Origin of the sequence: Chryseobacterium lathyri (genome assembly GCF_003290185.1) — a bacterium.
Classification (GTDB): domain Bacteria; phylum Bacteroidota; class Bacteroidia; order Flavobacteriales; family Weeksellaceae; genus Chryseobacterium; species Chryseobacterium lathyri.
Genome location: NZ_QNFY01000001.1, coordinates 230,686 through 346,028 on the forward strand (window position 1 = coordinate 230,686; position 115,343 = coordinate 346,028).

The following is a 115,343-nucleotide window of genomic DNA, read 5'->3' on the forward strand; positions in this document are numbered from 1 at the left end:
TCAGATTATTTTGTCTTGCTCCTTTGATGTGGATCCATTCCTTGGCTTTTCTGCGCTTTTTAGGAACCTCAATTTCCATCCTTCCGGTTAAATATTTTGAAGTAAGCGTATCCGCATTTTTAAGATCATTATAATCTCCGGCAAATACCAGTTCACCACCAAGATAGCCTGCTTCAGGGCCAATATCAATAATATAGTCAGCAGCTTTCATAACGTCTTCATCGTGTTCAACAACAATTACGGTATTTCCCAGGTCCCGAAGATTTTTTAAAACTTCGATCAGGTTTTCGGTATCTCTTGAGTGAAGACCGATAGAAGGCTCATCCAGGATATAGATAGATCCTACAAGAGAACTTCCCAAACTTGTTGCAAGGTTAATTCTCTGACTTTCACCGCCTGAAAGGGTATTGGAGGTTCTATTTAACGTTAAATAACCTAAACCTACTTTTAATAAAAATTCGATACGGGTTTTGATTTCATACAATAACCTTTTGGCCACATCCTGATCATGCTCGGAAAGTTTCAGCCCATCTATTAAAGGATACAATTCATCAAGAGGAAGCTCAATCATAGACTGGATATTGTGCCCGTTTACCTTTACCCAGCTCGTTTCTTCTCTTAATCTCAGGCCTTCGCAGGTAGGACAGAGTGTTTTTCCTCTGTATCGGGAAAGCATAACTCGGTACTGGATCTTGTACAGATTTTCTTCAAGCATTTTGAAGAAATTATTAATAGAAGGGAAACTGCTTTTACCGTCTCCTTTCCACAGAAAACTTTTTTGCTCTTTGGTTAGCTGATGATAAGGTTTGTGGATAGGGAAGTCTCCGGCTTTTTTAATAAATGCTTTTTTCCATTCACTCATGCTTTCACCTCTCCAGGCGACGACTGCATCCTCATAAACGGATAGTGTTTTATTAGGAATAACAAGATCTTCATCTATTCCGATCACTTTTCCGTAACCTTCACATGCCGGACATGCTCCGTAAGGGTTGTTGAAGCTGAAAAAATGAACATTTGGTTCAAGGAACTCCATACCATCCAGCTCAAATTTATTGGAAAACTCTTTTACCTTTCCGGTATCCGGGTTTTTTAGTGAACAATAGCCATGACCTTCGTAAAATGCCATTTGGATAGAATCTGCCAGCCTTTGAAGGAAGCTTTCGTCTTCTTCATAAGAAAAACGGTCGATCACAAGATTAATGGTCATCCCTTTTTCAGGAGTAAAGCCGAAGCTTTCCAGGTCTTCAATACCTGCTACATTACCATTGATCTCAAGTCTTGTGAAACCTGCTAGCTTTAAAACATTCAGTGCTTCCTTAAAATTATCTGCGTCATATTCCAAGGGAGCTGTCAGCAAAAACGAAGTGTCTTTTTTTGAAGCCTTGATAAAATCGATTACATCAGAAACGGAATCTTTCTTTACTTCTTCGCCTGAAACCGGAGAAAAAGTTTTCCCGATTCTTGCAAAAAGAAGTTTCATATAATCATAGATCTCCGTAGAAGTTCCCACCGTAGAACGGGGATTGGAAGAAATCACTTTCTGTTGAATGGCAATGGAAGGGGCAAGCCCTTTAATATCATCCACTTTGGGCTTTTCCAGTTTACCCAAAAACTGACGTGCATAGGAACTTAAACTTTCCACATATCTTCTCTGTCCTTCTGCATAAATGGTATCGAATGCCAGGGAAGATTTTCCGCTTCCAGAAACCCCCGTGATTACGATTAATTTATTTTTTGGGATCAGAACGTCTATATGTTTCAGATTATTAAGATGGGCATTCTTAACGAAGATCTGTTTTTTTATATCTATTTCTACTGTTTTAGTCATGTTCATAAAATATATACTGACTGAGAATCATCTGTGCCAGTGTGACTGTTTCTTGTGTAAATTCTGCTGCCTGATAAATTGTTCTGTATCCGTCCAAGATTGAGCATTGATTAAAAGTGCCTGTAAAAGTATGGAAAGATGATTATTTTCATCGCAAAATTAAGACTCACAAAATTACAAAATTTTAGTGAAAATAAGACGTTTAAATATTTGCTTCCAGATAATTATATTCAATTATTAACAAGCCAAAAAAAATAAAATATTTCCATTTTCAGTCAGAAAAAAAAATGATAGATAAGCTGTTAATATCCATAAGATTATGTTAACTATTTTATAATTATAAAATTGAAAAATAATTTATGATTTTCAATATGTTTTTGCATTTTGCTCTTGTTTTGTATTTTAAAATTAGTTAAAATTGTATTCATAAATATGTAATATAGAAATGAGAAAATTATTCAGAGATCTTGTTACACATTTAATGAGAAAAAGATGAAGTTATTCCCCCTCAAAAGATGCAGTATATCCTACTGCATCTTTTTTTATGATAACTATCATTTGTCTTTCTTGGGGAACTCCCTTACTTTTGGGTCCGTTATTAAAGAACTGATTCAAAACAAAACGGGAACTATTATGATCAAGAAGATTGGAAGTATATTTTTATTAGGATCAATGCTCTGTGCTCATGCACAGGAAAAGACCACAGATATTGAAAGCATTGAATTTCAGGGAAAATTTATTTCTACACCTTATAAAAATGCCAATCAGAATATTACAGTTATTACGAAAGAAGATATTGCCAATTCTCCTGCAAAAAGTATTGACGAGGTTCTTCAACAGGTTCCGGGAATGGATATCAGAAGAAGAGGAGCCAATGGTGTACAGAGTGACATAGGTTTCAGGGGAAGTTCTTTTGAGCAGGTATTGCTGTTGCTGAATGGCATCAGAATGAATGATTCCCAGACCGGACACAATTCTATGAATGTACCGGTAGATATGGATGATGTGGAAAGAATTGAGATCATCAAAGGTCCGGCTGCCAGAAGATTCGGACAGAATGCCTATGCCGGCGTTATCAATATCATTACGAAAACAACTCCCGGAAAACGGGTGAAAATAAGTGCTGAAGGCGGAGATTACGAAACTTACGGCTTCGGCTTCAACGCACAGCTGGGAAATGAAAAATTTTCTAACTCTCTTCAGGCTAATTCTGCCTCATCACAGGGATATATGTACAATACGGATTACGAAATCCGAAATGTTTTCTATCAAAGCAAGCTCAATATTAAAAACGGTGATCTGAAGCTGCAAGCGGGCTTTTCTGAAAAGAAATTCGGGGCTAACGGTTTTTATGCTTCTAAAAGTGCTACCGAGCAATATGAGGAAACGCAGGCTTCTATAGTAAGTTTAGCCCATCAGCAGACGTTTGGTCATTTGAAACTAAGCTCGAATGTATACTGGAGAAGAGGGCAGGATATGTACTTGTATGACAGGAATAAGCCGGATGGTTACAGAAATATGCATATCGGGAATAATGTAGGCGGGGAAATAAACTCCAGCTACCAGTGGGGATTGGGAACTACGGGCGTCGGTGTTGAACTGAGAAAGGAGTTTCTTGCGAGTAATAATCTAGGCGAGAGAAACCGTTTTGTTTCGCAGGTTTTCTTTGAGCATCATTTTTCATTACTGGATAAAAAGCTGAACATCAGCCCGGGAATTTCATGGGCGAATTATTCCAAAGAGGGGAACTTTTTCTATCCTGGATTAGATGTTGGCTATAATTTCAATCAGAACAATAAAATCTATGGAAATATCGCAAAGGTTCACCGTGTTCCGACATTTACCGATCTTTATTATGTAAGCAAAACGGAACAGGGAAATCCTGATCTGCTTCCGGAAAATGCGGTTTCATCTGAAATTGGTTACCAGTACCAGAACAGTAGAATTTTGGCAAAAGTGAGCGGATTTATGAGAAATTCCAACAATTCTATAGATTGGGTTAAAAAAAGCATGACCGATCCGGTATGGTACGCTCAGAATGTAGGAAAAATAGATACAAAAGGAATTGAGGTAGAATTGAGCCACAGGGTTTTTGACTGGCTGAAGTATACAGCAGGATATACTTATCTGGATAGCAAAATGAAGGAGTCTAATGAGTTTGTATCCAGGTATATTCTTGATAATCTGAAGCATCAGGTTGTTGCGAAGCTTGAAACGAGATTCTTTCAATATTTTACGAATGAGCTGGTTTACAGGTATAATGAAAGAATGAATCTTGGAACTTATAACCTTCTTGATGAAAAGCTGAGCTTTGCGAAAAAAGATTTTTCCGTATATGTGCTGATCAATAATTTGACCAATACAAAATATACGGAAGCCTTCGGAGTAGAAATGCCTCAGAGATGGTTCCACTTAGGCTTCTCCTATACGATCAATATTAAGTAAATGTTAATTTGAAATGAATGAAAGTTAATATTAACAAATTGTTAAATAATTTATTTTTGCAAAAATTTTTTATGAAACTTTTTTTAAGTCTGAGTTTACTTTTGAGTATGACCTTTTTCAAAGCACAGGACCACGTTTCCAGCTTCAATGCAGTGACTCTCACCTACAAGTTTCATCCCAAATTTTTTCTTTATGCCGAAGGTCAGCTGAGAGGAAATGAAGATTACACCTACCCGGATTATTACGAGATCAAAGGAGGAGTGGGATACAATCTTACCAAAAATCACAAACCTTTTGTTGGCCTTGGAAGATACGTGAATTATAAAGAACACAGCCTGAGCAGAGAAGAGTTCAGGGTATGGCTACAGGACGTGATTGACCTCAAAAAAGGGATCGTCAAGTTTGAAAACCGTTTTCGTGCAGAAAAAAGCTGGTTCTATGAGCCGGCAACAGATAAAGCTTCCCAAAGAATGCGTTACAGATACCGTCTGAACATAAGTGTTCCCCTGAATGCAAAAACCGTTAAAAAAGGAACTGTTTTCGCGAATGCTTATGACGAGATCTTCCTGGTAAGTCCAATGAAGCCTACTTTCGCGAGAAACAGGGTATATGGTGGTTTTGGCTATCAGATTGATGATTATTTCGGAATCCTGACGGGTTATCTGTGGCAGCGCGAATTCGAAGCAAAAGGCAATAAAAACCTTCACTTTATCTATCTGGCCTTAAACATTAATATCGACGGTACGAACCATCCTACAAAAACCTATGATTTCCCGGGAGCAGATTAATATTTCTCTATCAGATAACGATACGCTTTCAGGTATTTGTTGAACCTTTTGATATCTTTAGGGCTAAGCTCTCTGTTTACTCTTCGGAGATCCATATTATCGCGGAGATCATTAAGCTTTACAGCGACAGCCAGAGGTGATCTTTCTGTTCTTTTAACGAATTCATCGTAATCTTCTTCGGGATCAAATTTGGTAAGGCAGCTTATAGCAAAAATAATGTATTCCGGAAAACCTTCGGTTCTTAGATAATCGAGGCTGAATTCTTCCGGATGATCTTCTACCACATCGTGCAATACCCCTACAATTTTTTCGTCTATGGTCTTACCATACTCCATGACACGCATCACATGAGCGATGTAGGGAGCGTGGTACTTGTCGGTTTGACCTTTATGTGCTTTATCAGCTATCTTTATGGCTCTGTTGAGCATTTCTTCTTTTGTCATTTCTAATAGAAAATAGAATACAAAAATAAAAAATGCCTTAAAAAATAAGACATTTTTATTGAGAATATTTTAAGGAATATCAAATAAGCTGATTTAGGGATAAAAAGTTAAAATTAAAAGGCTAGAAGATGGAAGTTAGAGGATGGAAGTTACTATTGGCCGGTATTAACAATTTCTTTTAAATTTATTGAAGTAGTTTTATAAAGATTACTAAAAATAGCCTGTATTTCTATCTTTGGACTTCAATAACTTCCCTCTTCCAGCTTCTGACTTCCTTACATCATGATAAAACTGTCTTATCCCGGACTCAGTTTAAAGCAGGGTTTCATCCTCTATTGAAGCACCTGGCGCGTTGTTTTTTACAGATTCTATACCGTTTTCCATTCCATTTTCAGATTCATACATCTGGCTGGTTCCTATGATTTGCCCATTTCCTGCTTTTAAATTGAAATAGCAGCGGCCATCTTTAGCCGTATTTCTTTCGAATTTTGAATCGTCCTGCGAATTGGTACGTACAGATTCTATTCCGTTTTCACAAGATGACTTTGAGCCGTATCCCTGGCTTGTTAAAATTACTTGTCCGTTACCGGCTTTCAGATTGAATTTGAAGTCACTGTCTGTTCTCTTCGAGATAATAAATTTTCCCATAGTAATTGGTTTTGTGGTTTGTTTATTTTTTTAATTATTTGGAAGGCTGAGCCTTTTTTGTGTCTGCAATTTTTTCAGGAATGTCAGGGTTCAGTATTTTGTATTTTGAATAATCCTTTTTGGGTTCCTTTAAAGCCATATATGCTGCTGTATCTTTTGGGGTTACAGTAAGCATTTTATACTGTTCCTTCCGATCCGTACTCATTTTTTCCTGAATTTCTTTAGGATCATTAAGCTTGAGAATCTTGGTGGTATCTGTTTTCAGCAGGATCAGCTTTCTTTCTTTTTTCTGAGCAGTTAGTATAATAGAAATAAGAAGGAAAGGAAATAATAAAATCTTCATGTTTTTAATTTAAAATAAAAATATAAAAAATATTGGAATTTAAGTTCACAAGCACCATAGATTTTACTTATTGGTTTACAATCCTGTCTGTTATGTCTTAATATAAGCTAAAAAAAGCGCCTCAAAAAAATGAGACGCTTCAATCAAAATTTATGTTATAAAAGACTAATAAGCTCCTTTACCGATATAGTGTGCGGCAACTTTTTCAGTTAAAGCCACTACATTCGGATGATTGGTATATTTCGTGAACCTTCTCAGACCTGAAAGCATCATTCTCTGTTCATCACCTTCCGCGAAAGAAACAATTCCTTCTTTAGCCGCTGCGATGATCTTTTCAACAGCTTTGTAAAGGTTAAGCTGTGCCATTGCTGCTTCTACAGAATCAGCAGAGAAATGTTTCTCAGCTCTTAAAATAGCAGATTCTGCCATATAAAGTTGATTAAGGATTTCAGAAGCATTCAGTAATAAATGCTGTTGTTTTTCAATATCCATCATGTATTTCTGAAGAGCAGCTCCGGAAACCATAAGAAATACTTTCTTAAGGTTAGCGATAATCGCTTTTTCTTCAGCCATGAATGCTGAGTAATCTGGAACATCAAATGAAGGAATCCCCATCAGTTCTTTGCTGATCGCCATTGCAGGAGAAAGCAGATCCAATTCTCCTTTCATTGCTTTTTTAATCAACATTCCAACTGCTAAAAGACGGTTGATCTCGTTGGTACCCTCATAGATTCTTGCAATTCTTGAATCTCTCCAGGCCGCTTCCATCGGCATATCTTCAGAGAATCCCATTCCTCCGTACACCTGGATTCCTTCATCGGCAGTATGTTGTGTTAAATCTGAAACGAAAACTTTCAGGATAGAAGCTTCCACAGCAAATTCCTCAACACCTTTTAATTCAGCCTGCTGATGGTTCATTCCACCGGCAACCAATTCGTTGATCTTATCTTCAACATCTTTTGCCGCTCTGTAAGAACCAGCTTCAGCAACGAAAATTCCAGTTGCCATTTCTGCCAGTTTCTTTCTGATTGCTCCGAAAGTGGAGATAGAAACTCCAAACTGTTTTCTTTCGTTAGAATATTGAAGAGAGTGGTTTAAGATTCTTCTCTGTCCGTCAAGGTTGGCAGCTGCCAGCTTAATTCTTCCGACATTCAAAGCATTCAGAGCGATTTTGAAACCGTTGTTTCTTTCACCTAAAAGATTTTCAACAGGAACTTTCATGTCATTAAAGAAAACCTGTCTTGTAGAAGACGAGCGAATTCCCAGTTTATGCTCTTCTTCACCGAAAGAAAGCCCTTCAGTTCCTTCTTTTTCTACGATGAAACCGGTGATGTTTTTGTCATCATCAATTTTAGCAAAGACAATAAAGATTTCTGCAAAACCTGCATTGGAAATCCACATTTTTTGCCCGTTGATGATATAATGTTTCCCGTCTTCGGAAAGTTTTGCTCTTGTTTTTCCTGAATTGGCATCAGAACCAGCATCAGGCTCAGTCAGACAGTATGCTCCGAATTTTGTACCTGTTGCCAGATCCGGAAGGTATTTTTTCTTTTGCTCTTCTGTACCATACAATAGGATAGGAAGGGTTCCGATGCCCGTGTGAGCTCCATAAGCTGTAGCTAATGAACCATTTGCTCCTGAGCAGTAATCACATGCCAGCATGGTATTCACGAATCCCATTCCAAGACCACCGTATTCCTCAGGAACAGCAACTCCTAGAAGTCCCATTTCGCCCAACTGACGCATTTTTTCCTCAGTTAAAGCATAATCTTTTTTCTCAAATCTTTCTTTTTGAGGAATTACTTCTCTGTCGATAAATTCTTTCGCAGAATCACGAAGCATTTTTTGTTCCTCTGAAAGTTCTTCAAGAGTGAAAATATCATTTGCAGGAATTTCCTTTATAAGGAATTCACCTCCCTTCAGTGTTTTATTAAGTGTATTACTCATTATTTTATGATTTTAAATTTTAGATTATAAATTTTAAATTATTGATTCTCTGTTATAAATTTTCGGATGAAGTTTTGATGATTTTGGTCAAAATATTAATAATACTTTCAATTTCTTTCAAATAAGAGTCTATTTCAATTTGAACTAAATTTGAAGATTGATAAAGTCTTAGCCAATACTTTGTTTCTCGTGCTTCTTTGTTGGCTATAGAAAGTTTTGAGATAAAATCTTTTTTAGATTGTGCAGCAATTGCTTCTTCCACATTTGCGCCAATTGAAGTTCCACAGCGAAGAATTTGTTTAGATAAAATGAATTCATTCTGAGATTTACATTGAGTATAAAATTTAATTATTCTTAAAGCAAAGTCAAAAGTTTTTATCTGAATCAAATTGTCTTCTTTGAAACTCATTTCATCTAAAATTTATAATTTAAAATCTATAATTAATTAAAGAAGTTCGAAAATACTTGCTGCTCCCTGTCCTGTACCCACGCACATAGAAACCATTCCGTACTTGTTGCCGCGTCTTCTCATTTCATCAAGAAGCTGAACGGTCAGTTTTGTTCCGGTACACCCAAGGGGGTGGCCAAGAGCGATAGCACCTCCGTTGACATTTAGGATATCAGGATTTAGGCCTAATTCCTTTTTGATCGCTACAGACTGTGATGCAAATGCTTCGTTCAATTCAATTAATTCAATATCTTTTAATTCAAGACCGGCTTGTTTTAAAGCTTTTGGAATCGCATAAATCGGTCCCATACCCATGATTCTAGGCTCAAGACCTGCTGCAGCATAAGCCATTAATCTTGCTTCCGGCTCAAGACCTAATTCTTTTACCATTTCTTCGCTCATAACCATTACGAAAGCAGCTCCGTCACTCATCTGGGATGAATTTCCGGCTGTTACACTTCCTCCGTTCGCGAATACGGGTCTCAGTTTAGCAAGACCTTCCAGAGAAGTATCTTTTCTTGGTCCTTCGTCTACAGAGAAATCAAACTTTTTAGACTGCATTTTCTGGTTTTCATCCAGGAAATTATATTCTACAGGAATTGAAACGATCTGATTGGCAAATTTTCCTTCTGCATTAGCTTTCAAAGCTTTCATATGGGATTCAAATGCGAACTGATCCTGTTCTTCTCTTGTAATATTATATTGCTTGGCTACTTCTTCAGCAGTATAGCCCATTCCCCAGTAATAATCAGGGTTCGTTTTGGCAATATCCGTTTCCGGAACCGGCTTGTAACCTCCCATCGGGATATAGGACATAGATTCTGTACCTCCTGCGATGATACAGTCTGCCATTCCTGCCTGGATCTTTGCCGAAGCAATAGCGATAGCTTCACTTCCTGATGCACAGTATCTGTTAACAGTAACTCCCGGAACCTTATCGGTATTTAATCCCATTAAAGAAATTAAACGGGCAACGTTTAAACCCTGTTCTGCTTCAGGCATTGCGTTTCCTACGATAAGGTCGTCAATTCTGTTTTTATCTAATTGTGGTAGCTCAGCCATTAATTTTTCAATAACTGTAGCGGCCATCACGTCGGGTCTTGTAAATCTTAAACTTCCTTTTGGAGCTTTTCCTACGGCAGTTCTGAAACCCTTTACTATATATGCTTGTTTCATAAATTGTATAATGTATTAATGTATAATGTACAATGTATTTTAAAGTGTTAACTTGAATAAACTTGTTTCAGTTTAATAATCATATTTTGTATATACTGTATTTCAGGAAGTGTTTTTTGAAATCTGTCTTCCGGAAGAAACTCACATTCTTTTGCAATTATAATTTGAGTTTCAAATTCAAATGAAGAACCCAATGCAATATTCAGAAAATGTGAAAATTGAGGCTTGGTATCTCTTCCCGCGCCTTCCGCTATGTTAGAAGGAATGGAATATAAACATCTTCTTGATTGGGAAGTAAGTCCAAATAATTCATCTTTTGGAAATTCCTTTGAAAAGAAATAATACGTTTTACAAAGTTGAATTGATTTTTTCCAAACTTCAAGCTGTCTGAAATCATGCATGTTAAAAATACTTTTTACGTTAATACTTTTTACATTTTACAGAAAAATTAGTTTCTCAACGGTTTTCCATTCTGCAGCATGTACTGAATTCTCTCTAGCGTCTTTCTCTCCCCACAAAGCTGAAGGAATGTTTCTCTTTCAAGATTTAATAGATATTGTTCAGTTACGACAGTTGGTTCGGAAAGATTTCCTCCTACCATAACGTTCGCCAGTTTGTCTGCAATTTTTTTGTCGTGCTCAGAGATGAACTTTCCGGTAAGCATCTGATCTGTTCCTACGTAGAACATTCCTAAGGCATCTTTCCCAAGAACTTTTACTTTCTGTTCAATAGGCTGTGTATAACCTTGCTCTGCCAATAGTTTTGCAACCTTTTTAGCTTCGGCGATCTGTCTGTTTTTGCTTACGGATACAATATCTTTTCCTTTTTCAAGAATTCCCATATCATAGGCTTCATAAGCGGAAGTGGCTACTTTACCCATTGCGATATTCATGAATGCTTCACGAAGTCTGTTATTTTTAACGTCATCGCTGTGGAATTCTCTGGAAGTTCTCAAGGTAAGTTCTTTAGTACCACCACCACCAGGAATTACTCCAACTCCGGTTTCTACCAATCCGATATAAGTTTCTGCTGCCGCAACCACTCTGTCTGCATGCATAGTCATTTCGCAACCACCACCAAGCGTCATTCCGTGAGGGGCAACCACTACAGGAATAGAGGAGTAGCGTACTCTCATCATCGATTTCTGGAAATAGGCGATAGCCATATTCAGATCATCCCAGTCTTGTTCGATAGCCATCATCAGGATCATAGCAAGGTTGGCTCCTACAGAAAAGTTTGTTCCCTGGTTTCCAACAACCAATCCATCGTATTCTTTTTCTGCTAAATCAATGGCTCTGTTTAGTCCGTCAAGAACTTCGCCTCCAAGAGAGTTCATTTTTGAGCGGATCTCAAAGTTGATGATACCATCACCAAGATATTCGATAGCAGCTCCTGAGTTGCTCCAAAGTGTTTTGTTCTTTCTGATATTGTCTAAGATAATAAAGGCATCCTGCCCAGGAATTTTGTTGTATTCTCCTGAGTTTTTATCCACGAAGATGCTTTGACCTTCATCATTAACTTTATAGAAAGTTTCTACATTTTTAACCCAATCGGAAACTTCATAGCCTGCGTCTTTTGCTAATTCTATACCTTTCTGAACACCTACGGCATCCCAGATTTCAAACGGGCCGTTTTCCCAGCCGAAACCAGCTCTCATGGCATCATCAATCTTATAGATTTCATCAGAGATTTCCGGAACTTTATGAGAAACGTAAGCGAACAGGGCACCTAAAGATTTTCTGTATAATTCGCCGGCCTTATCTTTTCCACCAATTAAAACTTTGAATCTGTCAATTGGCTTGTCTATATTTTTAGTTAATTCTAAAGTAGGGAAAGAAGATTTTCCCTGAAGCTCGTATTCTAATGTATCAAGGTTTAATCCGTGGATCTCAGATTTTCCTTCTGCATTTTTCACTTTTTTGTAGAATCCCTGTTCCGTTTTAGAACCCAGCCATTTATTATCCATCATTTTCTGGATATAATTAGGAAGGGCAAAAACATCATTGAAATTATTGGCTTCAGCACCGCTCTGACGAACGCCGTTAGCTACCATTACCAAGGTGTCAAGGCCTACCACATCAGCTGTTCTGAATGTTGCAGATTTTGGACGTCCGATGACAGGACCTGTTAATTTATCAACTTCAGAAACCGTCAATCCTAATTTCTGCACGTTGTGAAGAAGATCCATCATCGAGAAAACTCCGATCCTGTTGGCGATAAAAGCTGGAGTATCTTTAGCTAAAACGGTAGTTTTTCCTAAGAATTTAGCTCCATAAGTCATGTAGAAATCTACAATTTCCGGATCTGTATCATTTGTTGGTATAATCTCTAAAAGAGGAAGGTACCTTACCGGGTTGAAGAAGTGTGTTCCCGCAAAATATTTTTTGAAATCATCGCTTCTTCCTTCCGTTAAGAAATGGATAGGAATTCCCGATGTATTAGAAGAAATTAATGTTCCCGGCTTTCTGAACTGTTCAATTTTTTCATAAACAGATTTCTTAATGTCAAGCTTTTCAACGACTACCTCAATGATCCAGTCTGTATTCTTGATGTTTTTAAGATCATCATCGAAGTTACCTACTTTAATTCTATCTGCAAATTTCGGAGAATAGAGAAGGGCAGGACTTGCTTTTTTCAGTTTTTCAAAGTTTTCAGAAGCAATTCTGTTTCTTACCACCTTGTCATCTTTGGTCAAACCTTTTTTTTGTTCAGCTTCCGTCAGTTCAAAAGGAACGATATCCAAAAGAGACACCTCCACACCAATGTTGGCGAAATGTGCCGCAATACCGCTGCCCATAATTCCTGAACCAAGAACCGTTACATGTTTGATTCTTCTTTTCATTATAATTTATTTTCTGTTATTTAATAATTCGTTTGCAATTTTCATGATTTCGGACATCACTTCCTTGAAGGTTTCAATTTTCTCAGGAGCAATTTTTTCCATCACTTTTTTGTTAAAATTGACGACCACTTCTTTGGACATATTCCTTGAATTCAGACCTTTATCCGTAAGTTTAATGATCACCTCCCTTTTATCGGCAGTCGTCTTTTCCTTATAGATATATCCGTTGTCTTCCAGAAGTTTAATGATTCTGGTCAAAGAGGTGGGTTCAATAGCCATTTTAGGACCTAAATTGGTACTTCTGGTGCCTTCCTTGGGGTCAATTTTAAGAAGAGTGAGGGCCTGTACAGCAGTAGAATCATGCTCTTGGGCAAGTTCTGTGTACATTTTTGAAACAGCCAACCAGGTCTGCTTTAAAACTAAATCTACGTTTTCTATTTTTTCTTTATTATTATCCATCATTCTATCCACTAATGGTGTTACCCAAATTTAGTAAATATTATGCATGCATAGTATTTATTAACGTTAAATTTTGTTAATTAACTGATAGTAAATGGATTAAATTGTATGATTAGCATAATACTATGCATGCATAGTATATGAAATACGTAACAGAAATGCTGTATTAGTGAATGTTTTTAATGAAATCAACTATTTCTTCAAAGGATTCGTATTGTTGATTAGAAGTGTCGGTGAGAATTCCCCAAAAACCGTTCTTATATTCAAAATGCAGGGCAGAAAGGTCTTTTTCGAAGTTTTTCTGCAGTAAAGAATAAAGCATTTCCTTGTGAACCTGCGGTGCATTAATAGAAGGCGGAACAAAATTCTCATTCACCTGAAACAATGAAACATTGGTAAGTTCATCATGCTGAAGCAGTACATCTTCTACAAGTCCGGAAAAAAGGTGATTATCCTTTACATACCATATTTTGTCTGCAAATTCTTTGGCCAGTCGCCAGTCGTGGGAAGAGAATAATATGATTTTATGCTGCTCCTTGGCCAGTCTGCGAAGGGTTTTTAAGATGATGAGTTTATTTTTTTCATCAAGATGGGTTGTCGGCTCATCAAGAATAACAACAGGAGAATTCTGAGCGATAGCCCGGCCTATAAATGCTTTCTGCAAATTACCATCCGAAAGGTTTTTAAGAAGAGTGTGTCTGTATTGAGCAAGATCCAATTCGTCTATGATATGGGAAATTTCCTCCCTGTCTTCTTTTTTAAGCTCGAAATAAAAAGGGTAATAGATGTATTTTCCTAATGAAATAAGGTCTTCAACAGTATGATGTTGCGGAACATTTGATTTTGAGAAAACAACAGCAATATTTTCCGCAGTTTCTTTAACGGAAAGGTCTTTTATATTTTTATGATTAATTAAAATTTCTCCGCCTAAAAGAGAGATCTGATTTAGAATGGATTTGATAAGCGTTGTTTTTCCTACACCGTTATTACCAATCAAAAGACACACATCACCCAGTTTCAAATCTGCATAAGCATTTGAAATTAAAGTTTTATCGTAGCCTATATTAGCTTGTTTGATTTGTAGGAACATTGGATATTGATTAATTGCCCAGATGCATTGTTTACAAAAATACTATTTTAAATCTGCTTGATTAAATTCACAATTTACCATTGACTTATTGACTTTTAAATTTTATTCTGCTTCAAAAGCATCAGCAAAATCACCGGTATCCCAAATACAGAGCTTATCACATTCATGGGAATCTGGGTTTTTTCTGCTGTAATAGAAAATACCAGCATGATCAGCATTCCGAGAAACATATTCAGGATCCATTGCTGCCATAATTTGGAAGGGTTATAGATCAGTCTGCAAAAATGCGGAACAATAATTCCGATAAATAAAATAGGTCCCAGAAATGCCGTAATAGAAGCTGAAAGCAGGGAAGAGGCTGCAATAATAAGGATCTTCAACTGATTAAGATTGACTCCTAAGCTCTGAGCATACGATGTTCCCAATGAATTTCCGATCAATGGCTTTATTGTTTTAAAACAGAAAAACACGCCTATAAAAACTAAAATTGATAATACATAAATTTGGTTTCTGGTTACCATATTATTAGCTCCGAAAGACCATAAAATGTAGTTTTTCAGACTTTGATTTTCTGCATAGAACTGTAATAAAGAAACTACAGCGCCGGCAAATGCCGAAATAAGGAAACCGAATATAATGAGATAAGATTTATCCTGAAACTTATTCGACATGGATAGTAAAACCAGCATCAATACAAGGCTTCCTACAATGGCCGAAAGACTGAGGAAACTGTTCTGCAGAAATTCCGGGATTAGAAAATCGTGGGAGAAGAAAATATAAAAAGCTACGGATAAGCTGGCTACAGACGTAATTCCTAAAATATCCGGACCGGCCAGAGGATTTTGAAAATATTCCTGCATCAGAAAACCGGATGTTGGAATTGATATTCCCGCCAGAAGCATCACCAGTACCCGGTTGATACGAATTTCGGCGATCTGGCTTTGGGCAGAATCCTGAAAGAAATCCTGAAAGTTTAAATTTAAAAACCCTGTGTTCAGGTTGATCACTGCAGTAAGAATAATAGCAGCCGTCAGCAGTAAACACAGGATTTTGAATTTTTTTGACATGATCAGAAAGAATCTGGATGTTTTATTTTAAAAGAGCATCAACCTTGGAATTTAATACTTCTTCGGTCATCATTCCTAAATATTCGTCAACTTTATCTCCTTTTCTCAAATAAGTAAAAGGAATTGAGCCGCCATCCCATTGTTTAAAATTATTTGTGAAAAAATTCGCGTCCAGCTTCTGACCATCCAAAAGAATGATATTTGCTGCAAGGTTATTTTCCTGTGCAAATTTTTTCACAGAAGTATTCCATTCAGACTTATCATCAAGGTTGATAAAAGTAAACTTTACCGGCTTATCTTTTAATTCCTCCATTTTGTTCTTAAAATGAGGGATTTCTCTCATACACGGTCCGCACCATGTTGCAAAAAAATTGGTAACATATAAAGTATCATTCTTCTGAGCTAAATATTTTCCCAGATTATCCGGAGAAAGTTCCTTAGATGTATAAGCTGTTGTTTCAGAAGCTGTATTGTCCGCAACGGAAACTGAATCTTTCACAGTGGTTTCAACGGTTTTCTGACCTTCTTTTTTGCAGCTGTAAAGAGCCGTAAGAATAAGCGTGGATAAAATTATCTTCTTCATAAATTATTTTTTGACTATTTTTGAATTGAAGTATGGAACAACAAATCTATAAAGGGAAACTGATACAGTTTCATCCGTTAAAAGTAGCGAAAAAGGAACAACTGACCAAAAATACTTTTTCTCTGGAGTTCGAGATTCCAGGGAATTTGAAGGAGAATTTCAAGTTTGAAGCGGGACAATTTGTAAGCATAAAATTTATTGCTCACGGTGAGGAAGTCATCAACGATTACTCAATGACTTCAGCGCCTTATGAGAAAAAAATATGCCTTGGAATCAAGGTGAATTCTTCTGATGGAGCCACTTCGGAGTTGTTCAGAAATTATAATGTTGGAGATGAGCTGATGGTAGGAGAGCCTTCCGGTAGGTTTACACTGGTCTCCAAACCAAGCGAATTCCGGACCATTGTTGCTTTTGCAGCCGGAATAGGGATTACCCCGATCCTGAGTCATTTTAAGAATATCCTTCATAAGGAACCGCGCACCAGGCTTTTTTTATTTTTTGGAAATAAAAGCTCTGAAGAAGTTATTTACAGAGAGCAATTGGATAATCTTGCCAGAATGCACGGTGAAAGACTTCAGATTTTTTACTTTTTTTCAAAGGAAAAAACAGCGGATCAGTTTTTCTACGGAAGGCTGGACGAAAAGAAATTGAGTTTGATTATTAATCAAATTCTTCATCTGGATGATACGGATGAGGAATCTACAATTTGGGATGCGGTAGATGAAGTATTGATATGCGGAAAAGGAGAGATGATAAAATCGCTTGCGAATGCCTGCTATCACCACGGAATTCCGAAAAAGAATATTCATTTTGAACTTTTTGAAGAATATAATGATGACATTTATCCTGTAGAAAAAGAATTTCCGCTAATCGAAAATGTGGAAGTTAAGTTTAAAATGCTTGGAAAAGAATATGCAACCCATCTTCCTGATAACAGAGAGAAGATTCTTCAACAGCTTCTGATCCAGAATTTTCCGGTTCCTTATTCATGCAAATCCGGAATATGCGGAAGCTGCGAATGCTATCTTGAAGAAGGAGAGGTGGAGCTGCTTGAAAATGAATATCTGACTGAAAAAGAAGAAGCACAAGGCAAAATACTGGCATGCATGTCCATTGTAAAAAGTAAGAAAATAAAGCTTAACTTTGACCTTAGTTGAGAGTTATCAGGAACATATTTAACTTGGGGTTTGTATCAGCAGAAATAGGAATTCTGCTGATATGTCTTTGTAATGCATGGGTTTTCGGACTTACCAATGGGCGTACCTATACCAAGATTTCTAAAATTCCGCCACGGGAAGTTGCCCTGGTACTGGGAACTTCTCCAAAGATGAGATCTGGCCAATCTAATCCTTATTTTACGAAAAGAATGGATGCTGCAGCACTTCTTTATCATCATGGTAAGATTAAAAAGATTATTGTAAGCGGAGAAAAAAGTAAAGGCTATAACGAGCCTGCTGCTATGAAAAATTACCTGGTCAATCAGGAAGGAGTTCCGGGAGACATCATCATAGAAGATCCCAAAGGATTCAATACCTATAAAAGTATTCTGCGCTGTAAAGATGTTTACAAAAAGAAAGATGTGATCATTGTATCACAAGGCTTCCATAATCTCCGTGCCTTATTTTTTGCAAGGAATAACACTATGAATGCCTTGGGTTTTGATGCGCAGGATGTCAGCAAACCGGAAAGTTACTACAGGAATCAGTTCAGGGAAATACTCGCCAGAGTGATTGCTGTAGTCTACTTCATATTGGGAATTTCTCCGGATTAGAAAGGATACCCGAACGCGATATTCAATGTTGGTTTGAAAGGCTGGAAATTCTTGAATCTCCATCGGTCTCCTTCAGGTTTATTCGGATCATAAATCTTATAGGCAAGATCAAGTCTGAAAGTAATGTAGGCTACATTTACCCTTAAACCAAATCCACTGCCGATTCCCATTTGTCCTAAAAACTTATTGAATTTGAATTCATCACCATAACTGCTGTCTGTACCAGGCTTTCTAATACTCCAGGTGTTTCCTATATCAGTAAATATGGCACCTTCATACATTTCATTAAAAGGGATTCTATATTCTATATTCGTGGTTAGCTTTACATTATTCGTCATATAGGTGCGGACTCTTTCGTCGACCTGTGAGTCGGATGGACCTAGTCCTCCAAATGCTACCCATGCTCTGATATCATTGGATCCACCATTGAAATAAGACTTAATAACAGGCATATCGGTAGAGTTTCCGTAAGGAACACCCACTCCTATGAACTGACGTAAAACCAACGTCTGATTGCCATTGAATTTAAAATATTTTCTAGTATCAATATCAAATTTAACAAACTGAGCATAGGGAATTCCGAAGATTGTTCTCTGCGGACTTACCACAACGCCCCCGTCATCTCTTTTCTGATTGAATAAGCTTAAAATATTACCTGCAAGCTCTATTTTTCCGTTAAAATAGAAGGCATTGGGATAATCTTTTTTACCAATCTCATTATAAACAAAATTATAGATCATGGAAGAAATAATCACATCCTGGGTCTGTCTGTCTTTATTCACAAGGGTTCCTTTGAAGGCTGTAAGGAGATCCTGCCCTTTCTGGTCAAGCGCTCCCTGATAGTTTGTATCTTGAACAATCTGCCTGGAAACATTGTCAAGGCTGAGTTCACCTGAAAGGAATTTTTGTTGGGTAATCGGGTCATAGGCAAAATAACTCGCAAGTATATCGTCTTTTATAATTTCATCATTACTGAAATAGTCATAATAAGCATCCTTATTCTTCGTAAGACTAATTTGCGTATTGAAAAGGGTAAGCCTGTGTGACACCTGGTCATTGACGTTTGCCTGGTAATTCAATCCCGTATTGAAGTTCACTCTTCCTAAGCCGATATTGTTTTGTACTGAAGCTCCCAACAGGATAGAAGAGGTTGGGGTATATCTTTTGGGAAGAAGCTTATAATAATTGAATGGAAGCAGAAGTCTTGGGAAATTAAGAGAAGCCTGCGCTGAAATTTCGTAAGCAAGATCTCTCTTATCAATATCTTTTGTACTTCTTATTGATCCGAATGTTCCTGAAATGCTTGTAGAAAGGTTTTCTGCACCTCTGAAAACATTCCTTGTGGTAAGGTCTACAGAAGGGGATATCCCAAGGTTCAGAATCTGAGAATAATTAATATCTGTTCCCACTTTAAGCTCATATTTAGGAAGCGGTTTCAAGAGATACAGAACATCAACAATGCTGTCATTCGGTGAAGTACCACCACCTCTTCTTAAAGAATCCCTTGCCTTCAGAATACTGAAGTTATTCATCGCGATGAAGTTTCTTTTTGTAAGATCCAAAGCTTTCTGGTCATACACTTTCTTACTGTCTACAATCACGGCTCTCCATAAAGAAGATGTTTTATAGCTTTCGTCCATTTTATGGAACCTTATCCTCCTTAAACTGTCCTTAATGGTATTTTTCGGAAAATCGCCGGCTTCGTTTACAATGGCCACGTCAATATTCCCGATGGTCGCCACTTTATAAGGATGGTCAGCAGAATCTTTATGGATCTCCAGGGTAAGGGGAACCTGTTTCCTGCTTTTCAGTGAATCTGCTACGAAGTAGATCTCTTCATTGGAACTATTAAATCTATAGTAACCGTTTTCCCGCATCAGCTCAGTAATTCTCGTTACTTCTTTTTCAAGAACGGTCTGGTCAAGTCTCTGTCCGGATCTTATCAGGCTCTTGTCTAGTTTCTGCCAGTAAAGGCCTTTCACAGTGGGGTCTGTGATATTGTAATAATAATCTTTAATATAGGTAGGATCATTATGCTTGATGAAGTAATTAACGGCTGCCTTCTTGGAAGCAGAATCCATAGAATGCTTGAAAGTGACATCAGCATCCCAAAACCCTCTGTAAACAAGCCTTTTCTCAATAGACTCAGCACTTTTTTCACTTCTCGTCTGATCGAGGATTACAGGCGGGGTTCCCCAGCTATGAAGCAAACGGTCTAAAAACAATGTTTTTCCCACACTGTTTTTCATATTATATTTAATGAAAAGAGAGTCTCTCAGCTTTTGATTTCTCATTTCACTGGGATAAGTCATATATTCGTTGAGTAAGGTATCATATTTAGGATTCGCCATATTGTAAAATCCTAAACCCAGCGGAATGAAAAGGAGTTGCTTTTTATTGGGCTTCTGCTGTACATAATCTTTCAGCTCCTCATCGAAAGATTCTTTCTTGTCTTCAAACTTAAAGTTGTTCCTGGTAAGCAGATATTCGCCGTCTGGAACTTTTTTAGTTGTACTGCACGCATAAAGGAGACCAACAAATGTTGCAAATGAGATAATTTTATAATATTTTTGAGGAGAATTCTTATAATGCTTACAGCTCATACAATAAAAATTTTACAGTCTTTAGATAAAAAGAAGTTCAGACAAAAATACAATTTGTTTTTGGTTGAAGGTAATAAAATCATTTGTGAACTTTCTGAATCTAATTTTAAAGTTAAAGAAATATTTTCTACCGATCCGCAAAAATTGGACCGGACAGATGTACCCGTTACCCAGATCACTGAAAATGAGCTGAAAAAAATCAGTTTCCTTAAAACACCTAAAGATTCTGTAGCAGTTTGTTATCTGCCCGAAGAAGAAAAAAAGGAGGATAAGGATGTTCAGTTGGTTCTGGACGGCATTCAGGATCCGGGAAATCTCGGAACCATTATCCGGCTGGCAGACTGGTTCGGAATAGAACAGATTATCTGCAGTGAAGATACTGTGGATGTTTACAACCCTAAAGTGATTCAGGCCACTATGGGATCTTTCACCCGGGTAAATATTATGTATACTGATCTTGTGGAATATCTTTCGAAAACGGAGAATATCAATATCGGTACGGATATGGAAGGAGAAAATATCTATACTTTTGAAAAACCTGAAAAACTCAACCTTATTTTAGGTAATGAAGGAAACGGTATGAGGCCCGAGACGGAGAAACTCCTTAAAAAGTGCATTACCATTCCAAGATTTGGTAAATCCCAGTCTACAGAAAGCCTGAATGTTTCTATGGCGGCGGGAATAATTTTAGGGCAACTATTTTCTAAATAGAAATTAAGAAACTAGAAGTTAGATATTAGAAATTAGCTGATGAAGTCTAAATATCACTATTAATTTAGAACAATTTAACAATGAGAAAATTTTCTTATTCATGAAAATTTCTAACCTCTAATATCTAACTTCTAGTTTCTCTATATCAACTGTTCCAGACTTGAAACACTCTTGTTTTTTTGGTATACTTCCAGCTTCTTTCTGACGTATTTAAGGGCAATAGGAGCGAGGTAGATCATGGCTGCACCCAGAAGTTTTTTCTTCCAGTTAGGGCTTTTCATATTCTTTTTAGCGTAGTTGCCAACCAAAGCGGTAATTCCCAGTTTTATCAGGCTGTCTGTCACATTACCACCTAACGCAGTACTTGCGATTCCTACAGCTGTTTGTTTATTGATGAACATATCTTTTACTTCGGAAGTTAGATGCCTGGCAATGACATCTTTTCTTAGAACAACCTTTTCATCACCGTCATCATCTACTTTTTCCTGCAGATACTGATCTGTAAGACCATTGGTGAATGCACTCAGGCTTTCTTTTGTGTTTTTAAAGGTAAGAAGGTTTTCCAGATCATTGATCTCGCTTTTAAGCAGTTTTTTCTTTCTTCTTAGTTCTTCAATGCTTTCGTAATTTCTGCCCATAGCTTAATGATTTAAAAATTTAATAACCTGGTCCGCCACCATATTGACAATCTTATTTTTAAAAGCAATGATAAATCCCATTACCACAACATAAAACCCGGCAACGATCAGGAAACCGTAAGAAGTATTGTCCAGCGCCTTGCCGATAAGAAATGCCATTCCAAAATTAAAAAGGATAATAAAAAAAGTAAAAGCAACTAGCAGCACTACAAAGTAGGTAATGAGCCCTGCAGAAAGAGAGGATTTTTCAGTAGCTTCAATTTTCAGAAGATCTATTCTCTTTGATGCATATTCTTTAATAGTCTCTATCATTGTTTTTTTTTAAAGTTACAAAAAAAGGAACTTTCGTGCAAAAAGTTCCTTCCCATAATTTACTCAAAAAATAAACTACTTATTTTTTAAGATCGTTCAGTTCCGTTTCTACATCCTTTACTACGTCTGCAGTTTTGGAAACAATCTGATCTTTGTATTTATCATATCCGTCTTTTACCGTATGGGCTACACTGCTGGCCGTTTCTTTGAAAGTAGAAGAGATATTGCTGTATTGATCTTTTACTTTTTCAGACACTTCGCCGTATTTGTTTTTAGCCTGGTCTTTTAGGTCACCTGCTTTATCTTTGATTTTTTTTCTTGTTTCTTTACCTTCTTCAGGCGCATAAAGCATTCCTAAGATTACACCTGCTGCAGCACCTGCAAGAAGTCCTGCCAATATACCTGCTGTATTTTTTCCGTTTTTCGACATTTTAAGCTTTTTTAATAGTTAATAATATTAGTTTTCTCTGTGAAAATGTACAATTTGTATACCAAAGGAGGCATTGTATTATTAAAAAATGTTAAATTTTATGGATATGTGAGAGAATAAGATCTATTGTTTCTTCTTTGGTAAGTTTCGTATTGTCAATAACAATAGCATCTTCAGCTTGCCTTAAAGGTGCTATTTCCCTTTCGCTGTCGATCTTATCACGATCTGTAAGGTTTTGCTTTACCTGTTCTCTGTCTGCCTGTATTCCCATTCCTGCTAACTCAAAATATCTCCTGTTGGTTCTTTCGTCAATACTGGCAGTAAGAAAAAATTTATAGTCCGCATTTGGCAGAACTACTGTCCCTATGTCACGTCCGTCCATAATAATACCTCCTTTTTCTGCCAGCGAACGCTGTGAGTGAAGAAGAAAGTCTCTTATTTCTTTCTGTTTTGCGACAATACTTACATTATCGGAAACTTCTGTGGTACGGATCTGTTTTGAAATATCAATATGATTCAGGTAAAGAATCAGTTCGTTGTCACTGTTTCTGAATTCAAGCTCGATCTGATCTAAGGAAGAGAATAATTTCTGAAGATCGATAGAGCCGTCATCATTCATGCAGTTCTGTATGGCAAACCATGTAATCCCCCTGTAAAGCGCACCGGTGTCCAGATGTATAAGATCCAGTTTATCGGCAATGACTTTGGAGATTGAACTTTTTCCGGTAGACGAGTACCCATCGATAGCTATTACAGGTTTTTTCATACCGCAAATTTCAAGAATTTTTTTAAAAAATCAAGGTTGTACAGAAAAAAATCTACATTGTTATGTCAATTTTTCGTGTTGAAATTACTCTCCCGCGTGGCTGCTAAGGTCCATAGAGACGCCTATCTGGTTCACGTTGGATGAGTTATGATAACGGATATGGGCATAATCTATACGGAATCTTCGTAATTTAATTCCAAATCCACCCGAAAGCCCCGAAAAGTTTCTCTGATCTGCCACGGCAAGTTCGTTTCCTCTTTTCGCATTATACCCAAGCCTTATATTGAAGCTTTTTTCAGGGAAAAGTTCTGCTCCTATAGAAAAGTGGTCTGCCAGCTTTCTTCCGAAACCTACTTCCTGACCGTTCACATTATATTCCGAAGAAATATCAAACTGTTGAAGATCATGTGCAGTAATGGTAACGGCAAGTGGAATAGCCTTAAGAATTCTGGTATATCCGAGATCTACCCTGAACGGAAGGTTTTCCCTGGTTCCGTTGAAGGATTTCAGCTGAAATCCAAAATTTCTCATGACAAGGGAAAGAACTTCTTTGTTTTTTTTATTATGATAGGTAACTCCTGCGGTTCCGGAGATCGCAGAAGAAGTATAGTTGTCAATTTTTGAAGTGATGAAATTAATGCCACCGCCAATGGTCCAGTCTTCTTCGAACTGATAAGCATAGCCTGCACCTATTGCTACGTCTGAAGCTTTGAACTCGCCGTTTTGTTCACCGCTTTCATCGGTTCTTGGAATGCTTCCGTAGGTCATGTATCGGGCATTGATGGTTGCCATATGTCCATTATCAAAATCTCTGGCGTAGGCAACAGTTCCATATTTTGAATCAGCAAGATAAGCTGCGGCATTCACTGAAAGCTGTTTGTCTGAATCTTTATTTAAAAGGGCCGGATTTGCAATAGCAAAGGAAACATCATAGTCTCTGATGGAAATTGCATCGCCACCTAAGGCAGCCTGTCTGGCAGATACAGGGATGTTTAAGAAAGGATAAACATTTGTTCCTGTTTGCGCATAAGAAACAATTCCTGACAGAAATAATGAAAAAATGACAATTTTCTTCAATTCAATTTATAATTAATGCAAAAATAATCCTTTTTCGTACTTATCAAAATATTTCTGCCATTATTTCTGCGTAAATATTTTTCTTTATTCAATATTTTTAATGATTATATTTGCAAAATTAAATTTCGGAGAAAATTACTCCGGTAAAGCTTATTAAAAATTAAAGATGAAATATAAAAGAATCCTTCTGAAACTGAGTGGTGAGGCCTTAATGGGGAACAGACAATATGGTATAGACAATGAAAGACTGCAGGAATATGCAGCAGAGATCAAAAAAGTAGTAAAAAAAGGCTGCGAAGTTGCGATCGTTATTGGAGGAGGAAACATTTTCCGAGGAGTAGCAGGCGCTGCAAAAGGAATGGATAGGGTACAGGGAGATTATATGGGAATGCTGGCAACAGTAATCAACGGGATGGCTCTTCAGGGAGCGCTGGAAGATGCAGGAATCAAAACCAGACTTCAGTCTGCGATTGAAATGGATAAAGTAGCTGAACCTTTCATCAAAAGAAGAGCAGTAAGACACCTTGAAAAGGGTAGAGTAGTGATCTTCGGGGCAGGAACAGGAAACCCTTATTTTACAACGGATACGGCAGCGACTTTGAGAGCTATCGAAATCGGGGCAGATGTGATTTTAAAAGGAACCAGAGTAGACGGAATCTATGATATGGACCCTGAAAAGAATGCGGATGCTGTAAAATACAATTCACTGTCTTTCGACGAGGTATATGCTAAAAATCTTAAAGTAATGGATATGACTGCCTTCACTTTAAGTCACGAGAATAAATTGCCGATTATCGTATTTGATATGAATAAGGATGGGAATTTAGAGAAAATCGTGGATGGAGAAAATGTAGGAACTTTAGTTGATTTGTAGGTGGCAGATTAAAGTAATTGAAAAATTAAAAGATTTAATAATTTAAAATTTCTCATTACTGATCAATTATCACTTATCAGTCATCATTTATAAAAATGTGTAATTTATCAAATTTTAACTATATAATGGAAGAATTAGATCTTATATTAGAATCTGTAAAGCACGACATGGACGCCGCTGTAAAGCACTTGGATCATGCATTTCAAAGAATTAGAGCAGGACGTGCTTCTACGGCAATGGTTCAGGATGTAATGGTAGAATATTATGGGGCTCCGACTCCTATCAACCAGGTTGCCAACGTTTCTGTACCGGATGCCATGACGATTTCTATTCAGCCTTGGGACAGAACTGCTATTGGTGCTATTGAGAAAGCGATCATCAATTCAAACTTAGGTTTTGCACCTTCTAATAACGGGGAAAATATTATTCTTAATGTTCCGCCTTTAACAGAGGAGAGAAGAAGAGAACTTGCAAAGCAGGCTAAAGTAGAAGCTGAAAGTACTAAAGTAACCGTAAGAAATGCAAGACAGGATGGGTTGAAAGAACTTAAAAAACTTGAAGGTGTTTCTGAAGATGTTGTGAAAGGAGTAGAGGAAGAAATCCAGGGTTTTACTGACAAATATGTGAAGCTTTGCGATGAGCATCTTAAGACTAAGGAAGCTGAAATTATGAAAGTATAATTTTAGATTTAAAATAAAAAAGAGGCTTCTTATGAAGCCTCTTTTTGTTTACAGACATTTTATTTCTCTTTTCTGATCTTTATGTTTCAATAGGGACTGATAGGTTTTTAACAGTTCATCGGTATTGCACTGAATTTCTTTTCCGGATATCTGATCAGAAATATTTTTTTCTTTGCTATCCGATCTTATGCTGTATTTCTTTTCAAGGCATTTCAGCGGCTTATTATGCTGAAGATAAATACGCATTTCTGTAATATCATCTTTAGTGATCGGTTTTTCCGGAGTTCCGCCATCAAAATTCCACACAGTTTCTTCTCTGAATATGAAGAATGGTTCTCCGTTTTTAATAAAGTATCTTTCAGATGCTGAAAAATGACTCTGCTCAGTATAAAAATGCTCTATCACTTTAATTTCACCCTTGTCGGAAAAGAAAGTAACCTTTCCTGAAGGTTCTTCGTTACAATTGTATGTAAAACCATTGGACCTCAGTTTTTTTTCCTCCAGTTGTGCCTGAAGCATGCCATATTCCTTTTTGATTTCAGCTATAGGATCATCTGTATTTTGTTGGGGTGAATCCTTTTTTACAATCATGCTGTCAGTGGAAACAGATGTCGTATGAGCTGCCTTATCTTTGTCATTTTTACACGAAACAGCAAGCAACAGTATGGCTGCGATAAGCATTGTTTTCATATGATAGTTATTTGGTGGTTTATAAAATTACAAAAAATCTACAGCAACAAAAAAGAGACTTTCAATGGAAAGTCTCTGTACTTAGTTTTTATTTACAGTTTTCGTTGTAATCCGTGATCACTTCTTCCACAATTTGCGGGACATTGGACATCACATCGTCAATCTGGCTTTTGATCAGTTTTCCTAACCCGGATCGTTTCTTTTCATCATTTTTAAGCGAAGTATAAGAACCGCTTGTTAACTTGCCTTTTGCATAGCTGCAGTCTGCAATGATCATTTTGGCTTTGGCTAAAGTCAGTTCCTCGATCTTACCTCCTTTCTTAGAATAAATGTAAGAAGGGGAATTTCTCATTCTTTCTGTTTCCTTTTCTGCTACTGCGATCTGGCCGCCGGCAGAGAATGTAGTAGGGTAGCCGTATAATTTATAGACTTTGATTTTACCGTCTTTCACGACTTCTGCAAACTGATTACTTTTTGTAAGGTTGTTGAATGCTTTGATATTCCCGCTTAAACCTCCGGTGGCTGTATTGAAGCCTTCTTTGGTATTGGTATACTTGATCATTTCAAAATGCCTCTCATCGTTATTCTCATCAAAAGCAACATATTCTTTAATATCGTCCGGATCGAGGGTCTTGAACTTTTGTTTCTTCTTGGACTTATCAATATCCGACACTGCCACGAATTTTACTTTTTTCTGATTGCTCCACGGATTCATGGCATCTCCGTTCAGTCTTACAATTCCTTCAATTTTCTTTCCACTTTTATCAATGATATAACCGTATTTTTCATCGGTTCTTAATTCATAATCTGTGTTGTCTTCCTGTGCATAGGCATTGAATGACATCAATGTAAACAGGCTAAATAGTAATGTTTTCTTCATGTAATTATTGTTTTTAACAAATTTTTGTAAATATAGCTTTTTATACCTTATGACGAGTTGAAATAAATACCACAACTTCCAATAAAAAGACCCGGAAATTCCGGGCCTGAATATTTTAAAATGATTCAATTTTTAATCTTTCAATACAATTATTGATATCTCTGATGTTCTTTGTTTTTTGAGAATCTCTTTGTAATTGGTTTGAAGAGCGCTTTATATTTTTCGGCATCAAACAGCTGTGAGTCGGTAAGGGCTTTATACGTCATCCATACTCCGAACGGAAGAAGGATAAGGTTAGGAAGCCACGCTGCCAGATAAGGGCTCATTCCTCCTCCCCATGCAATATTTTCAATACCGAGATTCATTACATAAAAAATGATAAAAATAACGATTGCGATGATTACCGGAAGCCCCATTCCTCCTTTTCTGATGATGGATCCTAAGCTGGCCCCAATCAGGAAAAAGATGATACATGTTACAGAATAAGAAACAATTCTCTGCTGGTAAATAACGACCTTGCTGAAATATTTAACATTTGAACTGAATTCATTCTTTTTACCCATGGATGTAGATTTCAGATTATCCAGCCTGTTATAGGCATTAGAAATAATCTCCAGCTTTTTTTGTTCCTTTACGGTATCCAGCTTAATCTGTTGTTTGGCAACCGCTTTGGATTTTGTTTTATCCATATAGCTGATCACCGAATTAGTCTGGCTCAAAACATCGGCACCGATATTCGAAAAGAATTCAGCATTCTCTTTCTTGTTTTTAGCAACGGTTTCATTAAGCTGTCCATACGTCTGAAAACGGTAATCATCTGTGATCTGCTCCTTTTCAATAGCTTTATTAATAACTTCACTGATATCAAAATGTGAAACTAAGGTATCAAATTTAATAGCCTGATCCGGTTGTTTGAGCCTTACATTTTCACCTTTGCCTGCGAAATTATCTTCAAATATATAACCGTTATAAAGCTCCAGCTTCAGGAAGTTTTTATTGGCTGCAGGGACAAATTTCCCTTTTTCTGCGACAATAGACTGCTGGTTTTCATAGGTGCCGGCTTTTCTGTGCACAAAAACCCCTTCAATATTTTCTCCGTTTTCCCCATAGATCTTATCAAATTTCACCATATATCCCGGAAGCTGGTCAATGAATTGTCCCGGTGTAAAGTTTAAAGCAGGTTTGGTTTGTGCAATATTGAAAAGCATATTCTTTGCCTTCTTCTGGAAGTCCGGAATGATATTATTGGAGAAAAAGAAAAGCATGACTGCCAATACCGTTGCCACTCCCATAAGGGGTGCCATTACCCGTGTCAGGGAAATTCCTGCAGCCTTCATCGCAGCAAGTTCATACCGTTCTCCAAATTCCCCGAAGGACATAATACTTGCCAGAAGGATAGTAAGCGGAAGTACCAGACTGATAACACTTACCCCAAGATAAAAAAGAAGTTTGAGGATCTGCCAGTAGCTTAATCCTTTTCCCATAAATTGCCCCAGCTGCACCCAGATAATGTTTACAATAAAAATGAAAAACAAAACACTGAATATAAAGAAAAAAGGGCCAAAGAAGGTTTTTATGATATATCGGTCTAGTATTTTTAGCATGCGTCAAAATTAATCAAAAAGCCACAAAGTTTACTTGTGGCTCTTATAATTTTTATTACTTTTTATATTAACAGGTAAAGAGGTAATTGCTCTTGTCCCATTTTTGTCTTTTTAAAGCTCTGTAATGATGTAGTTTTTGAACTTGTTTTTGTCAAAAACAAACATATTAGGATCCAGTGTCTGGTTTTCTTTATATTCTTTGATGGCAATTACAGCTACATCTTTATTGTTGCCATGCTGCTCCAGTTTTACCATTTGCTTTTTAGCAGAATCTACAAAAAGATAGACATGTTGGATTCCGTTGGATTTTACAGGGGTCAACTTAATAAAATCTGCATTCACTCCGTTTACATTCTTTTTCCCATTATAGGTTACGTTATAATCATTTCTGTAGGTTGAAAGATAATTGATAGGGGAGAACATGCTGCTGCTTCCGTTAGGTTTTGCAATGGTTACCTCCATATCATCTGCATTGATGTTATAGATTTTGCTTCCATCGAAGATTTGTTCCGTATCCATGATCTTCAGCTTATATTTATCTCCTGCAGAATAGTAAATTCCCGGTTCTGTTTTGGTTACCTGTCCGTTCACACCAGTTCCGAAAGAAAATTTGAAGTAAGAGTTCTTTTTAGACTTGTAGTTGGCTGTGATATCGTCAAGAATTTTTTTAGCTTTCGCATCAATTTTCTGTGCATCGGCAAATCCTACAGCACCTATTACCAAACTTCCGACTATAACTTTTGAAATAATATTTTTCATTTTTTTATTTAATAAACTTTAAACATTCTAATGCTTCAAGGTTTAATTTATAAAGCATCTTTCCTTTAACTACGCAAATCTTCCAAAAACTGTTCCAAAGAATGAAGGTCGCTGATAATCACCTCTCTTGCTTTTGCTCCGTTAAATCCTCCTACAATACCGGTAGCCTCAAGCTGGTCCATAATTCTTCCTGCTCTGTTATACCCCAGTTTCAGCTGTCTTTGCAACATGGAAGTAGATCCTTGCTGTGTAGAAACAATGATTCTTGCCGCTTCTTCAAATAAAGCATCCTTCTCATTCGGATCAAAAGCGCCTACCGTACTGGTAGAATCTTCAGAAACAAATTCAGGAAGCAGGAATGCAGATGAATAGCCTTTCTGCTCGCCGATATATTCTGCAAGTCTTTCCACTTCCGGTGTATCTACGAATGCGCACTGAAGTCTTAAGATCTCATTTCCGTTGAAATAAAGCATATCACCTTTACCAATCAGCTGGTCTGCACCCGGAGAATCCAGAATAGTCCTTGAATCCACACTGGAAATTACTCTGAAGGCAGCCCTTGCCGGGAAGTTGGCCTTGATCATACCCGTAATTACATTGACAGAGGGTCTCTGCGTGGCAACAATCAGGTGAATTCCTACTGCTCTTGCAAGCTGCGCGAGTCTGGCGATCGGAAGCTCAACTTCTTTACCTGCTGTCATGATAAGGTCGGCAAACTCGTCCACAACCAAAACGATGTATGGTAAATAACGATGTCCATTCTCTGGATTTAATTTTCTTTCCGTAAATTTCTTATTGTATTCCTTTAAGTTTTTACAGAATGCATTTTTAAGAAGGTCATATCTTGTATCCATCTCTATACAAAGAGAATTCAGGGTATTGATCACTTTATTTGTGTCTGTGATGATCGCTTCCTCAGCATCCGGAAGCTTAGCCAGATAATGTCTTTCAATTTTTGAATATAATGAAAGTTCAACCTTCTTAGGATCCACCATAACGAATTTCAATTCGCTTGGATGTTTTTTATAGAGGAGAGAAGTAAGAATGGCATTAATCCCTACAGACTTACCCTGACCTGTAGCACCTGCCATCAGTAAGTGAGGCATTTTTGAAAGATCGGCCATGAATACCTCATTAGAAATCGTCTTTCCGAAAACCACAGGAAGATCCATATCGGTATTCTGGAATTTGTGGGAAGCAATAACCGAACGCATGGAAACCATCGTAGGATTTTTTCTCGGCACCTCGATTCCGATTGTTCCTTTTCCAGGCATTGGGGCAATGATCCTGATTCCTAAGGCGGAAAGGTTCAGGGCAATATCATCCTGAAGTTTTTTAATAGCTGACACTCTGATTCCGGCTTCCGGAACAATTTCATATAAAGTAACTGTTGGACCTATCGTTGCCTTGATCTCTGAGATGCCGACATTGAAGTTCTTTAAAAGTCCTACAATCTTATTTTTATTTTCTTCTAATTCCTCCTGGTTAATTGAGATTTCTTCGCTTCCGTAATCTTTCAGCAATTCCACTGTAGGCATTTGGAAACCTGCCAGATCGAGTTTATGATCATACAGTCCGTGTTTTTCTACAAGTTCCTGTGATTTCCTGTCAGAATCATCCAATACATCTACTACCGGAGCGATTTCTACATTAAATTTAATATTGTCCTGAGCAGGAGTAGAAACTGGAGGAACCGGACTAATCGCCGGACTTACCGGTGTCATATCAAATGCCTGTTCTGGAGTTGAAGTAGGAACAGAAGGTTTTGCATTCAGATTTAAGCTGACAGGTTTCTCTTCCTCTTCAAAAGAAGTCTGGTTAGGCGTTATAATAGGTTCTAAATCTGTTAAAGGCTGAACTTCCGGAAATCCTTTAGGAACGTTTACCGGTTCCTGCTCTTTAGTTTTTGCCTTATTCGAAACGTCTGTAACGGTAACATTCTGGCCGGCTTCTGCAGCTTCCTCTTCAAGTTCAACATCCGCTTCAAAGTTTTCCTCTGAGCTTGGCATCATGGATTTAACTTTGCCGATTGTACTGTCATTGATTTTGTCCAATTTAGCTTTAATAGAGCTTGGACGAAGATTGAATTCCAAAATAAAATATAAAAGAATGCTTGAAACAAGTACTACCCAAAGTCCTACAGGTCCGATGATGGCATTCAGATAATCCATGATCTGGTAACCGTAAACGCCTCCTAAAACACCCTGGCCTTTAGTTACAGCTCCCATAAAAATAGGAAGCCAGCAGATAAAAAACAAAGAGTGTCCGATGGTTTTCCATGGTTTGAAGGTTCTTTTTTTAAGGATAAGCGTTCCCACAACCAAAAATAAGAAGGCAATAATGAAGGATGCGATCCCGATGCTTTCGAATATAAAAATATTTCCCAGCCAGTCGCCTACCTTCCCAAAGATATTTGAAGATTTTATCGTTTTGTCGGTCATAGTTCCTGCCTGGCTCTGGTCTGCTTTCCAGTTCATCAAATAGGAGACGAACGAAAATGCCAGAACGACAGAAAAAAGTATAAAGGTAAGCCCGAAAAATATACGTGGCTTAGATAGTATTCTGCCTTTATCAGGCGATTCAGTCTGTTTTGTCTGTGTCTTTTTATCCATAATATCAATGTGGCAAATTTAATGTTTTTTCAACATTAATAGAATCTTTTTTTCTGCAAAAAAGATAGCGTAATTTAGGGTTATTTTTTAAAATTAAACATCAGTTTTAAGATATTTTTTTTCCTGAAATGTACTGCAGCAGGTACTTTTAAACTCCTTCAAAATGCAGCAGCTATTGCTCCGCTAATTTTGTTCCATAAAGTGTAAAAGTGAAAAAAAATATCAAAAATATGGTCAAAAAACATCCCTGCATTTTTGCCTGGCCTTAATTTCGTTATCATCAATCAATACAAAATAAAAAGAAGATGAAGGACACAGTCTTATAATTATTGACGTAATAAAATGATTATTTGCCTGTAGTAATCAGAACTGACCACAGATAAGTAAGTTAGATCCGGAATTCCATGATCTTAAAATCGAATTTTCCTTAATGAATTATATATTATTAAGAATGATTCAAAATAACCAAAATAGGCCTTTAAATGACAAAAAACAGCTTTTTTTAGCCTCTTTGTTGTTTATCATCCTTATTTTTGCATGTCAAGTAAAATAAATCATGAAGAAGCTCCAAGATATTCTTATCTCAACCAGAACAATGGCTGTGCTGTTACTGGTGTATGCATTTGCAATGGCGTATGCAACGTTCTTAGAAAACGACTACGGAACTCCTACAGCTAAAGCGCTAATTTATGAAGCAAAATGGTTTGAATTAATCATGTTTCTGCTCATTCTCAACTTTATAGGAAATATCGCAAGATACAGACTGTGGAGAAGAGAAAAATGGCCTGTTCTGGTATTTCACCTTGCCTTTATCCTTATTTTTATAGGAGGTGCTATTACAAGATACATCAGTTTTGAAGGGACAATGCATATCAGAGAAGGTGAAACTTCCAATGAGATTGTAACTGACAAAAATTTCTTTAAAATCCAGATTGAAGAGAAAGGGGATGTTCTTAACTATCAGGATGTTCCTTATCTGATGTCTCCTTTGCATAAAGACTTTAAGGCAACCTATGATTTCCACGGAAAGGAAATAAAGGTGTTTACAAAAGACTATATCCAGAGAAAAAAAGACAGCTTAATTGCTGAGCCCAGCGGCGCAGAATATCTTCACCTGGTGTCTACAGGAACTACCGGAAGACAAAATATTTACATCAAACCGGGAGAAACAAAATCTATCAACGGAACTTTAGTAACGTTCAACAGAGCGATAGACGGTGCGGTAGAATTTAAAAAAGAGGACGGAAAACTGTTCATTAAGACTCCTGTTGATGCAGCCTTTATGACTATGGCAACGCAGGCTACCGGAAGTACCAAGAAAGATGAATTCCAGCCTTTGGTATTGAGAAGTTTATATACGATCAACGAATTGAAACTGGTTGTTCCTGAAGGTCTTAAAAAAGGGAGGCTTATGGCTTTTGAAGGCGATAAAAAGAAAGATGCTATGGTACCCGATGTAATGAGAATAGAACTTCAAGGGCCAAAAACAAAACAAATGGTAGATCTTTCTGTAGAAAAAGGAAACCCGAATGCATACAAGCAGGTAACAATGGATGGCCTGAATATTATGGTAGGTTTCGGACCTAAAGTATATAATACACCTTTTGCATTGAAATTGGATGATTTTGTGATGGAAACCTATCCGGGAAGTACATCTCCAAGTGCTTATGAAAGCCACGTAAAGATCATTGATGAAGGAAAAGAAACCCCTTATAAAATTTACATGAACCACGTTCTTAACTATAAAGGTTACCGTTTCTTCCAGTCAAGTTTTGATCCGGACAGAATGGGAACCGTACTTTCTGTAAACCACGATTTCTGGGGAACCATTATTTCTTACATCGGATACGGACTTCTGTTCTTAGGAATGTTTGTGATCTTCTTCTGGAAAGGAACTCACTTCTGGAAACTGAATAAAATGCTGACTGATGTTAATAAAAAGAAAACGGCAGCAGTGCTTTTAGTGCTATTAAGTTTAGGATTAAGTGCACAGAAAATTGAAACCCATGGCACAACAGACGGGAGCAGAGAACACATTCATGTGGAAGGAGACAATCATTCTCACGCTCCGGCTCCATCTGCCCAGCCGCTTGATGGTGCTGCTCCAAAGCAGAACTCTCTGGCAACACCAATGGGCAAAATGAGATCTATTTCTCCGGACGAGATTATTGCCAGAAACAAAATCAGCAAAGAACATGCAGATAAATTCGGATATCTTCTGGTTCAGAATTTTGAAGGAAGAATTGTTCCTATCAACACGGAAGCACTGGATATTTTAAGAAAATTATATAAGAAAGACGAGTTCAAGGGAACAGATGGAAAGTCTCTTACGGCTAACCAATGGTTCCTGTCGATCAATACAGATACGCCAAGCTGGACTATGGTTCCTATGATTAAAGTAGGAACAAAAGGAGGTGACGAATTAAAAAATAAAACGAAGGCTGATGATGAAGGATATACTTCACTGATGAACCTTTTTCCGGCAGATGCTAACGGTAATCTTACCTATATCCTGGAACACGATTACAACACGGCATTCCGTAAGAAACCTTCTGAGCAGACCAATTATGATAAAGAAGTGATTTCTGTAAACGAAAGAGTACATATCTTCAACGAGTTTTTCAGCGGCCAGTTCATGAGAATTGTTCCTGTGAAAAACGATGCCAACCACACATGGCATTCATGGCTTGATCAGAAATTTGAGCCGGATATGGAATCCCAGCAGGTAATGGGACCTTATTTTGCAGAAGCTCTTACTGCACAAAAAACAGGAGACTGGAGTAAAGCCGATGCTGAACTGGCAAAACTTTCAGACTACCAGCAGAAGTGGGGTAAAGCAGTAGTTCCTGCAAAATCTAAGGTGGATCTTGAGGTTTTCATGAATAAAGTGAACATCAACTTCAAACTATTGATCTTCTATACTATAATCGGAGGACTTCTTCTGATCTTAGGATTTGTAGAGCTTTTCAAATCCAATAAGGTTTTAAATAAAATAATCAAAGTAATTATTGCTATAGGCATAGTAGGGTATTTATGCCATTTCTTAGGCCTTGTAGCAAGATGGTATATTTCAGGACACGCACCTTGGAGTAACGGATACGAAGCAATCATCTTTATCTCTTGGGTAGGTATTACAGCTGGGTTGATCCTTTACAGAAACGCGAACGCTCTTATTCCTGCAGCCGGATTTATGGTAGCAGTTATCATGATGGGATTTGCACACGGAGGTTCAGCACTTGACCCTCAGATTACGCCACTTGTTCCGGTTCTGAAATCCTATTGGCTGATTGTTCACGTAGCGATTATTACCTCAAGTTACGGCTTCTTTGCCCTGTCTATGATTATTGCTGTAATCTCTTTGGTATTTTATATTATTTCAAATAAAGAAACATATAAGCTTCACCACGACACCACATTGAAAGAACTGGTAATCGTTTCTGAAATGTCCCTTACAATCGGTCTTTTTGCCTTAACGGTAGGAAACTTCTTAGGAGGTATCTGGGCTAATGAATCATGGGGAAGATACTGGAGCTGGGACCCGAAAGAAACATGGGCATTCATCTCTATCATGGTATACGCTTTCGTGCTGCACATGAGATTAGTTCCCGGACTGAGAAGCAGATGGGCATTCCATGTAGCCACAATGTTTGCTTTCTGTTCTATGGTAATGACCTACTTCGGAGTTAATTATTACCTGAGCGGACTTCACTCATATGCTGCAGGAGATCCGGTTCCGGTTCCGGCCTGGGTATACATTGGATTGGGAACTATGCTGGCTTTATCAGCTGCTTCTTATTTCAAGTTCAAAGTATTAACGAAGAAATAGATTTCTTTCAATATAAATCAAAATCCTGGAATTCATTTTCCGGGATTTTTTTTTCACGTTTTAGGATCCAAATAACCTGAAACTAATGACCTCATAATATTCAAACTCACATCCAGAAATCCGCACTAAAAAAAATTAGATTATAGCTCAAAATCTTAAAGTTTATTTATATCTTTATGATATCAAAACAATATCAAATTAAATTACAATCATGGAAAAAGTATTAAAGCCTATGTCAGGCTATCTGGCGTTAGTATTCTGTCTGGTTTTATTTGCCGGAGCAGTTTATTTTTTTATTTCCGGAGTTGAACAGAGTATTACATTCGTGATCATTGCAATGCTTTGCTTTCTGCTGTTCTGTTTCTTTCTAAAAGGGCTGATGATCATTCAGCCGAACCATTCAAGAGTGTTGAATTTCTTTGGAAAGTATGTGGGAACAGTGAAAGACAACGGACTGTTTTTTATCAATCCTCTGTATTCTTCACAGAAAATGTCATTGCGTTCAGAAAACTTACAAGGGCAAACTCTGAAAGTAAACGATAAAATGGGTAACCCCATTGAAATCGCAGTGGTAATGGTCTGGAAAGTAGGAGATACCTACAAAGCAGCTTTTGACGTTGAGCGTTATTCAGACTTTGTAAGAATGCAGAGTGAAGCTGCGGTACGTCATTTGGCGATGAGTTTTCCGTACGACAATTTAGAAGATGACCATGCGCCGATTACTTTGAGAGAAGGAGGTGATAAGATCAATTCTATTTTGGAGCAGGAGCTTACGGATCGTCTTTCAAAAGCGGGAATTGTGATTCAGGAAGCGAGAATTTCTCACCTTGCTTATGCTTCGGAAATTGCAGGAGCAATGCTTCAGAGACAACAGGCAACAGCAATTGTTGCAGCAAGAACCAAGATTGTGGAAGGTGCTGTAGGAATGGTGGATTTGGCATTGAAAAAGCTTTCAGAAGAAAATATCGTAGAGCTTGATGATGAAAGAAAAGCAGCCATGGTCAGCAATTTAATGGTGGTGCTATGTGGTGAAAAAGCAGCCCAGCCCATCTTAAATGCAGGAACTCTTTATTAACAAAATAAAGAGAGAAAAATGAAGAATAAATACTTAGATTTCATAAAAAACTTAGCCGGGTAAAACGCCTTGCGAACAGATAGAAAAGTTTATTTAAACGAAATCTTTGCGTCTTTTATGTTATTAAAAAAGTATTACTAAACAGGCAAAGAGAAAAGGATGAAATCGGAAAAAACTTCAAAATCCTCTGAAGCTAAAGGCAAAAAGTCATTCGTCATAAGAATCGATGAAGCGACCTATAAGCTGGTGGAAAAGTGGGCGAATGATGAATTCAGGAGTGTAAACGGACAGATCGAGTATCTGCTGCATCAAAGCCTGGTCAATTCAGGAAGGAAAAAGAAAGACCAAGAAGGATAGGATAAAAATAAGATGAAGATTATAATCCAATAAAAGGACAATAACAATCCAATTAACCTTACTAAAAAGGAAAGCAGAGAAATTTCTCTGCTTTTTATTTTATACAACTCTGAAGCGTATCAGCTCCGAAGTAGAATATAACGAGCCAAATCAAGCCTTTGATCGTGAAAAAAGCAAATCCTGCCCAGCCTACACGTTTGAACCACTTCTTGAACTTCGAATTATTATTTTCCTGTGAATTTTCCATGTCTGAATATCAAAAAATTACATGACAAAGATAAGCATGTTTATAATTAGTCCAAATAAAAAGCATGTTAAAAATTAAAATTTTGAGGTTCGCATAATATTTCTATCTTTAGAGGAAACGAAAAGTAAACATTTTATGTCTAAAAAAGTAAAGGATTTCGGAATCGAAAAAACACTCAAAAACCTTGGTATTAAAGAAGAAAATAAGGGGACTTCAGTGGGCGGAAAATATTTTGCTTCGGGGAAAACGATAGAAAGTTTTTCTCCCGTAGATGGCAGGCTAATCGCTAAAATTAAGACTTCCGGAGAAAGTGATTATGACAAAGTAATTGAGACGTCTCAGAAGGCGTTTCAGGAATTTAGATCCATCCCTGCTCCTAAAAGAGGGGAGATCGTTAGACAGTTAGGTCAGAAATTAAGAACATATAAAGATGACCTTGGAAAACTTGTTTCTTATGAAATGGGTAAATCTCTTCAGGAAGGTCTTGGGGAAGTTCAGGAGATGATCGACATCTGTGATTTTGCAGTAGGGGTATCCAGACAGCTTCACGGCTATACCATGCATTCAGAAAGACCAGGTCACAGAATGTATGAGCAATACCATCCGCTTGGCGTTGTGGGAATCATCACTGCTTTTAATTTCCCTGTTGCCGTTTGGGCTTGGAACACAGCTCTGGCTTGGATCTGCGGAAATGTTACCATCTGGAAGCCGTCTGAAAAAACACCATTGTGTGCTATCGCTTGTCAGAACATTATGTCTGAAGTATTAAAGGAGAACAATCTTGCCGAAGGTATTTCAAGTGTACTGGTTGCTGATCATGAGATCGGGCAGAAGCTGGTTGATGATAAAAGGGTTTCCCTGGTTTCCTTCACAGGTTCTACAAGAGTGGGAAGAATGGTTTCTTCCAAAGTGGCAGAAAGATTCGGGAAATCTATCCTTGAATTGGGAGGAAACAACGCGATCATTATTTCCAAAGATGCAGATATCGACATGTCAATCATCGGAGCTGTTTTCGGAGCGGTAGGTACGGCAGGACAGAGATGTACATCAACAAGAAGACTGATCATCCATGAAAGTGTTTACAATGAAGTAAAAAACAGATTGGTAAAAGCTTATGGACAGTTGAAAATCGGAAATCCATTAGACGAAAATAACCATGTAGGGCCGCTTATCGATGTAGATGCAGTGAATCAATATGAAGAAGCTATCAAGAAATGTAAGAAAGAGGGCGGAAAATTTGTAGTTGAAGGAGGTGTTTTAAGCGGAAAAGAATACGAATCAGGATGCTATGTGAAACCATGCATCGCAGAAGTGAAAAATTCTTACGAGATCGTTCAGCACGAAACTTTCGCGCCGATCCTGTATCTGATCAAATATAAAACATTGGAGGAAGCTATTGCTATCCAGAACGATGTTCCTCAGGGATTATCATCTGCTATCATGACTCAGAACCTGAGAGAAGCAGAATTATTCCTTTCTCATGCAGGTTCAGACTGCGGTATTGCCAACGTAAACATCGGAACTTCAGGTGCTGAAATTGGGGGTGCTTTTGGTGGTGAAAAAGAAACAGGAGGCGGAAGAGAGTCCGGTTCAGACGTTTGGAAATACTATATGAGAAGACAAACCAATACTATAAATTATACAGCTCAACTTCCTTTAGCACAAGGGATTAAATTTGATTTGTAAAAATTAGGTTTAAATCAATTCAACAAAAAAACTAAAAATTAATAACCTGAATGTTTAAGACTTTTAATCATTCAATTATTAAATCACACAACTATTTTAATTATGGAACAAACAATTGATATAAAAGCAAATAAAGTAAAGGAAACCGTAGGAAGACACGTTTTGGCAGACGGCTTTGATTTTGTGATGGATATAGAAAAATCTCACGGATCATGGCTGTATGACAAGCTTACAGACAAAGAATACCTGGATATGTTCTCTATGTTTGCATCAGCTTCAATAGGCTACAACCATCCTTATCTGGTAGAAAGATCAGAGTGGCTGGGGAAAATGGCTGTCAACAAACCTACTTTGGCAGATGTGTATTCAGAGGAATATGCCCACTTTCTGGAAGTTTTTGAAAGAGTAGTGATTCCTGAAGAACTACAGTATGCTTTCTTTATCGAAGGAGGAACATTAGGAGTAGAAAATGCAATGAAAGCATGCTTCGACTGGAAAACCCGTAAGAATTTTGAAAAAGGCCTTCAGACAGAAGCTGGAATCTGTATCCATTTCAGACAGGCATTCCACGGAAGAAGCGGTTATACTTTGAGCTTAACCAATACTTCCGATCCTAGAAAATATCAGTATTTCCCAATGTTTGACTGGCCAAGAATCTTAAACCCTAAGCTATCTTTTCCAATTACAGAAGAAAATTTAGAGGAAACCATCAAGAATGAAAGGCTGGCTCTTCTTCAGATCGAAGAAGCAATTCTTATGAACCCTGATAAAGTAGCTTGCATCATCATCGAGCCTATCCAGGCCGAAGGTGGTGACAATCATTTCAGAGATGAGTTCTTAATGGGGCTGAGAAAACTTTGCGATCAGAACGAAATCTTACTGATCTTTGATGAAGTTCAGACAGGTATTGCCATCACAGGAAAAATGTGGGCATTTCAGCATTTTACAGCAAAACCGGATATTATTTCTTTCGGGAAAAAAGCTCAGGTTTGTGGTGTTTTGGCTAATAAAGAAAAATTTGATGAGATTCCAAATAACGTTTTCAGAGAAAGTTCAAGGATCAATTCTACGTTCGGAGGGAACTTTATTGACATGCTTCGTTTCCAATTGGTGATGGAAGTTATCGAAAAGGAAAACCTGGTTGAAAATGCAAGAGTAGTTGGAGATTATCTGTTGGAAAGATTAAAAGAGCTGGCTCAGAAATACCCAGATAAAATATCAAATGCGAGAGGAAGGGGTCTTATGTGTGCCATTGATCTTCCTTCCGCAGAACAGCGTAACCGTTTGATGAACGAGCTTTTCAAAGACGGACTGATCATTCTTCAGTGTGGGGATCACTCCCTTCGCTTCAGACCACATCTGAATGTTACTCAGCAAGAAATTCAATTGGCTCTTGATAAAATAGAGAACAATATTAATAAAATTTAAATTCAAAGATTTGTAATTTTAAAAAATACATCGTATATTTAGATACTCAAACGATATAGAATATGGAAAGAAGTACGAGAGTATCGGTTTTTGAAAGTGACAAGCCTTCAGAAATCCAGCTAATAAAGTCTAAATTGGATGATGCACAAATTACAAACAGCGTCGAGAACAATTATCTTACCTTTACGACAACGCCTACCGCAACGTCATTAAAAATTATGGTAAAGTTGGAAGACGAGAAGAATGCATTTGAAGTTATAGATGCTTATCTTCAACAAAGTGAAAATCAATAAAACAATTTCATAATTTTAAATTTTACTACTTCGAACCGAAAATTAATTTTAATTAGTTTTCGGTTTTTTGATTCAAATAATATTAATTATTAAAGATTTAAGTATTTAAAAATTTGAGATGTAGAGATTAGAAATATTGGATCATAACTCAATTAGACTACATTATTCAATAGAGGCGGGCTTTAGCCCGTCTTAAAAATTAAAAAATTACATTTGGTTTTAGCCAAAACTTAAAAACATATCCAAATCTCTTAAATTTTAAATACTTAAATCATTCAATTCAATAAACAACTAACAATGAATTCAGAGACCAAACTTAGAAAAGCAGAAATTGATGACAGGGATATAATTTGGGGAATTATCCAACAATCCATTGAAAGAAGAAAACAGGACGGGAGTACCCAATGGCAGAATGGATACCCTAATTTAGGAACCGTAGAAAGCGATATTGCAAAAGGCTTTGGGTATGTCCTTACCATTGATGGGGAAATTGCCGTTTATGTAGCATTGATTTTAAATGACGAACCTGCCTACAGTACTATTGAAGGAGCCTGGCTAAGCGATGGAGAATTTGTTGTTGTACATAGAGTGGCGGTTGATGGAAAATTTGCCGGCCAGGGTATGGTGAAAAAATTATTTGATCACATTGAAGATTTTACAAGATCTCATGGAATTCAAAGTATAAAAGTAGATACAAATTATGATAATAATGCCATGCTGAAGATCCTTGAAAGTAAGGGTTATTCCTATTGTGGTGAAGTATTATTGGCCGGAGGAATGAGAAAAGCCTATGAAAAGATTATAATTTAAGCCAAAAGTTAAATCATGTTTCATTGAATTTTTAAAAGAATCTTCATTTATAAACTCTATCATGTTTGTTCGTTTAGTTCTGAACTAATTTCTACTTTTGTCAAAATTTTTATATTATGCACCAAAGTATAGAAATTGATGAAAAAATTTTTCAAGATGCTGTAAAATTTTACGGCACCGTTTTCAACCTACCGCCATTAGCTTCAAAGATTTATGCTTACCTGCTTTTCGATTATGAGAAAGTGGGAATTACCTTTGACGAATTTGTGGAAGTACTCTCCGCGAGTAAAAGTTCTGTTTCTACCAGTATATCACTACTGTTGAATGCACAGCTGATTATTGACCACAACAAAATGGATGAGCGAAAACGGTATTTTTTCATCAATGATGAGTATAAAAAAATCAGATTTGAAAAAATTGTTCAAAAAATGGAGGACGAACTCAAACTACTGGATGACTTAAACAACTTTAAAAAAAATCATGATAATGAATACAACGAACGGGTAGAAGCTTACAAAGCACTTTTATACAAAAACATAGAAAATATTCAGGAATCTCTTAATAAACTTTAAAATGAATAATAAGCTAGTTATACTTTCTATTGCAGCGCTTTCACTGACGGCCTGCAAAAAAGAAGCTCCAAAACAGGATGGCCCAAAACCTTATCCTGTAGTTTCTGTGGAGTCAAAAAATATAGTGGGCTATCAGACCTTTCCGGCCACCATACAGGGAAGGGTCAACAATGATGTCCGTGCAAAAATACAGGGATATATTACGCAGGTCCTGGTAGACGAAGGGCAGTATGTAACAAAAGGACAGCCGTTATTCCGTCTGGAAACCAATATCCTGACCGAAAATGCTGCTGCTTCCAAAGCCGGTATCGGTGCCGCAGAATCTACAATTGCCGCAGCACAGGCTTCTGTAAATGCAGCACAGGTAGAAGTCAATAAGCTAAAGCCTCTTGTTCAGAAAAATATCATCAGTAACGTACAGTTGCAGACGGCTCAGGCAAATCTGGCCCAGGCTCAGGCCCAGCTGCAACAAGCCAATGCTGCAAAAAGACAGGCAGTTGCCAATTATAAAGGAGTAGAAGCCAATATTGAGTATTCTATCATCCGTGCCCCTATTTCCGGAGTGATCGGAAGGCTTCCACTGAAAGTGGGAAGTTTGGTGGGACCTACTGACCAGACTGCATTGACAACGATCTCCGATACTTCCGGGATTTTTGCCTATTTCTCAATGAATGAAAAAGAATATTTTGATTTCCTTGAAAAATCTCCGGGTGCATCTATGCCTGAAAAGATTAAAAATCTTCCGATGGTAGAACTACAGCTGGCAAACGGAAGCCTTTATCCCGAAAAAGGAAGAATTGAAGCAATTACCGGACAGATAGACCCTACAACCGGAACCATCCAGTTCAGAGTAGCCTTTACCAATGCCCAGAAATTATTAAGCAACGGTAACAGTGGAACCATTAGGTTCCCACAACATTATGATAATGTATTGGTGGTGCCGGAAAGTGCAACTTACGAGCAGCAAGGTATTGTTTATGTTTACAAAGTAGATAAAGACACTGCTAAAAATGTAGTAATCAATGTGATTGACAGGATAGATAATCTGGCTCTTATAAAATCTGGTGTCAGCAAAGGAGAAATCATTGTTGCAGCTGGTATTGGAGGATTAAAACCGGGAACAGCCGTTAAGCCTAAAAAAGTGAAAATGGATAGCCTTGTTCAATCAATAAAACCGAAATTCTAAAATGATTAAAAATTTTATAAACCGACCGGTTTTATCCACCGTTATATCAATTATTATTGTTATACTCGGGGTGTTAGGGCTTATCTCGCTGCCGGTCACACAGTATCCTGACATTGCACCTCCCACAGTAAGCGTTTCAGCAAACTACACAGGAGCTAATGCGGAAACTGTAATGAAAAGTGTTGTAGTACCTCTGGAAGAACAGATCAACGGGGTAGAAGGGATGGATTATATCACTTCCAGTGCCGGAAATGATGGTTCTGCACAGATTCAGGTTTTCTTTAAACAGGGAATAGACCCGGATATTGCGGCCGTAAACGTACAGAACCGTGTGGCAAGAGCTACACCGCTTTTACCTTCCGAGGTAACACGTTCTGGGGTGGTAACGCAGAAACAGCAAACCAGTGCACTGATGTATATGTCTTTCTATTCTGAAAACAAGGATCTGGATGATGTTTACCTTCAAAACTTCCTGAATATCAATATTATCCCTAATCTTAAAAGGATCAATGGTGTAGGGGATGCCAACGTTTTCGGCGGTAAAAACTATTCCATGAGAATCTGGCTGGATCCTGCAAAAATGGCGGCTTACAGTGTAACGCCTACAGATGTTACCAATGCCATCAACGAGCAGAGTAGAGAAGCAGCAGCGGGTTCTATAGGACAGAACAGCGGAAGCTCTTTTGAATATATCATTAAATATGTAGGTAAGTTCAATGATAAGGAGCAGTATGATAATATCATTATTAAATCTCTTGGAAACGGACAGAACCTAATGCTGAAAGATGTGGCTAAAGTAGAGCTGGCAGGCCAGTCTTATACGGGGATAGGGGAAAATGGAAACAATCCGTCCATCAGTATGGGACTTTTCCAGACTCCTGGATCTAATGCCCAGGAGATCATTAAAAATATCAAAACCTATCTGAAATCAGTTGAAGGAACCTTTCCGAAGGGAGTTAAATACACCTATAACTTTGATACCAATGAATTCCTGGAAGCTTCTATTGAAAAAGTAGTACATACCCTGATCGAAGCCTTCATTCTTGTATTTATCGTTGTATATATATTCCTTCAGGATTTCAGATCTACCCTGATCCCGGCTATTGCGGTTCCGGTATCTATTGTGGGAGCATTTTTCTTTCTGAATTTATTTGGATATTCACTAAACCTGTTAACCCTGTTCGCATTGGTACTCGCGATTGGTATTGTGGTGGATGATGCCATCGTCGTCGTCGAGGCCGTTCATGCCAAGATGGAACATGGTATTGCAGATGCCAAGAAAGCAACTGTAGAAGCTATGGATGAGATCACAGGGGCTATTATTTCTATTACTCTGGTAATGGCGGCGGTATTTATTCCGGTGACTTTCATTACAGGTCCTACAGGAGTATTTTACCAGCAGTTTGGGATTACTCTTATTATTGCAATCATTATTTCTGCAATCAACGCTTTGACTCTGAGCCCGGTTTTATGTTCATTGTTTTTAAAGCCTCACTCAGAACATCATAAAGAATACAGCAATCTTAATTTCCTTCAGAAATTCTTTTATAAATTCAATATTGCGTTCAAGACAACCACTGAACGTTACGGAAGAGGATTTGTATTCCTGTTGAGACATAAATGGGTAACATTGATTATTTTCGCGGTTACCGGAGGTATTTTATTCTGGGCGAGCAGTACTATGAAAAAAGGTTTTGTCCCTACAGAAGACAGAGGAATTATCTTTACAGACGTTCAGCTTCCTCCGGGAGCTTCTATGGAAAGAACGTACAATGCTCTGAAGACCCTTCAGGCCAAAGCTTTAAAAGTTCCGGGTGTACAGAATGTCACGATTTCCACCGGTAGAGGATTCTTATCCGGAAACGGAAGTAACAACGGCCTTGCCTTTGTAAAATTAAAGCCATTTGATGAAAGGAAAAAAGATGGTCAGACGTCTGATGATATCACTAAAAAACTATTTGGAATAGTAGGTTCTGTTCCTGATGCCAAAGTTGTATTCTTCCAGCCGCCAAGTGTACCTGGTTTTGGTAACAGTGCCGGTTTTGAGATGGTCCTTTTGGATAAATCAGGCGGAGAATATGCAGATCTGGATAACAAAACAAATGAGTTCATCGGAAAGCTGATGGAAAGACCTGAGATAGAATTTGCCCAAACCTCATTCAATACAAAATATCCTCAGTATCAGATGGAAATCAATGTTCCTCTGACCAAACAGCTTGGTATTTCCGTAAGTGATATCCTGGCTACCATGCAGGGATATATCGGAGGTATTTATACTGCCGACTTTACAAAGTATGGAAAACAATTCAGAGTAATGGTTCAGGCACTTCCTGAAAACAGAAAAAATATTGAAAACCTGAATGAGCTCTATGTAAAAACAGGATCAGGAGTAATGTCTCCTATTTCACAGTTCGTCACTCTGAAAAAAGCATATGGACCGCAGTCTGTAAGCCGTTATAACCTGTTTACTTCAGTAAAGGTAACGGGAGCTAACTCTGCAGGATACAGTTCCGGAGATGCCATTACCGCTGTACAGCAGGTGGCCAGTGAAACGCTAAACCAGAATTATGCGGTAGAATTTACCGGATTGACCAGAGAAGAATTAAATTCAGGTTCGCAGACCCTTTTGATTTTCGGATTAAGCTTAGTCTTTGTTTACTTTATTCTTTCTGCTCAGTATGAAAGTTATATCCTTCCGCTAATCGTTGTAATTTCTCTTCCTCTTGGGGTAATGGGAGCTTATTTCGGGCAGAAGATTATGGGCTTGGAAAACAATATTTACTTCCAGATCGCCCTGATCATGCTCGTAGGATTATTAGCGAAAAACGCAATCCTTATCGTTGAATTTGCTGTCCAGAGAAGGCATCATGGCGAAACCATTGTTATGTCTGCCATCAATGCAGCTAAAGCCAGGGTGAGACCAATTTTGATGACTTCATTTGCATTTATTTTCGGTTTATTACCATTGGTTCTGGCGAGTGGAATTGGTGCGGTAGGTAACAGATCTATTGCAACGGGTGCAGCAATTGGATTATTAATAGGTACAATTTTAGGGCTATTTGTAATTCCGGTTTTGTATGTGATTTTCCAAACTTTACAAGAAAGAGTGAAGCCGATTAAAAAAGAAGAAATCAATTTAGCAGAATAAAATTAATTAGAGAAGTTAGAGGTTAGATATTAGAAATTAGCTCTAAATCTAGCTTCTAAACCTCTAATACCTAACTTCTAATTTCAAATAATGAAGAGTTTATTAAACATCATAAAAGGAATAACTTTTTCAGCTGTCATACTGGGGGCCATTACATCGTGCATGGCCAGAAAAGAGTATGAGAGACCGAAAAGTGTTGTAGACGAAAAGCTTTTCCGTACGGATATGTTGCCTTCAGACAGTACAACAGTTGCCAATATTTCCTGGAAAGAAATATTTACCGATCCTATACTTCAAAAGCATATTTCGAAGGCTTTAGATAACAATCTGGATATTAGAATTGCCCTGCAAAGTATCAATTCTGCAGAAGCTTATTTAAAGCAAAGTAAAGCAGCCTATGAGCCTACTTTAACAGTAGGCCCCGGTTATGCATTTCAGACTCAGTCTCTAAATACACAAACCGGACAGTTGTTTGGGCAACGACGTTATATCAATCAGCTTGATATTACAGCAAGTTTAGGCTGGGAAGCGGATATCTGGGGCAAAATGAAAGCTCAGGAAAAAGCTCAATTGGCTACTTATTTGGGAACTGTTGCGGCTCATAAGGCCGTAAAAAGTGATTTGGTGGCATCTATTGCTTCCGCTTATTATCAATTATTGACTTTTGATGATCAAAAAAGAATTATTACGGAGACCATTAAAGTTCGTGAGAAAAATCTAGAGACTACTAAGGCTTTAAAAATTGCAGGAACAGTAACAGAGGTTGCCGTTCAGCAAAGTGAGGCGTTGGTTTTCAATGCAAAATCGTTATTAATTGATATGGATACGCAAATTCAGCTGTTGGAAAACACAATGAGTTTGCTGATGGGAGAGCCGTCTCATACCATTGAAAGATCAACATTGGAAAGTCAGAAAGTTCCCATTGATTTAAGACTGGGATATCCTGCACAGCTATTGGCCAACCGTCCTGATGTAATGAGAGCGGAATACAATTTAATGAATGCTTTTGAACTGACCAATTCTGCAAAAGCTCAGTTTTATCCTACTTTAAAAATTACAGGAAGCGGAGGAATCCAGTCTCTTGATATTGATCATTTGTTCAGTGTCAATTCTCTGTTTGCAAGTGTGGTAGGAGGTCTGGCTCAGCCGATCCTTAACCGAAGAGCCATCAAAACCAATTACGAAGTAAGTCTGGCCAATCAGGAAACGGCATATCTGAACTTTAGAAAAACAGTTCTTACAGCGGGAAAAGAAGTTTCAGATGCAATCCGTGTATTTTCTGTTCAGGATTCTTTTATAGACTTAAAGCAGAAAGAGCTGAATGCTTACAAAAATTCTGTTGAATACTCTCAGGAACTTGTCAACTACGGTATGGCAAACTATCTTGAAGTGCTCAATGCAAGTGTTAACTCATTAAATGCAGAACTGAATATTTCCAACGCAGAATACAGCAAAATGAAAGCCGCTGTAGAGCTTTATCAGGCTCTTGGTGGTGGATGGAAATAATAATTTTCAGCTAAAAATATTAAAAACGTATGTCCGAAATGGCATACGTTTTTTATTGGTTAGACTTTTACATTGTTAAAATTTTTATAAAAAAGAAATATTTGTTTGTATATATGTAGTAGACTACGTAGTTTTGTATTGTAAAAATAACAATGATATGAAAGTACATATTCAACAACTGAATAATACGTATTCGGATCAGCTGATTGATCTCATTTTGACGATCCAGCAAAAAGAATTTAACGTACCTATTACGATAGAAGATCAGCCAGATCTTAAGCAGATTGAAAGTTTTTATATGGAACCAGGAGGAAATTTCTGGGGAGCTTTTGTAGAAGGCGAGCTGGTAGGTTCTATAGCATTGGTTAAATATGATGAAAGGGAAGGAGCCGTAAGGAAGATGTTCGTAAAAAAAGAATTCAGAGGAAAAGAGCTGAATATTGCCCAGGAGCTTTTGGAAGTTTTGATTTCTTACTGTCGTGAAAACGGAATAGATGCCATATACCTGGGAACGGTTAATGTGTTAAAGGCTGCCATGAGATTTTATGAAAGAAATCATTTTTTACAGGTTGAAAAGGAAAATTTACCCAACCTCTTTCCATTGATGAACGCAGATAATGTTTTTTATTCTTTACATATAAACCAAACGGTATGAATATAATAGATGAATCAGGAATCCTGGCCATATCAACGAGATTGCAGCGTCTCAGCGAGCAGCTCAGAAAAGATGGCGCTTTGATCTATAAGTCCTTCGGAATTGATTTTGAGCCCAAATGGTTTCCTGTAATCTTTACCTTACATCACAAAAAAATGCTGAGTGTGGTAGAGATTGCCAACGAAATAGGATACACACATCCTTCAACCATAAGCTTACTAAAGGAGCTGGAAAAGCAGAAGCTTATCCAATCGAAAAAAGATAAACAGGATGAGCGAAAAAGACTGATTGTACTGTCTCCAAAAGGTCTTGAACTCATCGAAAAAATGAAACCGGTTTGGGAGTTGGTGTCAAAAGTATTGGGAGAAATTGCAGATAATGAAAATCATCTTTTGTCAGCTATTAATGAGGCGGAAGAAAAAATTGCTATGCAGTCTTTTTACCAGCGTGCCATGCAGATGAAGAAAGAAATGGAATGATTGAAAAAAAATGAAACCTGTAGTTTTTAATTACAGGTTTCAAAGCTTTTAAGCGTTTGTGATAAGTTTAAGTCTACGCTTTCTTGTGGAGAATACGGGGATCGAACCCGTCACCTTTAGACTGCCAGTCTAACGCTCTAGCCAGATGAGCTAATTCCCCTTTTCCTTAAAGCGGTACAAAAGTAAGTATTTAAACGATATTTCCAAATTTTTTCTCATTTATTTATCAGAATTTATAATGATTTTTAATGCTTTAATATGCGATACAAAATTTTAAGTAAGCTTAACAATCTGATTTGAAGGCAATTTTATCGTGAAATGAATCAATTATTTATTTTATCAAATTCTGTTTCAGATTCTTTCTTTAAATAGCTTATAAACAAGGATGGAGGCAAAGAGGTTACTTTTTTAAATACCGTCGTAAATTTATTGGGTGAAGAAAACCTTGTTTCATTGGCTAAGGTAGCTACTTTATATTTTCTATATTGGGGTTCGGAACTTTAATTCCATTTGAAGAAAGCCTGTATTTTATAATTTATTAATTTTACGAGAAGGTGTTAACGCGAATAAATTAACAACAATCTTTTCAAACCCTACAATGATAAAGGAATTTTCATACAAAAAATTTGGCAATCTGGAATTCAGCAAAAACTCAATTCAAAATGATGCTCTCACAACGATAAATGAACATATTAAGGTGCTGTTTATTCCGCAAAACGCTATTATTCAGGTAGATTTTCAGGAAATCGAAATGAAAACCGACACCTTGTTGTTCATTAATCCCCACGTTATTTTAAAGCCCTGTGAAACCATCGGAGGTCAGCTAATGCATTTTAACAGAGATTTTTATTGTGTAGAAATTCATGATCATGAAGTGGCGTGCGATGGTATTTTGTACAATAATGTGTTTGAAATCCCTTTTATAAATTTAAACGAAGAACAGTCTACCGAGATTCAAAAGATCATCAGAGATATTCAGTCTGAGCTAAGAAATGAAGATTCCGGTACAGAAGAGATGTTAAGGACACTTTTAAAATTAATTATTCTGAAATCTACTAGAATCTGGAAACAGCAGCATCAATTATCTGACAAAGAGCAGCAGGCTGATGTGCAGTTTTTAAGAAAATTCAGCAAATTGGTCGAGCAACATTATAAAACGCTTCATACTGTTGCGGATTATGCAGATTTACTGTGCGTTACCCCAAAAAATCTGAGTAAAAAAATAGGATTAGTGAGCAAAGACACTCCCAATGAAATTATAAAAAAACGCATTATTCTTGAAAGCAAACGGCTTTTAGCACATACAGCAATGAACGTGAAAGAAATTGCCTATAGTCTGAATTATGAAGACGATGCTTACTTTGTCCGCTTTTTCACAAAACATGTTGGAATATCACCAACCAGTTTCAGAAAACAGTTTTAAAGGACCATCTTTTATATATCATCCTATAATAAAGCACGATCTGTGAGATTGTGCTTTTTTCGTATGTACCCTAAACCCGGTTAGGCAAAAAGTGCAATTCAAAGCGAAAACCATCCATTGATATGACCTTACAATTCCCCCAACTTTGTACTATCAAAAAATAACAATTATAACAACAACTAAATATTTAAAAATCATGAAAAATTTAATTTTAGCAATCGTATTATTTACAACATTAATTTCAAGCCAAGTATTTTCACAAACTAAAAGAACCCCCGCCTCCTTTGGAAGGGAAGAATATATTGAAGTAGAAAAGAATGTGCGGCTTCATGTAACCGACCTTGGTGAGGGGGAGCCTATTGTTTTAATTCACGGATGGCCATTGAGCGATGCTATGTATGAATATCAATATGCCGATTTTATTCAAAAGGGTTACCGGGTGATAGGAATTACATTAAGAGGATTCGGATTATCCGATAAACCCGGAGGAAAGTATAACTATGATGTTTTTGCGGATGATATTAAGGTCGTTTTAGATAAACTGGACATTAAAAATGCAACAATCGGTGGATTTTCGATGGGAGGTGCAACGGTCATTCATTATGTAGCCAAATATAATGCGGCCCATGTTTCCAAAATGGCATTGTTTGGAGCAGCGGCACCTGTATGGACAAAACGTGCGGATTTTAATTATGGTTTATGGACCAAAGAGGATGTTAATGGATTGATTAATCTCAACAATACAAACCGTCCAGAGCTATTCGCCACATTCGGTAAAATCTTTCCTGCAAATGACACCAGTGTGTCTCAAGGGCATGGAGCCTGGTTAGGAAATATTCAGGCTCAGGCATCACCTTACGCAATGGCAGAAGGGCTAAAAACCTTAAGAGACAGTAACTTGCGTAATGATCTGAAGAAAATAACAATTCCAACGCTGATTTTACACGGTAAGTTAGATAAAATCTGTTCCTATGATCTTGCTGAACAAATGAAAGCCTTACTTAAAAATGCCACTTTGGTTCCTTTCGAAAAAAGCGGTCATGCCCTTTTCATCGAGGAACTGGAAAAATTTAATAACGAATTATTCAACTTCATCAAAAAGTAAGTGAAAAACAAAAGAGGTTAGTTTTCTACAAGCTAACTTCTTTTTTATCTCATAAAATCAATTAACATGAGCAAATTTATATTTTTACTGTTTTCGCTGACATTGGTGTCATGCAGTATAAAAAAAGAAGTTATGCGGTAAAACATACTGATTTACCAAACCCCATAGGCCCTTATAGCCATTCAACCCATTATGAGAATCTGATATTTATTTCAGGCCAGATCGGATTGGATCAAAAAACAAACAGTTTAAAAGCAGGAATTGAAGAACAGACAGTTCAGATTTTTGAGAATTTAAAGATTATTCTCGAGGACAATCATTCCGATTTTGAACATATCACAAAAACAACCATTTTTATGACCAATATGAACCATTTTGAAATAGTCAATACAATATATAGCAAGTATTTTCATAATCATTTCCCCGCAAGGAGTACTATTGAAGTAGTGTCTTTGCCTCGAAATGCAAGTATTGAAATTGAATGTATAGCTGTTAAAAAATAAATATTTCAATAAATAAAAATGCTTTAAAAAAAAATGGATAATTAGACTTTGTAATCCTAATTACCCATTATCTGATCCATAAAAGCTAATCCGGCTTATCTTGTTGTATAGCCGCCGTTTGCAAAAATAGTCTGGCCTGTAATCCACCAACCGTCAGTCACTAAAAATTCTACCAGCGGAGCGATGTCATTAATATTCGTCAACCCACCTAATGCTGATGCTGATTTGTGATAAGCTACTGCATCTTCACTTTCCTGTCCGTAGAAGAAGGGCGTATCCATTGGACCTGGAGCAACAGCTGTTACAGAAATTCCTCTGGCTCCGAACTCTTTAGAAGCTGCTCTTGTAAAATGTTCTACCGGAGCCTTGGCGCCTGCATAAGTGGAATATAAACCTGTGTAAGCAGCCAGTAATGAAGTTACAATAGTACAGATTTTACCATTGTCATTTAGCTTTTTACCGGCTTCCTGTAAAAAGAAATAGGCTGATTTGGAGTTGATTCCGAACATTTTATCATATTCTTCTTCAGTAGTTTCTGTAAACGGTTTTTTCAATACCATACCCACTGTATTGATCGCAATATCAATACCCCCGAATTTAGCAATAGCTTCATCAAAGAATTTAGTAACGTTTTCCACTTTGGTGAGATCACCCTGAAATAAAAATGCTTCTGCTCCTAAAGCCTGAGCTTCAGATAAAGTTTTTTCACTTTCTGCTCTAGAACTTTCGCTGTTGTAATGTATGGCAAGTTTTGCTCCTTTAGCTGCAAAATCTTTGCTTAGTAATCCTCCCAGGTTTTTGCCTCCTCCGGCAATTAATACAACTTTGCCCTGTAAATTATTTTTCGACATAATATTGTTTTTAATTTTTGTACATACAAATATGACTATTTAGTTATGTCTAAACATGGTGAACTTTTCAGAAGTTGTTAGAAATTCCGAATTTATTTGACCTTGCATGAAATTAAACCTTGCCATGACCGAAAATTCAATTCATTTGAACTTGCAGTAATGCATAATTATAATTCTTGATTTAAGTAATACGAAGAGTATAAACTCATGTCAAAAAAACATATTTTTACATAATGCAATTAATATTACATGAAGAATCTTTTTCAGCACCCCAATGGCTAAAAATTATAGTGTACATTTTGAGCCCTGCTTTAATATTGCTGGGAATTACTTTATTAGTGTTTAAAGATGCAGTCGGGGAGGTTATTTTTTTGGTTCCCTTGATATTTCTAATTGCTGTTTCTATGTTTTTTTATACCAGGCTAAAATTGGTTATTTCCGATAAAGGAATTTGTTTTACCGGTGGACTGAGGAAACATGTTATTTCCTGGAACGATATTATAAAAGTAGATATGGTTAGATTAGGAAAATACAAAACACCCAAAGTAATCATCCATTATTCTGACAGAAAACTGGAACTGGATAAAGGTTTCTATCTCAAAGTAAAGTTCAGCAAGATTTTATTGCTTTTAGAGACGAAAATTACTCCGGAATTATTTACGGAACAATATCAGGATATCCGCCGTAATATTAAATAATATATCAATTTAGTGATTATTGGCTGTCTTTGCAATGATCTATAAATTTTAACTAGAAACTAGAATTATGCATTCTCAAAAAAAAAATAGCCGCATAATAAAATACAGCTATTTTCTTTCTATAAAAAATGTTTACTAGTTACTTCTTGAGCGTGATATAGATAAGAGATAGACAAGATGGGCAAACATACTTCTTTTCACAGACTCTACTTTGATATCACCTGTTGTCTGATTGATGGTGGTTACCAGATCCGCATTACATTGCCCGGAGAAGGATCCGCTTCCCAAATAATTGGCCGCATTCGCAACAGGGTAGGAGATTCTGGGATAATCGGGGGCAACCTGTTCAGCGGCTGTTAGTCCGCCTACATAACCTTTATTATCAATAAAGCGCGCAGCCCAGGTTCCCAAAAACTGCCCATTACCCGTATTAATAGTTTGCCCTACCACGATTTGAGTATCTATTGCCTTCGTAAAACCAGCGCATGAGCTATAATGATTTACACTAACCGTGCAGGAAGAGGCATTATCAGTCGGTTGGAAACATTTTCCTTCATAAACGGTCAGCCTTTGTTCAGCAGGAGACATGGAGGTGTTTAATAATGCTTTCGGAGAGAAAATTTCTTCAGGTGAAACTAACGTTAAAACTCCTTGCGGATCTGCAGCAACTATTTTTCTTTCCGCATTGGCAAGCCCTCTCACCCGAACCAGCCCGTTGACATCCAGGGTATGGGTAGGTGATTCTATATTAATCCCTACCTGTGATTTCACACCGCCGGAAAAGGCTATTGCAACAAAAAATATTAATCCTGTTTTCATCTTATTATTTGAATTTTAATAGTTATTTAGATTTTTCACTAAAGTAAGAAATATTTATAATCTTGAAGACAAATTTCATATAAATTATTTTTGGCAGGAAAAAAATCATGAAAAGTTGAATCGTGTAATAATTAATTAAAGTAATTGCTATTGAAACAATGAAATACTGCACCTATTTTTAATATCTTACTGTGTAATTGCTTGTTTCCATTTAGTAAATAATTGTATTTTAGCCAAAATATGCAGCTTATTCATAAAAATATAAACAGCTGATTAAAATTCAGACAATCTGAATCAAAAAAATTAGTAGATTTGCACGGAACAAGCCAAAATACTTATTCAGTTTTTCTATTTCTAAAGTAGAAGATGAATAAATAACAATAAAATTTGATTAGCTTATAAACTATTAGAAACTATGAAGAAACTTTTTTTACTTCTTTTAACAGCCTTTTTATTTATCGGATGCAGCTCTGATGATGATACTATTTATGATTATATAGGAACATGGTCAGGAAAATATACCGGAAGTGATGATGGAACCTGGAATCTTGTGGTTGCCAGTGACGGGAAGGTAACCGGAACAATGCATTCTACAGTCAATGACGAAAATTATAACATTTCCGGAAATTTAACTGATACCGGAGATCTTACTGCTGTAGTCGGGCTTCCTTCCGATGGAGAATTCAAAGGAACTCTTTCAAGAGAAAAAAATGGAAACGGAAATTGGTCAAACGCTGTTCCTACACCGGCTAGATCCGGAACCTGGACAGGAAACAAACAATAAACAGAAAGCCTGCAGATTAATCTGCAGGCTTTTTTATTTCAATAAATCCCATATGGGTAGTTTCTCCCTTACTTCTAAGCACTAAAAAACAGAGTAGGAGCCCGGCATCCTGAAAATGCCTCCTAAAACGGATTTCTGCATCCTGCTTTACCAAAAGTTGATCTTCAAAATATTCAGCAGAATATATTTCCAGATCCGGGTGTATGGTGATTATTACTATTTCATCTGCTGGCAGATTATCCGCTACATTCAGGACCATATCTTCCTTTTCTTCAAAAACAAAAAAATCACTGCTGAAATTCTTTTTATTTCCAAATTTAAATTCCTTGAGAAACGTCATTCCTCTTTCAGTAAGAAGACCGTTGTGCACGGTTCTTTTTCCTTTCTCTGAAACAGCATCAAAATCCTTAATCGCGGTCATCAGTTTCGCAAACCTTTGGTAGAGCAGAGGCTCGCCGGTTTCCTTAATATAGTTTTCAATACAGCTTCGTATCATTTTTCCTGCTTTCGAGCAATGCCCGAATTCAGAACTGTTCTGCCTTACTTTTTCATAAGTAGGACTTTTCTTGAAAGCCGTTTTATTGAATCCACTTTTCTTCCGTACCACATTTTTCCCGTTCAGGCTGTAAAAAACCAGATCGCCTACGCTTCCATTGATCTTTATTAAACTTTCGTACGTTGCCATATCACAAAATTGGACTCAAATATACTAATAAATATATGAAATTATAATTTTAACATATATTTATTATATAGTTGTAGTATAGTTATACTATAGTTAATATATAAAAATGTATATTTGCCATATAATTAGTTACTTCATTTAAAATCAGATGACTATGATACCGGGATTATTTGAAAAAAACTTAAGAATAAAGCAGCTTTCCGTTCTTATGATTGCCTCTGTTATTGCAGTTTCCTGCGGATCTTCAAAGAAGGTATCTTCCAAAAAAAATACAGGAAATAAAACTGTTGTAAAAACTGAGAATCTCAGAAAACTAGATTCAAAATTTAACGGAAGCATTTCCAGATCAGTCAGCGATATCCTGAAAGATGCTGAAAAATATATCGGAACGCCTTATAGATTTGGAGGAAATACATCTTCAGGTTTTGACTGTTCAGGATTTACCGTAAAAGTTTTTGAAGAAAATGATTTCTCCCTTCCGCGAAGATCAACAGACCAGGCAGATGCTGGTAAAAAGATTGACATCAAGGAAGTAAAGCCCGGAGATCTGCTTTTCTTTGCAACAGCCGGAGGAAGCAGGGTTTCCCATGTAGGTATTGTTCACGATATCGGGGCAGATGGAGAAGTGAAATTCATCCATGCTTCAACTTCAAAAGGGGTGATTATCTCTTCATTAAACGAAAAATACTGGAATAAAGCTTATCTCCACGCTCAGAGAGTACTATAACTAAGACTATTATTTGTGAATAACAGTATGCAGGGTCTGTGACTTAACTTGTATACTATGACAATCTTTTGTATTTTTGGCCTTCAGAACTGTGGGAAGCTGCAGGGATAATTTATACTAAAATCAAACAAGAAACATGTCGTTACAACAAACTATTGAAAACATTTGGGATAATAGAGATTTATTACAGAACGAAGACAGCAAGAAAGCGATAAGAGAAGTTATTTCTTTATTGGATTCAGGTGAGCTTCGTGTTGCTGAGCCTACAGAAAATGGATGGCAGGTAAATGAATGGGTGAAGAAAGCCGTAGTAATGTATTTCCCGATTCAGAAGATGGAAACTATTGAAGTAGGTCCGTTTGAATTTCATGACAAAATTCCTTTGAAGAGAAATTATGCCGAAAAAGGAGTAAGAGTTGTACCGCATGCAATTGCCAGAGAAGGATCTTTCGTTGCTTCAGGAGTGATTTTGATGCCGTCTTATGTAAATATCGGAGCTTATGTAGATTCAGGAACTATGGTTGATACCTGGGCAACAGTAGGAAGCTGTGCACAGATCGGTAAAAATGTTCACCTGAGTGGTGGAGTTGGTATCGGTGGTGTATTGGAGCCTTTACAGGCAGCTCCTGTTATCATTGAAGATGATTGTTTCATCGGCTCAAGATGTATCGTTGTAGAAGGTGTTCACGTAGAAAAAGAAGCCGTATTGGGTGCTAATGTTGTACTGACTGCTTCTACAAAAATTATTGACGTTACAGGTGACCAGCCTGTTGAGATCAAAGGAAGAGTTCCTGCCCGTTCAGTAGTAATCCCGGGAAGCTATACAAAACAGTATCCTGCAGGAGAATACCAGGTTCCATGTGCATTGATTATCGGCCAGAGAAAAGAATCTACAGATAAAAAAACATCCCTTAATGATGCTTTAAGAGAGAATAATGTAGCCGTATAAGCTGTGTTTTCCCTAAATTTTAAAGTTTCATTTTAAAATTTATATAATAAACCCTGAATAGTCATTTAGGGTTTATTTTATTTATACCTTTAAACAGTTAAAAAAGCTTATTAAAAACTTTGATATGAAAATTGCCTTCGATGCAAAACGTTTTTTTCACAATACGTCCGGATTGGGCAATTATTCAAGGGACCTTGTCAGGATTCTTTCTCAATACTATCCTGAAAACGAATACCTGCTGCTGAACAAAAACAGTTCAGAGAGAGGTAAAGAAATCCTGGAAAAACCAAATGTCCGGTTTGTATCTACCTCAAAAGGAAATCTTTCCCGACAGCTTAAAATGGGAAAAGATGCCCAAAAACAAGGAGCAGATATATTTCATGGTCTTTCCGGTGAACTTCCGTTGAAATGGGGGAAAGAACCTATCAAAAAAATTGTAACGATCCATGACCTGATCTTTATGAGATATCCGCAGTATTATTCCTTCTTTGACCGGAAAATACACCTGTGGAAATTTAAAAAAGCAGCTTCTTCAGCAGATAAGATCATTGCTATTTCAGAACAGACCAAAAGAGATATTATCGCCTATTTAAAAGTTCCTGAAAGCAAAATTGAAGTTATTTACCAGGGATGCCACAAAGCTTTTAAAGAACAGCAGTCTAATGAATTTACTCAGGAGGTAAAGGGAAAGTTCAGTCTTCCGGAACGCTATATTTTAAACGTTGGAACCATCGAAGACCGTAAAAACCTTCTCAATATCGTTAAAGGAATCAGCGGAACAGATATTCCGCTGGTTGTTGTTGGAAGAAAGACTAACTACTACAAAAAAGTAGAAGCCTTTATCAGGAAGAACAAAATGGAAAAACAGGTGATTTTCCAGGAAGGGGTTTCCATGGATGAATTGGCTGTAATTTACAAACTGGCAGACATCTTTGTGTACCCGAGCTTTTTTGAAGGCTTTGGAATTCCGGTAATAGAAGCTCTTTTTTCAAAGACAGTGACAATCACAAGCAATGCCAGCTGCTTGCCGGAAGCAGGAGGAAAAGACTCCGTTTACATCGATCCTGCCAATTATCTCGATATCGGTGCCAAAATAAAATTTCTCTGGGAAAATGAATCCGAAAGAAAACGCCGTGCAGAAAAGAGTTTCGAGTTTGTTCAGAAATTTAATGACGAGCCTATTGCCAAGCAATTGATGGATCTCTACAAAAAAAATCTGTAAAAAAACTTTGCAGTTTAAAAATAAATCCTACATTTGTACCACAATTCAAAACAATGAAACCGAATTTTTTAACACTTCATCATTACTATCATCATCTCTGCTAAGACGGAATTGGTTGATAGAAACATGTGTTAAAATCAAAAAATAATTAAAACCGTCTGAGTAAACAGACGGTTTTTTTGTTTCCCGGATTCTTCCGGACGTATCCAACAGATCAGTTTTCATTTACTCAGATTTATCTTAAAATAATACAATGAGTAAATTAAAAATTGCGATTCAGAAAAGTGGCCGGCTCTACGAAGATTCTCTTCAGCTCCTCAAAGACTGCGGTATTTTTGTTAACAACGGGAAAGACCAGCTAAAAGTTTCCGTAGACAACTTTCCCATGGAGATCATGTATCTCAGAAATTCAGATATTCCACAATACCTTGAAGACGGGGTGGTAGATATTGCCATTGTCGGCGAAAATCTTTTAGCTGAAAAACAGAAAAATATCCAGATTGTCCAGAAGCTTGGATTCTCAAAATGCCGTGTTTCCTTAGCCGTTCCCAAAGATGTGGAAACCGATGATCTTTCCTACTTTCAGAGTAGAAAAATCGCTACCTCTTATCCCAATACCCTTAAAAATTTCCTTGAGGAAAAAGGAATTGCTTCCGATATTCATATTATTTCCGGCTCAGTGGAAATTGCCCCGAATATTGGTCTGGCAGACGGCATCTGTGATATTGTAAGTTCCGGAAGCACACTGTTTAAAAACGGATTAAGGGAAACCGTTACGATTCTGACATCAGAAGCAGTTTTAGCAAAAACCTCTTTGCTCGATACTCAAAAAGAAGCCATTCTGGATAAATTCCTGTTCAGAATTAAATCCGTATTAAAAGCCAAAAATTCGAAATATATCCTCATGAATGTTCCTGATGATAAAATCAGCGATATTGCTTCGGTTCTTCCCGTATTGAAAAGCCCCACCGTCATTCCTTTGGCAGAAAAAGGATGGAGCAGCATCCATTCCGTAATTGACGAAGAAAGATTTTGGGACGTGATTGATGAACTGAAAGAAAACGGAGCCCAGGATATACTCATTATTCCAATCGATAAAATGGTTATTTAATTATGAAAATATACAGATATCCTGAAAAAAAAACATGGACGAATCTTGTACAACGACCTGTTTTTGAGCGTAAAGAAATATCCGGGCTTATTGCAGAAATATTTGAATCCGTCGAAAAATATGGGGATCAGGCACTTATTCAATTCAATAAAAAATTTGATAAAGCAGTAACTCCACAAATCACAGTGTCAGAAACCGAATTGGAAAATGCAGAAAATGAAATTTCTGAAGATTTAAAGAAGGCTATTCAGCAGGCAAAAGAAAATATCTCAAAATTCCATGCTTCCCAAATTGTAGAAACACAAAAAATTGAAACGGTAAAAGGAGTAATCTGCTGGAGAGAAAACCGTGCAATTGAAAAAGTAGGCATCTATATTCCGGGAGGCACAGCACCTTTATTTTCAACAGTCCTCATGCTTGCAGTACCAGCCAATCTGGCAGGATGTAAAGAGATTATTCTCTGTACGCCACCGGATAGCAATGGGAATATTAATCCGGCTATTCTGTATGCAGCGAAGCTTTGCGGTATTACAAAAATCTTTAAGACCGGAGGAGCACAGGCCGTTGCAGCGATGGCTCTGGGAACAGAAAGCATCTCGAAAGTGTATAAAATTTTTGGACCCGGAAACCAATTTGTCGTTGCAGCGAAAGAATATGCACAGCGTTATGGTGTGGCGATTGATATGCCTGCGGGCCCCAGTGAAGTTCTTGTTATCGCAGATAATAAAGCCGTTCCCGGGTTCTGTGCAGCAGATCTGCTGTCGCAGGCAGAACACGGAAGTGATAGCCAGGTCGTGTTTATCACCACAGATTATAAGATTTTTACAGAAACCGTTGAAGCCGTTGAAAAGCAGATCAAAAAGCTTCCGAGAAATAAGATGGCCGGTCAGGCGTTGGATCACAGTCTTTTTATTCTGGTCAATTCTATTGATGAAGCTCTGGAATTCAGTAACCTGTACGCTCCGGAACATCTTATTCTTGCGTTGGAAGATTTTAATCAATATGTGCCAATGATTGAAAATGCAGGATCCGTTTTCCTCGGAAATTATTCCTGTGAAAGCGCCGGAGATTATGCCAGCGGAACCAATCATACACTGCCAACCAATGCTTATGCAAAGAATTACAGTGGGGTTTCTCTCGACAGCTTTGTCAAGAAAATCACCTTTCAGCATTTGTCTAAAGAAGGATTAAAGAAAATAGGAAAAACAATTGAAATAATGGCAGAAGCCGAAGGCCTTATTGCCCACAAAAATGCAGTATCTATCAGATTAAAATAATATAATGAAAGAATTTAACCTCAATACTTTAGTAAGAAAAAATATACTGAGCCTACAGCCTTACATCAGTTTCAGAGATCATAATGAATTCAATGCTCCTGTAATGCTGGATGCGAATGAATGTCCGTTCGGGGAATTCAACAGGTATCCGGATTCTACACAAAAAAAACTTAAGAAAAAGCTGGCGGAACTTAAAGACGTTTCATCCAATCAGATCGCACTCGGGAACGGAAGCGACGAACTGATCGATCTGATCATCAAAATTTTCTGCGAACCTAAAAAAGATGCTATTCTGATGATGAACCCTTCATTTGCAATGTATGCCTTTTACGCTGCAGTGAATGAAAATGAAGTTCTCAAGCTGGATCTGGATGAAAATTTTGAAATGGTAAAAGATGACTTTTTAAAGATTACAAAAGAACGTGAGATTAAAATTTTCTTCCTGTGCTCACCGAATAATCCGACGGGAAATAGCGTTGAGGATATCGAATTTTTCATCCAGAACTTTGATGGTATTGTTGTCATTGATGAAGCCTATATTGAGTTTTCAGGAAATAAATCTGGAATTGAGCTGCTGAATAAATACTCCAACTTAATTGTTTTGCAGACATTTTCTAAAGCCTGGGGAACAGCCGGAGCGAGAGTAGGAACTGCTTATGCATCCGAAGAGATTATTCGCCTGATCAATACAGTGAAAGCTCCTTATAATGTGAATGCCCTAAGCCAGGAAGTTATTTTAAACCTTTTGGACGATAAAAATAAGCTTAAGGAAAATGTTGATAGTATACTCAAGGAAAGAGCCTGGCTGGAAGAGCAGTTTAAAGCCATTGAATGTATCGTAAAAGTGTTTCCAACGGATGCCAATTTCTTCCTGATTAAAATGAAAAATGTTGAAGAAGTGTACAATGGAATGCTTGAAAAAGAAATTCTTACCAGTAAAAGAGCACCTGCGATCCCGGACTGTATCAGGATCAACATAGGAACCCGTGAAGAAAACGAAAAATTAATCAATGTTTTAAAAGCAATTGCATCATGAAAAAAGTACTCTTTATAGACCGTGACGGAACTCTTATTATAGAACCGCCCAAAGATTTTCAGGTAGATTCACTGGAAAAGCTTGAATTTTATCCCGGAGTTTTTCAGAACCTTTCCAAAATTGTTAGGGAAATGGATTACGAATTGGTGATGGTAACCAATCAGGATGGTTTAGGAACTGAAAGTTTTCCCTATGAAGATTTTATCAAACCACAGGAAAAAATGCTGAAGACCTTTGAAAACGAAGGAATTATTTTCAGTGATATTCTGATCGACAAAAGTTTTGAGCATGAAAACCTTCCTACGAGAAAACCTGGCACTGGAATGCTTTCAAAATACATTTACGGAAGTTATGATCTTGAAAATTCTTACGTTATCGGAGATAGGATGACAGATGTTCAACTTGCTCAAAATTTGGGAACTAAAGCTATTTTTATCAATGAAAACTTTAATGAAAATGCTGCACTTACAACAACAGATTGGTCTGAGATCTATCGCTTTTTAAAACAGGAATCAAGAAAGGCTAAAGTCTACAGAAAGACCAATGAAACTGAAATTGATATTGAAATAGATCTCAACGGGAAGGGAATTGCAGAAATTTCAACGGGACTTCATTTTTTTGATCATATGCTGGACCAAATCGCCAGACACGGAAATTTAGATCTTAAAATTAAAGTTAAAGGAGATCTTAATGTGGATGAGCATCACACCATTGAAGATACAGGAATTGCTTTAGGAGAGGCTTTTCTAAAAGCGCTGGGTAATAAAAAAGGGATTGAAAGATACGGGTTTCTGCTTCCGATGGACGATTGTCTTGCTCAGGCTGCCATTGATTTCGGAGGCCGGCCATGGATTGTTTGGGATGTTGATTTCAAAAGAGAAAAAATAGGGGATGTCCCGACAGAAATGTTTTTTCACTTTTTCAAATCATTTACAGATTCTTCAAAAGCCAATCTGAACATCAAAACGGAAGGCAGTAACGAGCACCACAAAATAGAAGCTGTTTTCAAAGCATTTGCAAAAGCCGTTAAAATGGCGGTGAACCAGTCGGACAGCAGTTTTAATTTACCATCAACTAAAGGAAGCTTATAATATGATTGCACTAATAAAATATAACGGGGGGAATGTAAGCTCGGTCCAGAATGCTTTGGCCAGGCTCGGTATTGGTTCCATCATTACAGATGATCCTGAACTCATCTTAAAAGCGGATAAAGTTATTTTTCCGGGTGTTGGGGAAGCTTCTTCAACAATGAAAGTCCTTAAAGAAAAAGGTCTTGATACACTTATTCCAAGTCTGAAACAGCCTGTTTTGGGAATCTGCCTGGGAATGCAGCTGATGTGTGGTGATAATGAAGAGGGTAACACAAAAGGAATAGGAATTTTTGATGTGGAAGTTAAACAGTTTCCGCCCGAAAATCTGGTTCCCCATATGGGCTGGAATACTATTTCCGGGCTGAAATCTCCACTTTTTTCAGGAATTGAAGATAACAGTGATCTTTACTTTGTTCACAGCTATTATTGTGGGCAATCAGCGTCTACCGCTGCGGTATGTGACTATATTCTGCCGTTCAGTGCTTCCTTGCAGAAAGATAATTTTTTTGCGGTACAGTTTCACCCGGAAAAATCTGGGGTAACGGGCAGCAGAATATTAAACAACTTTATAAAATTGTAAATGATGAAAATTATTCCAGCTATTGATATTATTGACGGAAAATGTGTCCGCCTATCAAAAGGAGATTATGCTACCAAAAAAATATACAGTGAAGATCCTGTAGAGACTGCCAAAGAATTCGAAAGCTTTGGAATCCAATTTCTTCACCTTGTTGACCTCGACGGAGCTAAATCTAAGCATATCGTGAACCAAAAAGTCCTGGAAAATATAGCCACGGAAACCTCTCTTCATATTGATTTTGGGGGTGGATTAAAGACCGGGGATGACATAGAAATTGCTTTTAATTCAGGAGCAAAGCAGATCACCCTTGGTAGCATTGCCGTACAGGATCCGGAATTCTGTTTTGAAATGATTCAAAAATATGGCAATGACAAGATCATTTTAGGGGCTGACTGTGAGAACAGAAAGATCAAAACGTCCGGATGGCTGGAAGAAAGTACTTTAGATATCATAGGTTTTCTCCTTCAGTATCAGGAAAAAGGAATCAGCCAAACGATCTGTACCGATATTTCAAAAGATGGAATGCTGGAGGGGCCATCTACAGATCTGTACAAAGAAATATTGGGTAAAACCTCGGTAAAGCTTACGGCCAGCGGTGGAATTTCCTGTATGGAAGATGTATACAGCATGAAGGAAATCGGATGTTCAGGAACAATTATCGGGAAGGCTATTTATGAGGGAAAAATAAGTTTACCACAACTTCAGAAATTTATTGAAAATGCTTAAAAAAAGAATCATTCCCTGTCTGGATATTAAAGACGGAACAACGGTAAAAGGAATTAATTTTGAAGGGCTCAGGAATGCCGGAGATCCTGTTGAGCTTGCGGTGAAATACGAAATGGAAGGGGCTGATGAGCTGGTTTTTCTGGATATTACGGCAACTCTGGAAGACAGAAAAACATTTGCAGATCTGGTAAAGAAAATTGCCCGGGAATTGAGCATCCCATTTACAGTAGGTGGCGGAATTTCTTCTGTGGACGACGTTAGGAAGCTTCTGGAAGCTGGAGCAGACAAAATCAGCATCAATTCTTCTGCCGTTAAAAACCCGCAGCTGATCTATGAGCTTGCCAAAGAATTCGGAAGCCAATGCGTGGTTGTAGCTGTTGATACACGGTTTACAGACGGATCAGATCTTGTATACGTCAGAGGTGGAAAACAGGCTACCAGCTTAAATACTGTAGACTGGGCAAAGGAAGCAGCTTCTTTGGGAGCCGGAGAAATCTTGTTGACCTCGATGGATGGTGACGGAACAAAAAACGGATTTGATATCCGCATCACGAAGCTAGTTTCGGAAGCTGTTTCTATCCCTGTGATTGCTTCAGGAGGAGCTGGAAGCGCAGATGACTTCATTAAAGTATTTGATGAAACAAAAGCAACAGGAGCTCTGGCAGCCAGTATTTTCCATTTCAATGAAGTGCCCATTCAGGAATTAAAGCAATACTTAAAAAATCAAAAAATACCCGTACGATGAAAATAGATTTTGATAAAAATAACGGACTTGTCCCAGTTATTATCCAGGACAGCAGAACACAGCAGGTACTCATGTTGGGTTACATGAATGAGGAAGCTTATAAAAAGACGGAAAGGGAAGGTATTGTCACCTTTTTCAGCCGTTCTAAAAACAGGCTTTGGACTAAGGGAGAAGAATCGGGCAATTTTCTGACCGTAAAAAACATAAGTATAGATTGTGATCAGGACACCATTTTGATTCAGGCCGTTCCTACAAATACAGTCTGCCATACCGGAAGCTTCAGCTGTTTCGGTGAAAAAGAAAGCAAAGGATTTTTATATGAATTAGAAGCAAAAATTGCTGAAAGAATAGATCATAAGACAGAAGGTTCCTATACCTATTCCCTTTATCAGAGAGGCATCAATAAAATGGCTCAGAAAGTAGGAGAAGAAGCTGTAGAACTGGTTATTGAAGCCAAAGACAGCAATGATGATCTTTTTAAGAACGAAGCGGCAGATCTGCTTTACCATTTCCTGATCCTGCTTAAGGCAAAAGGATTTGAGATGGAGGATATTGAGACCATTCTTCTAAGCAGGGATAAATAGACAGGGAAAGTATACACTGTGGGAAGAATAAAACGAAGGCTTAGTCGAATCGACCAGAAATCGATTCCGCCTTTGCGACCCTTAAGAATATATGGGTTCGGTTTAAGAAATATTGATCGTATCTGTCTCCATACTAATCCAGGAATAGTTTATTAGAAAAGGAAATTAAAAATCTGACCTATAGTTTTGATTTTAAATTCAAATTAGATTAAATTAAAAAGCAGGAAAGATTTTTCCTGCTCACATTTCATATTTAATTTTTCAATTATCTTTCAATCAGAATTTTTCGTACAGCAGTCTGTCCATCAGCTTTAATAACGCCAATATAAGCTCCTGCGGCCAGTCCTGAAACATTGACTGTCTTTTCATTAGCCGCCTTAAGAAGTGATTTTCCTGAAAGATCTGTAATTTCGAAACTGAAATCTTTTCTGCCGGTATCGGGAAGCTCAATATTGATGGTATCTTTAGAAGGATTGGGATAAATGGATAGGGTTGTTTCAAGAGAATGATTTGAAGCGGTTTCCTTTGCTCCCAGTACGATGGAACTTACCGAAGTGGCAACTGCAAAATGCTGTAGTGCTCCAACCGTTGCTTTTCCTATTTTGTAAATATAAACAGGGTCTGTATTGGCAAAAGTATCATCAATGGAATGCGGGTAAGTACTTCTTATTCTTTCAAAAAAACCAGTGATCACTTCTCCTTTTCTTTCAAATGGGATGTAATCTGTATCCTCTGCAGGATCCACAGCCGTAAGAAGAGGGGAATATAGTGTCGTACAGTTTCTGAGCTGCTGCGTTACTGCTGCCGAAGCGGCATTATTGCTAGTTGGCCCAGCCTGATCCTGATCACAATATACCGTATTATTGTTGTTGCCCATAACACCGCCTACCTGGTCAAGATTGAATACCAGCTTGATATCCAATACCCTTGTCCCGTTCTGATAAGCTACATTATTAGCGTAATGGGTGCTTCCTCTCAATCCCTGTTCCTCACCGGAAAAATGGATGAATTTAATTGAATATTCCGTAGGAACATCTTTTAAAATCCTTGCAGCTTCTAAAATAATAGAGGTTCCGCTTCCATTATCATTCACCCCAGGGCCGTAGATACTGTCAAAATGCCCGCAGATGATCACATACTTATTAGGGTAAACCGTTCCCGTTTTAGTAATGACCAGATTTTTAGAACTTGTACTCCCAAATGTGAAAGGATCTTCTACGATCTGGCTGGCAGAATATCCAAATGAAGTATACTTATTTTTCAGCCAGGTTAATGCATTGGCATTTTGGAGTGAACCCGTAGTTTTGATGCCCAGGTTTGAGAACTGCTGTAAATTCGTGGTAATATTGGTTTGTGAAATCAGATTGGCCCTGTCCTGATAAGCCTGTATAAAAGTCTGGGCCTTACTGCTGAATACTGCCAGACAAACAGACAGCATGGTGATTGTTTTTTTCATTTTAATTAGTTTAAGATTGTGGTGATTGGTGTGAATCTGAACAATTAAAATCCTGGATAAATGCCGGGACTTTAAGGTCTATTTACTTTTCAATAATGATCTTTCTGGTAACACTTGAACCTTCGGTTTTAACAGTGCATAAATAAATTCCATTGTTTAAATGTGAAACATTCACCTGAGACCGGTTTTCTACTTTCAATAGAGAAAGTCCTTTTAGATCGGTAATTTCAACGGTGAAATCTTTTATTGCTGGATCAGGTAATTCTACTGTTAAAATATCCTTCGCCGGGTTTGGATAAATTTTTACAGATTCCAATGATTTTACTGGCTTTTCTTTACCTGCAGAAACGGCTGTAACGGTTGAAGATGCTGTTGCAAAATGCTGCATGGCACCTACCGCAGCTTTGGCTACTTTAAATACATAAACAGGATCTACATTGGCAAAAGTATCGTTCACCGTATGTTCAGTATAACTTCTTGTATATTCGTAAAAACCGGTGATCACATATCCTTTTTGTTCAAAAGGCATATAATCTGAGGAATAGGCGTTGGAAATACTGGTCTGAAGAGGAGAGTACAGGGTAGTGCATGTTGCCAGTTGCTGCGTAACGGTGTTGGAAGCTGCATTGTTTCCAGACTGGCCTGCAGTATCTCTTTCGCAGATGATTTTACTGTTGAGATTGCCTAGTTTACCACCTACCTGATCAAGGTTAAAAACTAATTTGATATCCAATTTTTTTACCCCGCTTTGGTACGCAACATTGTTGGCATAATGAGAACTTCCATATAAGCCCTGTTCCTCTCCTGAGAAATGAATAAACTTGATGGAATATTCCGTGGGAATATCTTTTAGAATTTTAGCTACCTCTAAAATAACCGAAGTTCCGCTGCCGTTATCATTGGTTCCAGGACCTGTAATCGTATCATAATGTCCGCAGATAATCACATACTTATTAGGATACAAAGTCCCAGTTTTGGTAATAACCAGGTTCTTGGAGCTTGTACTTCCAAAAGTGAATGGATCCTCTACAATCTGGCTGGCAGAATATCCGTAAGAGGTATATTTATTCTTGATCCAGGCCAGGGTATTGGCATTATTCAATGATCCCGTCGTTTTTATCCCTAAATTGGAAAATTCCTGAAGATTGTTTGTTATGCTGGTCTGCGAAACCAGATCGGCTCTGTTCTTATAAGCCTGAATGAGAGTTTGGGCACTGACGTTTCCGGCCGCTAATGCAGCCCATAAAAAGATGGTACGTTTTTTCATATTAAATATTTTGGGTTGGTGTGTGATTATTTTTCTATAATGATTTTTTTGGTGATGCTGTTTTTATCGGATTTTACAGTGACCATATACGCTCCGTTTGCCAGACCGGAAGTATTCATTTTCTTTTCGTTTTCTGCATTTAAAATTAAGCGGCCATTCATATCACTAATTTCTACCTTAAAGTGACTGAGGTCCTTTGGCAACTCAATATTTAGAACATCACGGGCCGGATTAGGATAAATCCTGATTGCTTCTAATGAATTTTTGGTATGTACATCATCTGTTGCCAGGGTAACGGTTGAAGCTACTGCAAAATGCTGCAATGCGCCCAAAGCCGCTTTTCCGACATTAAATACATAAACAGGATCCACATTGGCAAAAGTATCATTAACAGTATGTTCGTTATAGCTTCTGGTTGTTTCATAAAATCCTGTGATAATGTCCCCTTTATTTTCAAATGGCATATAATCCGAACTATAGGCATTTGACATGGTCGTCTGAAGCGGCGAATATAACGTGGTACAGGTAGCCAACTGTTGTGTCATCGCCAATGATGCTGCGTTATTACCGGTTTGCCCGCTCTGATCGCTTTCACATTTAATATTATTATTTACATTCCCCAGTTTTCCTCCAACCTGATCGATATTGAATACAACTTTCAGATTAAGCTGGCGTACATTATTCTGGAAAACAACATTATTGACATAGTGTGTACTTCCCAAAAGATTCTGCTCTTCACCGGAAAAATGAATAAATTTCACAGAATATTCTGTAGGTACATCTTTTAAAATTCTGGCTGCTTCCAGCATAATAGAAGTTCCGCTGCCATTGTCACTTACTCCGGGGCCAACTATGGTATCATAATGACCACAGATGATCACATAAGTGTCTGGATAGACGGTTCCTGTTTTGGTGACAATTAAATTTTTTGAAGTGTTGCCGTTATAGGTGAAACTGTCTTCTGTGATCTGGCTTACATCATACCCGTAAGACTGGTATTTGGTTTTGAGCCAGTTCAGTGCATTTGTATTTTCTACGGTACCAGTCGCTTTTACACCAAGATCTCCAAAATTCTGTAGGTTTGCTGTAATATTGGCTTGGGATATCTTATCAACCCTTGTTTGATAAGCCTGTATAAAATTCTGGCCCTGAAGACTGTAAGCTGATAAAGAAAGGAGTAAAAGAGTCGTTATTTTTTTCACTTTTAACTAAAGATTTATAGATTTAATAATTCAGCAAATGTAGATAATAAAAATCAATTTATTTTATCCAAAATGAAAACTTTCTAATATGATTTTATTTTTTAATATGCTTTCCGAAACACGAAATTCCTTTAATTTATATGGATATAAAAAATCCCGGACATAGCCCGGGATTTATATTGATAACAAAAAATTCTACATTATTTTACTTGATCTACAACTGCTTTGAAAGCTTCAGGATGATTCATTGCTAAATCAGCTAAAACTTTTCTGTTAAGCTCTACGTTGTTCTTTTTAAGAGCTCCCATAAACTGAGAGTAAGACATTCCATGCTCTCTGGCACCCGCGTTAATACGAGTAATCCAAAGTGATCTGAAGTTTCTCTTTTTCTCTTTTCTTCCACGGTAAGCATATTGCATTGCTTTTTCTACCGCGTTTTTAGCTACAGTCCAAACGTTCTTTCTTCTACCGAAAAAACCTTTAGCTTGCTTAATAATTTTCTTTCTGCGAGCTCTTGAAGCTACTGCATTTACTGATCTTGGCATAATTTAAATTGTTTTTTTGAAAGGGGCGGCAGTTAAACTGCTCTTAGTGGCACCATTTCAGGGTTAAATTGTTGAATTTGTTTGAATTCTTATAAACCGAATATAGATTTATAAAAACTACTTAATGGCTAATTGACGTAGAACACTTTTTGTATCCACAGCAGCAACGTAAGAAGTCTGCGTAAGATTTCTCTTCTGCTTAGTTTCTTTCTTAGTTAAGATGTGGCTTTTGAAAGCATTCTTTCTTTTAATCTTCCCAGTTCCGGTAAGTTTAAAACGCTTTTTAGCACCTGATTTCGTTTTTAATTTTGGCATTGTTCTGCTTTTTTATTGTTTTGTTATCAATATCTTGTCCTTGATTCCTGCAATACAGAGGAATTACAGTTTGCAAAGATACAAAAAAAATCAATCCAAACTTTCATTATCTGTGATTTTGTCAGATATAAATATAAAAAGTCGTTTCTCAATGAAACGGCTATAAATAAAAGGTTTTTATTATAAGAAGTCTTCAACGATGATATCGTTTCTTTCTTCATTATTTCCACCTAAAATAACTTTAATTCTGAATCCTGAAGGAATTGCAGCTCCGGTTCTTGAATAAAGCTGAAGCTTAACGTGCGGATTGGCTACATAATAGTTAACTGCGGTATTGGAACTCCAAAGAGCATTTCCGTCTCTGTAAATCACCATATTTCCATCGTTTTGTACAATAAGCCTAGGGGTACCTGAGCTTCTGTAGGTATTGGAATGCCAGATTACATTAGTTAGACCTGGTCTTTCCCTGTACAGAACAAGATTATTGTCCGTCTGCATGATAAATTTGTAAGTGCTGCCGCCGTATTCCATAGTGATGGATTGTCCGGCTTCTAATATCTGCGGATGGTTGGTGCTCTCCTTTAAAAGGGTATAGCGTGTAAGATCCAAAATACGGGATTCATTGTTTTTACCTGCCATGTTGTGCTTTTCATTTTGCACATTCGTATTTACATTGTCAAGAGCATCATCCTGAGTGCAAGATGCAAGAAGCATCGTAAGACTTAATAAAGTCAGTAATTTAATTTTCATAGGTTATGATTTAACATTGCAAAAATAGTAATTATAATATTAAATCACAATTGTAAGATTAAATTAATGTAAACAAATCCTTTATTAATGGTAGTTTTTAATTAAATTTAACACACCATTAAGTGTATTTTAAATATTAAACCGCCATTTTTTTCAAATGACGGCTTTAAAATATTATAATGTAAATTGATTATGATTGAAAAAATGATAATAAATCTTTATTGATCGTTTCTGCTTCTGTAGTAGGCATTCCATGTGGAAATCCGGGATAAGAAATTAATTTTCCGTTTTTAAGAAGGGTAGCGGCAACCTTGCCGGTAGTTTCAAATGGTACAATCTGGTCATCTTCACCATGTAATACCAAAACCGGTACCTCTACACTTTTAAGGTCTTCTGTGAAATCTGTTTCAGAGAAAGCTTTAATACAGTCATAATGAGCTTTGATAGATCCATTCATTCCTTGTCTCCACCAGTTCCTTTGGATACCTTCAGAAACTTTAGCTCCTTCTCTGTTATACCCGTAAAAAGGGAATGTAAGGTCAATATAGAATTGCTGTCTGTGATGAGCAGTATTATTACGGATATCATCGAACACAGACATGGGTACACCATTCGGATTGTTTTCGTTTTTAACCATAATTGGCGTAACGGCACTTATTAAAACTGCTTTTGCCACTCTTCCTTTTCCATGCTGTGCCACATATCTGATCACTTCACCACCTCCGGTAGAATGTCCTACATGGATAACATCTTTAAGATCCAAAGCTTCTACAATTTCTGCAACATCAGAAGCATAGGTGTCCATATTATGTCCTTCTGCAGTCTGTTCAGATCTTCCATGGCCTCTTCTGTCATGAGCAATAACTCTGTAGCCCTGTTCCAGGAAAAACAGCATCTGCGCATCCCAGTCATCACTGGATAATGGCCATCCGTGATGAAAAAATACAGGCTGTCCTTTTCCCCAGTCTTTGTAATAAATTTCAGTTCCGTCTTTTAATGTAAGTGTGCTCATTGTTTTGTTTTTTATGATTAATAAATGAATAGTGTTTATATATCACAAATGTATATGGAAAATATTTGCAATATGTTGATCTAAGATAATATATTGATTAAAATATAAAGCAGCATAATGCATTATTAACGCTAAATTAATAGAGCATCTAAGGAAAACAGTATCTTATGCGATTAAAGTATAACTGATAAAACGGAATAAACTAAAAAACCCCATTATCAGGGATATTTTTATCTAATACCTTTGATTATCTTTAACTCAACGATTATGGCCTGAGAAACACTGTTTCGAAACAGATTAGCGGGTATTTTCCTATATTTACGTTTTTTAATTGAATAAAACTTAATAGAGACAAGAGTTTGATGTACAGGCTGTTATTTATTTTTACTTTATGTATTTGTCCGTTTTTTGCTCAGGCACAGAATGTTTTAAGCAAATTAGAAAAGGAATATGACCATGCTTCAAAAAATACGACAGAGCAATTAAATCTGGCTCCCAAATTCGCTACTGCCTTATTTTTCCATAAATTTAAATCTAAATCTTACCAGATTTTAGAAACAAGCATTCCCATTGCAGCCAAACAGGCCGATGGAAAATATGCTACCATTTTGTATGCTGTACAGGCTATGAATTATCGGCTTGATAATAAAGAAGCTGAATCTTTAAAAAGCCTGGACATGGCAAGGATGTATAGTTTAAAAACGAGCAGCAACGAAGCTAAAGGCTACTTCCAGTATGCAAAGGGCTGGATTCTGATCCGTAATAATAAAACGGCCGATGCTGTTGCTGCTTACTTGAAAGCCATCGACTATTACGAAAACTCGCCCACAACTTCTACACTGTACGGAAGATTTGGCAACGCGGCTAAAGAGTTGTCCACTATTTATTCTAACCTTAATGAATACCAGCTGGAAGAAAAATACAGTAAACAGTTTTTGCTGTTGGCATCCAGGCAAAATGACCCTAATCTCATCTTCGATGCCTATATGCGGATGGGTTACGTATATGAACAGAAATACGCTCAAAATCCATCGGACACAGCGTTGAGAAATAAGGCAGAACAATATTATTTACAGTCTATTGCAACTTTCAACAAAAATAAAGAGGCTATGCTCAACAGGAGCAGTCTTTCATATGCCGCCATCAATTTAGCGAATTTGTATACTGAGTTTAATAGAGATAGGGCGATGCAATATGCGCAATTAGCCAATAGTGTGAGCCTGGAAACCGGTGATGCCATTCATATTGCTTCTTCATTTGGGATTTTGGCAGAACTGGCCCTGCAGAGTAAAAATTATGATTTAGCCAAGTCTTACTTTCTAAAAGCCTCTATGGAAATTGAGAAAAGCCCGGTCAGAGATCATAATATAGAATTATCTATTCTTGAATCTTTATCCCGAATTAGCGAAGAACAAGGCAATTACAAAGAAGCGCTGATATACTATAAAAGCTATGTAGATAAATACAAAAGTATTTACGATCAGGAAAAACTGGATATTACCAAAAGGCTGGAATCGCAGTTTGATAAAGAACGACAGGAACAGAAGTACATAAAGCTCCAGCTGGAAAGTGATAAAAAAGCACAAGAAATCAGGTTGATCAATATTCTTCGGGCACAACGTGAACAGGTTTACAACAATTTAAAACTGGTGGAAGAAAATCAGCGGGAACGACTGAAATTTTCAGAGCTTGAATCGGAGAAAAAAGAGCAGCAACTCCGGTTGGCAAAATTAGAAACCAAGCAAAAAAACAATGACATCAGCAATTATAAAAAGCTTTTGACATTCAAGGAAAAGATCAATACCTATTACATTATTTTTATCTTTATTTTCATCGTTTTGATCGTCTTATTGCTGTATGCCTACAAGCAACGTGCAAAATCGATGAAGCAAAGAGACGAGCTGCATGCCTTAGCCATGGAAAAAGAGAAACAGAATTCAAAAATATCTACGCTTACTGCATTGTTGGAGGGACAGGAGCAGGAGCGAGGCCGTTTAGCCCGTGATCTTCATGACGGATTGGGCGGTCTTCTTTCTGGAACTAAACTTCAGCTTTCTTCTTTAGATCTCCATCAATCCGAAAATATAGAGGATGGAATTTCAAAATCAATTAACCAGATTGATGGTGCTGTGGAAGAGCTGAGACGTGTAGCACATAATTTAATGCCCGATTTATTAATGAAATACGGTTTAGAAGCAGCTATCCAGGAATTTGCCACTCGCATGTCCAACAGCGCATTAGACATCCATACCGAATTTATTAATTACAGTAACTCCATACCAGAAGACAAGCAACTGATCTTATACAGGATCATTCAGGAATTGGTCAATAATGCCATAAAACATGCCGATACTTCTGAAATTATTATTCAGATAAGTGAAGAAGAAAATGTATTACATCTTACGGTGGAGGATAACGGTAAAGGTTTTGACCCTGCAAGCTTAGACGTAAGAAAAACGGCAGGTTTTCATAATATAGAATCAAGGGTCCAGTTTTTAAAAGGAACGATGAACATCACCTCCGAATTGAATATCGGGACCAGTATAGAACTTCAAATTCCTATTCATTAACATGATAAAAGTAGCCATAACAGACGATCATCCACTTCTATTGGAAGGATTGAAGAATATTTTAGGAAACAGCGATACGATAGATGTAGTAGATTGTTTCAAAAGCGTTTCAGAAATGAATGCAGGCCTGGCAAAACAGGCTGTCGATATTTTGTTGCTGGATATTAATCTGGTAGATACCAACAGTATCGAACTCATAAAACCTTTAAAGAAAAAGTACGGGAATCTCCGGATTATTATGCTTAGCGTTCATAATGAGCTGCCTGTGATTAACAGCACTCTGGCTGAAGGCGCTTTGGGATACATCCAGAAGAATGCTTCAGTTTCCGAAATTCTTGAAGGTATTAATGCTGTATATGCAGGTAACCGGTTTTTATGCTCGCAAACCAAGTCTGTTTTGGAGAAAAAATCCGCGGATGGGCTACATCAGGTTCCAAAACTGACGAGAAGAGAAAAAGAAATTTTAGCCGAAGTAGCGAAAGGACTCACGACCAATCAAATGGCAGAAAAGCTTTTCATCAGCCCGCACACCGTAGAAAGTCACCGGAAAAACCTTATTGAAAAATTTCAGACTTCTAATCTTAGTTCAGCCATTAAACTGGCCATAGAATACGGTTTGATTATCGAATAGATAGGACTCTTGTGAACTGCAATCTGGAATTTTTATAAAACGCAAAGATAAGATTTTCTTTCCTGTTAAGTCATATTCATCATTATATATAGACTCATACATGAATACATAAGCATTTCCGTCAAAATCTTTTAAATTGATTGCCTGGTCCGTCATAATGTCATAAAACCTTGTAATGGTACGCGTAGCCGTCCATTGTTTTAAATTGCCTTTAGGGTTTTTATCGAACCTATGATCTTTGGCATCGGTATAATACCAATAGGATGGTGCCGTATCCGTCAAAAACAGCTCTTTGTCTTTGTTATATAATTCCTCCGCCATTCCCGTATTCTGAAACCATGGAACCTCGGGGTTATAAGGACCTGCAGCAGCCGTATAGATATCCTTATCCGTAGTGGCTCCAATTAAAAAACCTTCCAGATTGACAGAAGTAATTTCGAATAGAAAAGCAGTTTTTTTCAGTTCGTAAACATCATTGACAGGTTCAATTACTTTGCCGTCTTGTTTAATAACTACTTTTAACGCTTGTGCAAAAAACAAACAACTTAGTAAACAAAAAAGGAGGGTTAAACTTACTTTTTTCATTATATCTCTTTAAATAACTGCAGCAAAGATATTGGACTTCAGCTCCATAAACACTGGCTGGTTTCAGGGGTTTTTTATCTTGTTTTTAAGGGGATCAGTGTATTCAAAGCATCAGCTAACAAAACGGCTTAAGATAGATATAAATGGCTGAAAGCAGGGATATGTTAAATGGTATATTTTAGAGAATTTTACAAAAGATAAATTAAGTATTGTAGACACATGAAAAATGTAATAATCAACTTTTCACTTGTGATAGCTTTGCTGGCTTCTTGTACACCTTCTACAGAAAAAAAATTAGACCAGGTAGCTTCTACAACGGTAAAAAAAGATACTGTTCAGATGTCCGGTTCGGTAAAGGATCGTATTTCAAAAGCTGATATGCTGACTGATTTTTCAGCGTTGGTTCCTATTGATGTATTAAACAGCAAAAGCACAAATATGTATGAAAAATATGGTATAGAATTTTCCGGCAATTGTTATTCATGCGATTTGGCAAGCTTATCCATCACTAAGGATAAAATGATATGGACCAATGTCTGCGATGAGAATGATACTTTTAAAATTGATGAGTTCTCATTCTTTGTCGAAGGAAGCAAAACTATTTTAAAAACATCAGAAAGAACATATATTTTAACCCAAATAGATAAAGCACCTGTCTACGAGCTGGCTATAGAAGGTCAAAAGCTGGAATTAAATAATAAAAGAATATCCAGATATTTTACAACCCACAAAGCTTTGTCTCTTTTCAAAGAGCATGATTGTGGAGATTTTGAAGGATAACACAATCTTATAAATTATTTTGAAAATAAGCAGTTGACTCACAACAGATCAGTCTTAAAAGTTGAGGGAGAATCTTTAGTTATTCAAAGAAATTTACATTAAAATGATCTACTTATATAAAAACACAATACTATATAATCATTTTATTCGTAAGTAAATTTAGCTTCCTCAACTTTAACGATTGATCCGGATCAATTATTTTTTTTCTATATCTTTTAAAACTTTTCCTGAAAACTTTAATATAAAAAAACCTCAAAATATTTTGAGGTTTTTTATATAATAAGTAACAGACATTGAGTCTGTTAAAACTATTTAGCTGGTTTTTTAGGACTCATCATCATGATCATTCTTTTTCCTTCAAGTTTTGGAAGCTGGTCTACTTTTCCAACATGCTCCAATTCCTGGGCAAGTTTTAGAAGCAAAATTTCTCCCTGGTCTTTAAAGATAATTGAACGTCCTTTAAAAAATACGTAGGTTTTTAATTTTGAACCTTCTTCAAGAAACTTTTCAGCATGCTTCTTCTTAAATTCATAATCGTGATCATCAGTCTGAGGTCCGAAACGGATCTCTTTTACAACCACTTTTACCTGCTTAGCTTTTAGTTCCTTCTGCTTTTTCTTTTGCTCGTATAAAAACTTTTTATAGTCTAATATCCTTGCAATGAAAGGCTCAGCCTTATCGGAGATTACTACCAGATCAAGTTCCTGCTCTGTGGCAAGTTGTCTTGCTTTGTCAATCGGATAAACTCCCGGCTCTACGTTATCGCCCACCAAACGAAGCTCTCTCACACGAATTTTATCGTTGATCAAGTGTAAGTCCTCCTGTACCGGACGTCTCTGTGGGCCCCTGTTGTTAAATCTTTGTGCTATTGTATTATAATTTTATTGGTTAATTACTAATTTTAATTGAAACATTTAAAATTAAAAAGATGAATTTTTTATTTCAATTCCTTATTCTTTAAATGTTCTTAGATTGCTGCCTCTTTTTTAAAGTAAGAAACAAAATCTTCCATATTCATGACTCCAAGATCACCTTCACCACGTCTTCTTACAGAAATTGTGCCGTCATTCTCCTCATTTTCACCTACAACCAACATGAACGGAATCTTTTTCAACTCCGCATCACGGATCTTTTTCCCTGTTTTCTCATTTCTGTCGTCAATCAGACCGCTAATATCGTGATTTTCCAAAAATTGTGAAACTTTTTTTGCATAATCTACATATTTTTCACTGATCGGGAGAATAATGAACTGATCAGGGCTTAGCCATAACGGGAAATCACCTGCAGTATTCTCTAAAAGGATTGCGATAAAACGTTCCATAGAACCGAATGGCGCTCTGTGAATCATTACCGGTCTGTGCTTCTCATTATCGTTTCCGATGTAGTGAAGATCAAATCTTTCCGGTAAATTATAATCCACCTGGATGGTTCCCAGCTGCCATTTTCTTCCTAAGGCATCTTTTACCATGAAATCCAGCTTTGGACCGTAGAAGGCAGCTTCTCCGTATTCCACAATGGTTTTTAATCCTTTTTTCTCAGCTGCATTGATGATTGCGTTTTCGGCCTTTTCCCAATTTTCATCAGAACCGATATATTTTTCTCTGTTATCAGGATCTCTTAAAGACACCTGGGTTACAAAATCTTCAAAACCTAATGATTTGAACACATAAAGTGTTAAATCAATTACTTTTTCAAACTCTTCTGAAAGCTGATCCGGAGTACAGAAAAGATGGGCATCATCCTGAGTAAATCCACGAACTCTTGTCAACCCGTGAAGCTCTCCACTTTGCTCATATCTGTAAACAGTCCCGAATTCTGCATATCTCTTCGGAAGATCCCTGTAGCTCCATTGCGAAGTTTTGTAGATCTCACAGTGGTGAGGGCAGTTCATAGGCTTCAGCATGAATTCTTCTCCTTCATTCGGAGTTTTAATCGGCTGGAAGCTGTCTGCACCATATTTATCCCAATGTCCGGAAGTCACATACAATTCTTTTGACCCGATATGTGGTGACATGACGAACTCATAACCTCCTTTTTTCTGAGCATCAGAAAGGAAATTCTCTAATTTTCTTCTTAAAGCAGTCCCTTTTGGCAACCATAACGGAAGTCCTGCACCCACTTTTTCAGAAAATGCAAAAATGCCCAGTTCCTTACCCAGTTTTCTGTGGTCTCTTCTTTTGGCTTCTTCCAGTTTTTCAAGATATTCAGTAAGCTCTTTCTGTTTAGGGAAAGAAATACCATAAACTCTTGTTAATTGAGGATTTTTTTCATTTCCTCTCCAGTAAGCTCCCGCTGCATTTAAAATCTTAACCGCTTTTACAATACTTGTATTGGGAATATGTCCTCCACGACATAGATCTGTGAAATCATCGTGTGTTACAAAAGTGATTTCTCCGTCATTAAGATTCGTAATAAGCTCAACTTTGTAAGGATTATCTGCATATGTTTTTAATGCTTCTTCTTTGGAAACAGGATATAAAGAGAATGTGGAACCTTTCTTGGCATTTTCCAAAACTTTCTTTTCAATCTTCTCGAAATCCTTTTCAGATAAGCTCTCGTCCCCGAAATCCACATCATAATAGAATCCGCTTTCAATGGCAGGTCCTATGGTTAGCTTAGCATTAGGATAAAATTCAAGGATAGCCTGCGCCAGAAGGTGGGCAGAAGAATGCCAGAACGCTTTCTTTCCAAGATCATCATTCCAGGTTAACAATTGTACCGTTGAATCCGTGGTTATAGGTGTGGTCGTTTCTACTTGTTTGCCGTTTACAACTGCGGAGATGGTATTTCTAGCCAATCCCTCGCTTATAGATTTCGCCACATCTAAAGGAGTAACTTCTCCTTCGAATTCTTTGACACTATTGTCTGGAAGTGTAATTTTTATCATTGTTTACTAAGAAATTTTAAGATGCAAAAATACGCATTTTTTAAATAATATGCTATTTTTAAAGTATATTTGAACTAAGAATTACTGTTGAATCTTCAAATTTAGATCCGTTATTTTAAATGTATCCATCCCCAATCTGAATTTTTCATAAAGAAACACACTGACATTATCGTTATTTTGTAGTAACAATGCTATGATAATGAGGTTTTTGTGCTGTAAATTCTATGATAATTCAAAGAAAAAGAAACGATAATATGTACGATGATATGAAAAACTTTAATATTGACCTGCACTGTGATTTATTATACTATTTATTAAAAGCGGGCTCCACAATTGATGACAGAGAGTTGGGATGCTCACTCCCGTATCTAAAAGAAGGGAATGTAAAACTCCAGGTTATGGCAATATATGCATCAACAGATGCAAACAGTACCGTTGAGGGTGTAAAACAGAGTGAAATATTTTCAGATCTTTTAAAGAATGAAAACTTCTTTCTGTTTGAAAACGGGAATTATAAAAATACTGAAAACAAAGATAGAGTAGGTATTATAGCTTCCATTGAAAATGCATCTGCTTTTTGCGGAGAAGATGATACTCTGGAAGCAGGGTTTAAAAATCTGGAAACCATCATCGAAAACACACAAAAAATTCTTTACCTGGGAATTACCCACCACACTGAAAACCGTTTTGGGGGAGGGAATAACTCTGAAGCCGGCCTGAAGGATGACGGAAAAGTCCTGATCGACTATATTGCAGACCGGAGAATTGCTATTGATCTTTCCCACACAAGTGATCAGCTGGCATATGATATTCTTAATTATGTAGACCAAAAAAATTATAACATTCCTATTTTAGCAAGCCACTCCAATTACAGGAATATTCAGAACAAAAAAAGAAATCTTCCGGATGAACTGGCGAAAGAAATTATTAAAAAGAAAGGACTGATAGGGCTCAACCTTATCCGTGAATGGCTTGATGAAAAGAATCCGGAGAGATTATATGAACATATTCAACATGGTCTTGATCTGGGAGGAGAGGATGCCATTGCCTATGGTGCAGATTTTTTCTACGACAAAGGGCATCCGGATAAATCCCGCTATCCCTTTTTCTTTGAAGGCTATGATAATGCCTCATTATTTAACACCACCAACAGCAGAATTGAAAAAGATTTTTCCACAGAGATAATGGAAAAGATCAGTCATAAAAATGCATTGGACTTTATAGAAAGATTTAAGTTTTAGTCTGATGGATGAGGAGCCAAAGCCATCAGATACTATTTTATATTTGCTTAAAAAAAACGAAAATCCTGTAGTTGGTTGAAGCCATCGGAGCCATCTGCAGGATTTTTAACTCTTTCTCTTATATCTTACTTTCTGCTTGATAATCTCTATCACATCCACGTTTTTTACCTTAGATTTTACCCAGCCATGGATATCAATATAGAACAGTGATCTCCTGTAATATTCATTTTTAGAAAATCCATCAAGCACTTCATCAAAAGCATCAAAAGCTTTATGATGTTGATCTAATACCAGACTGTTAATGTTTTTAAAAAACTGAATGCTTTCAAAATGAAATGCTTCCGGTTTCTTCATTTTTCGGGCAAATTTAAGGGTAGAATTGATGAATTCATCATAATCTTCATCATTCCCGGATTCATATTTCGCCATTAGAATCAGGATTCTTGTGTGGAATAGAAGATCTTCCTGAACATTACCCTTACACTCAACAACCTTCATGGAATATTCGATGGATTTTTTAAACTTTTTGCTTCCGAAAAACATGGCTGCCATTTTCAGATAAAGGATCATAAAATGATGCTCGTCAATTTTTTCCCGAAGTCTTTCCATCTTCAGTTCAATCTCAGGGATAAGTTTGGTCCCTGTGAAAAATTCACCTTTTACAAAATGAATGTTCATTAAAGTATTGTAATGGGTAAGAAAGATCAGTGCCTGTAGATTTTCATTCTGAGCAAAATTCTGTGAATTGACCATCGTATTGAAATGCTCAAAATGCTCCTCTAGGATATCAATATTTCCATAAAGGAACAGAATTTTCAGCAGGTAAGTGTTTCCTTTAATATACCACACCGGATGGCTGATGATCATCTCTGGTTTTTTGTGGAACAGATCTACCCACTGATAGGCATATTTCAATGTATATTTGTAATCCTGAAGCAGTTGGTTTTTCCACACATGAGCTTTGAAATACCAAAGCTTTTCTGTGAAATTCAGTTGATCTAGTTTAATTTTCTTAATCTGATCATTGAACAGATTCAATACTTTTTCCCGGTCTGTATCATTTTTCACATAACCATACGTAAGCATTTCACTGTATAATTTCAGCGACAGATTAGAAAGCTCTGTTGCATAATGATTCTGTTTGCTGATTTCTGTAGATTGCTTAATCAGTTCATCGGCACGCCCCTCAATGCTTCGGGTAATAAATTGTGATTCAATGACTTTTTCAAGATTGATGATTTCAGACGCAATGCTTTTTTCATCCAGTTCCAGGGCAGACTGTTTGGTCTTATCCAGTATTTTCAAAGCCTGCTTATAAAGTCCTTTTTGATATAAAATATTTGCAAAATCAAGCTGTTCACGAAGCTGTATCCTGTAGTTCTGATGACTGGGATTCATTCGTAGGCTTACGAGGATCTGCTTATAAAGATGGGCTTTCAGATTGGAAAGCTGCTGTTTGGTAGAAATTTTTTTCTCAATGATGATCTGCTCATCATATTCCTTCATCTTATCCAGTTCCGAAAAAAGGAGCAGAAATTTGGCATCAACATTAATTCCGAGGCGGTTCACATACAGCCTGAACTGTCGTTTTTCAGAAGTGGTTAATGACTTAATCAGTACAAACAAAAAATCTTTCTGCAATTCTGCCATTGTAAATTTATAAAATGTAATAAATTGATTATTAAGTAAATGTAGTTATTTTTCCGGCTGTTGAATATTGTAATTTTCAGTCAAGGTGAAAATGTAAAAATATTGTAAGCAGTAGTTTTGATCAAAATTAAGTAAAAAACTTCATTATGAATTCCGAAAAAATCGAAATTTTTGATACAACGCTGAGGGATGGGGAGCAGGTTCCCGGATGTAAACTGAATACAAAACAAAAACTGATTATAGCAGAAAGGCTCGATAAGCTAGGAATTGATGTAATAGAAGCCGGTTTCCCGATTTCAAGCCCCGGAGATTTCGAATCTGTTTCTGAAATTTCAAAACTGGTAAAAAATGCCAAAGTCTGCGGACTGACAAGAGCTAATAAAAAAGACATCGATACGGCTGCTGAAGCATTGAAACATGCAAAGAGGCCCCGTATTCATACAGGAATCGGAACTTCTGATTCTCATATTAAATATAAATTCAATTCAACACGTGAGGATATTCTGGAGCGGGCAGTAGAAGCCGTAAAATATGCCAAAAGCTATGTAGAAGATGTAGAATTTTATGCGGAAGATGCAGGAAGAACCGATAATGCCTACCTGGCAAGAGTCTGCGAAGAAGTAATTAAAGCCGGAGCTACCGTTTTGAATATCCCGGATACAACAGGTTATTGCCTTCCCGAAGAATATGGTCAGAAAATAAAATACCTGAAAGAAAATGTAAAAGGTATTGAAAAAGCAATTCTGTCGTGCCATTGCCATAATGATTTAGGTCTTGCTACAGCCAATTCAATTGCAGGGGCCATCAATGGAGCACGCCAGATCGAATGTACGATAAACGGTTTGGGAGAACGGGCTGGAAACACAGCATTGGAAGAAGTGGTCATGATTTTAAAACAGCATAAGGACTTAAATTTTTATACAGATATCAATTCAACAATGCTTAATGAAATGAGTTTGATGGTTTCAGATCTGATGGGAATGCCGGTACAGCCTAATAAAGCTATCGTAGGAGCCAATGCTTTTGCACACAGTTCAGGCATTCATCAGGATGGAGTCATTAAAAACCGTGAAACCTATGAAATTATTGATCCAGCAGAAGTAGGCGTCAATGCTTCATCTATTATTCTTACAGCGAGAAGCGGACGTTCTGCATTAGCATACAGATTTAAGCATATCGGTTATGATATCACCAAAAATGAACTTGACTTTTTGTATCAGGAATTTTTAAAAATTGCGGACCGAAAGAAAGAAGTTAAAAATGACGATCTGTACATGATTATGGAAACATGCAGCCGGAAAATAGGATAATATTGATTTAAAATCAACGAGAATTGAATATGGACAACAATAAAAAGACACTTTTTGACAAAGTTTGGGATGCTCACGTAATAGAAACGATTCCCGACGGCCCTCAAATCATTTATATAGATAAACACCTTATCCATGAGGTAACCAGCCCTCAGGCTTTTGCAGAACTTGAAGCCAGAAATCTTGAAATTTTCAGACCAAAGCAGATCGTAGCTACGGCAGATCATAATGTTCCGACCCTTAATCAGGAACAGCCTATTCGGGATGAACTGTCCAGAAATCAGGTGGAACAGCTGACAGAGAACTGCAAAAAAAACAATATCGAATTATTCGGATTGGGACATCAGTATCAGGGAATCGTACACATCATTGCTCCCGAGTTGGGAATTACCCAGCCGGGAATGAGTATTGTATGCGGCGATAGTCATACCTCTACACACGGCGCTTTTGGCGCTATAGCTTTCGGGATTGGAACCAGCCAGGTTGCTCAGGTTTTTGCCAGTCAGTGCTTGCTGCTCAATAAACCGAAGTCAATGAGGATTACAGTCAATGGAAAACTTAATGATAATGTTCAGGCAAAAGATGTCATCCTTTATATTATTTCCAAAATCGGAACTGATGGTGGAACAGGATATTTCTGTGAATATGCCGGAAATGTTTTTGAAGAAATGTCCATGGAAGGAAGAATGACTGTCTGCAATATGAGTATTGAGATGGGAGCACGAGGAGGAATGATCGCACCGGATCAAACCACTTTCGATTATGTAAAAGGAAAAACATTTGCGCCTAAAGGAGAAGAATGGAAAGATAAACTTGCCTATTGGAAAACTTTAAAAACGGATGAAGGCGCTGTTTTTGATAAAGAGCTGACATTCGATGCTTCGGATATTTTCCCAATGATTACTTACGGAACCAACCCGGGAATGGGAATTTCAATACACGAAGTCATTCCGGTTCCTCAGACTGAATCTGAAGAAAAAGCCTTAAAATATATGGGATTAAAGGCTGGTCAGGAAATTTCCGGCATTAAAGTACATTATGTATTTATCGGAAGCTGTACCAATGCACGGATAGAAGATTTCCGCTCTGCAGCACAGTATATCAAAGGAAAAAGTAAGTCCGAAAATGTAAAGGCCTTAATTGTTCCGGGTTCTCAACAGGTTGTAAAGCAGATCCATGAAGAAGGATTGGATAAGATTTTCAATGATGCTGGATTCCAGATCCGTCAACCGGGATGTTCTGCCTGTCTGGCAATGAATGATGATAAAATTCCTGAAGGAGAATACTGTGTCTCAACCTCAAACAGGAATTTTGAAGGCAGACAGGGACAAGGCGCGAGAACAATTCTTGCCAGTCCGCTTACTGCAGCAAAAGCAGCGATAGAAGGTAAAATTTCTGCTTTTGAAAATTTAAACTAAATCCATTAAAAAGTACATGCAAAAATTAGTTGTTTTAAAATCCCGTGCAGTACCGCTGCCGGCAGGAAATATAGATACAGACCAAATTATTCCGGCAAGATTTCTTAAAAGTATTGACAGAAAAGGTTTTGGAGAGAACCTGTTTAGAGACTGGAGATTCAATATTCATACAGGAGAACCGAATCCGGATTTTGTTTTAAACAATCCTAAATTCAGTGGTGAAATTCTTGTTGCGGGAAATAATTTCGGCTGTGGAAGCAGCCGTGAACACGCGGCCTGGTCTTTGACAGATTATGGCTTCAAAGTAATCATATCAAGCTATTTTGCTGATATTTTTAAAGGAAATGCCCTGAACAACGGACTTCTCCCTGTGAAAGTTTCTGAAGAATTTTTAAAAGAAATTCTGGAAGGAATCCAGGAAAATCCTGATAATGAAATTGCCATTGATGTGGAATTACAATCGGTAAGCTTTAAGGATACAACCGAAACTTTTGAGCTTGATTCCTATAAAAAAATATGCCTGCTGAACGGCTATGATGATATTGATTTTTTAATCAGCAAAAAGCAGGCTATAGAACAATTTGAACTAAAAACACAAAAGTATGAGCAACAGTTATTTTAAAATAGCAGTTCTTCCCGGCGACGGGATTGGGCCGGAAGTGGTCAGTGAAAGTATTAAAGTATTGGATGCTGTGGCTGAAGTCTTTAAATGCCGGTTCCAGTTTTCCTATGGATTAATGGGTGCTGAAGCCATTTTTAAAACTGGCGATCCACTTCCAGAAGAAACATTAAAGATTTGCAAAGATTCGGATGCTGTTCTGTTTGGAGCGATTGGAGATCCGGTTTTTGATAACAATCCTGAAGCAAAGGTACGACCTGAGCAGGGACTATTGAAGCTCCGTAAAGAACTGGGATTGTATGCTAACATCAGACCTCTGAAAACTTATCCTTCACTGATTGATAAGAGTCCTTTGAAAAGAGAGATTATCGAGGGAACGGATATCCAGATCTTCAGGGAGCTTGTGAGTGGTATTTATTTCGGTGAAAAATTTACAGATCCGGATGGTAAATATGCTTATGATGTCTGTAAATACAGCACGGAAGAGATTATTCCTATTGCCCATATGGCTTTTAAGGAAGCTGAAAAAAGAAAAAAGAAGCTTACGCTGATCGACAAGGCTAATGTTCTGGATACTTCGAGACTTTGGAGAAAGACCTGCCAGAAAATTGCCACTCAATATCCTGATGTACAGCTGGATTATATATTTGTTGATAATGCAGCTATGCAACTTGTTCTGAACCCCAAACAGTTTGATGTTATCCTGACCGAAAATATGTTCGGAGATATTATTTCCGATGAAGCCAGTGTTATTGGCGGGTCCATCGGGCTTTTACCATCAGCATCAATAGGTGAAGAGAATGCTTTGTTTGAGCCAATCCATGGCTCTTATCCACAGGCTAAAGGAAAAGGTATTGCCAATCCTGTGGCCTCAATCCTAAGCGTAGCTATGATGCTTGATTATCTTGAACTTCCGGAAGCGGCAGACAAATTAAGAAGGGCAGTAGAGCATGCTATTGAAAACAGATATGTTACGGTAGACCTTAATGCTGAGCAGCATTATTCTACAAGTGAAGTAGGTAGTTTCATTGCAGATTATATTAAGTATTCTGAGAAATCTTATTACAATTTTGAAAATATCAAGATCGGAAAATCTACCATCGTATGATCATTTAAGTCCATATAATAATAGATTAGTAAGAAAGGTTCTGTTCATTTGAGCGGAATCTTTCGTTTTCATCTGCTTAAGATTTACAAAAACATGCTTTTTAAACCACAAAAGTCACAAAAGCTTAGTTGAACACTTTAGTTATTTTAAGGTTAATACATTACGCATATGAAGTATACTTAAGTTATATTAAAATCTTTGATTTTAGGTTTATGTGTACTTAATATTTTCAGGATATAAAACTTTGAAACTAAAGTGTTCCAAAGTGTTAAAAAAACAAAAAAACTTTTGTGACTTTTATGGTTTAAAATTTCCAATAAAAAAGATTCCACTCACTTGAGTGGAATCTTTTCGTTTATTTTTTAGTGTTATCCGTTTTTCCTGATTTATTTTTGGAAGATTTCTGAACATCTTCTTTATCAATATCAGGCGGATTGCTTTTTTCGGAGGAAGCAGGAATATTTTGAAAATCCTGATTCTGCTTTTTCGTTTCTGCTGAATTGGCAGATTCCTTTTTTTTGTTGTCTTCTGAATTCATAGCTTTACATTTTTTAGAGTCCTAAAACACCGAGCTTGCCGGTTTCATCTTCTATGGTATAATCCAAAGCTTTTGCCAAAACGAAAATATTATTAAGATTTTCCATTAATTGTTTGCGGCCTTCCGTTCTCAGCTGATTCTCATTAATAGATTTAACCGCAGTTTCTTTAGCCTTTTGGGTCACATTTTTAATGTCTTTTTCAGAGATCCTGTTGAAAAAAGAATCGTCCAGCGACTGGATCTCAACGCTTGGTGTTATTCTTATTTCCGCATCGGGAAGTTCAGTGATAACTAGTTTTTTGTTGATAGAATCTACTTCTATCTTCATTTTATTAAGATCATAAGAAACCTGTGCATTGGTTTTGGTGTAGGTAATAATGCTGTTGTTTGAAACTTCTTTACCAAACACCTCATAGCCCATCTTGGTTTTCTGCATGCTGGATACATTCTGCTCCATGACGACCATTTTATTCATTTTAGAAATCTGGTTGGTCAGAATATAAAAATCCGATTTCTCTGTCTTTTCACCAAGATTAAAACATGATTTAAGCCCGAAAAACAGGATCAGCATAACGAGAATTCCCGCTGCAAATGATAGGATTACTTTGTAATTTCTCAACACTATTTGTTAAAAATTTCTTTGATTACCGAACTGTCATCTTTTTTCAGAATGTTTACCAGATCTCTTTCAATATATCCGCTGGTAGGCATTTCTATGATTCTTCCGATCTCTTTGCCATATTTTTCTACAATAATAGTAGGGACTTTCTGGATATTATAGCGTACCTCGTCTCCGGTAGGAGATTCTTTCTTGCGGTTAACAGCAATGATCGTCAGTTTGTTATCAGGATATTTCAATTCCTCAAGTATTTTCATGAGTCTTGGGAAATCTCTGTGGCTGTCTTCACACCAGGTCCCCATAAAAACAACAAGAGAATACGAAGTGAGTTTGGCTTTTCTAAGTTCACCGATTGCCTTTTGGTCAATGGAATATTCGTCATGCTCTTTCACATACCAGTCTGCATACGGAGCCTTTAAGAACTGCTCTTTGAACTGATTTCCCAAAAGCATTTTGCCATCGTTCTGAGTTTCTACTTCACGGTTCATCACTACTTTCTGGGCACTGAACTGCTGGGAAGCCAAAACAAGACATGAAACGGCAACAATATTGGTAATAAATTTTTTCATATTATTTTTCGATAATTGTTTTTAAATCTGCAGGGGAGTAGTACTTATTCTTAAGAACTTTATGGTCTGCTTTTCTGTAGACATTAAATTTCTCTCCTGATTTTTCATAAAAAGATTCTACTTCTTTTTCTTTATAAAATGCTACAGTTTCCTCTGCCTGTTCTACATTATCGCATGCTTTAGACATATTGGAACGCTGTACTTCGTTGAATAGCTCTACAAATTTATTGCCAAGTCCGAATTCCAGTACAGCTCCGCTTAAAACATATTGAAGATCACACAGGGCATCAGCTATTTCTACGATGTCATTATCAGCAATAGCCTGCTTTAATTCATTTAATTCTTCCTGAAGAAGCTCAACTCTAAGGTTGCATCTTTCCTGAGACGGGATTTGTGGTGTATCTAAAATAGGGGCTTTAAAAGTGGTGTGGAATTCTGCAACTTGGTTCAGACTGTCAATTTTATCCATGAATTTTATTATTTACAGCAAAGATAGAAAACGATTTTGGAAAATGTATAATACCCATTAGATATCTGTTCTGATAAAAGGTTAAATAATCGTTGGCTACAAACGTGTTTTCACTAACAATCCACAGTTTAAACTGTGGATTATATTTTTAATTTTGAAATGTATTAATGAAAATTTTTGAACCTTTAATTCTAAACCATTAGGGATGATTAAGCTTTTAAGGATATTAAGATGAGCTTCGCCGTTTTAAGGATTTACTTGAAAAATTCTCTTGATTTTTCTTAATGGTTTAAGAATATAAACAGCTATTCCAGTTCTTCATATTTCCAGATACAGGAAATGTTTAAAAGTGTTAATCCCGGCTGCCATTCCCCGTAACTGAATACGCAGATATACTTTGATTGACAAGATCTGCAGTCTGTTCCAAAATATAGGGTAGGTAAATCACTTACCGTTAATTCTCCAAGATATAATATTCTACGGGAAGTTTCAGTAACGATTTTGTTTTCTAATAATTCGTTCCTGGATAAAACTTTATCTTCATTGTAAATCTCAAAAATCGGGAATCCGGATTTATAAGGAAATATTTCAATTGAATTTTCCTGACCACAATCACAACATGTGAATTTTGTTTCAGCAGCCGGAACTGTTTCATCATTGCTGAAATGATTTTTTGCAATAGCCGCCTGCCTGATAAGTTTTATTTTTTTTGATATTGAATACATCTGAGTTTATTTATTGCTGTATCACTGTGCCGACCTGATTGTTATATTTTCCGCTCGGACTTTTCTTGATGGTAATCTTTACATATCCTTCCTGTGCCAGCTTATTCCATGTTTTTTGATAGCCTGTTGTAACATCAATCGGGATTTTCCACATCGTCTGTTTTCCTCCGCCAATCTGGTTAAACCAAGGAATGACATCAGCCGTTTGAGACTTGAAAGGTAGTAAATTATTCAGGACATCTATTTCATAGTAGAAATCATATTTATTTTCAGGCTGATTTAAAGCTCTTTGTGAGAAAGTATACACATATCCATTGATGATCGGGCTTGTAAAGCTTCCTCCTAAAGTAGGAACGCCTGTTCCGTCATAGCTGCCAATAGCGCCGCTATACCTGTCGAATTTTTGCCCTGCCTGAAACGGAACATCATCAACGATATTATAGCCTCCGTTTGCAGGCGGCCAGCCACCATTGAGATTGTTGGCATTAAAAAGTGCTTCCAGCTCGCTCCATTTTCCCTGTTTGTATAAATCAAATGCCTGATTTCTGATAGCCTGGCTTACAGTTCCGGCCGGATCGTAGGTTAAAGCGAATTCATCTGCGTTTTTATAGAACACATGGGTAACGACTCCCGTAGGGTGATCAGTTTCTTCATTGTCCGAACTACAGGCAACTGAAAATAATACAGTTGTCAATAAAAAGATGTACTTAAATAAATGTTTCATGGTAAAAGTTTTTATAGTTATTTTTTTAAAGCTGTTCTTTAATTTAAAATATTGGTTTTATGAAATAAGCTTACTTCAACAATTTATCATTGCAGGATCATTTTGAGAAATAAAAATTAGGATGAGAGGCTTATATGTTATGAATTGAAAGACCAATATCAGAATGTATCTAGCCTGATCGAGTAACGGTACAAAGAAATTTGAATGATAAATTTAAATTAAAATTTTTAAATTTTAATGAATTTTATTTAAATAAATAATTATAAGTAAATTTTAAACACTTATGCGTTGTTTTTGAAGTTTAATTTGCATTGTAAATTTCCGTGGAAATTTTTAAAATCATCTGGCATAAAAAAAAGACTGCCCGAAGGCAGTCTTCCAAAGTGTTTACTTAATGGTTATTAATTTTTAATGAATCTCTTGGCAGCTTCTCCAACCTGGATCATATAAGCGCCTTTGATAAGTCCGCTTACATTTACACTACCTCTTTCCAATTTTCCTGAATTGATTAGTTTTCCACCCATATCGAAGATTTTATAATCTTCTGATGTCGTGTTTGAAATATGTAATAGGTCTCTTACTGGGTTTGGATATAACTTGATATCAGTGATCAGATCTTTGGTATCAGTAAGCTCTCCTCTTCCTGAAGAAACGATATTCAGGGTATAATCTTCAACCTGACCATAAGTATAAGCTTCACATGAAGAAGTAGGTATAGAACTATACTTCATCATGACTCTCATTCTTGTAGCACCAACAGTTGCAGTTGCAGGGATAGTAATACTTCCTGTTACAGGAGTAGTGGTAGAACCCGCTTTAGACCAAGCTAATTCTCCGCTGTCCGTAAAGTCACCATCACCGTTGTAATCAATATATACAGCATAAGCTTCGCTGTAAACAGTTGAAGTCCATGTTGGAGTTATTGAGATAGTGTAAGCGCTTCCTCTTGTTACATTGGTGGAAACTGAAGTGAAGTTTTCATAACCTGCTGTTCCTGTTGAAGTATTGTTAATAGTTCCGAATTTCACATTTCCGATTCTTTCATCTGCTGTATTGCTTGCAGAAGAAGAGCAGTAAGTTACCGTACCTCCGGAAAGTGTTGTAACGCTTACTGTATTACTTGAAGGCGATACATTTCCTGCTGCATCTTTAGATTTAACACTAAAGCTATACGTTGTGGCAGGTGTTAAACTTGTTACCGTATAGGTTGTAGATGCTGTGGAACCGATCAATGAAGCACCTTGATAAACATCGTAACCTGTAACCGCCACATTATCCGTAGCGCCGCTCCAGGAAAGATTAGTCGTGGTAGATGTAGTTCCGGAAGCTGCAAGGGTAGGAGCCGTAGGAGCTACCGTATCTGTGCCTCCTGAACCTGCATTTACAGTGATATTTGCATTATTTACATCAAAGAAAATATGGTTGGATCCTTTTACCATAATTCTTCCCGTTGTCGTAGACGAATTTGGAATAGTTACAGCCTGCGTTCCATCATTTGGAGTTCCGGCAAGAAGGGTAGTCCATGTATTTCCGCTGTCTGTTGACCAAAGGATATCTACATTCGCCGCATTTACATTATTGGCTGTTGTTCCCGCCACATTCCATGTTACGGTTTGTGAGCTTCCTCCTGAATAGGTAGTAGCTGAATTTTGTGATGAAACACTGAAAGGTCCTGCTGTTGCATTTACAGTAATCAGGGCATCATCAGAATTATTTCCTGAACCTCCGGCTCTGTTATCACGAACGGTAAATCTGAAATTTAAAGATCTTGCTACATTGGACAGTGCTTCCACTGTAATTTCTGAACCTGCAGTAGTAGTGCCTCCTGTTAAGATGGATGCCATTCTTGGGAAATATCTTGTTGGAGAAGTGGTAGGGGTCCATGATCTGAAAGTAGGACCTGATGCTTTGGTAGCACTTGCTGCAGAGCTTGCTCCGGTTTGGGATGATGATGCATTATCCATCTGTTCCCAAATGTAAGTTAATGAATCTCCGTTAGCATCAGTTCCTGTTCCCGTAAGCATAAACGGTGTTCCTTTCGGAATGGTATAATCAAGGCCGGCATTCGCTGTAGGAATGGCATTTCCTGTAGAAGTGCTTACCGGACATGTTTTAGCTTTGATATTATTGGTGATCTGCTGAATGCTTATCGCATGGAAAAATGCATCGGAATGAGGTTGGATATCCTGAGCAGTAATCCCTGCATAGCCCATAATGGTTGATCCTGAGCCCGGTTCCATATTAGCACCGGTTCCTTCATTATTCATAGAGAAGGTATGGTTTCCTCCAAATTGATGTCCCATTTCATGGGCAACATAGTCGATATCAAAATTATCTCCTGAAGGAATAGCGTCTGCCGGTGAAGTATATCCGCTTCCTTTTGAACCGTTTGTACAGACACATCCAATACACCCAGCGTTTCCGCCACCTCCGGAAGCTCCGAATAAATGCCCGATGTCATAATTGGCTTCCCCGATCACTGAAGTCAGCGTGCTTTGAAGCTGTGAATTCCAGTTGCTCATTCCTGAAGCTGCAGAATAGGGGTCTGTAGAAGCATTGGTGTAAATGACAGCGTCATTGTTGGCGATCAGAACCATTCTTGCTGCAAAATCTTTTTCAAAAACACCGTTTACACGGGTCATTGTATTGTTAATAGCAGCAAGAGCATTTGCTTTAGTACCTCCAAAATACGTTGTATATTCTCCTGTAGTTGAAAGAGCTAACCTGAATGTTCTCAGCTTGGCATCATCCGCATTCGGTCTGGCAGTTTGGGTATTATTGGATACTCCTTTTTGGGCTACGTCGATAACTGTACATTCAAATTTATTGAGATCGTCTTTTTTGTCCGATTTTCTGTATACGACATAAGACGAAAGATCTTTGGCGTAGGGTTCAATAAAAACTGCAGATTTGTCACCATAAATCTCCATAGAAGAAAGACCAAGTGAGGAAATACTGAAATAAACTGTTGAATTGGAATCTGTCAGGCCTTCACCTACATAAGATTTAATATCCGGATATTTCGCGGCTAACTGAGGGTCAAAATTTGAATTTTCTCTTACTTTAAAATTCTCCATCTTTCCTTCAGAATTAGGAAAAGAAATGATAATTTCTGATTTTTCTCCCGGGGCAAGCCTTTTTGGAGCTCTGTTGAGAGCGTTTTTTAATCCTTCAAAATCTAGACTATAGATTTTCGGATTGTTAATTGAGGTTTTGTTTTCAAAAATTTCTGAAGGTGCTTTTTTTGAACCTTCACTCCAGAGACGATCAGTCTGCGCGAAAGAAATGCCCGTAATAAGAAGCATTCCAATCATGGATAGTTGTTTTTTCATAAATTATTCATTTAGATTGTGGAATATCAAAGCTAATAAAAAATAATTTACGAAAAACAAAAATATTTAAGAAAAATTTAGAGTATACATCTAATTTATTATGTAATACATTGAAAATATATTATCTCAAAAAAAGAAAATAGCATACGCAAAATACGTATGCTATTTACTTATCTTAATATAAGTCTAAATTTACATCTGGTCGTCAGCAGTCGGTCCGTATAAACCAGGAACGGTATTTCCTGTTGCTCTCAGATAAACAATCAGCTCACCTCTGTGATGATATAAGTGATTGTATAAAAAAGAACGGATCACCTGAATTTTTGGCATAGGAGGAAAAAGTGCATTTCCACCCATTTCCATTTTCCATTCGTTAAAATAGTTTCCTTCATCTGAATTTTCTAAAACTTTCTGAGCTTTAGCAACATTTTCTTCAAATTTTGCTAAAATATTCTCGGCTTTAGAAATATCACCTTTGTCATATTGATAAGTTCCCATATCAAAAACATCAAGATTAAAGGTAGAATCATACCAGTTATACACTTCTGCAATATGAGAAGCTAATTGTCCGGTAGTCCAGTTTTTTTCAGATGGCTTCCAGTTTAAAGCACTATCAGGAATTGCTTTTAAAAGATTTCTTGTGCTTTCTGCTTCATGCAGAAATTCACCTAGGAGGGCTTGTTTGATCATTTGTGAGTGTATTTAAATTATTTTGTAATGTCTCTTCCTATTACCAGTCTCTGGATCTCTGATGTTCCTTCACCGATAGTACATAATTTAGAATCTCTGTAGAATTTCTCAGCAGGGAAGTCTTTTGTATATCCATAACCTCCGAAAATCTGAACAGCATTGTTGGAAATTCTTACACAAGCTTCAGAAGCATACAGTTTTGCCATTGCCCCCTCTTTGGTCATCTTCTGCTTAGCATTTTTCAATGTTGAAGCTCTCTGAATCAAAAGTTCAGCAGCATCAATTTCAGTAGCCATATCTGCCAGCATAAAGTTGATAGCCTGGAATTCAGCGATTGCTTTTCCGAACTGATGTCTTTCTTTAGCATATTTTAAAGCCGCTTTATAAGCTCCTCTTGCAGTTCCTAAACTTAATGCTGCAATAGAAATTCTACCCCCGTCCAGAATTTTCATAGCCTGTTTGAATCCTTCTCCTACTTCTCCCAAACGATGTGAATCCGGTACACGCACATTATCAAAAATAAGTTCAGCGGTCTCAGAAGCACGCATTCCCAGTTTGTTTTCTTTCTTTCCTGAAGTAAAACCAGGCATTCCTTTTTCCAGAACGAAAGCAGTAGAGTTATTTTTAGCACCTATTTCACCTGTTCTTGTCATTACTACGGCAATATCTCCTGAAATAGCATGAGTAATAAAGTTTTTCGCTCCGTTGATGATCCATTCATCACCGTCCTTTACAGCAGTAGTAGACATACCTCCTGAATCAGAACCTGTATTGTGCTCTGTTAATCCCCATGCTCCGATCACTTTTCCTGAAGCAAGCTGCGGAAGCCACTTATTTCTCTGCTCTTCATTTCCAAACTCATAGATGTGATTGGTGCAAAGTGAATTGTGTGCTGCCACAGAAAGACCAATTGATGGGTCTACCTGAGAGATTTCATCCAGAATAGTAACATATTCATGATAGCCTAAACCGGAACCTCCGTACTGCTCAGGAACTACAATTCCCATAAATCCCATTTCTCCTAACTGGTGAAATAAGTCTTTTGGAAACGTTTGGCTCTCGTCCCATTCCATAATATTCGGTCTGATATTTTTCTCAGCAAATTCTCTTGCTGTTTCTGCTATCATTTTAATGTTGTCAATAGTCTCTGTATTCATATAGATAAAATAGTTAGTTCCCAAAGATAATTAAATTGACGGAAAGCCAAAAATAATTATTTAGCTCATAGGGCTATATACGCAATATTTTAATAATCAATTTTTTATATTTTGATAATTAATGATTTTTTAATAAAAAATTCAGAACTTCAAGTGTTTTAATTTACTATTTTAGTCACCCAATTTTTAAGAATGAAAAAACTTTTACTACCTGTCATTTTAATTTCATCATTTGCTGTTGCCCAGGCTCCTGCCGGTTATTATGACGGAACAGTAGGGCTTACAGGCTATGCACTGAAATCTAAGCTGCACGATATTATTTCTGAAAAAAATGTCAACTGGCATTATGGTGATTTACCCAATCTATATAATCAGACAGATCTGGATAAATATTATGATCATGGACCAGCCAATACTACTATTTTATTGGATATTTATTCAGAGATCCCTTCCGGCCCTGATTCTTATGAATATACATCAGCCAGCTTAATAAGTACTTCAGGTGCTGAAGGATTGGGATACAACAGAGAACATGTAGTTCCGCAAAGTACTTTTAACAGTGATTATCCTATGTATTCTGATTTACATTTTGTGATCCCTACGGATGCAAGAATCAATCAGCTTAGAAATAATTATCCTTATGGTGTCGGGAATTCCACGGTTCATTATACATTTACCAACTCATCCAAAATTGCCAATAGTGCTATTCCCGGTTATATTTATACGAATAGAGTGTATGAGCCTGTGGATGAGTTCAAAGGAGATGTTGCTAGGATGCTGCTCTATTTTGCTGTAAGATATGAAGGTAAACTGCCTTCATTTAATTACTCAACCAATATTAATCCTGCGATAGACCGATCTCCCCTGGATGGAACTGCAGAACGGGCTTTTGATCCTGCCTATATTTCGATGCTTCTTCAATGGCACCTTCAGGATCCTGTATCTCAAAGGGAAACAGACCGAAATAATGCCATTTATACCATTCAGAAAAACAGAAACCCTTTTATTGATAACCCTCAATGGGTAAATTCTATTTGGGTGCAGACCCCTGATGCTGTGGCGCCACAGGCTCCTTTAAATTTAAATTCCATTCAATCCGGAGCTTATTATACTCATTTAACATGGTCACCAAGTACAAGCTCAGATGTTATCGGATATAATATTTATCAGAATGGCATTTTATTAACCACCACAAAATCTACATCAATAGTTATTGATCATCTGACACCTTCTACCTCTTACTCATTTACGGTAAAAGCATATGATCAGGGCTACCTGCAGTCTCCTGACAGTAATGCAGTTACTGTATCCACATCAGCTGCAGATACAAATTCAAAGGATCTTTTTATCGTTAAATATATTGAAGGGACGGGTAACAACAAAGCTTTGGAAATTGTAAATAAGACGGGCCATGAAGTAGATCTAAACAATTACAGCATAAAAGTACAATATTACAATAGTGTAAGTGATTCTTATTATTTTGGTAACAGTTTTGAACTTGAAGGAAAAATACCTAATAACGAAAATTTCGTCATTCTGAACCCTAAATCTGCATTATCATGTTACACCAATAATGATGCACGCTTTCTTACAGCAGGTGACGCTTTGACTTTTGCAGGAACCCAGTATGTAGAGCTGGCCTATAAGTCAGCAACAGTTGATGCTATAGGAAGCAAGTTTGTAAGTAATTCATACGGAGATGTTTCTCTTTACAGAAAAGCTACGGTAAGCCAGCCAACAACTACTTTCACTGTCGGTGAGTGGGATTCCTATCCTGCAAATTATTGTCAGAATCTGGGGGGAACCTTATCTGCAACCGATCTGATTACTTCCAACAAAGAGTTTAAAATATATCCGAATCCTGTTCATGATGATCTTTTTGTAAGCGGAGAAATTCAGAATATAAAAACAGCTCAGATATTGGATCTTTCGGGGAAAGTAATTTATACAGAAAATGATCCGTTCAGAAATAAGAAAAATATTTCCATACAGAATCTTTCAACAGGATTATATCTCTTAAAACTTGATGATAAAACGTATCAGTTTATCAAAAAATAACAAGTAAATGTCATTGCGAGCGGAGCGAAGCAATCTCATAAAATATACTGATGGAGTTATTATTAAAGCATCATTGATATAAGCAGATTCACTAATAATCAATATCTATAAGTGTTTCTGCTTATATTTTTTATTTATAAGTAATTATGCTTATATTTGCATAATGATAGCGGTCATAACCGGTGATATTATAAATTCACAGCATGCAGACACAGAAGTTTGGATCACCAGACTCAAGAATCTCCTGGAAAACTGGGGAAGCTCACCGCTCGCATGGGAAATCTACAGAGGAGATGAATTTCAGTTCAAGTGCAGTATTGATGAAGTATTTTGGCGTTTTCTAGCCATTAAGTCCCTCATAAGAAGTCAGGAAAATCTAGATGTAAGAATTGCAATAGGCATCGGTGAAGAGAATTTTTCCTCTGAAAAAATCACCGAATCCAACGGAACGGCCTATGTACATTCCGGAAGACTGCTCAACGACCTTAAAAGTGACGGGCACACCGTTTCTATAAAAACCTCAAACGAAGCTGTAGACAGGGATCTGAATATCCTTCTGAAATGGTCTTCAAAAGATTTCGACAGCTGGACGGTAGCCACGGCAGAGATCATTCACGAAATGATCATGAACCAGGATATCACACAGGAAGATCTCGCCAGAAAATTTGCTATTTCACAGTCCTCGGTAAGCCAGAGACTGAAACGCGCCAACTACGACCTTATCGTAGAAACTAATCAATATTTTAGAAAGAAAATCTCAGAACTGTAAGCATGATTTTTACTAAACTCATATTGGCACATCTACTCGGAGATTTTATTCTTCAGCCAAATTCCTGGGTTGCAGATAAGGAACGCCGTAAGCTGAAAAGCTCATATTTGTATCTTCATGTTCTGATCCATACCGTTTTAAGCTTTGTTTTTCTCTGGAATACAGATCTGTGGTGGGTTTCATTGCTTGTAGGGATTACCCATTTTATTATTGATGCCTCAAAACTGATCTTCCAGACTGTAAAGAACAAGAAAAGATGGTTCTTCATAGATCAGCTGCTGCATATTCTTGTCATTGCTGGGATCTCATTTTATTTCAAAGAATTCAGTTTTGATTTTCTGCAGAATCAGCAATTTTTGAAAATATTGATGGCTGTATTGTTCCTTACAACACCGGCTTCAATTTTTATTAAGATAGCATTGTCTTCCTGGACTCCGGCCCCGGAAACACAAAGCAGTATACAAACCGAATCTCTGTCGAGTGCAGGAAAATATATAGGAATTTTGGAACGTCTCCTGGTTTTCACCTTTATTATGGTGAATCATTGGGAAGGCGTGGGTTTTATGGTTGCTGCCAAATCGGTTTTCAGATTCAGTGATCTGGCACAAGCTAAGCAGAGAAAACTGACGGAATATGTGCTTATTGGCACATTGCTGAGTTTTGGACTGGCTGTTTTAACAGGAATTTTAATTAAGTAATATAAAATAAATCTAACTAATACGAATTTAGAAATGGAAAAGAAAGAAATGTTGTACGAAGGTAAGGCAAAACAAGTATTTGCTACCGATAATCCTGATCAAGTAGTAGTACGTTTTAAAGACGATGCTACAGCATTTAATGCTCAAAAAAGAGGATCTGTTGATTTGAAAGGTGAAATGAACAACGCCATCACAACTTTGATTTTTGAATATTTAAATGAAAAAGGGATTAAGACTCATTTCATTAAGCAATTGAACGAGAGAGAGCAATTGGTAAGAAAAGTATCAATCATTCCTTTGGAAATGGTAGTAAGAAACTACTCTGCAGGAAGCATGGCTCAAAGATTAGGAGTGGAAGAAGGAATTAAATCTCCGGTTACCATTTTCGATATCTGCTACAAAAAAGACGAATTGGGAGATCCGCTTATCAACGATCACCACGCCGTTTTCTTAGGTGCTGCAACCTATGAAGAGCTTGATGAGATGTATGAGCTTACTTCTGATATCAACGAAATCCTGATCGATCTTTTCGACAAAATGAATATTATCCTGGTCGATTTCAAAATTGAATTAGGAAAAACTTCTGACGGTGAAATCATCCTGGCAGACGAAATATCTCCTGACACTTGCAGACTTTGGGACAAAGACACCATGAAAAAGCTGGATAAAGACAGATTCAGAAGAGATTTAGGAGAAGTTACAGAGGCTTATGTAGAAATCTACAACAGATTGAAAACTTTACTGAATAAGTAAAGTTTAGAGGTTAGAAGTTAGATATTAGAGGTTAGTATGAAATCGCACAGGATAGAAGATCTTAAAGTTTGGAGTAAATCAATGGCTTTGGTAAAAGAAGTTTATTTGGTGACTACAGAATTACCAAACGAAGAAAGATTTGGCTTATTGTCTCAAATTAGAAGATGTGCTGTTTCAATACCTTCTAATATTGCAGAAGGAGCAGGAAGGAATAATAAGAATGAATTTTATCAATTTCTCGGAATTGCGTTTGGTTCAACATATGAATTGCAAACTCAGTTACAGTTATTAATAGATTTAAATTTTATTTCTGAAACTAAAATTCTTCCCTTAAAAGAACTTTTAGCTGAGATACAGAAAATGATTTATTCATTAAAGACAAGTTTAAAATTATAATTGAAGTTAACTTAGACTAATTTCTAATATCTAACTTCTAATTTAGAAAAAATAGAAATGAAAAGTTTAGACATTCATAAAAGTGAATATTTAAAACAATTTGAGACTCAAACCTACGGAAGAAATCTTTTCAGAACGCAGGAAGAAGAAAGATTGGACGCTCCGAATGAGGAGTGCGGAATCTTCGGAATGTATTCTGATAATGATCTTGATACGTTTTCTCTTTCGCAGTTCGGGCTTTTTGCTTTACAGCACAGAGGTCAGGAGGCGTGTGGTATTTCTGTTTTAAAAGACGGAAAAATTACCAATATGAAAGATGAAGGTTTGGTTTTGGATGTTTATAAAGAGATCCAGGATCCTGAAGCTTTTATGGGAAATTCTGCAATCGGACACACTCGTTATACGACTGCAGGTGACAAAAAGAAGTATAATTTCCAGCCATTTTTCGCGAAAAACGAATATGACCAGATTATTCTTTCTATAGCGCATAACGGTAACCTTACCAATGCGAGAGAATTAAAAAATGAATTGGAAGCTGAAGGCGTAGTTTTCAGAGCTACTTCCGATTCTGAGGTTATTTTAAGATTAATTCAAAAAAATCTTGATTTAGGACTTCGCGGAGCCATTAAGGCGACCATGGAGAAAATTGAAGGCGCGTATTCCGTAGTGGGAATGACAAGAAATAAATTCTTTGCTTTCAGGGATTTCAACGGAATCCGTCCGTTGGTTTTAGGAGCTGTTGACGAAAAAACTTACGTTGTAGCTTCCGAATCTGTTGCATTGGATGCCGTAGGTGCCCAGTATGTACGTGATATTTTACCTGGTGAAATCATTTATACGAATGAAAACGAACCGGGTAAGCTTAATTCTTACATGGTCAATGAAGCAAGAGGCAAGCAAAGGATCTGTTCTTTTGAATATATCTATTTCGCAAGACCTGACTCTACTTTAGAAAATATCAATGTATACGAGATCAGGGAGAAATCCGGTGAAAAGATCTGGGAACAGGCCCCTGTAGAAGCTGATGTAGTAATTGGAGTTCCCGATTCAGGAGTTCCGGCTGCTATTGGTTTCTCCAAGGCCTCAGGAATACCTTTCCGTCCGGTTCTGATTAAAAACAGATACATCGGAAGAAGTTTCATTGTTCCGACACAGGAAATGAGAGAAAGGGTAGTGAACCTTAAGCTTAATCCTATCATTTCTGAGATCAAAGGCAAGAGAGTTGTGATCATAGATGATTCTATTGTAAGAGGTACCACTTCCAAAAGATTAGTAAAAATTCTGAAAGATGCAGGAGTAAAAGAGATCCACTTCAGAAGTGTTTCTCCACCTATTATTGCCCCATGCTACTTAGGAATAGATACCCCTTCGAAAGATGATCTGATTTCTGCCAACATGACTACCGAAGAGCTTAGAGATTACCTGGGGGTAGATTCTCTGGAATTTTTAAGTACAGACAGCCTGAAAGAGATTTTAGGATCTTCCAACCACTGTTTCGGATGTTTTACAGAAGAATATCCGGTAGGAAAAGGAGAGGAGGTAGAATTGTTTAATTAATATTCTATCCATTTGAAATAAATGAAAGAGCCAGATTTTTATATCTGGCTCTTTTTGTTTTTATAAATGTATCAAAAGTTTAATATTCCTGTATCATACAATATAAAAGCAAGTTTTAATTTTATGCTATTAAAACTTCATATGAAAAACGTATTCTTAACAGGTATTTTTTTAGTATTTGCCCATTTGTATTCCTCTCAGTCTTTCGATAAGCAGGCACACCGCGGAGGAAAGTCCTTATATCCCGAAAATACAGTTCCGGCTATGAAGAATGCTCTGAAAATGAACATCACAACGCTGGAAATGGATCTTGCTATTACAAAGGACAAAAAAGTAATCCTTTCCCATGACGCTTTTCTTTCTCCCGAATTAGTAACAAAACCCGATGGAACTTATATTCCCAAAGACTCAGGTTTTTACTATAAAATTTATGATATGCCTTATGCTAAAATTCAAACATTTGACGTAGGCTTAAAGAAACTTGATAACTATCCTGATCAAAAGAAAATAAAGGCCCAAAAGCCTCTCTTTTCAGAAGTAATAGATGCATGTGAGGCTTACTCCCGTAAATTGAAAAGACCTTTACCTTTTTATAATATAGAAACCAAAACACGTCCTTTTTCTGACCATATATTTCATCCTGAACCAAAAGAATTTGTAGATCTGATGATGACCATTATTCTAAAAAAAGGAATTCAGGACCGGGTAATCATTCAGTCATTTGACCCCAGAACACTGGAAATCATTCATAAGGAATACCCTAAGATCATGACTGCTTTGCTGGTGGAAAAAGTTGATGATAAAAAGTTGGCACAACAACAGGCCCATTTCAAAAATATACCTGCAGAGAAATTCAGGCAGTATCCTGATCATCTGAATGGTGTATCAGGAGATATGAAATTTCTGAGTTTTACTCCAACCATTTACAGTCCTGATCACACACTTGTTACTTCAGAGCTTGTACAGGAATGCCATGCGTTGGGTATGAAAGTTATACCATGGACTGTCAATACCAAAGAAAGGCTAAAAGAATTAAAAGACATGGGAGTAGATGGAGTGATCAGCGATGATCCACGAATATTCTAATAATTTGAGTTACGCGGGTACGGGTTTGAGAGTCAGAGAGTTTTGGGTGCCGTTGGCGATTGGTATAAGACTCATTATTCTAAAATCTCTTTCTACGTCAGTAAAAACGAAAGTCCGGACTCAAAATTTTTAAGTCCGGACTTTACTATAGGTTAAATAATTGATTGTCCTCTATTAGAATTTATAATTCAAGCCTAACTGAAAAGCTCTGTGGTTCAATGGCTCAGTACCCTCTGGCTTTTGGTTTCTCATATCCGTAAGACTGTTGATATATCTTGCGTTGATCCCAATATTTTGAGTAATATCATATCCAAGACCTAAACCGAGACCTAAGTTAAACTTGTTAACATTATCTTTATTAATGTCTTCAGAGTTAGATACAGACTGAGTGGTTGTAACTCCTCCTGTAGTTGTAGAAATAGTACTGTTTCCGGAATTTTTCCCGTTAATGAAATAGCTGAATTCAGGACCTGCTTCTACATAAAATTTCTCTGTAGGTCTCATCTGTACCATTAAAGGAACTGAAATATAGTTCATGGTAGTTTTGTAATCGCTTTTCGTTTTAATATTAGTATCACCAACAGTTACATCAGTGGAAGAGATTACACTTTTCGCTCCTAACTGGTTGTATAAAACTTCCGGCTGTAAGCTGAATTTCTGAGAAAGTGGAATATTAACTAAAACCCCCGCATGAAATCCGATTTTCTGGTTGTTAAGGCTTAGTTTCTGCTCACTGAAATAAGATGAGTTTCCACCCGCTTTAATACCGAATCTGATAGGTTGTGTTTCTTTTTTGATTGGCTCTGTGCTTACTGTTTTTGTTTCTTGAGCAAACGTCATCATGCCAGCAGCAACTGCCAACCCTAGAAATAACTTCTTCATAATTTTATTTTTTAATTTTACTATTTTACTTTTCACCTGATTTTTCAATCAGACTTGATTTATTTTGCAAAATGCTTGCCAAACTCCAAAAACCCTTATTTAAAGGGCTTTTATGAAGGTTTTTCACATTACCTTGTCTATGCTTTTAACTGTTTTTTAAGAAAAATTATATTATGAAAATTTGTTTTTGAAAGATGATTGTAAGTGAAATTGACTTTATGTTGATGATTTGACACAAAGTTAAAATTGAAAATATGAAATGTTGTTTCCCCTGATAGGATACAAAAATGCCGGACCAAAAAGATCCGACATTAACTTGAAAATAATATATCTCTATTTGAATTTATAAGCTAAACCAACCTGTAATGCGTTGTTTCTAACGGCATCGTATGAATTGTACTTGTAGATATCTGTAACTCCGGCCGTGAATCTGGCTGTAACTGCAAGATTTTGAGTGAAATAATAACCTGCTCCGATACCTATTCCAAAATTGAATTTATTGAATAAGTCCATAACAATTTTATCAGAATAACTCTGTGTACTGCTTGCTCCGTCCTGATTACTGGTTTGAGTGAGGTCACCTTTGGATCTCCCACCCAGAAGGAATCCGAATTCCGGACCTGCTTCTACATATAATTCAGGCAACAGATTGTACTGAAGCATTAATGGTACTGAAAGATAGCTTAAAGAAAGGGTTTCTTTATTGTTCATTCTGGCGTCAGGAATATCAAAGTTGATGGTGCTTTCTATTTTTGAGCCCAATCCGTTATATAATATTTCCGGCTGAACACTGAATTTGCCTGAAACCGGAATATTGACGAAAGCTCCTGCATTAAATCCAATCTTTGACTTTCGCTCATAATTTGACCAATAATAAATATCCTCATTTCCATCAGTGTGAGAAGAAATGTTCATTCCTCCTTTTACTCCAAAAGTAATGGGAGATTTAGATATAGTCTCTGTTTTTTCCTGTGCAAATACCAATGAGCCTGCCGTAACGGCTAATCCTAAAAATAACTTTCTCATATTATTATTTGAATTTATAAGCCACACCCACCTGGAATGCATTATTTCTAACAGTATCTGCACTGTTTTCTTTAAAGATATCTGTAATACCCGCAGTAAATCTGGCTGTTACCCCAAAATTCTGTGTAAAATAATATCCTGCTCCAATTCCGATCCCGAAATTGAATTTATTATATAAATCTTTAACAATTTTTTCTGAAAATGTTGTTGTCTGCGTAGTCGTAGTATTTCCGGAAGTTTTGGTAGTGGTAATATCACCTTTATCTTTTCCTCCTAACAGAAATCCGAATTCCGGACCTGCTTCTACATAAAGCTGAGGGAGGATATTGTACTGTACCATTACAGGCACGGCAAGATAGCTCAGTGTCTTTTTATAATCTACTTCTCTGGTGTATCTGTCAGAATTGGAGTAATACACTTCTCTTTCTTCAGTTTTTGAACCTAGCTGATTGAAAAGAAGCTCCGGCTGAATGCTGAATTTCTCTGCTACCGGAATATTGGCAAATACTCCGGCGTTAAAACCAGGCTTCAGTTTCTGGTCATTATCATACTGATCCACTTTGCTTAGTGTTGAAGCGTTGAATCCTGCTTTAACCCCAAAAGTAACAGGTGTAGAAGATTTTGTTTTTTCTTGAGCATTAACCGAAAGGCTTGCTGCAATTGCTAATCCTAAAATTAGTTTTTTCATGGTTATAAAGTTTTAACTTATTTCTCCGTACTTCAGCAAAATTCCCGCCAAAGAGAATAAAATGACAAAAATCATGTTAAACGCGAAAAAGTCAGGCTTAGATAAATAAACCTGACCTTTTCTATTGAAATCAATTTATATATGAAGAAACTTTGCTGTAGACATTTATAAAATATAAATGCTTTCAGCTTATCTACAAATGGCAAAATTCTTGCCAAAAAAGATGAAGATATTGTGTGCATAAAAAAACCGAATTAAATAAATTAATCCGGCTTTCTATTGAATATAAAATTTGTTTCTGAATGTTAAAGCTTACTATTTGAATTTATAAGCTAATCCTACTTGGAATACATTGTTTTTTACTGCATCAGATCCGTTAGGTCTGTCTTTAGCAACGTCTGTAAGACCAGCAACATATCTTGCTGTAAGTCCGAAGTTCGGAGTGAAGTAATACCCTGCACCGATACCAATACCAAAGTTGAAAGTTTTCAAATCATCTTTGTAGTTATCGGAAGTAGAAGAGTTTCCGTTATTTTCGTTTTTAATTTTGTTTTTTGCACTTACCAAGAATCCGAATTCCGGACCTGCTTCTACATAAAGATTAGGGATCAGGTTGTACTGGAACATTACCGGTACAGCGATATAATCTAATTTAGTTGAAGAAGAATACTTAGTCCCTAATAGAGTGTAATCTGCTTTTGCACCATATTGAGAATACAATACCTCCGGCTGAACACTGAATGATTCTGCTACTGGAATATTCGCAAATACACCTGCATTGAAACCGATTTTAGATTTTTGATCATCCAAACCTTCGTCTTTAGAAAGAGAAGATACGTTCATTCCACCTTTTACACCAAATGTTACCGGGTTAGAAGAAGATGATGGAGTCTGCTGAGCAAACGCTAATGAACTTGCAGTTACTGCCAATCCTAAAATTAACTTTTTCATAACTTTAATTTTTTTAATATTTTACTATTCTAATTTTAAATTTTACTACTGTCAAAAACTTACTACTGAGTTTGACGCAGATTATCTTTCAAATTGCTTGCCAAAAACAGATAACATGATAAAAGTCAGTAAAAAAAGCAGCCTAAATTACAAGCTGCTTTTATTTAAAATATTGATTATTAATAATTTACATTAAAAAACAAACGTTTGTTTAGAGATAATCTAAATTATTAATTCCATTAAAATAGTAAAGAAGAATGATTCTTTTGTATAAATAATTTAAGCATTATTCAATTTTCTGTAAAAATCCAGAGACTTCAAAATGTTTTCCTCACTGCATTGGTGGTCATAGGTACACGAACCGATTCCTGAAAGTAATGAAAAATTAATTTTGCGGTCTGTATTCTTTTTATCGTTCAGCAAAAGAGCAGTAATACTTTCATCCGTAAAATCACTGATGTCAAGATAAGGGTAGTACCTCTGAATGTTTTCCACAATATCCGCGGCATCCTGTTGGGTAATAAGATCTTCAAGATAAGCCAGATGGGCTTCACAGATCATTCCCATGGCAACAGCTTCACCGTGAAGAATAGGGTTTCCTTGGCTAAGGCAGAGACTTTCTACGGAATGCCCGATTGTATGTCCGAAATTTAAGGTCTTCCTAATGTTTCTTTCATGAAAATCTTTTTCCACGACGTCCTGTTTGATATCCATTGAAGTCTGGATATGGGGAACTACAGCTTCTACATCAAGTTTGTGGATCTGAATAAGACTGTCCCAATGCGCTTTGTCAGCAATAAGGCCATGCTTCAGCATTTCTGCAAAACCACTCCGCAATTCTTTAAACGGAAGTGTTTCCAGAAACTTAGGATAAATGAAAATCTGTTCCGGAAAGGCAAAAGTTCCTACCATATTTTTATAATGCATAAGGTCTATCCCTGTTTTTCCTCCGATAGAGGCATCACACATTGATAAAAGGGTAGTAGGAATATTAATGAACTGAACTCCTCTTTTATAGGTAGAGGCTACAAAACCACCCATATCCGTAATTACACCGCCACCAAGGTTAATGACAAGCGCTTTTCTGTCTGCCTGCATTTCGGTAAGAATCTCCCATAGCTGGTTGGCGGTCTGGATGTTTTTCATTTCTTCGCCAGCCTCAATCTCAAGAATTTCGAAGTTTAGGTCTGTTTCCATATTGCCTAATAGAACCGGAAGACAATATTCATGGGTATTTTCATCAACTAAAATAAAGATCTTACTGAAAGATTTTTCGTGAAGGAAAGTATTTAATTGAGAAAAATCATCGTTTAATATTGTTATCATTATTGGAGTTTCTTTAAAATTAAAATAAAACTATTCTGCAAAGTTATGATTCTTAATTTTTAACTCGTAACTAAATTACTATCTTTGCAGAAATTTTTAGAATGAGCAGAGATAACAATAATTCAGAAAGACCAAAAAGACCAAGAACTTCAACAAGAAACAATTCTGATGATTCTCGTGCTTCTAGATCTGGAAATTCTTCAGGATCAAAACCTTTTAAGAAGCCTTTTCCAAAAGCTGGTGAAAGAAATACTGACTATAAAGGAAGCAATTCGAAGTTTGAGCCGAAACCTTTTAAGAAAAGCGGAGATAACCCTACGAACAGAGATGAGGACTCCGGGGCAAAAACTGAGAGCAGAGCTTATATTACCAATTCAAGTGAAGGACGTGAGAGAAAAACTTTTGGTAAGTCAGCACCCAAAAAAGGCGGAAAAAGTTTTGATACCAGAGACAAGTATGAAAGAGGCAGCCTGAAATACGGAAGAAGACCATCCGCTGGAGATGACAAAAATGATGATAAGGCAAGATCTTTTGTACAGAAAAGAAGGTTAAACAAAATTGAGAAAGATGTTCATAAGGACACCATCCGTCTGAACAAGTATATTGCCAATTCCGGGATCTGCAGCAGAAGAGAGGCTGATGAACTGATTACGCAAGGACTTGTGGAAGTAAACGGACAGGTGGTAACTGAAATGGGATATCAGGTTCAGAAGACTGATAAAGTAGTTTTCGACGGCCAGGGTATTACCCCGGAAAAACCGGTATATGTGCTTCTAAACAAGCCAAAGGGATACATATCCACAACTAAGGACGACAAAGCCAGAAAAACAGTAATGGATCTGGTTGCTAATGCATCACCATACCGTTTGTTTCCTGTAGGAAGACTGGATCGTTCTACAACCGGAGTTATTCTTTTGACAAATGACGGGCACATGACGAAAAAGCTGACACATCCTTCTTTTGATGCCAAAAAGATCTACCACGTAACCCTGGATAAGAAACTGACCCATGAAGATATGAAACTGATTGTGGAAGGGATCCGCCTTGATGAAGGGGTAGCCGTTGTAGATCAGATTTCTTTTATTGAAGGAAAACCTAAAAATGAGATAGGAATCGAAATTCATATTGGCTGGAACCGTGTGATCAGAAGAATTTTCCAAAGACTTGGATATGAAGTGGAAGCTTTGGACAGAGTGATGTTTGCAGGTCTTACGAAAAAGAACATCAAACGTGGCCATTGGAGAATCCTTACAGATCTGGAAGTTAATAATCTTAAAATGCTTTAATAAGTTTGAGTTATAAATTATGACTGACGAATCTGCTGATTCTGCTGATTCTGCATCATAATTGAATATTCGGCTTAAATCATTTAAGGAAATTATACGTATTAAAAAGGCGCAGAAATTTTATTTCTGCGCCTTTTTCTTATCGGTATATTTATAATTGAAAATAGTTTATGGCTTTCAAAATTATAGTGTAAATCCTATCCGAGAACTGTAACTCCTTTTTGGATCATCTCATAAATAGCATCTCTGCCATTATCAGGCTTTACATTAACGGCTTTCGTTCCATTGAAATGAAGACATGTGATATATCCGTTTGCAAGCGCATCTGTACACGTAAATTTCACACAATAATCCATTGCAAGACCAACAATTTCAAGCAACTGAATTTCATGATACTTTAAAAAATCATCCAGCCCTGTTTTCATAAAGTGATTGTTGTCCTGAAATCCACTGTAGCTGTCAATTTCTGAATTTTTTCCTTTTTGGATAATGTGGGTTACTTTATCTCTGTTCAGATCTTTGTGGAATTCTGCCCCGAAAGTACCCTGGATACAATGATCCGGCCACATGAACTGTGGTACGCCGTTCAGGATAATGCTTTCGCCAACTTTTCTGTTGTTGTTGCTGGCAAAACTTTTATGATCGGCAGGATGCCAGTCCTGTGTAAGAACGATCTGGTCATATTCATTTTCTTCCATCAGAAGATTAATATAAGGGATGACCTCATTGGCTTCAGGAACTGCTAATGCGCCGCCTTCACAGAAATCATTCTGTACATCTACGATTATTAACGCTTTTTTCATATTTAGATTTCTCGAATTTTGGATAAAATTACTCAAAAAACTCTCCAAAACTGAATTATCGGACAAATCGGCAATATAATTTTAAAAAACAGATAGGAGCAAGGTCTGAGAAAACTAAAATTAACCTGAGTTCGGGATAAGGCATTCCTGTTTTTAACATGGTAAGGAAGCCTGAAGCTGGAAGAGGGAAGTTATTGAGGTCGTAAAAAATAACTATACCTCGGTTTTTTATTAATTTTTTTAAGAATAATAATTCAATTTTAACTATAGTCCAATAGTAACTTCAAGCACCCCTCTTCCTGCTTCCAGCACTTCAATCTTAATTTCTTCTCCCGAACTCAGGTTAAAATTATTAAACTTTTGCTTGTAGGAGATACAATTTCGGGCTATCTGTCAAATATCAATAGCTTATCTTTGCACCAAATAAGTATTTTATGTCATTTGAGTCGTTAGGATTATCACACAATATTATTCGTTCTGTCAACAAATTAGGTTATCTGAAGCCATTTCCGATTCAGGAGAAGGCTGTTCCTGTAATTCTGCAGGGAAAAGATCTGATGGGAATTGCACAGACGGGTTCCGGAAAAACGGCTTGTTTTGTGATGCCTATTTTAGAAAAATTACAGAATTCAGAAGTTAAAAAAGACCGTAATGTTCAGGTTTTAATATTGGTTCCTACACGCGAGCTCGCCATTCAGATTGATGAAGTTTTCAGGGCTTTTACCGAAAATCTGAAACGTGAGGTACGTACTATGGCTGTTTATGGTGGTGTTTCTATCAATCCGCAGATGAAAGGAATGTTTGGAGTGGAAGTTCTTATTGCAACGCCCGGCCGTTTATTGGATTTAATTGATCATAACGCATTAAGTATTTCAGGAATCCAGCATTTAGTGATTGATGAGGCAGATAAAATGTTTCAGCTAGGCTTTGGTGAAGAAATGGATAAGCTTTTCGCACTGATGCCTGTAGTGAAACAAACGACCCTGTTTTCAGCAACTTTAAATGATAAGGTTTCTGAAATGAAGGAACGCTTATCCATTAATCCTGTAATTATTGAAATTAAAAAAGAAGAAGTAGAAATTGATAATATCGAGCAGCTGGCCTATCATGTTTCTCCGGAAAATAAAGGTCCTTTTTTACGCTATCTAATTAAAGAGAAGAAGGTTGAAAAAGCGCTGATATTTGTTTCCTCTACAAGATCTGCAGATAATTTAGTGGAAAAGCTTAAAAAGAATAAAATTAAAGCCGTAGCCATTCACAGTCAGAAATCACAGGGTGCCCGTAGAAATAATTTAGAAGAATTTAAAGTAAATGGAGCTCAGATTTTAGTTGCTACAGACCTTATTGGCCGTGGTATCCATATCGAATCTTTACCTTGTGTAATCAATTATGAATTGCCGCGATCGCCTTTAGATTACATTCACAGGATTGGCAGAACGGGACGTGCAGGCGAAAAAGGAACTGCCATTAATATTCTGACGGATGACGAACTGCAGCATTTCAGGGTGATCCAAAAAAAGATGGGCAGGAAAGTGACTTTACAGAGAACGGAGGGAATTGATCTGCATGGTTATTAGCAGATGAATTTAATTATATAGCTTCAATTTAGAATTGAAGTTTTTTTATTTTCTCACTCAGTATAATTTTTTGAAATTTTATTTTTTATTGTCTTTCTGCTTTTCTTGTAGTAATTTTATCACAACAGAAAACTTGATTAAACATACCACCAAGAAAATTAAAAATGAACGATTTAGAGCAAAAGAAATTTCCCATCGGTCAGTTTCAGCAGTCTGAAAATATCTGTGACACGAAGCTGGATGAGCATATTAAAGTCATCAAGAATTTCCCGGCAAGACTGAAAGATCTGATTGAGAATTTCACGGATGAGCAATTAGATACCCCTTACAGAGAAGGAGGATGGATGGTCCGCCAGCTTATTAACCATATTGCAGACAGCCATATCAATAGTTTTATACGTTTTAAGCTGGCCCTTACAGAAGATAATCCTGTGATCAAACCTTATGATGAGGCCAAATGGGCAGAACTTCAGGATAGTGCCAATATGCCTGTAAAGCCTGCGATGAGAATGATTAAAGGAACGCATCAGAGATGGACGGTTCTGCTTAATACTCTTACCAATAAACAGTTCGAAAGAACTTTCCGACATCCTGAACAGAATAAAGATTATGACTTAAGACATTATCTTGCTTTCTATGTATGGCACTGTAATCATCATTTTGCCCACATTGAAAATCTGAAGAGAGAAAAAGGGTGGTAAAGAAAAGTCTGCATAATCCTGTTTATTTTGAAGAAATTGCCTACAGAATTTCTCTTCTTACTAAAAATACTCCACAAAGATGGGGGAAAATGAACGTTTCCCAAATGCTGAGACACTGTGATTTTGTTCTTCAGATAGCTCTGAGAAAAGTTGAACTTCCGGAACTTAATTTCTTTCTTGCTGCAATAGGAATAGTAACCAAAATAGAAATGCAGATCTTTAATAACGGAATTCCCCGAAACATGCCTACTTTTCAAAAACTAATCGTTAATTTTGAATGTGATTTTGATGAATCAAAAACCAATCTGCTGAATACACTGAAGGACTTCCGGACAACATCTGAAAATAAAGATCTTCCGGACTACCACAGATTATTCGGGAAAATGACTGAAAAAGACTGGGGATTTTTAGAATACAAACATCTTGATCATCATTTAAAACAATTTAATGTATGAGTTTTTTTGATAAAATATTCGGAGGAAAAGAAAACAACCCTGAGCATCAATCCTTCTGGAAAAAAATAGAATCTGAGGAAGACCTGGCCAAAGCCATTGAAGCATCCCATCACCATAAAATTGCTATTTTCAAACATTCAACACGCTGCTTCATCAGCAAAACAGTATTGAAAAACTTTGAAAAAGAAATAGATAGTTTGGATAATAAGCTGGATTTATATTTCTTAGATTTGCTGGAATACAGATCCATTTCCAATAAAATTTCCGAAGACTTTGGAATCAGGCATGAGAGTCCTCAGCTGATCGTAATTGAAGATGGAAAAGTCATTAACAGTGCATCGCATGAAGATATATCCGCAAGCCAGATTTCATAATGAAGAATATTAACACATATTTAGCCAAAGTATTAAATGTTCCTTTAGAAAAAGTGAACATGTGCAGTTTACACTATGAAGTGAAGAAAATACCTAAGAATCAGTTTCTTTTACAGTATGGTGAAATCTGCAGGCATATATTCTTTGTAGAAAAAGGGCTGTTGAAAATGTATTCCATTGACAAGAACGGAAAAGAGCACATTATACAGTTTGCCCCCGAGAGCTGGCTGATTTCTGACCGAAGCAGTCTTTACTTCAACGAAAAATCAATTTACTATATAGAAGCGGTGGAAGATACAGAGGTTCTGTTTCTGCACCCCGATTTTTTCAATAATCTCGTAGAGCAATTTCCTAACAGTATCGAAAGAAGTGATTTTCTTTTACAGAAGCACATCAGAAGCCTCCAGAACAGGATCAATTCTTTATTGGGCGAAACAGCAGAAGAAAGATACATGAAATTCATTAAAATGTACCCCGACCTTCTTTTGAGAGTTCCCCAATGGATGATCGCATCTTACCTTGGAATTACGCCTGAAAGCCTGAGCAGGGTAAGAAAAGAGCTGGCACGGAAAAATTTTGTTCCTGACAGATAAATCAGATCCTTTTTGCGAGCGTTCCAACCTGCTGAAGACATAGCCTGGTTTCTTCTGTCCACGGAAGACCAATACACAGACGCATGCAGTTTTCAAACTGATCCTGCAGGGTAAACATCCTGCCCGGAGCAATACTGATGTTCTGTTTAATAGCCAGATCATAGAGTTCAGTGGTACGGATATTTTTATCAAACTCCACCCACAGGGAAAGACCGCCTTGCGGGCGGCTTGTTTTTGTTCCTTCAGGGAAATATTCTGCGATAGTCTGCACATAATTCTGATAATTGTTCTGAAGTGCTTTACGCATTTGATGGAGGTGCTTTTCATACCTTCCGGACTTGAGGAAATTGGCTACCGCTTCATTAACAATAGAAATAGATGAAGTAGAATGGAGCAGCTTGAGCTTCATTATTTTATCCTTATATCTTCCGGGTGCAATCCATCCTACGCGATACCCCGGAGCCAGGGTTTTTGAAATTGAGCTGCAGTACAGCACA

At 37.1% G+C, this 115,343-nt stretch carries 112 protein-coding genes and 1 tRNA gene (2 of these 113 only partly in view); 57 read left to right on the forward strand and 56 right to left on the reverse strand.

Features of this window, described 5'->3' with window-relative positions; all coding sequences use genetic code 11:
* On the reverse strand, window positions 1–1,828 hold the 5' portion of the coding sequence (gene uvrA, locus DRF61_RS00990; RefSeq protein ID WP_111953162.1) for an excinuclease ABC subunit UvrA. It extends 965 nt beyond the left edge of the window; only the first 1,828 of its 2,793 coding nucleotides appear in the window; its start codon is at window positions 1,826–1,828; its stop codon lies beyond the left edge, outside the window.
* A 633-nt stretch (window positions 1,829–2,461) separates the two neighbouring features.
* Here uvrA and DRF61_RS00995 point away from each other — a divergent pair.
* Window positions 2,462–4,273 carry a TonB-dependent receptor plug domain-containing protein gene (locus tag DRF61_RS00995; protein ID WP_111953593.1) on the forward strand — a complete coding sequence of 604 codons (1,812 nt, stop codon included), beginning with the start codon at window positions 2,462–2,464 and terminating at the stop codon, window positions 4,271–4,273.
* Window positions 4,274–4,344: 71 nt separating this feature from the next.
* Window positions 4,345–5,061, forward strand: coding sequence for a DUF2490 domain-containing protein (locus DRF61_RS01000; protein ID WP_111953595.1), 717 nt, complete (start codon window positions 4,345–4,347; stop codon window positions 5,059–5,061).
* Here the strand turns inward: DRF61_RS01000 and DRF61_RS01005 are convergent.
* The 12 genes from DRF61_RS01005 to DRF61_RS01060 all read right to left on the reverse strand — a co-directional run bounded on the left by DRF61_RS01005 (window position 5,058) and on the right by DRF61_RS01060 (window position 16,107).
* The gene (locus tag DRF61_RS01005) at window positions 5,058–5,504 is read right to left on the reverse strand and encodes a phosphohydrolase (protein WP_111953164.1); all 447 of its coding nucleotides are present in this window, start codon (window positions 5,502–5,504) and stop codon (window positions 5,058–5,060) included. The genes DRF61_RS01000 and DRF61_RS01005 overlap by 4 nt on opposite strands.
* Window positions 5,505–5,816: 312 nt before the next feature.
* On the reverse strand, window positions 5,817–6,152 hold the full coding sequence (locus DRF61_RS01010; protein ID WP_111953166.1) for a YegP family protein: 336 nt from the start codon (window positions 6,150–6,152) through the stop codon (window positions 5,817–5,819).
* Between the two features lie 34 nt (window positions 6,153–6,186).
* Window positions 6,187–6,495 carry a hypothetical protein gene (locus DRF61_RS01015; RefSeq protein ID WP_111953168.1) on the reverse strand — a complete coding sequence of 103 codons (309 nt, stop codon included), beginning with the start codon at window positions 6,493–6,495 and terminating at the stop codon, window positions 6,187–6,189.
* 165 nt (window positions 6,496–6,660) lie between these two features.
* Window positions 6,661–8,442 (reverse strand): acyl-CoA dehydrogenase family protein, encoded by a 1,782-nt coding sequence (locus tag DRF61_RS01020; protein ID WP_111953170.1) that lies wholly within the window; start codon window positions 8,440–8,442, stop codon window positions 6,661–6,663.
* A gap of 52 nt (window positions 8,443–8,494) precedes the next feature.
* Window positions 8,495–8,851: a four helix bundle protein gene (locus DRF61_RS01025; protein WP_111953172.1), complete on the reverse strand. Its 357-nt coding sequence runs from the start codon at window positions 8,849–8,851 to the stop codon at window positions 8,495–8,497.
* Window positions 8,852–8,887: 36 nt separating this feature from the next.
* Window positions 8,888–10,066: a thiolase family protein gene (locus tag DRF61_RS01030; protein WP_111953174.1), complete on the reverse strand. Its 1,179-nt coding sequence runs from the start codon at window positions 10,064–10,066 to the stop codon at window positions 8,888–8,890.
* Window positions 10,067–10,113: 47 nt separating this feature from the next.
* Window positions 10,114–10,467, reverse strand: coding sequence for a four helix bundle protein (locus DRF61_RS01035; RefSeq protein WP_111953176.1), 354 nt, complete (start codon window positions 10,465–10,467; stop codon window positions 10,114–10,116).
* Window positions 10,468–10,514: 47 nt separating this feature from the next.
* Entirely contained in the window at window positions 10,515–12,908 is a 2,394-nt protein-coding gene (locus DRF61_RS01040; protein WP_111953178.1) for a 3-hydroxyacyl-CoA dehydrogenase/enoyl-CoA hydratase family protein, read from the reverse strand.
* A gap of 6 nt (window positions 12,909–12,914) precedes the next feature.
* Window positions 12,915–13,367 (reverse strand): MarR family winged helix-turn-helix transcriptional regulator, encoded by a 453-nt coding sequence (locus tag DRF61_RS01045; protein ID WP_034727924.1) that lies wholly within the window; start codon window positions 13,365–13,367, stop codon window positions 12,915–12,917.
* A gap of 166 nt (window positions 13,368–13,533) precedes the next feature.
* Window positions 13,534–14,457, reverse strand: coding sequence for an ABC transporter ATP-binding protein (locus tag DRF61_RS01050; RefSeq protein WP_111953180.1), 924 nt, complete (start codon window positions 14,455–14,457; stop codon window positions 13,534–13,536).
* Between the two features lie 95 nt (window positions 14,458–14,552).
* Entirely contained in the window at window positions 14,553–15,524 is a 972-nt protein-coding gene (locus tag DRF61_RS01055) for an iron ABC transporter permease (protein WP_111953182.1), read from the reverse strand.
* Between the two features lie 22 nt (window positions 15,525–15,546).
* A complete protein-coding gene (locus DRF61_RS01060) occupies window positions 15,547–16,107 on the reverse strand; it encodes a TlpA family protein disulfide reductase (protein WP_111953184.1) in 561 nt (186 codons plus the stop codon).
* A 32-nt stretch (window positions 16,108–16,139) separates the two neighbouring features.
* On the opposite strand from DRF61_RS01060, the gene DRF61_RS01065 reads away from it, so the two are divergent.
* Entirely contained in the window at window positions 16,140–17,264 is a 1,125-nt protein-coding gene (locus DRF61_RS01065) for a ferredoxin--NADP reductase (RefSeq protein ID WP_111953186.1), read from the forward strand.
* 23 nt (window positions 17,265–17,287) lie between these two features.
* Complete coding sequence (locus DRF61_RS01070) at window positions 17,288–17,878, forward strand: SanA/YdcF family protein (protein WP_223559625.1); 591 nt, start codon at window positions 17,288–17,290, stop codon at window positions 17,876–17,878.
* Here DRF61_RS01070 and tamL read toward each other — a convergent pair.
* Window positions 17,875–20,481 carry a translocation and assembly module lipoprotein TamL gene (gene tamL, locus DRF61_RS01075; RefSeq protein WP_111953190.1) on the reverse strand — a complete coding sequence of 869 codons (2,607 nt, stop codon included), beginning with the start codon at window positions 20,479–20,481 and terminating at the stop codon, window positions 17,875–17,877. The genes DRF61_RS01070 and tamL overlap by 4 nt on opposite strands.
* Here tamL and DRF61_RS01080 point away from each other — a divergent pair.
* Complete coding sequence (locus DRF61_RS01080; RefSeq protein WP_111953192.1) at window positions 20,467–21,192, forward strand: TrmH family RNA methyltransferase; 726 nt, start codon at window positions 20,467–20,469, stop codon at window positions 21,190–21,192. The genes tamL and DRF61_RS01080 overlap by 15 nt on opposite strands.
* Window positions 21,193–21,332: 140 nt before the next feature.
* Here DRF61_RS01080 and DRF61_RS01085 read toward each other — a convergent pair whose 3' ends face one another.
* The 5 genes from DRF61_RS01085 to porQ all read right to left on the reverse strand — a co-directional run bounded on the left by DRF61_RS01085 (window position 21,333) and on the right by porQ (window position 24,415).
* On the reverse strand, window positions 21,333–21,830 hold the full coding sequence (locus DRF61_RS01085) for a phosphoribosyl-ATP pyrophosphatase (RefSeq protein ID WP_111953194.1): 498 nt from the start codon (window positions 21,828–21,830) through the stop codon (window positions 21,333–21,335).
* A 3-nt stretch (window positions 21,831–21,833) separates the two neighbouring features.
* A complete protein-coding gene (locus tag DRF61_RS01090) occupies window positions 21,834–22,142 on the reverse strand; it encodes a phage holin family protein (RefSeq protein ID WP_111953196.1) in 309 nt (102 codons plus the stop codon).
* Between the two features lie 79 nt (window positions 22,143–22,221).
* Window positions 22,222–22,572 (reverse strand): YtxH domain-containing protein, encoded by a 351-nt coding sequence (locus DRF61_RS01095; RefSeq protein WP_040999207.1) that lies wholly within the window; start codon window positions 22,570–22,572, stop codon window positions 22,222–22,224.
* Window positions 22,573–22,663: 91 nt separating this feature from the next.
* Window positions 22,664–23,338, reverse strand: a complete 675-nt coding sequence (cmk, locus tag DRF61_RS01100) for a (d)CMP kinase (RefSeq protein WP_111953198.1) — start codon at window positions 23,336–23,338, stop codon at window positions 22,664–22,666.
* 84 nt (window positions 23,339–23,422) lie between these two features.
* Window positions 23,423–24,415: a type IX secretion system protein PorQ gene (gene porQ / locus DRF61_RS01105; protein WP_111953200.1), complete on the reverse strand. Its 993-nt coding sequence runs from the start codon at window positions 24,413–24,415 to the stop codon at window positions 23,423–23,425.
* Between the two features lie 166 nt (window positions 24,416–24,581).
* On the opposite strand from porQ, the gene pyrH reads away from it, so the two are divergent.
* Both pyrH and frr read left to right on the forward strand, forming a co-directional pair.
* Window positions 24,582–25,289, forward strand: a complete 708-nt coding sequence (gene pyrH, locus DRF61_RS01110) for a UMP kinase (RefSeq protein WP_111953202.1) — start codon at window positions 24,582–24,584, stop codon at window positions 25,287–25,289.
* 125 nt (window positions 25,290–25,414) lie between these two features.
* Entirely contained in the window at window positions 25,415–25,969 is a 555-nt protein-coding gene (gene frr / locus DRF61_RS01115) for a ribosome recycling factor (protein WP_111953204.1), read from the forward strand.
* Window positions 25,970–26,017: 48 nt separating this feature from the next.
* Here frr and DRF61_RS01120 read toward each other — a convergent pair whose 3' ends face one another.
* From DRF61_RS01120 to DRF61_RS01140, 5 genes are all read right to left on the reverse strand, one after another.
* Window positions 26,018–26,659, reverse strand: a complete 642-nt coding sequence (locus DRF61_RS01120) for a hypothetical protein (RefSeq protein ID WP_111953206.1) — start codon at window positions 26,657–26,659, stop codon at window positions 26,018–26,020.
* Between the two features lie 88 nt (window positions 26,660–26,747).
* Window positions 26,748–27,539 carry a hypothetical protein gene (locus tag DRF61_RS01125; protein ID WP_146896908.1) on the reverse strand — a complete coding sequence of 264 codons (792 nt, stop codon included), beginning with the start codon at window positions 27,537–27,539 and terminating at the stop codon, window positions 26,748–26,750.
* 149 nt (window positions 27,540–27,688) lie between these two features.
* A complete protein-coding gene (locus tag DRF61_RS01130; protein WP_111953210.1) occupies window positions 27,689–29,143 on the reverse strand; it encodes an LptF/LptG family permease in 1,455 nt (484 codons plus the stop codon).
* A gap of 111 nt (window positions 29,144–29,254) precedes the next feature.
* Complete coding sequence (gene lolA1 / locus DRF61_RS01135; RefSeq protein WP_111953212.1) at window positions 29,255–29,902, reverse strand: outer membrane lipoprotein periplasmic chaperone LolA1; 648 nt, start codon at window positions 29,900–29,902, stop codon at window positions 29,255–29,257.
* A 65-nt stretch (window positions 29,903–29,967) separates the two neighbouring features.
* Window positions 29,968–32,514, reverse strand: coding sequence for an FtsK/SpoIIIE family DNA translocase (locus DRF61_RS01140; protein WP_111953214.1), 2,547 nt, complete (start codon window positions 32,512–32,514; stop codon window positions 29,968–29,970).
* Between the two features lie 556 nt (window positions 32,515–33,070).
* On the opposite strand from DRF61_RS01140, the gene DRF61_RS01145 reads away from it, so the two are divergent.
* The 3 genes from DRF61_RS01145 to DRF61_RS01155 all read left to right on the forward strand — a co-directional run bounded on the left by DRF61_RS01145 (window position 33,071) and on the right by DRF61_RS01155 (window position 37,772).
* Window positions 33,071–36,340 carry a cytochrome c biogenesis protein CcsA gene (locus DRF61_RS01145; RefSeq protein WP_111953216.1) on the forward strand — a complete coding sequence of 1,090 codons (3,270 nt, stop codon included), beginning with the start codon at window positions 33,071–33,073 and terminating at the stop codon, window positions 36,338–36,340.
* A gap of 211 nt (window positions 36,341–36,551) precedes the next feature.
* Window positions 36,552–37,415 carry an SPFH domain-containing protein gene (locus DRF61_RS01150; RefSeq protein ID WP_111953218.1) on the forward strand — a complete coding sequence of 288 codons (864 nt, stop codon included), beginning with the start codon at window positions 36,552–36,554 and terminating at the stop codon, window positions 37,413–37,415.
* A gap of 159 nt (window positions 37,416–37,574) precedes the next feature.
* Window positions 37,575–37,772 carry a type II toxin-antitoxin system antitoxin gene (locus DRF61_RS01155; RefSeq protein ID WP_111953220.1) on the forward strand — a complete coding sequence of 66 codons (198 nt, stop codon included), beginning with the start codon at window positions 37,575–37,577 and terminating at the stop codon, window positions 37,770–37,772.
* Between the two features lie 94 nt (window positions 37,773–37,866).
* On the opposite strand, the gene DRF61_RS22770 is transcribed toward DRF61_RS01155, so the two are convergent.
* Window positions 37,867–38,019 carry a histidine kinase gene (locus tag DRF61_RS22770; protein ID WP_040995320.1) on the reverse strand — a complete coding sequence of 51 codons (153 nt, stop codon included), beginning with the start codon at window positions 38,017–38,019 and terminating at the stop codon, window positions 37,867–37,869.
* Window positions 38,020–38,154: 135 nt separating this feature from the next.
* Between DRF61_RS22770 and amaB the strand changes: the two genes are divergently transcribed.
* The 10 genes from amaB to DRF61_RS01205 all read left to right on the forward strand — a co-directional run bounded on the left by amaB (window position 38,155) and on the right by DRF61_RS01205 (window position 49,782).
* The gene (gene amaB, locus DRF61_RS01160) at window positions 38,155–39,705 is read left to right on the forward strand and encodes an L-piperidine-6-carboxylate dehydrogenase (protein ID WP_111953222.1); all 1,551 of its coding nucleotides are present in this window, start codon (window positions 38,155–38,157) and stop codon (window positions 39,703–39,705) included.
* Between the two features lie 102 nt (window positions 39,706–39,807).
* Window positions 39,808–41,133, forward strand: a complete 1,326-nt coding sequence (gene lat, locus DRF61_RS01165) for an L-lysine 6-transaminase (protein WP_111953224.1) — start codon at window positions 39,808–39,810, stop codon at window positions 41,131–41,133.
* A gap of 62 nt (window positions 41,134–41,195) precedes the next feature.
* A complete protein-coding gene (locus DRF61_RS01170; protein WP_111953226.1) occupies window positions 41,196–41,426 on the forward strand; it encodes a DUF2007 domain-containing protein in 231 nt (76 codons plus the stop codon).
* Window positions 41,427–41,723: 297 nt separating this feature from the next.
* The gene (locus DRF61_RS01175) at window positions 41,724–42,236 is read left to right on the forward strand and encodes a GNAT family N-acetyltransferase (RefSeq protein WP_111953228.1); all 513 of its coding nucleotides are present in this window, start codon (window positions 41,724–41,726) and stop codon (window positions 42,234–42,236) included.
* A 116-nt stretch (window positions 42,237–42,352) separates the two neighbouring features.
* Entirely contained in the window at window positions 42,353–42,808 is a 456-nt protein-coding gene (locus DRF61_RS01180) for a transcriptional regulator (protein ID WP_034727861.1), read from the forward strand.
* Between the two features lies 1 nt (window position 42,809).
* Window positions 42,810–43,994 (forward strand): efflux RND transporter periplasmic adaptor subunit, encoded by a 1,185-nt coding sequence (locus DRF61_RS01185; protein ID WP_111953230.1) that lies wholly within the window; start codon window positions 42,810–42,812, stop codon window positions 43,992–43,994.
* A 1-nt stretch (window position 43,995) separates the two neighbouring features.
* A complete protein-coding gene (locus DRF61_RS01190; RefSeq protein ID WP_111953232.1) occupies window positions 43,996–47,142 on the forward strand; it encodes an efflux RND transporter permease subunit in 3,147 nt (1,048 codons plus the stop codon).
* 90 nt (window positions 47,143–47,232) lie between these two features.
* The gene (locus DRF61_RS01195) at window positions 47,233–48,648 is read left to right on the forward strand and encodes a TolC family protein (protein ID WP_111953234.1); all 1,416 of its coding nucleotides are present in this window, start codon (window positions 47,233–47,235) and stop codon (window positions 48,646–48,648) included.
* Window positions 48,649–48,805: 157 nt separating this feature from the next.
* Window positions 48,806–49,303, forward strand: coding sequence for a GNAT family N-acetyltransferase (locus DRF61_RS01200; protein ID WP_111953236.1), 498 nt, complete (start codon window positions 48,806–48,808; stop codon window positions 49,301–49,303).
* The gene (locus tag DRF61_RS01205) at window positions 49,300–49,782 is read left to right on the forward strand and encodes a MarR family winged helix-turn-helix transcriptional regulator (RefSeq protein WP_111953238.1); all 483 of its coding nucleotides are present in this window, start codon (window positions 49,300–49,302) and stop codon (window positions 49,780–49,782) included. Before DRF61_RS01200 ends, DRF61_RS01205 begins: the two co-directional genes overlap by 4 nt.
* A gap of 86 nt (window positions 49,783–49,868) precedes the next feature.
* On the opposite strand, the gene DRF61_RS01210 is transcribed toward DRF61_RS01205, so the two are convergent.
* Window positions 49,869–49,942, reverse strand: a tRNA-Ala gene (locus tag DRF61_RS01210).
* A gap of 438 nt (window positions 49,943–50,380) precedes the next feature.
* Here DRF61_RS01210 and DRF61_RS01220 point away from each other — a divergent pair.
* The 3 genes from DRF61_RS01220 (at window position 50,381) to DRF61_RS01230 (ending at window position 52,813) form a co-directional block, all read left to right on the forward strand.
* On the forward strand, window positions 50,381–51,205 hold the full coding sequence (locus DRF61_RS01220) for a helix-turn-helix domain-containing protein (protein WP_111953240.1): 825 nt from the start codon (window positions 50,381–50,383) through the stop codon (window positions 51,203–51,205).
* 196 nt (window positions 51,206–51,401) lie between these two features.
* Window positions 51,402–52,310, forward strand: coding sequence for an alpha/beta fold hydrolase (locus tag DRF61_RS01225; protein WP_111953242.1), 909 nt, complete (start codon window positions 51,402–51,404; stop codon window positions 52,308–52,310).
* A gap of 110 nt (window positions 52,311–52,420) precedes the next feature.
* Entirely contained in the window at window positions 52,421–52,813 is a 393-nt protein-coding gene (locus DRF61_RS01230; protein ID WP_111953244.1) for a Rid family detoxifying hydrolase, read from the forward strand.
* Between the two features lie 95 nt (window positions 52,814–52,908).
* Here DRF61_RS01230 and DRF61_RS01235 read toward each other — a convergent pair whose 3' ends face one another.
* On the reverse strand, window positions 52,909–53,664 hold the full coding sequence (locus DRF61_RS01235; RefSeq protein WP_111953246.1) for an SDR family oxidoreductase: 756 nt from the start codon (window positions 53,662–53,664) through the stop codon (window positions 52,909–52,911).
* A 233-nt stretch (window positions 53,665–53,897) separates the two neighbouring features.
* Between DRF61_RS01235 and DRF61_RS01240 the strand changes: the two genes are divergently transcribed.
* Window positions 53,898–54,362: a hypothetical protein gene (locus tag DRF61_RS01240; protein WP_111953248.1), complete on the forward strand. Its 465-nt coding sequence runs from the start codon at window positions 53,898–53,900 to the stop codon at window positions 54,360–54,362.
* 135 nt (window positions 54,363–54,497) lie between these two features.
* Here the strand turns inward: DRF61_RS01240 and DRF61_RS01245 are convergent, their stop codons facing one another.
* The gene (locus DRF61_RS01245; RefSeq protein WP_111953250.1) at window positions 54,498–55,181 is read right to left on the reverse strand and encodes a hypothetical protein; all 684 of its coding nucleotides are present in this window, start codon (window positions 55,179–55,181) and stop codon (window positions 54,498–54,500) included.
* A gap of 415 nt (window positions 55,182–55,596) precedes the next feature.
* On the opposite strand from DRF61_RS01245, the gene DRF61_RS01250 reads away from it, so the two are divergent.
* A complete protein-coding gene (locus DRF61_RS01250) occupies window positions 55,597–55,965 on the forward strand; it encodes a hypothetical protein (RefSeq protein WP_111953252.1) in 369 nt (122 codons plus the stop codon).
* 16 nt (window positions 55,966–55,981) lie between these two features.
* Here the strand turns inward: DRF61_RS01250 and DRF61_RS01255 are convergent, their stop codons facing one another.
* Complete coding sequence (locus DRF61_RS01255) at window positions 55,982–56,650, reverse strand: hypothetical protein (protein ID WP_111953254.1); 669 nt, start codon at window positions 56,648–56,650, stop codon at window positions 55,982–55,984.
* 154 nt (window positions 56,651–56,804) lie between these two features.
* Between DRF61_RS01255 and DRF61_RS01260 the strand changes: the two genes are divergently transcribed.
* From DRF61_RS01260 to hisIE, 11 genes are all read left to right on the forward strand, one after another.
* Window positions 56,805–57,377, forward strand: a complete 573-nt coding sequence (locus tag DRF61_RS01260; RefSeq protein WP_111953597.1) for a C40 family peptidase — start codon at window positions 56,805–56,807, stop codon at window positions 57,375–57,377.
* A 136-nt stretch (window positions 57,378–57,513) separates the two neighbouring features.
* Window positions 57,514–58,326: a 2,3,4,5-tetrahydropyridine-2,6-dicarboxylate N-succinyltransferase gene (locus DRF61_RS01265; protein WP_111953256.1), complete on the forward strand. Its 813-nt coding sequence runs from the start codon at window positions 57,514–57,516 to the stop codon at window positions 58,324–58,326.
* A 124-nt stretch (window positions 58,327–58,450) separates the two neighbouring features.
* Window positions 58,451–59,548 carry a glycosyltransferase family 4 protein gene (locus DRF61_RS01270; RefSeq protein ID WP_111953258.1) on the forward strand — a complete coding sequence of 366 codons (1,098 nt, stop codon included), beginning with the start codon at window positions 58,451–58,453 and terminating at the stop codon, window positions 59,546–59,548.
* Window positions 59,549–59,801: 253 nt separating this feature from the next.
* Window positions 59,802–60,659 carry an ATP phosphoribosyltransferase gene (gene hisG / locus DRF61_RS01280; protein WP_111953262.1) on the forward strand — a complete coding sequence of 286 codons (858 nt, stop codon included), beginning with the start codon at window positions 59,802–59,804 and terminating at the stop codon, window positions 60,657–60,659.
* A gap of 2 nt (window positions 60,660–60,661) precedes the next feature.
* Entirely contained in the window at window positions 60,662–61,936 is a 1,275-nt protein-coding gene (gene hisD / locus DRF61_RS01285; RefSeq protein ID WP_111953264.1) for a histidinol dehydrogenase, read from the forward strand.
* A 4-nt stretch (window positions 61,937–61,940) separates the two neighbouring features.
* The gene (gene hisC / locus DRF61_RS01290) at window positions 61,941–62,972 is read left to right on the forward strand and encodes a histidinol-phosphate transaminase (protein WP_111953266.1); all 1,032 of its coding nucleotides are present in this window, start codon (window positions 61,941–61,943) and stop codon (window positions 62,970–62,972) included.
* Window positions 62,969–64,063 (forward strand): bifunctional histidinol-phosphatase/imidazoleglycerol-phosphate dehydratase HisB, encoded by a 1,095-nt coding sequence (hisB, locus tag DRF61_RS01295; protein ID WP_111953268.1) that lies wholly within the window; start codon window positions 62,969–62,971, stop codon window positions 64,061–64,063. Before hisC ends, hisB begins: the two co-directional genes overlap by 4 nt.
* A gap of 1 nt (window position 64,064) precedes the next feature.
* Window positions 64,065–64,643, forward strand: a complete 579-nt coding sequence (hisH, locus tag DRF61_RS01300; protein WP_111953270.1) for an imidazole glycerol phosphate synthase subunit HisH — start codon at window positions 64,065–64,067, stop codon at window positions 64,641–64,643.
* Window positions 64,644–64,646: 3 nt separating this feature from the next.
* Window positions 64,647–65,369 carry a 1-(5-phosphoribosyl)-5-[(5-phosphoribosylamino)methylideneamino]imidazole-4-carboxamide isomerase gene (gene hisA / locus DRF61_RS01305; RefSeq protein WP_111953599.1) on the forward strand — a complete coding sequence of 241 codons (723 nt, stop codon included), beginning with the start codon at window positions 64,647–64,649 and terminating at the stop codon, window positions 65,367–65,369.
* Window positions 65,362–66,114: an imidazole glycerol phosphate synthase subunit HisF gene (gene hisF / locus DRF61_RS01310; protein ID WP_111953272.1), complete on the forward strand. Its 753-nt coding sequence runs from the start codon at window positions 65,362–65,364 to the stop codon at window positions 66,112–66,114. Before hisA ends, hisF begins: the two co-directional genes overlap by 8 nt.
* Window positions 66,111–66,698 carry a bifunctional phosphoribosyl-AMP cyclohydrolase/phosphoribosyl-ATP diphosphatase HisIE gene (hisIE, locus tag DRF61_RS01315; protein WP_111953274.1) on the forward strand — a complete coding sequence of 196 codons (588 nt, stop codon included), beginning with the start codon at window positions 66,111–66,113 and terminating at the stop codon, window positions 66,696–66,698. The genes hisF and hisIE overlap by 4 nt, the downstream gene beginning before the upstream one ends.
* 265 nt (window positions 66,699–66,963) lie before the next feature.
* Here the strand turns inward: hisIE and DRF61_RS01320 are convergent, their stop codons facing one another.
* The 7 genes from DRF61_RS01320 to DRF61_RS01350 form a co-directional block, all read right to left on the reverse strand.
* On the reverse strand, window positions 66,964–68,154 hold the full coding sequence (locus DRF61_RS01320; RefSeq protein WP_111953276.1) for a M28 family peptidase: 1,191 nt from the start codon (window positions 68,152–68,154) through the stop codon (window positions 66,964–66,966).
* 82 nt (window positions 68,155–68,236) lie between these two features.
* Entirely contained in the window at window positions 68,237–69,421 is a 1,185-nt protein-coding gene (locus tag DRF61_RS01325; protein ID WP_111953278.1) for a M28 family peptidase, read from the reverse strand.
* 26 nt (window positions 69,422–69,447) lie between these two features.
* A complete protein-coding gene (locus tag DRF61_RS01330) occupies window positions 69,448–70,623 on the reverse strand; it encodes a M28 family peptidase (RefSeq protein ID WP_111953280.1) in 1,176 nt (391 codons plus the stop codon).
* A 200-nt stretch (window positions 70,624–70,823) separates the two neighbouring features.
* Window positions 70,824–71,168 carry a 50S ribosomal protein L20 gene (gene rplT, locus DRF61_RS01335; protein WP_034705993.1) on the reverse strand — a complete coding sequence of 115 codons (345 nt, stop codon included), beginning with the start codon at window positions 71,166–71,168 and terminating at the stop codon, window positions 70,824–70,826.
* Between the two features lie 117 nt (window positions 71,169–71,285).
* Window positions 71,286–71,483 (reverse strand): 50S ribosomal protein L35, encoded by a 198-nt coding sequence (gene rpmI / locus DRF61_RS01340; RefSeq protein WP_047453167.1) that lies wholly within the window; start codon window positions 71,481–71,483, stop codon window positions 71,286–71,288.
* Between the two features lie 180 nt (window positions 71,484–71,663).
* The gene (locus tag DRF61_RS01345; protein ID WP_157963350.1) at window positions 71,664–72,233 is read right to left on the reverse strand and encodes a hypothetical protein; all 570 of its coding nucleotides are present in this window, start codon (window positions 72,231–72,233) and stop codon (window positions 71,664–71,666) included.
* A 190-nt stretch (window positions 72,234–72,423) separates the two neighbouring features.
* Window positions 72,424–73,245, reverse strand: coding sequence for an alpha/beta fold hydrolase (locus tag DRF61_RS01350; protein WP_111953282.1), 822 nt, complete (start codon window positions 73,243–73,245; stop codon window positions 72,424–72,426).
* A 362-nt stretch (window positions 73,246–73,607) separates the two neighbouring features.
* On the opposite strand from DRF61_RS01350, the gene DRF61_RS01355 reads away from it, so the two are divergent.
* Together DRF61_RS01355 and DRF61_RS01360 are read left to right on the forward strand one after the other, a co-directional pair.
* Entirely contained in the window at window positions 73,608–75,815 is a 2,208-nt protein-coding gene (locus tag DRF61_RS01355; protein ID WP_111953284.1) for a tetratricopeptide repeat-containing sensor histidine kinase, read from the forward strand.
* A 1-nt stretch (window position 75,816) separates the two neighbouring features.
* On the forward strand, window positions 75,817–76,446 hold the full coding sequence (locus DRF61_RS01360; protein WP_111953286.1) for a response regulator transcription factor: 630 nt from the start codon (window positions 75,817–75,819) through the stop codon (window positions 76,444–76,446).
* Here the strand turns inward: DRF61_RS01360 and DRF61_RS01365 are convergent.
* Entirely contained in the window at window positions 76,402–76,986 is a 585-nt protein-coding gene (locus tag DRF61_RS01365; RefSeq protein ID WP_228452534.1) for a hypothetical protein, read from the reverse strand. The genes DRF61_RS01360 and DRF61_RS01365 overlap by 45 nt on opposite strands.
* Window positions 76,987–77,250: 264 nt before the next feature.
* Here DRF61_RS01365 and DRF61_RS01370 point away from each other — a divergent pair, with 264 nt between their 5' ends.
* Entirely contained in the window at window positions 77,251–77,811 is a 561-nt protein-coding gene (locus DRF61_RS01370) for a hypothetical protein (protein WP_111953288.1), read from the forward strand.
* 308 nt (window positions 77,812–78,119) lie between these two features.
* Here DRF61_RS01370 and infC read toward each other — a convergent pair whose 3' ends face one another.
* Window positions 78,120–78,620, reverse strand: coding sequence for a translation initiation factor IF-3 (infC, locus tag DRF61_RS01375; protein ID WP_172617123.1), 501 nt, complete (start codon window positions 78,618–78,620; stop codon window positions 78,120–78,122).
* 158 nt (window positions 78,621–78,778) lie between these two features.
* Window positions 78,779–80,698 carry a threonine--tRNA ligase gene (thrS, locus tag DRF61_RS01380; protein ID WP_111953290.1) on the reverse strand — a complete coding sequence of 640 codons (1,920 nt, stop codon included), beginning with the start codon at window positions 80,696–80,698 and terminating at the stop codon, window positions 78,779–78,781.
* 224 nt (window positions 80,699–80,922) lie between these two features.
* Here thrS and DRF61_RS01385 point away from each other — a divergent pair, with 224 nt between their 5' ends.
* Window positions 80,923–81,939: a dipeptidase gene (locus DRF61_RS01385; protein ID WP_228452532.1), complete on the forward strand. Its 1,017-nt coding sequence runs from the start codon at window positions 80,923–80,925 to the stop codon at window positions 81,937–81,939.
* 105 nt (window positions 81,940–82,044) lie between these two features.
* Here DRF61_RS01385 and DRF61_RS01390 read toward each other — a convergent pair whose 3' ends face one another.
* Window positions 82,045–83,589 carry a hypothetical protein gene (locus DRF61_RS01390; RefSeq protein ID WP_111953292.1) on the reverse strand — a complete coding sequence of 515 codons (1,545 nt, stop codon included), beginning with the start codon at window positions 83,587–83,589 and terminating at the stop codon, window positions 82,045–82,047.
* 146 nt (window positions 83,590–83,735) lie between these two features.
* Here DRF61_RS01390 and DRF61_RS01395 point away from each other — a divergent pair, with 146 nt between their 5' ends.
* From DRF61_RS01395 to leuB, 4 genes are read left to right on the forward strand one after another with little or no spacing between them, the layout of a single operon-like run.
* Window positions 83,736–84,899, forward strand: coding sequence for a 2-isopropylmalate synthase (locus DRF61_RS01395; protein WP_111953294.1), 1,164 nt, complete (start codon window positions 83,736–83,738; stop codon window positions 84,897–84,899).
* A gap of 29 nt (window positions 84,900–84,928) precedes the next feature.
* Complete coding sequence (gene leuC / locus DRF61_RS01400) at window positions 84,929–86,317, forward strand: 3-isopropylmalate dehydratase large subunit (RefSeq protein WP_111953296.1); 1,389 nt, start codon at window positions 84,929–84,931, stop codon at window positions 86,315–86,317.
* Between the two features lie 16 nt (window positions 86,318–86,333).
* A complete protein-coding gene (gene leuD / locus DRF61_RS01405) occupies window positions 86,334–86,939 on the forward strand; it encodes a 3-isopropylmalate dehydratase small subunit (protein ID WP_111953298.1) in 606 nt (201 codons plus the stop codon).
* Complete coding sequence (leuB, locus tag DRF61_RS01410; protein WP_111953300.1) at window positions 86,920–88,044, forward strand: 3-isopropylmalate dehydrogenase; 1,125 nt, start codon at window positions 86,920–86,922, stop codon at window positions 88,042–88,044. The genes leuD and leuB overlap by 20 nt, the downstream gene beginning before the upstream one ends.
* A gap of 355 nt (window positions 88,045–88,399) precedes the next feature.
* Here leuB and DRF61_RS01415 read toward each other — a convergent pair whose 3' ends face one another.
* The 9 genes from DRF61_RS01415 to DRF61_RS01455 form a co-directional block, all read right to left on the reverse strand.
* Entirely contained in the window at window positions 88,400–88,582 is a 183-nt protein-coding gene (locus DRF61_RS01415) for a hypothetical protein (protein ID WP_034730159.1), read from the reverse strand.
* 13 nt (window positions 88,583–88,595) lie between these two features.
* A complete protein-coding gene (locus DRF61_RS01420; protein ID WP_111953302.1) occupies window positions 88,596–89,201 on the reverse strand; it encodes a DUF4230 domain-containing protein in 606 nt (201 codons plus the stop codon).
* 2 nt (window positions 89,202–89,203) lie between these two features.
* Entirely contained in the window at window positions 89,204–89,770 is a 567-nt protein-coding gene (locus tag DRF61_RS01425; RefSeq protein ID WP_111953304.1) for a TlpA family protein disulfide reductase, read from the reverse strand.
* 1 nt (window position 89,771) lies between these two features.
* Window positions 89,772–90,239 (reverse strand): pyrophosphohydrolase domain-containing protein, encoded by a 468-nt coding sequence (locus tag DRF61_RS01430; protein ID WP_111953306.1) that lies wholly within the window; start codon window positions 90,237–90,239, stop codon window positions 89,772–89,774.
* Between the two features lie 305 nt (window positions 90,240–90,544).
* The gene (locus DRF61_RS01435) at window positions 90,545–90,964 is read right to left on the reverse strand and encodes a hypothetical protein (protein WP_111953308.1); all 420 of its coding nucleotides are present in this window, start codon (window positions 90,962–90,964) and stop codon (window positions 90,545–90,547) included.
* Between the two features lie 10 nt (window positions 90,965–90,974).
* The gene (locus DRF61_RS01440; RefSeq protein ID WP_111953310.1) at window positions 90,975–91,688 is read right to left on the reverse strand and encodes a glycohydrolase toxin TNT-related protein; all 714 of its coding nucleotides are present in this window, start codon (window positions 91,686–91,688) and stop codon (window positions 90,975–90,977) included.
* Window positions 91,689–92,089: 401 nt separating this feature from the next.
* Window positions 92,090–95,020, reverse strand: coding sequence for a reprolysin-like metallopeptidase (locus DRF61_RS01445; protein ID WP_111953312.1), 2,931 nt, complete (start codon window positions 95,018–95,020; stop codon window positions 92,090–92,092).
* Window positions 95,021–95,212: 192 nt separating this feature from the next.
* Window positions 95,213–95,710 (reverse strand): DinB family protein, encoded by a 498-nt coding sequence (locus DRF61_RS01450; RefSeq protein WP_111953314.1) that lies wholly within the window; start codon window positions 95,708–95,710, stop codon window positions 95,213–95,215.
* 17 nt (window positions 95,711–95,727) lie between these two features.
* The gene (locus DRF61_RS01455) at window positions 95,728–96,867 is read right to left on the reverse strand and encodes an acyl-CoA dehydrogenase family protein (RefSeq protein WP_111953316.1); all 1,140 of its coding nucleotides are present in this window, start codon (window positions 96,865–96,867) and stop codon (window positions 95,728–95,730) included.
* A gap of 192 nt (window positions 96,868–97,059) precedes the next feature.
* Here DRF61_RS01455 and DRF61_RS01460 point away from each other — a divergent pair, with 192 nt between their 5' ends.
* From DRF61_RS01460 to DRF61_RS01490, 7 genes are all read left to right on the forward strand, one after another.
* Window positions 97,060–98,925: an endonuclease gene (locus tag DRF61_RS01460; protein ID WP_111953318.1), complete on the forward strand. Its 1,866-nt coding sequence runs from the start codon at window positions 97,060–97,062 to the stop codon at window positions 98,923–98,925.
* 163 nt (window positions 98,926–99,088) lie between these two features.
* The gene (locus DRF61_RS01465) at window positions 99,089–99,694 is read left to right on the forward strand and encodes a SatD family protein (protein ID WP_111953320.1); all 606 of its coding nucleotides are present in this window, start codon (window positions 99,089–99,091) and stop codon (window positions 99,692–99,694) included.
* 2 nt (window positions 99,695–99,696) lie between these two features.
* On the forward strand, window positions 99,697–100,392 hold the full coding sequence (locus tag DRF61_RS01470; RefSeq protein WP_111953322.1) for a DUF3307 domain-containing protein: 696 nt from the start codon (window positions 99,697–99,699) through the stop codon (window positions 100,390–100,392).
* A gap of 33 nt (window positions 100,393–100,425) precedes the next feature.
* Window positions 100,426–101,145, forward strand: a complete 720-nt coding sequence (purC, locus tag DRF61_RS01475; protein ID WP_047402036.1) for a phosphoribosylaminoimidazolesuccinocarboxamide synthase — start codon at window positions 100,426–100,428, stop codon at window positions 101,143–101,145.
* Between the two features lie 36 nt (window positions 101,146–101,181).
* A complete protein-coding gene (locus tag DRF61_RS01480; protein ID WP_111953324.1) occupies window positions 101,182–101,541 on the forward strand; it encodes a four helix bundle protein in 360 nt (119 codons plus the stop codon).
* A 57-nt stretch (window positions 101,542–101,598) separates the two neighbouring features.
* A complete protein-coding gene (gene purF / locus DRF61_RS01485; RefSeq protein ID WP_111953326.1) occupies window positions 101,599–103,098 on the forward strand; it encodes an amidophosphoribosyltransferase in 1,500 nt (499 codons plus the stop codon).
* Window positions 103,099–103,239: 141 nt separating this feature from the next.
* Complete coding sequence (locus tag DRF61_RS01490) at window positions 103,240–104,184, forward strand: glycerophosphodiester phosphodiesterase family protein (protein ID WP_111953605.1); 945 nt, start codon at window positions 103,240–103,242, stop codon at window positions 104,182–104,184.
* A 174-nt stretch (window positions 104,185–104,358) separates the two neighbouring features.
* Here DRF61_RS01490 and DRF61_RS01495 read toward each other — a convergent pair whose 3' ends face one another.
* From DRF61_RS01495 to aroB, 5 genes are all read right to left on the reverse strand, one after another.
* On the reverse strand, window positions 104,359–105,066 hold the full coding sequence (locus DRF61_RS01495; RefSeq protein ID WP_111953607.1) for a porin family protein: 708 nt from the start codon (window positions 105,064–105,066) through the stop codon (window positions 104,359–104,361).
* 333 nt (window positions 105,067–105,399) lie between these two features.
* A complete protein-coding gene (locus DRF61_RS01500) occupies window positions 105,400–106,092 on the reverse strand; it encodes a porin family protein (protein ID WP_111953609.1) in 693 nt (230 codons plus the stop codon).
* A gap of 4 nt (window positions 106,093–106,096) precedes the next feature.
* Entirely contained in the window at window positions 106,097–106,780 is a 684-nt protein-coding gene (locus DRF61_RS01505) for a porin family protein (RefSeq protein ID WP_111953328.1), read from the reverse strand.
* A 315-nt stretch (window positions 106,781–107,095) separates the two neighbouring features.
* Window positions 107,096–107,731 carry a porin family protein gene (locus DRF61_RS01510; RefSeq protein WP_111953330.1) on the reverse strand — a complete coding sequence of 212 codons (636 nt, stop codon included), beginning with the start codon at window positions 107,729–107,731 and terminating at the stop codon, window positions 107,096–107,098.
* A gap of 279 nt (window positions 107,732–108,010) precedes the next feature.
* Window positions 108,011–109,057, reverse strand: a complete 1,047-nt coding sequence (aroB, locus tag DRF61_RS01515; protein ID WP_111953332.1) for a 3-dehydroquinate synthase — start codon at window positions 109,055–109,057, stop codon at window positions 108,011–108,013.
* Between the two features lie 101 nt (window positions 109,058–109,158).
* On the opposite strand from aroB, the gene DRF61_RS01520 reads away from it, so the two are divergent.
* Window positions 109,159–110,343 carry a pseudouridine synthase gene (locus DRF61_RS01520; RefSeq protein WP_228452530.1) on the forward strand — a complete coding sequence of 395 codons (1,185 nt, stop codon included), beginning with the start codon at window positions 109,159–109,161 and terminating at the stop codon, window positions 110,341–110,343.
* A 197-nt stretch (window positions 110,344–110,540) separates the two neighbouring features.
* Here the strand turns inward: DRF61_RS01520 and pncA are convergent, their stop codons facing one another.
* Window positions 110,541–111,146 carry a bifunctional nicotinamidase/pyrazinamidase gene (pncA, locus tag DRF61_RS01525; protein WP_111953334.1) on the reverse strand — a complete coding sequence of 202 codons (606 nt, stop codon included), beginning with the start codon at window positions 111,144–111,146 and terminating at the stop codon, window positions 110,541–110,543.
* A gap of 434 nt (window positions 111,147–111,580) precedes the next feature.
* Here pncA and DRF61_RS01530 point away from each other — a divergent pair, with 434 nt between their 5' ends.
* The 5 genes from DRF61_RS01530 (at window position 111,581) to DRF61_RS01550 (ending at window position 114,846) form a co-directional block, all read left to right on the forward strand.
* Window positions 111,581–112,723, forward strand: coding sequence for a DEAD/DEAH box helicase (locus DRF61_RS01530; RefSeq protein ID WP_111953336.1), 1,143 nt, complete (start codon window positions 111,581–111,583; stop codon window positions 112,721–112,723).
* A gap of 164 nt (window positions 112,724–112,887) precedes the next feature.
* Entirely contained in the window at window positions 112,888–113,424 is a 537-nt protein-coding gene (locus DRF61_RS01535) for a YfiT family bacillithiol transferase (RefSeq protein ID WP_111953338.1), read from the forward strand.
* Window positions 113,418–113,879 (forward strand): DUF1569 domain-containing protein, encoded by a 462-nt coding sequence (locus DRF61_RS01540; RefSeq protein ID WP_228452528.1) that lies wholly within the window; start codon window positions 113,418–113,420, stop codon window positions 113,877–113,879. Before DRF61_RS01535 ends, DRF61_RS01540 begins: the two co-directional genes overlap by 7 nt.
* The gene (gene ytxJ / locus DRF61_RS01545; protein WP_111953340.1) at window positions 113,876–114,253 is read left to right on the forward strand and encodes a bacillithiol system redox-active protein YtxJ; all 378 of its coding nucleotides are present in this window, start codon (window positions 113,876–113,878) and stop codon (window positions 114,251–114,253) included. Before DRF61_RS01540 ends, ytxJ begins: the two co-directional genes overlap by 4 nt.
* Window positions 114,253–114,846 carry a Crp/Fnr family transcriptional regulator gene (locus DRF61_RS01550; protein ID WP_111953342.1) on the forward strand — a complete coding sequence of 198 codons (594 nt, stop codon included), beginning with the start codon at window positions 114,253–114,255 and terminating at the stop codon, window positions 114,844–114,846. The genes ytxJ and DRF61_RS01550 overlap by 1 nt, the downstream gene beginning before the upstream one ends.
* A 1-nt stretch (window position 114,847) precedes the next feature.
* Here the strand turns inward: DRF61_RS01550 and DRF61_RS01555 are convergent, their stop codons facing one another.
* Window positions 114,848–115,343 carry the 3' portion of an aminotransferase-like domain-containing protein gene (locus tag DRF61_RS01555; protein WP_111953344.1) on the reverse strand. The gene runs 917 nt beyond the window's last position, so only the last 496 of its 1,413 coding nucleotides appear in the window; the start codon falls outside the window, past its right edge; the stop codon is at window positions 114,848–114,850.

What these genes read in the sequence shown, in the direction of transcription:
- DRF61_RS01265 (WP_111953256.1), top strand. Translation starts at nt 57,514, where the DNA reads ATGTCGTTACAACAAACTATTGAAAACATTTGGGATAATAGAGATTTA.
- DRF61_RS01190 (WP_111953232.1), top strand. Translation starts at nt 43,996, where the DNA reads ATGATTAAAAATTTTATAAACCGACCGGTTTTATCCACCGTTATATCA.
- hisB (WP_111953268.1), top strand. Translation starts at nt 62,969, where the DNA reads ATGAAAAAAGTACTCTTTATAGACCGTGACGGAACTCTTATTATAGAA.
- DRF61_RS00995 (WP_111953593.1), top strand. Translation starts at nt 2,462, where the DNA reads ATGATCAAGAAGATTGGAAGTATATTTTTATTAGGATCAATGCTCTGT.
- DRF61_RS01040 (WP_111953178.1), bottom strand. Translation starts at nt 12,908, where the DNA reads ATGAAAAGAAGAATCAAACATGTAACGGTTCTTGGTTCAGGAATTATG.
- DRF61_RS01430 (WP_111953306.1), bottom strand. Translation starts at nt 90,239, where the DNA reads ATGGATAAAATTGACAGTCTGAACCAAGTTGCAGAATTCCACACCACT.
- rpmI (WP_047453167.1), bottom strand. Translation starts at nt 71,483, where the DNA reads ATGCCAAAATTAAAAACGAAATCAGGTGCTAAAAAGCGTTTTAAACTT.
- DRF61_RS01140 (WP_111953214.1), bottom strand. Translation starts at nt 32,514, where the DNA reads ATGGATAAAAAGACACAGACAAAACAGACTGAATCGCCTGATAAAGGC.
- DRF61_RS01125 (WP_146896908.1), bottom strand. Translation starts at nt 27,539, where the DNA reads ATGAAGAAAACATTACTATTTAGCCTGTTTACATTGATGTCATTCAAT.
- DRF61_RS01095 (WP_040999207.1), bottom strand. Translation starts at nt 22,572, where the DNA reads ATGTCGAAAAACGGAAAAAATACAGCAGGTATATTGGCAGGACTTCTT.
- DRF61_RS01050 (WP_111953180.1), bottom strand. Translation starts at nt 14,457, where the DNA reads ATGTTCCTACAAATCAAACAAGCTAATATAGGCTACGATAAAACTTTA.
- leuD (WP_111953298.1), top strand. Translation starts at nt 86,334, where the DNA reads ATGCAAAAATTAGTTGTTTTAAAATCCCGTGCAGTACCGCTGCCGGCA.
- DRF61_RS01355 (WP_111953284.1), top strand. Translation starts at nt 73,608, where the DNA reads ATGTACAGGCTGTTATTTATTTTTACTTTATGTATTTGTCCGTTTTTT.
- DRF61_RS01470 (WP_111953322.1), top strand. Translation starts at nt 99,697, where the DNA reads ATGATTTTTACTAAACTCATATTGGCACATCTACTCGGAGATTTTATT.
- DRF61_RS01175 (WP_111953228.1), top strand. Translation starts at nt 41,724, where the DNA reads ATGAATTCAGAGACCAAACTTAGAAAAGCAGAAATTGATGACAGGGAT.
- DRF61_RS01325 (WP_111953278.1), bottom strand. Translation starts at nt 69,421, where the DNA reads ATGAAAAAACGTACCATCTTTTTATGGGCTGCATTAGCGGCCGGAAAC.
- DRF61_RS01460 (WP_111953318.1), top strand. Translation starts at nt 97,060, where the DNA reads ATGAAAAAACTTTTACTACCTGTCATTTTAATTTCATCATTTGCTGTT.
- DRF61_RS01005 (WP_111953164.1), bottom strand. Translation starts at nt 5,504, where the DNA reads ATGACAAAAGAAGAAATGCTCAACAGAGCCATAAAGATAGCTGATAAA.
- DRF61_RS01535 (WP_111953338.1), top strand. Translation starts at nt 112,888, where the DNA reads ATGAACGATTTAGAGCAAAAGAAATTTCCCATCGGTCAGTTTCAGCAG.
- purC (WP_047402036.1), top strand. Translation starts at nt 100,426, where the DNA reads ATGGAAAAGAAAGAAATGTTGTACGAAGGTAAGGCAAAACAAGTATTT.
- hisG (WP_111953262.1), top strand. Translation starts at nt 59,802, where the DNA reads ATGAGTAAATTAAAAATTGCGATTCAGAAAAGTGGCCGGCTCTACGAA.
- DRF61_RS01020 (WP_111953170.1), bottom strand. Translation starts at nt 8,442, where the DNA reads ATGAGTAATACACTTAATAAAACACTGAAGGGAGGTGAATTCCTTATA.
- pyrH (WP_111953202.1), top strand. Translation starts at nt 24,582, where the DNA reads ATGAAATATAAAAGAATCCTTCTGAAACTGAGTGGTGAGGCCTTAATG.
- DRF61_RS01385 (WP_228452532.1), top strand. Translation starts at nt 80,923, where the DNA reads ATGATAATTCAAAGAAAAAGAAACGATAATATGTACGATGATATGAAA.
- DRF61_RS01360 (WP_111953286.1), top strand. Translation starts at nt 75,817, where the DNA reads ATGATAAAAGTAGCCATAACAGACGATCATCCACTTCTATTGGAAGGA.
- hisA (WP_111953599.1), top strand. Translation starts at nt 64,647, where the DNA reads ATGAAAATTATTCCAGCTATTGATATTATTGACGGAAAATGTGTCCGC.
- DRF61_RS01015 (WP_111953168.1), bottom strand. Translation starts at nt 6,495, where the DNA reads ATGAAGATTTTATTATTTCCTTTCCTTCTTATTTCTATTATACTAACT.
- hisF (WP_111953272.1), top strand. Translation starts at nt 65,362, where the DNA reads ATGCTTAAAAAAAGAATCATTCCCTGTCTGGATATTAAAGACGGAACA.
- DRF61_RS01230 (WP_111953244.1), top strand. Translation starts at nt 52,421, where the DNA reads ATGCAGTATAAAAAAAGAAGTTATGCGGTAAAACATACTGATTTACCA.
- thrS (WP_111953290.1), bottom strand. Translation starts at nt 80,698, where the DNA reads ATGATAAAAATTACACTTCCAGACAATAGTGTCAAAGAATTCGAAGGA.
- DRF61_RS01510 (WP_111953330.1), bottom strand. Translation starts at nt 107,731, where the DNA reads ATGAAAAAGTTAATTTTAGGATTGGCAGTAACTGCAAGTTCATTAGCG.
- DRF61_RS01085 (WP_111953194.1), bottom strand. Translation starts at nt 21,830, where the DNA reads ATGGGCAGAAATTACGAAAGCATTGAAGAACTAAGAAGAAAGAAAAAA.
- DRF61_RS01185 (WP_111953230.1), top strand. Translation starts at nt 42,810, where the DNA reads ATGAATAATAAGCTAGTTATACTTTCTATTGCAGCGCTTTCACTGACG.
- DRF61_RS01370 (WP_111953288.1), top strand. Translation starts at nt 77,251, where the DNA reads ATGAAAAATGTAATAATCAACTTTTCACTTGTGATAGCTTTGCTGGCT.
- DRF61_RS01060 (WP_111953184.1), bottom strand. Translation starts at nt 16,107, where the DNA reads ATGAAGAAGATAATTTTATCCACGCTTATTCTTACGGCTCTTTACAGC.
- DRF61_RS01055 (WP_111953182.1), bottom strand. Translation starts at nt 15,524, where the DNA reads ATGTCAAAAAAATTCAAAATCCTGTGTTTACTGCTGACGGCTGCTATT.
- DRF61_RS01145 (WP_111953216.1), top strand. Translation starts at nt 33,071, where the DNA reads ATGAAGAAGCTCCAAGATATTCTTATCTCAACCAGAACAATGGCTGTG.
- DRF61_RS01045 (WP_034727924.1), bottom strand. Translation starts at nt 13,367, where the DNA reads ATGGATAATAATAAAGAAAAAATAGAAAACGTAGATTTAGTTTTAAAG.
- frr (WP_111953204.1), top strand. Translation starts at nt 25,415, where the DNA reads ATGGAAGAATTAGATCTTATATTAGAATCTGTAAAGCACGACATGGAC.
- purF (WP_111953326.1), top strand. Translation starts at nt 101,599, where the DNA reads ATGAAAAGTTTAGACATTCATAAAAGTGAATATTTAAAACAATTTGAG.
- DRF61_RS01200 (WP_111953236.1), top strand. Translation starts at nt 48,806, where the DNA reads ATGAAAGTACATATTCAACAACTGAATAATACGTATTCGGATCAGCTG.
- tamL (WP_111953190.1), bottom strand. Translation starts at nt 20,481, where the DNA reads ATGAGCTGTAAGCATTATAAGAATTCTCCTCAAAAATATTATAAAATT.
- DRF61_RS01170 (WP_111953226.1), top strand. Translation starts at nt 41,196, where the DNA reads ATGGAAAGAAGTACGAGAGTATCGGTTTTTGAAAGTGACAAGCCTTCA.
- DRF61_RS01350 (WP_111953282.1), bottom strand. Translation starts at nt 73,245, where the DNA reads ATGAGCACACTTACATTAAAAGACGGAACTGAAATTTATTACAAAGAC.
- amaB (WP_111953222.1), top strand. Translation starts at nt 38,155, where the DNA reads ATGTCTAAAAAAGTAAAGGATTTCGGAATCGAAAAAACACTCAAAAAC.
- DRF61_RS01450 (WP_111953314.1), bottom strand. Translation starts at nt 95,710, where the DNA reads ATGATCAAACAAGCCCTCCTAGGTGAATTTCTGCATGAAGCAGAAAGC.
- DRF61_RS01255 (WP_111953254.1), bottom strand. Translation starts at nt 56,650, where the DNA reads ATGGCAACGTACGAAAGTTTAATAAAGATCAATGGAAGCGTAGGCGAT.
- DRF61_RS01455 (WP_111953316.1), bottom strand. Translation starts at nt 96,867, where the DNA reads ATGAATACAGAGACTATTGACAACATTAAAATGATAGCAGAAACAGCA.
- DRF61_RS01220 (WP_111953240.1), top strand. Translation starts at nt 50,381, where the DNA reads ATGATAAAGGAATTTTCATACAAAAAATTTGGCAATCTGGAATTCAGC.
- DRF61_RS01520 (WP_228452530.1), top strand. Translation starts at nt 109,159, where the DNA reads ATGAGCAGAGATAACAATAATTCAGAAAGACCAAAAAGACCAAGAACT.
- rplT (WP_034705993.1), bottom strand. Translation starts at nt 71,168, where the DNA reads ATGCCAAGATCAGTAAATGCAGTAGCTTCAAGAGCTCGCAGAAAGAAA.
- lat (WP_111953224.1), top strand. Translation starts at nt 39,808, where the DNA reads ATGGAACAAACAATTGATATAAAAGCAAATAAAGTAAAGGAAACCGTA.
- DRF61_RS01030 (WP_111953174.1), bottom strand. Translation starts at nt 10,066, where the DNA reads ATGAAACAAGCATATATAGTAAAGGGTTTCAGAACTGCCGTAGGAAAA.
- DRF61_RS01235 (WP_111953246.1), bottom strand. Translation starts at nt 53,664, where the DNA reads ATGTCGAAAAATAATTTACAGGGCAAAGTTGTATTAATTGCCGGAGGA.
- DRF61_RS01065 (WP_111953186.1), top strand. Translation starts at nt 16,140, where the DNA reads ATGGAACAACAAATCTATAAAGGGAAACTGATACAGTTTCATCCGTTA.
- hisIE (WP_111953274.1), top strand. Translation starts at nt 66,111, where the DNA reads ATGAAAATAGATTTTGATAAAAATAACGGACTTGTCCCAGTTATTATC.
- DRF61_RS01505 (WP_111953328.1), bottom strand. Translation starts at nt 106,780, where the DNA reads ATGAAAAAACTAATTTTAGGATTAGCAATTGCAGCAAGCCTTTCGGTT.
- DRF61_RS01130 (WP_111953210.1), bottom strand. Translation starts at nt 29,143, where the DNA reads ATGCTAAAAATACTAGACCGATATATCATAAAAACCTTCTTTGGCCCT.
- DRF61_RS01000 (WP_111953595.1), top strand. Translation starts at nt 4,345, where the DNA reads ATGAAACTTTTTTTAAGTCTGAGTTTACTTTTGAGTATGACCTTTTTC.
- DRF61_RS01205 (WP_111953238.1), top strand. Translation starts at nt 49,300, where the DNA reads ATGAATATAATAGATGAATCAGGAATCCTGGCCATATCAACGAGATTG.
- DRF61_RS01260 (WP_111953597.1), top strand. Translation starts at nt 56,805, where the DNA reads ATGATACCGGGATTATTTGAAAAAAACTTAAGAATAAAGCAGCTTTCC.
- DRF61_RS01035 (WP_111953176.1), bottom strand. Translation starts at nt 10,467, where the DNA reads ATGCATGATTTCAGACAGCTTGAAGTTTGGAAAAAATCAATTCAACTT.
- DRF61_RS01390 (WP_111953292.1), bottom strand. Translation starts at nt 83,589, where the DNA reads ATGGCAGAATTGCAGAAAGATTTTTTGTTTGTACTGATTAAGTCATTA.
- DRF61_RS01120 (WP_111953206.1), bottom strand. Translation starts at nt 26,659, where the DNA reads ATGAAAACAATGCTTATCGCAGCCATACTGTTGCTTGCTGTTTCGTGT.
- DRF61_RS01320 (WP_111953276.1), bottom strand. Translation starts at nt 68,154, where the DNA reads ATGAAAAAAACAATCACCATGCTGTCTGTTTGTCTGGCAGTATTCAGC.
- DRF61_RS01250 (WP_111953252.1), top strand. Translation starts at nt 55,597, where the DNA reads ATGAAGAAACTTTTTTTACTTCTTTTAACAGCCTTTTTATTTATCGGA.
- DRF61_RS01180 (WP_034727861.1), top strand. Translation starts at nt 42,353, where the DNA reads ATGCACCAAAGTATAGAAATTGATGAAAAAATTTTTCAAGATGCTGTA.
- leuB (WP_111953300.1), top strand. Translation starts at nt 86,920, where the DNA reads ATGAGCAACAGTTATTTTAAAATAGCAGTTCTTCCCGGCGACGGGATT.
- pncA (WP_111953334.1), bottom strand. Translation starts at nt 111,146, where the DNA reads ATGAAAAAAGCGTTAATAATCGTAGATGTACAGAATGATTTCTGTGAA.
- DRF61_RS01080 (WP_111953192.1), top strand. Translation starts at nt 20,467, where the DNA reads ATGCTTACAGCTCATACAATAAAAATTTTACAGTCTTTAGATAAAAAG.
- DRF61_RS01245 (WP_111953250.1), bottom strand. Translation starts at nt 55,181, where the DNA reads ATGAAAACAGGATTAATATTTTTTGTTGCAATAGCCTTTTCCGGCGGT.
- DRF61_RS01480 (WP_111953324.1), top strand. Translation starts at nt 101,182, where the DNA reads ATGAAATCGCACAGGATAGAAGATCTTAAAGTTTGGAGTAAATCAATG.
- DRF61_RS01195 (WP_111953234.1), top strand. Translation starts at nt 47,233, where the DNA reads ATGAAGAGTTTATTAAACATCATAAAAGGAATAACTTTTTCAGCTGTC.
- DRF61_RS01550 (WP_111953342.1), top strand. Translation starts at nt 114,253, where the DNA reads ATGAAGAATATTAACACATATTTAGCCAAAGTATTAAATGTTCCTTTA.
- DRF61_RS01155 (WP_111953220.1), top strand. Translation starts at nt 37,575, where the DNA reads ATGAAATCGGAAAAAACTTCAAAATCCTCTGAAGCTAAAGGCAAAAAG.
- DRF61_RS01500 (WP_111953609.1), bottom strand. Translation starts at nt 106,092, where the DNA reads ATGAGAAAGTTATTTTTAGGATTAGCCGTTACGGCAGGCTCATTGGTA.
- DRF61_RS22770 (WP_040995320.1), bottom strand. Translation starts at nt 38,019, where the DNA reads ATGGAAAATTCACAGGAAAATAATAATTCGAAGTTCAAGAAGTGGTTC.
- DRF61_RS01495 (WP_111953607.1), bottom strand. Translation starts at nt 105,066, where the DNA reads ATGAAGAAGTTATTTCTAGGGTTGGCAGTTGCTGCTGGCATGATGACG.
- DRF61_RS01425 (WP_111953304.1), bottom strand. Translation starts at nt 89,770, where the DNA reads ATGAAAAAATTTATTACCAATATTGTTGCCGTTTCATGTCTTGTTTTG.
- DRF61_RS01010 (WP_111953166.1), bottom strand. Translation starts at nt 6,152, where the DNA reads ATGGGAAAATTTATTATCTCGAAGAGAACAGACAGTGACTTCAAATTC.
- DRF61_RS01415 (WP_034730159.1), bottom strand. Translation starts at nt 88,582, where the DNA reads ATGAATTCAGAAGACAACAAAAAAAAGGAATCTGCCAATTCAGCAGAA.
- leuC (WP_111953296.1), top strand. Translation starts at nt 84,929, where the DNA reads ATGGACAACAATAAAAAGACACTTTTTGACAAAGTTTGGGATGCTCAC.
- DRF61_RS01395 (WP_111953294.1), top strand. Translation starts at nt 83,736, where the DNA reads ATGAATTCCGAAAAAATCGAAATTTTTGATACAACGCTGAGGGATGGG.
- hisH (WP_111953270.1), top strand. Translation starts at nt 64,065, where the DNA reads ATGATTGCACTAATAAAATATAACGGGGGGAATGTAAGCTCGGTCCAG.
- DRF61_RS01445 (WP_111953312.1), bottom strand. Translation starts at nt 95,020, where the DNA reads ATGAAAAAACAACTATCCATGATTGGAATGCTTCTTATTACGGGCATT.
- DRF61_RS01345 (WP_157963350.1), bottom strand. Translation starts at nt 72,233, where the DNA reads ATGAAAATTAAATTACTGACTTTATTAAGTCTTACGATGCTTCTTGCA.
- DRF61_RS01025 (WP_111953172.1), bottom strand. Translation starts at nt 8,851, where the DNA reads ATGAGTTTCAAAGAAGACAATTTGATTCAGATAAAAACTTTTGACTTT.
- DRF61_RS01150 (WP_111953218.1), top strand. Translation starts at nt 36,552, where the DNA reads ATGGAAAAAGTATTAAAGCCTATGTCAGGCTATCTGGCGTTAGTATTC.
- hisC (WP_111953266.1), top strand. Translation starts at nt 61,941, where the DNA reads ATGAAAGAATTTAACCTCAATACTTTAGTAAGAAAAAATATACTGAGC.
- DRF61_RS01225 (WP_111953242.1), top strand. Translation starts at nt 51,402, where the DNA reads ATGAAAAATTTAATTTTAGCAATCGTATTATTTACAACATTAATTTCA.
- DRF61_RS01435 (WP_111953308.1), bottom strand. Translation starts at nt 90,964, where the DNA reads ATGTATTCAATATCAAAAAAAATAAAACTTATCAGGCAGGCGGCTATT.
- aroB (WP_111953332.1), bottom strand. Translation starts at nt 109,057, where the DNA reads ATGATAACAATATTAAACGATGATTTTTCTCAATTAAATACTTTCCTT.
- DRF61_RS01465 (WP_111953320.1), top strand. Translation starts at nt 99,089, where the DNA reads ATGATAGCGGTCATAACCGGTGATATTATAAATTCACAGCATGCAGAC.
- ytxJ (WP_111953340.1), top strand. Translation starts at nt 113,876, where the DNA reads ATGAGTTTTTTTGATAAAATATTCGGAGGAAAAGAAAACAACCCTGAG.
- DRF61_RS01090 (WP_111953196.1), bottom strand. Translation starts at nt 22,142, where the DNA reads ATGATAGAGACTATTAAAGAATATGCATCAAAGAGAATAGATCTTCTG.
- DRF61_RS01530 (WP_111953336.1), top strand. Translation starts at nt 111,581, where the DNA reads ATGTCATTTGAGTCGTTAGGATTATCACACAATATTATTCGTTCTGTC.
- cmk (WP_111953198.1), bottom strand. Translation starts at nt 23,338, where the DNA reads ATGAAAAAACCTGTAATAGCTATCGATGGGTACTCGTCTACCGGAAAA.
- DRF61_RS01270 (WP_111953258.1), top strand. Translation starts at nt 58,451, where the DNA reads ATGAAAATTGCCTTCGATGCAAAACGTTTTTTTCACAATACGTCCGGA.
- lolA1 (WP_111953212.1), bottom strand. Translation starts at nt 29,902, where the DNA reads ATGAAAAATATTATTTCAAAAGTTATAGTCGGAAGTTTGGTAATAGGT.
- DRF61_RS01490 (WP_111953605.1), top strand. Translation starts at nt 103,240, where the DNA reads ATGAAAAACGTATTCTTAACAGGTATTTTTTTAGTATTTGCCCATTTG.
- DRF61_RS01240 (WP_111953248.1), top strand. Translation starts at nt 53,898, where the DNA reads ATGCAATTAATATTACATGAAGAATCTTTTTCAGCACCCCAATGGCTA.
- DRF61_RS01440 (WP_111953310.1), bottom strand. Translation starts at nt 91,688, where the DNA reads ATGAAACATTTATTTAAGTACATCTTTTTATTGACAACTGTATTATTT.
- hisD (WP_111953264.1), top strand. Translation starts at nt 60,662, where the DNA reads ATGAAAATATACAGATATCCTGAAAAAAAAACATGGACGAATCTTGTA.